The sequence below is a fragment of the Cellulomonas sp. Y8 genome (assembly GCF_008033115.1).
Lineage (GTDB): Bacteria > Actinomycetota > Actinomycetes > Actinomycetales > Cellulomonadaceae > Cellulomonas.
In genome coordinates this window covers 1,032,661-1,146,721 of the sequence record NZ_CP041203.1, presented here as the reverse complement: position 1 = coordinate 1,146,721, position 114,061 = coordinate 1,032,661, and the positions used below count along the sequence as shown (strand labels likewise).

97 protein-coding genes, 6 pseudogenes and 2 riboswitches (2 of these 105 running past the window's edge) are annotated in these 114,061 nt (G+C 75.7%); of the genes and pseudogenes, 62 read left to right on the top strand and 41 right to left on the bottom strand.

The features are described from left to right. Positions 1-782: the 3' portion of a DedA family protein gene (locus tag FKM96_RS05115; RefSeq protein WP_246855212.1), read on the top strand. Its footprint begins 112 nt before the window's first position; the window shows 782 of its 894 coding nt (coding positions 113-894); its start codon lies off the left edge, out of view; it ends in the stop codon at positions 780-782. Positions 783-1,055: 273 nt separating this feature from the next. Next, on the top strand, positions 1,056-1,625 hold the full coding sequence (locus FKM96_RS05110) for a hypothetical protein (protein ID WP_147794326.1): 570 nt from the start codon (positions 1,056-1,058) through the stop codon (positions 1,623-1,625). An 18-nt stretch (positions 1,626-1,643) separates the two neighbouring features. Here FKM96_RS05110 and coaA read toward each other — a convergent pair whose 3' ends face one another. Then, positions 1,644-2,606: a type I pantothenate kinase gene (coaA, locus tag FKM96_RS05105; RefSeq protein ID WP_371300494.1), complete on the bottom strand. Its 963-nt coding sequence runs from the start codon at positions 2,604-2,606 to the stop codon at positions 1,644-1,646. A gap of 108 nt (positions 2,607-2,714) precedes the next feature. On the opposite strand from coaA, the gene glmS reads away from it, so the two are divergent. Together glmS and FKM96_RS05095 are read left to right on the top strand one after the other, a co-directional pair. Then, complete coding sequence (gene glmS / locus FKM96_RS05100) at positions 2,715-4,568, top strand: glutamine--fructose-6-phosphate transaminase (isomerizing) (RefSeq protein WP_147794324.1); 1,854 nt, start codon at positions 2,715-2,717, stop codon at positions 4,566-4,568. Beyond that, on the top strand, positions 4,565-4,918 hold the full coding sequence (locus tag FKM96_RS05095; RefSeq protein ID WP_147794323.1) for a holo-ACP synthase: 354 nt from the start codon (positions 4,565-4,567) through the stop codon (positions 4,916-4,918). The genes glmS and FKM96_RS05095 overlap by 4 nt, the downstream gene beginning before the upstream one ends. Before the next feature lie 33 nt (positions 4,919-4,951). Here FKM96_RS05095 and FKM96_RS05090 read toward each other — a convergent pair whose 3' ends face one another. Then, positions 4,952-5,938, bottom strand: a complete 987-nt coding sequence (locus FKM96_RS05090) for an LLM class F420-dependent oxidoreductase (protein ID WP_147794322.1) — start codon at positions 5,936-5,938, stop codon at positions 4,952-4,954. A 108-nt stretch (positions 5,939-6,046) separates the two neighbouring features. Between FKM96_RS05090 and FKM96_RS05085 the strand changes: the two genes are divergently transcribed. The 6 genes from FKM96_RS05085 (at position 6,047) to rimI (ending at position 11,582) form a co-directional block, all read left to right on the top strand. Beyond that, positions 6,047-7,651, top strand: coding sequence for a bifunctional ADP-dependent NAD(P)H-hydrate dehydratase/NAD(P)H-hydrate epimerase (locus tag FKM96_RS05085; protein ID WP_147794321.1), 1,605 nt, complete (start codon positions 6,047-6,049; stop codon positions 7,649-7,651). Positions 7,652-7,733: 82 nt separating this feature from the next. Next, positions 7,734-8,354, top strand: coding sequence for a nucleoside/nucleotide kinase family protein (locus tag FKM96_RS05080; protein WP_147796932.1), 621 nt, complete (start codon positions 7,734-7,736; stop codon positions 8,352-8,354). Positions 8,355-8,412: 58 nt separating this feature from the next. Then, positions 8,413-9,612 carry an alanine racemase gene (gene alr, locus FKM96_RS05075; protein WP_147794320.1) on the top strand — a complete coding sequence of 400 codons (1,200 nt, stop codon included), beginning with the start codon at positions 8,413-8,415 and terminating at the stop codon, positions 9,610-9,612. Continuing rightward, entirely contained in the window at positions 9,609-10,181 is a 573-nt protein-coding gene (gene tsaE, locus FKM96_RS05070) for a tRNA (adenosine(37)-N6)-threonylcarbamoyltransferase complex ATPase subunit type 1 TsaE (RefSeq protein WP_147794319.1), read from the top strand. The genes alr and tsaE overlap by 4 nt, the downstream gene beginning before the upstream one ends. Before the next feature lie 112 nt (positions 10,182-10,293). Continuing rightward, positions 10,294-11,013 carry a tRNA (adenosine(37)-N6)-threonylcarbamoyltransferase complex dimerization subunit type 1 TsaB gene (tsaB, locus tag FKM96_RS05065; protein WP_147794318.1) on the top strand — a complete coding sequence of 240 codons (720 nt, stop codon included), beginning with the start codon at positions 10,294-10,296 and terminating at the stop codon, positions 11,011-11,013. Then, complete coding sequence (gene rimI / locus FKM96_RS05060; protein ID WP_246855210.1) at positions 11,010-11,582, top strand: ribosomal protein S18-alanine N-acetyltransferase; 573 nt, start codon at positions 11,010-11,012, stop codon at positions 11,580-11,582. Before tsaB ends, rimI begins: the two co-directional genes overlap by 4 nt. A gap of 81 nt (positions 11,583-11,663) precedes the next feature. Here rimI and FKM96_RS05055 read toward each other — a convergent pair whose 3' ends face one another. After that, entirely contained in the window at positions 11,664-12,311 is a 648-nt protein-coding gene (locus FKM96_RS05055) for a malonic semialdehyde reductase (protein ID WP_147794317.1), read from the bottom strand. Positions 12,312-12,439: 128 nt separating this feature from the next. On the opposite strand from FKM96_RS05055, the gene tsaD reads away from it, so the two are divergent. After that, positions 12,440-13,498 (top strand): tRNA (adenosine(37)-N6)-threonylcarbamoyltransferase complex transferase subunit TsaD, encoded by a 1,059-nt coding sequence (gene tsaD, locus FKM96_RS05050; protein ID WP_147794316.1) that lies wholly within the window; start codon positions 12,440-12,442, stop codon positions 13,496-13,498. 24 nt (positions 13,499-13,522) lie between these two features. On the opposite strand, the gene FKM96_RS05045 is transcribed toward tsaD, so the two are convergent. After that, positions 13,523-14,671, bottom strand: a complete 1,149-nt coding sequence (locus tag FKM96_RS05045) for a glutamate--cysteine ligase (protein ID WP_147794315.1) — start codon at positions 14,669-14,671, stop codon at positions 13,523-13,525. Then, positions 14,668-15,867, bottom strand: coding sequence for a class I SAM-dependent methyltransferase (locus FKM96_RS05040; protein WP_147794314.1), 1,200 nt, complete (start codon positions 15,865-15,867; stop codon positions 14,668-14,670). Before FKM96_RS05040 ends, FKM96_RS05045 begins: the two co-directional genes overlap by 4 nt. 250 nt (positions 15,868-16,117) lie before the next feature. On the opposite strand from FKM96_RS05040, the gene groES reads away from it, so the two are divergent. Further along, entirely contained in the window at positions 16,118-16,414 is a 297-nt protein-coding gene (gene groES / locus FKM96_RS05035) for a co-chaperone GroES (RefSeq protein ID WP_147794313.1), read from the top strand. A gap of 388 nt (positions 16,415-16,802) precedes the next feature. On the opposite strand, the gene FKM96_RS05030 is transcribed toward groES, so the two are convergent. Next, a complete protein-coding gene (locus FKM96_RS05030; protein ID WP_147794312.1) occupies positions 16,803-17,105 on the bottom strand; it encodes a WhiB family transcriptional regulator in 303 nt (100 codons plus the stop codon). Positions 17,106-17,450: 345 nt separating this feature from the next. Here FKM96_RS05030 and FKM96_RS21885 point away from each other — a divergent pair, with 345 nt between their 5' ends. The 3 genes from FKM96_RS21885 to guaB all read left to right on the top strand — a co-directional run bounded on the left by FKM96_RS21885 (position 17,451) and on the right by guaB (position 21,208). Next, a complete protein-coding gene (locus FKM96_RS21885; RefSeq protein ID WP_305764242.1) occupies positions 17,451-18,773 on the top strand; it encodes a MerR family transcriptional regulator in 1,323 nt (440 codons plus the stop codon). Positions 18,774-18,875: 102 nt separating this feature from the next. Beyond that, on the top strand, positions 18,876-19,571 hold the full coding sequence (locus tag FKM96_RS05020) for a response regulator transcription factor (RefSeq protein WP_147794311.1): 696 nt from the start codon (positions 18,876-18,878) through the stop codon (positions 19,569-19,571). Between the two features lie 107 nt (positions 19,572-19,678). Continuing rightward, the gene (guaB, locus tag FKM96_RS05015) at positions 19,679-21,208 is read left to right on the top strand and encodes an IMP dehydrogenase (protein ID WP_147794310.1); all 1,530 of its coding nucleotides are present in this window, start codon (positions 19,679-19,681) and stop codon (positions 21,206-21,208) included. Positions 21,209-21,271: 63 nt separating this feature from the next. Here the strand turns inward: guaB and FKM96_RS05010 are convergent. After that, a pseudogene (locus FKM96_RS05010) lies at positions 21,272-22,830 on the bottom strand (helix-turn-helix domain-containing protein). 249 nt (positions 22,831-23,079) lie between these two features. Beyond that, positions 23,080-23,991, bottom strand: coding sequence for an exonuclease domain-containing protein (locus tag FKM96_RS05005; protein ID WP_147794309.1), 912 nt, complete (start codon positions 23,989-23,991; stop codon positions 23,080-23,082). 163 nt (positions 23,992-24,154) lie between these two features. On the opposite strand from FKM96_RS05005, the gene FKM96_RS05000 reads away from it, so the two are divergent. From FKM96_RS05000 to ptsP, 7 genes are all read left to right on the top strand, one after another. Continuing rightward, positions 24,155-24,709: a type 1 glutamine amidotransferase domain-containing protein gene (locus tag FKM96_RS05000; RefSeq protein WP_147794308.1), complete on the top strand. Its 555-nt coding sequence runs from the start codon at positions 24,155-24,157 to the stop codon at positions 24,707-24,709. A gap of 77 nt (positions 24,710-24,786) precedes the next feature. Then, positions 24,787-25,911 (top strand): GuaB3 family IMP dehydrogenase-related protein, encoded by a 1,125-nt coding sequence (locus FKM96_RS04995; RefSeq protein WP_147794307.1) that lies wholly within the window; start codon positions 24,787-24,789, stop codon positions 25,909-25,911. A gap of 342 nt (positions 25,912-26,253) precedes the next feature. Continuing rightward, positions 26,254-27,015: a DeoR/GlpR family DNA-binding transcription regulator gene (locus FKM96_RS04990; protein WP_147794306.1), complete on the top strand. Its 762-nt coding sequence runs from the start codon at positions 26,254-26,256 to the stop codon at positions 27,013-27,015. After that, complete coding sequence (gene pfkB, locus FKM96_RS04985; RefSeq protein WP_147794305.1) at positions 27,012-27,977, top strand: 1-phosphofructokinase; 966 nt, start codon at positions 27,012-27,014, stop codon at positions 27,975-27,977. Before FKM96_RS04990 ends, pfkB begins: the two co-directional genes overlap by 4 nt. A 2-nt stretch (positions 27,978-27,979) precedes the next feature. Then, positions 27,980-28,435, top strand: a complete 456-nt coding sequence (locus tag FKM96_RS04980; RefSeq protein WP_147794304.1) for a PTS sugar transporter subunit IIA — start codon at positions 27,980-27,982, stop codon at positions 28,433-28,435. Further along, complete coding sequence (locus FKM96_RS04975) at positions 28,432-29,994, top strand: PTS fructose transporter subunit IIC (RefSeq protein ID WP_147794303.1); 1,563 nt, start codon at positions 28,432-28,434, stop codon at positions 29,992-29,994. The genes FKM96_RS04980 and FKM96_RS04975 overlap by 4 nt, the downstream gene beginning before the upstream one ends. Before the next feature lie 99 nt (positions 29,995-30,093). Further along, a complete protein-coding gene (ptsP, locus tag FKM96_RS04970) occupies positions 30,094-31,830 on the top strand; it encodes a phosphoenolpyruvate--protein phosphotransferase (RefSeq protein WP_147794302.1) in 1,737 nt (578 codons plus the stop codon). Between the two features lie 21 nt (positions 31,831-31,851). On the opposite strand, the gene FKM96_RS04965 is transcribed toward ptsP, so the two are convergent. After that, positions 31,852-32,652: a helix-turn-helix domain-containing protein gene (locus tag FKM96_RS04965; protein WP_246855209.1), complete on the bottom strand. Its 801-nt coding sequence runs from the start codon at positions 32,650-32,652 to the stop codon at positions 31,852-31,854. Positions 32,653-32,713: 61 nt separating this feature from the next. On the opposite strand from FKM96_RS04965, the gene FKM96_RS04960 reads away from it, so the two are divergent. Both FKM96_RS04960 and FKM96_RS04955 read left to right on the top strand, forming a co-directional pair. Continuing rightward, entirely contained in the window at positions 32,714-33,235 is a 522-nt protein-coding gene (locus FKM96_RS04960) for a glyoxalase/bleomycin resistance/extradiol dioxygenase family protein (protein WP_147794301.1), read from the top strand. Positions 33,236-33,348: 113 nt separating this feature from the next. After that, positions 33,349-34,986: a succinic semialdehyde dehydrogenase gene (locus FKM96_RS04955; protein WP_147794300.1), complete on the top strand. Its 1,638-nt coding sequence runs from the start codon at positions 33,349-33,351 to the stop codon at positions 34,984-34,986. 10 nt (positions 34,987-34,996) lie between these two features. On the opposite strand, the gene FKM96_RS04950 is transcribed toward FKM96_RS04955, so the two are convergent. From FKM96_RS04950 to FKM96_RS04935, 4 genes are all read right to left on the bottom strand, one after another. Next, the gene (locus FKM96_RS04950; protein WP_147794299.1) at positions 34,997-36,757 is read right to left on the bottom strand and encodes a tetratricopeptide repeat-containing diguanylate cyclase; all 1,761 of its coding nucleotides are present in this window, start codon (positions 36,755-36,757) and stop codon (positions 34,997-34,999) included. Positions 36,758-36,979: 222 nt separating this feature from the next. Then, on the bottom strand, positions 36,980-38,167 hold the full coding sequence (locus tag FKM96_RS04945; RefSeq protein WP_147794298.1) for an acetate/propionate family kinase: 1,188 nt from the start codon (positions 38,165-38,167) through the stop codon (positions 36,980-36,982). Further along, entirely contained in the window at positions 38,164-40,245 is a 2,082-nt protein-coding gene (pta, locus tag FKM96_RS04940) for a phosphate acetyltransferase (RefSeq protein WP_147794297.1), read from the bottom strand. Before pta ends, FKM96_RS04945 begins: the two co-directional genes overlap by 4 nt. Before the next feature lie 217 nt (positions 40,246-40,462). Continuing rightward, entirely contained in the window at positions 40,463-42,952 is a 2,490-nt protein-coding gene (locus FKM96_RS04935) for a phosphoketolase (protein ID WP_147794296.1), read from the bottom strand. Positions 42,953-43,236: 284 nt separating this feature from the next. Between FKM96_RS04935 and FKM96_RS04930 the strand changes: the two genes are divergently transcribed. Continuing rightward, entirely contained in the window at positions 43,237-44,085 is an 849-nt protein-coding gene (locus FKM96_RS04930) for an SURF1 family protein (protein ID WP_246855208.1), read from the top strand. Positions 44,086-44,125: 40 nt separating this feature from the next. Here the strand turns inward: FKM96_RS04930 and FKM96_RS04925 are convergent, their stop codons facing one another. Together FKM96_RS04925 and FKM96_RS04920 are read right to left on the bottom strand one after the other, a co-directional pair. Further along, positions 44,126-45,859: an ABC transporter ATP-binding protein gene (locus FKM96_RS04925; protein WP_147794295.1), complete on the bottom strand. Its 1,734-nt coding sequence runs from the start codon at positions 45,857-45,859 to the stop codon at positions 44,126-44,128. After that, positions 45,840-47,777, bottom strand: a complete 1,938-nt coding sequence (locus FKM96_RS04920; protein ID WP_246855207.1) for an ABC transporter ATP-binding protein — start codon at positions 47,775-47,777, stop codon at positions 45,840-45,842. The genes FKM96_RS04925 and FKM96_RS04920 overlap by 20 nt, the downstream gene beginning before the upstream one ends. Before the next feature lie 149 nt (positions 47,778-47,926). Here FKM96_RS04920 and FKM96_RS04915 point away from each other — a divergent pair, with 149 nt between their 5' ends. Continuing rightward, on the top strand, positions 47,927-48,334 hold the full coding sequence (locus tag FKM96_RS04915; RefSeq protein WP_147794294.1) for a DUF3817 domain-containing protein: 408 nt from the start codon (positions 47,927-47,929) through the stop codon (positions 48,332-48,334). Positions 48,335-48,343: 9 nt separating this feature from the next. Here FKM96_RS04915 and FKM96_RS04910 read toward each other — a convergent pair whose 3' ends face one another. After that, a complete protein-coding gene (locus tag FKM96_RS04910) occupies positions 48,344-49,486 on the bottom strand; it encodes an acyltransferase (protein WP_246855206.1) in 1,143 nt (380 codons plus the stop codon). A 235-nt stretch (positions 49,487-49,721) separates the two neighbouring features. Here FKM96_RS04910 and FKM96_RS04905 point away from each other — a divergent pair, with 235 nt between their 5' ends. The 3 genes from FKM96_RS04905 to FKM96_RS04895 all read left to right on the top strand — a co-directional run bounded on the left by FKM96_RS04905 (position 49,722) and on the right by FKM96_RS04895 (position 52,620). Beyond that, positions 49,722-50,126, top strand: coding sequence for a MerR family transcriptional regulator (locus tag FKM96_RS04905; RefSeq protein ID WP_147796926.1), 405 nt, complete (start codon positions 49,722-49,724; stop codon positions 50,124-50,126). 75 nt (positions 50,127-50,201) lie between these two features. Further along, positions 50,202-51,803, top strand: coding sequence for a glutamine-hydrolyzing GMP synthase (guaA, locus tag FKM96_RS04900; RefSeq protein WP_147794293.1), 1,602 nt, complete (start codon positions 50,202-50,204; stop codon positions 51,801-51,803). Positions 51,804-52,116: 313 nt separating this feature from the next. Next, positions 52,117-52,620, top strand: a complete 504-nt coding sequence (locus FKM96_RS04895) for an aromatic ring-opening dioxygenase LigA (protein ID WP_147794292.1) — start codon at positions 52,117-52,119, stop codon at positions 52,618-52,620. A gap of 266 nt (positions 52,621-52,886) precedes the next feature. Here FKM96_RS04895 and FKM96_RS04890 read toward each other — a convergent pair whose 3' ends face one another. The 3 genes from FKM96_RS04890 to FKM96_RS04880 all read right to left on the bottom strand — a co-directional run bounded on the left by FKM96_RS04890 (position 52,887) and on the right by FKM96_RS04880 (position 56,426). Next, on the bottom strand, positions 52,887-53,834 hold the full coding sequence (locus FKM96_RS04890) for a type IV toxin-antitoxin system AbiEi family antitoxin domain-containing protein (protein WP_147794291.1): 948 nt from the start codon (positions 53,832-53,834) through the stop codon (positions 52,887-52,889). 229 nt (positions 53,835-54,063) lie between these two features. Further along, entirely contained in the window at positions 54,064-54,900 is an 837-nt protein-coding gene (locus FKM96_RS21305; RefSeq protein ID WP_147794290.1) for a hypothetical protein, read from the bottom strand. Next, on the bottom strand, positions 54,900-56,426 hold the full coding sequence (locus tag FKM96_RS04880) for a PspC domain-containing protein (RefSeq protein ID WP_147794289.1): 1,527 nt from the start codon (positions 56,424-56,426) through the stop codon (positions 54,900-54,902). The genes FKM96_RS21305 and FKM96_RS04880 overlap by 1 nt, the downstream gene beginning before the upstream one ends. A 136-nt stretch (positions 56,427-56,562) precedes the next feature. On the opposite strand from FKM96_RS04880, the gene FKM96_RS04875 reads away from it, so the two are divergent. Together FKM96_RS04875 and FKM96_RS04870 are read left to right on the top strand one after the other, a co-directional pair. Beyond that, positions 56,563-57,849: an ATP-binding protein gene (locus FKM96_RS04875; protein ID WP_147794288.1), complete on the top strand. Its 1,287-nt coding sequence runs from the start codon at positions 56,563-56,565 to the stop codon at positions 57,847-57,849. Beyond that, a complete protein-coding gene (locus FKM96_RS04870; protein ID WP_147794287.1) occupies positions 57,846-58,505 on the top strand; it encodes a response regulator transcription factor in 660 nt (219 codons plus the stop codon). The genes FKM96_RS04875 and FKM96_RS04870 overlap by 4 nt, the downstream gene beginning before the upstream one ends. 37 nt (positions 58,506-58,542) lie before the next feature. Here the strand turns inward: FKM96_RS04870 and FKM96_RS04865 are convergent, their stop codons facing one another. Continuing rightward, positions 58,543-59,064 carry a hypothetical protein gene (locus FKM96_RS04865; protein ID WP_147794286.1) on the bottom strand — a complete coding sequence of 174 codons (522 nt, stop codon included), beginning with the start codon at positions 59,062-59,064 and terminating at the stop codon, positions 58,543-58,545. A 101-nt stretch (positions 59,065-59,165) separates the two neighbouring features. On the opposite strand from FKM96_RS04865, the gene FKM96_RS04860 reads away from it, so the two are divergent. Further along, a complete protein-coding gene (locus FKM96_RS04860) occupies positions 59,166-59,516 on the top strand; it encodes a hypothetical protein (protein WP_147794285.1) in 351 nt (116 codons plus the stop codon). Between the two features lie 21 nt (positions 59,517-59,537). Here the strand turns inward: FKM96_RS04860 and FKM96_RS04855 are convergent, their stop codons facing one another. Next, a complete protein-coding gene (locus tag FKM96_RS04855) occupies positions 59,538-60,578 on the bottom strand; it encodes a LacI family DNA-binding transcriptional regulator (RefSeq protein ID WP_147794284.1) in 1,041 nt (346 codons plus the stop codon). A gap of 79 nt (positions 60,579-60,657) precedes the next feature. Here FKM96_RS04855 and FKM96_RS04850 point away from each other — a divergent pair, with 79 nt between their 5' ends. The 3 genes from FKM96_RS04850 to FKM96_RS04840 all read left to right on the top strand — a co-directional run bounded on the left by FKM96_RS04850 (position 60,658) and on the right by FKM96_RS04840 (position 66,470). After that, positions 60,658-63,105 carry a glycoside hydrolase family 31 protein gene (locus FKM96_RS04850; protein WP_147794283.1) on the top strand — a complete coding sequence of 816 codons (2,448 nt, stop codon included), beginning with the start codon at positions 60,658-60,660 and terminating at the stop codon, positions 63,103-63,105. A gap of 43 nt (positions 63,106-63,148) precedes the next feature. After that, on the top strand, positions 63,149-65,719 hold the full coding sequence (gene pcrA / locus FKM96_RS04845; protein WP_147794282.1) for a DNA helicase PcrA: 2,571 nt from the start codon (positions 63,149-63,151) through the stop codon (positions 65,717-65,719). Positions 65,720-65,804: 85 nt separating this feature from the next. Further along, positions 65,805-66,470, top strand: coding sequence for an AIM24 family protein (locus tag FKM96_RS04840; protein ID WP_147794281.1), 666 nt, complete (start codon positions 65,805-65,807; stop codon positions 66,468-66,470). A gap of 95 nt (positions 66,471-66,565) precedes the next feature. Here the strand turns inward: FKM96_RS04840 and FKM96_RS04835 are convergent, their stop codons facing one another. Then, a complete protein-coding gene (locus FKM96_RS04835; RefSeq protein WP_147794280.1) occupies positions 66,566-67,129 on the bottom strand; it encodes a Clp protease N-terminal domain-containing protein in 564 nt (187 codons plus the stop codon). A gap of 59 nt (positions 67,130-67,188) precedes the next feature. Further along, the gene (locus tag FKM96_RS04830) at positions 67,189-67,422 is read right to left on the bottom strand and encodes a helix-turn-helix domain-containing protein (RefSeq protein ID WP_147794279.1); all 234 of its coding nucleotides are present in this window, start codon (positions 67,420-67,422) and stop codon (positions 67,189-67,191) included. Between the two features lie 176 nt (positions 67,423-67,598). Between FKM96_RS04830 and sucC the strand changes: the two genes are divergently transcribed. From sucC to FKM96_RS04815, 3 genes are all read left to right on the top strand, one after another. Further along, a complete protein-coding gene (gene sucC, locus FKM96_RS04825; protein ID WP_147794278.1) occupies positions 67,599-68,783 on the top strand; it encodes an ADP-forming succinate--CoA ligase subunit beta in 1,185 nt (394 codons plus the stop codon). Between the two features lie 38 nt (positions 68,784-68,821). Beyond that, complete coding sequence (sucD, locus tag FKM96_RS04820) at positions 68,822-69,718, top strand: succinate--CoA ligase subunit alpha (RefSeq protein WP_147794277.1); 897 nt, start codon at positions 68,822-68,824, stop codon at positions 69,716-69,718. A gap of 163 nt (positions 69,719-69,881) precedes the next feature. Further along, positions 69,882-71,189: a DUF6350 family protein gene (locus FKM96_RS04815; protein ID WP_246855204.1), complete on the top strand. Its 1,308-nt coding sequence runs from the start codon at positions 69,882-69,884 to the stop codon at positions 71,187-71,189. A gap of 7 nt (positions 71,190-71,196) precedes the next feature. Here the strand turns inward: FKM96_RS04815 and FKM96_RS20535 are convergent, their stop codons facing one another. Continuing rightward, the gene (locus tag FKM96_RS20535; protein WP_168216819.1) at positions 71,197-71,838 is read right to left on the bottom strand and encodes a hypothetical protein; all 642 of its coding nucleotides are present in this window, start codon (positions 71,836-71,838) and stop codon (positions 71,197-71,199) included. Positions 71,839-72,035: 197 nt separating this feature from the next. Between FKM96_RS20535 and purN the strand changes: the two are divergent. From purN to FKM96_RS04785, 8 genes and pseudogenes are all read left to right on the top strand, one after another. Continuing rightward, positions 72,036-72,693, top strand: a pseudogene (gene purN / locus FKM96_RS04805) (phosphoribosylglycinamide formyltransferase). Positions 72,694-72,758: 65 nt separating this feature from the next. Then, a complete protein-coding gene (locus FKM96_RS04800; RefSeq protein WP_147794276.1) occupies positions 72,759-72,989 on the top strand; it encodes a PLDc N-terminal domain-containing protein in 231 nt (76 codons plus the stop codon). Between the two features lie 34 nt (positions 72,990-73,023). Further along, positions 73,024-73,115: riboswitch (ZMP/ZTP riboswitch) on the top strand. Positions 73,116-73,164: 49 nt separating this feature from the next. Continuing rightward, positions 73,165-74,796, top strand: a complete 1,632-nt coding sequence (gene purH / locus FKM96_RS04795; RefSeq protein WP_147794275.1) for a bifunctional phosphoribosylaminoimidazolecarboxamide formyltransferase/IMP cyclohydrolase — start codon at positions 73,165-73,167, stop codon at positions 74,794-74,796. 199 nt (positions 74,797-74,995) lie between these two features. Continuing rightward, a pseudogene (locus FKM96_RS22135) lies at positions 74,996-75,355 on the top strand (hypothetical protein); the annotation flags it as partial. Between the two features lie 82 nt (positions 75,356-75,437). Beyond that, positions 75,438-77,672 (top strand): annotated as a pseudogene (locus FKM96_RS04790) (DUF3372 domain-containing protein); the annotation flags it as partial. 145 nt (positions 77,673-77,817) lie between these two features. Beyond that, positions 77,818-78,045 (top strand): annotated as a pseudogene (locus tag FKM96_RS22130) (hypothetical protein); the annotation flags it as partial. A gap of 76 nt (positions 78,046-78,121) precedes the next feature. Beyond that, complete coding sequence (locus FKM96_RS21805; RefSeq protein ID WP_371300524.1) at positions 78,122-78,763, top strand: alpha-1,6-glucosidase domain-containing protein; 642 nt, start codon at positions 78,122-78,124, stop codon at positions 78,761-78,763. Positions 78,764-78,826: 63 nt separating this feature from the next. Continuing rightward, entirely contained in the window at positions 78,827-80,056 is a 1,230-nt protein-coding gene (locus FKM96_RS04785; RefSeq protein ID WP_147794274.1) for an ROK family protein, read from the top strand. Here the strand turns inward: FKM96_RS04785 and FKM96_RS04780 are convergent. From FKM96_RS04780 to FKM96_RS04770, 3 genes are read right to left on the bottom strand one after another with little or no spacing between them, the layout of a single operon-like run. Beyond that, on the bottom strand, positions 80,049-81,065 hold the full coding sequence (locus FKM96_RS04780) for an NAD(P)-dependent alcohol dehydrogenase (RefSeq protein ID WP_210417368.1): 1,017 nt from the start codon (positions 81,063-81,065) through the stop codon (positions 80,049-80,051). The two genes, FKM96_RS04785 and FKM96_RS04780, sit on opposite strands and share 8 nt — an antisense overlap. After that, entirely contained in the window at positions 81,062-81,289 is a 228-nt protein-coding gene (locus tag FKM96_RS04775) for a helix-turn-helix transcriptional regulator (protein ID WP_147794273.1), read from the bottom strand. Before FKM96_RS04775 ends, FKM96_RS04780 begins: the two co-directional genes overlap by 4 nt. Further along, the gene (locus tag FKM96_RS04770) at positions 81,283-81,753 is read right to left on the bottom strand and encodes a hypothetical protein (RefSeq protein ID WP_246855203.1); all 471 of its coding nucleotides are present in this window, start codon (positions 81,751-81,753) and stop codon (positions 81,283-81,285) included. The genes FKM96_RS04775 and FKM96_RS04770 overlap by 7 nt, the downstream gene beginning before the upstream one ends. A gap of 173 nt (positions 81,754-81,926) precedes the next feature. On the opposite strand from FKM96_RS04770, the gene FKM96_RS04765 reads away from it, so the two are divergent. The 5 genes from FKM96_RS04765 to FKM96_RS04745 all read left to right on the top strand — a co-directional run bounded on the left by FKM96_RS04765 (position 81,927) and on the right by FKM96_RS04745 (position 89,664). Further along, positions 81,927-83,285, top strand: a complete 1,359-nt coding sequence (locus FKM96_RS04765; RefSeq protein WP_147794272.1) for an extracellular solute-binding protein — start codon at positions 81,927-81,929, stop codon at positions 83,283-83,285. Then, complete coding sequence (locus FKM96_RS04760) at positions 83,285-84,214, top strand: carbohydrate ABC transporter permease (RefSeq protein ID WP_147794271.1); 930 nt, start codon at positions 83,285-83,287, stop codon at positions 84,212-84,214. The genes FKM96_RS04765 and FKM96_RS04760 overlap by 1 nt, the downstream gene beginning before the upstream one ends. Then, positions 84,214-85,119 (top strand): carbohydrate ABC transporter permease, encoded by a 906-nt coding sequence (locus tag FKM96_RS04755; protein WP_147794270.1) that lies wholly within the window; start codon positions 84,214-84,216, stop codon positions 85,117-85,119. The genes FKM96_RS04760 and FKM96_RS04755 overlap by 1 nt, the downstream gene beginning before the upstream one ends. Positions 85,120-85,173: 54 nt before the next feature. After that, positions 85,174-88,287 carry a glycoside hydrolase family 38 C-terminal domain-containing protein gene (locus FKM96_RS04750; protein WP_147794269.1) on the top strand — a complete coding sequence of 1,038 codons (3,114 nt, stop codon included), beginning with the start codon at positions 85,174-85,176 and terminating at the stop codon, positions 88,285-88,287. A 297-nt stretch (positions 88,288-88,584) separates the two neighbouring features. Continuing rightward, on the top strand, positions 88,585-89,664 hold the full coding sequence (locus FKM96_RS04745) for a thioredoxin domain-containing protein (protein ID WP_147794268.1): 1,080 nt from the start codon (positions 88,585-88,587) through the stop codon (positions 89,662-89,664). A gap of 57 nt (positions 89,665-89,721) precedes the next feature. On the opposite strand, the gene FKM96_RS04740 is transcribed toward FKM96_RS04745, so the two are convergent. Then, complete coding sequence (locus tag FKM96_RS04740; protein WP_147794267.1) at positions 89,722-91,113, bottom strand: FAD-dependent oxidoreductase; 1,392 nt, start codon at positions 91,111-91,113, stop codon at positions 89,722-89,724. A 112-nt stretch (positions 91,114-91,225) separates the two neighbouring features. Between FKM96_RS04740 and FKM96_RS04735 the strand changes: the two genes are divergently transcribed. Then, positions 91,226-91,648, top strand: coding sequence for a DUF3017 domain-containing protein (locus FKM96_RS04735; protein ID WP_147794266.1), 423 nt, complete (start codon positions 91,226-91,228; stop codon positions 91,646-91,648). A 191-nt stretch (positions 91,649-91,839) separates the two neighbouring features. On the opposite strand, the gene FKM96_RS04730 is transcribed toward FKM96_RS04735, so the two are convergent. Beyond that, positions 91,840-92,982 carry an MIP/aquaporin family protein gene (locus FKM96_RS04730; protein WP_147794265.1) on the bottom strand — a complete coding sequence of 381 codons (1,143 nt, stop codon included), beginning with the start codon at positions 92,980-92,982 and terminating at the stop codon, positions 91,840-91,842. Between the two features lie 207 nt (positions 92,983-93,189). Between FKM96_RS04730 and FKM96_RS04725 the strand changes: the two genes are divergently transcribed. The 3 genes from FKM96_RS04725 (at position 93,190) to FKM96_RS04715 (ending at position 96,581) form a co-directional block, all read left to right on the top strand. After that, entirely contained in the window at positions 93,190-94,407 is a 1,218-nt protein-coding gene (locus FKM96_RS04725) for an NADP-dependent isocitrate dehydrogenase (protein ID WP_147794264.1), read from the top strand. A gap of 103 nt (positions 94,408-94,510) precedes the next feature. Then, complete coding sequence (locus FKM96_RS04720; RefSeq protein WP_371300523.1) at positions 94,511-95,749, top strand: ROK family transcriptional regulator; 1,239 nt, start codon at positions 94,511-94,513, stop codon at positions 95,747-95,749. Between the two features lie 46 nt (positions 95,750-95,795). Continuing rightward, the gene (locus FKM96_RS04715; protein ID WP_147794262.1) at positions 95,796-96,581 is read left to right on the top strand and encodes an ATP-binding cassette domain-containing protein; all 786 of its coding nucleotides are present in this window, start codon (positions 95,796-95,798) and stop codon (positions 96,579-96,581) included. 14 nt (positions 96,582-96,595) lie between these two features. On the opposite strand, the gene FKM96_RS04710 is transcribed toward FKM96_RS04715, so the two are convergent. Genes FKM96_RS04710 through purU form a run of 3 tightly spaced genes read right to left on the bottom strand, consistent with a single transcriptional unit; the run spans position 96,596 to position 98,573 of the window. Next, positions 96,596-97,000, bottom strand: coding sequence for a hypothetical protein (locus tag FKM96_RS04710; RefSeq protein ID WP_147794261.1), 405 nt, complete (start codon positions 96,998-97,000; stop codon positions 96,596-96,598). A 4-nt stretch (positions 97,001-97,004) separates the two neighbouring features. Next, positions 97,005-97,649 carry a nucleotidyltransferase domain-containing protein gene (locus FKM96_RS04705; RefSeq protein ID WP_147794260.1) on the bottom strand — a complete coding sequence of 215 codons (645 nt, stop codon included), beginning with the start codon at positions 97,647-97,649 and terminating at the stop codon, positions 97,005-97,007. 60 nt (positions 97,650-97,709) lie between these two features. Further along, on the bottom strand, positions 97,710-98,573 hold the full coding sequence (gene purU, locus FKM96_RS04700; protein WP_147794259.1) for a formyltetrahydrofolate deformylase: 864 nt from the start codon (positions 98,571-98,573) through the stop codon (positions 97,710-97,712). Positions 98,574-98,708: 135 nt separating this feature from the next. Here purU and FKM96_RS04695 point away from each other — a divergent pair, with 135 nt between their 5' ends. The 3 genes from FKM96_RS04695 (at position 98,709) to FKM96_RS04685 (ending at position 101,610) form a co-directional block, all read left to right on the top strand. Next, positions 98,709-99,215 (top strand): GNAT family N-acetyltransferase, encoded by a 507-nt coding sequence (locus FKM96_RS04695; protein ID WP_147794258.1) that lies wholly within the window; start codon positions 98,709-98,711, stop codon positions 99,213-99,215. A gap of 61 nt (positions 99,216-99,276) precedes the next feature. Then, positions 99,277-99,364: riboswitch (ZMP/ZTP riboswitch) on the top strand. 64 nt (positions 99,365-99,428) lie between these two features. Then, entirely contained in the window at positions 99,429-100,718 is a 1,290-nt protein-coding gene (gene glyA, locus FKM96_RS04690; RefSeq protein WP_147794257.1) for a serine hydroxymethyltransferase, read from the top strand. A gap of 13 nt (positions 100,719-100,731) precedes the next feature. After that, on the top strand, positions 100,732-101,610 hold the full coding sequence (locus FKM96_RS04685) for a bifunctional methylenetetrahydrofolate dehydrogenase/methenyltetrahydrofolate cyclohydrolase (RefSeq protein ID WP_147794256.1): 879 nt from the start codon (positions 100,732-100,734) through the stop codon (positions 101,608-101,610). Positions 101,611-102,039: 429 nt separating this feature from the next. On the opposite strand, the gene FKM96_RS22125 is transcribed toward FKM96_RS04685, so the two are convergent. From FKM96_RS22125 to FKM96_RS04675, 3 genes and pseudogenes are all read right to left on the bottom strand, one after another. Then, entirely contained in the window at positions 102,040-102,198 is a 159-nt protein-coding gene (locus tag FKM96_RS22125; RefSeq protein ID WP_371300493.1) for a hypothetical protein, read from the bottom strand. 79 nt (positions 102,199-102,277) lie between these two features. Next, positions 102,278-102,589: pseudogene (locus tag FKM96_RS22120) on the bottom strand (cysteine hydrolase); the annotation flags it as partial. Between the two features lie 146 nt (positions 102,590-102,735). Beyond that, positions 102,736-104,319, bottom strand: coding sequence for a cytosine permease (locus tag FKM96_RS04675; protein WP_147794255.1), 1,584 nt, complete (start codon positions 104,317-104,319; stop codon positions 102,736-102,738). Positions 104,320-104,434: 115 nt separating this feature from the next. Between FKM96_RS04675 and FKM96_RS04670 the strand changes: the two genes are divergently transcribed. Next, the gene (locus FKM96_RS04670) at positions 104,435-105,244 is read left to right on the top strand and encodes a phosphotransferase (RefSeq protein WP_168216883.1); all 810 of its coding nucleotides are present in this window, start codon (positions 104,435-104,437) and stop codon (positions 105,242-105,244) included. 45 nt (positions 105,245-105,289) lie between these two features. Here the strand turns inward: FKM96_RS04670 and FKM96_RS04665 are convergent, their stop codons facing one another. Next, entirely contained in the window at positions 105,290-106,099 is an 810-nt protein-coding gene (locus tag FKM96_RS04665) for an ABC transporter permease (protein WP_246855202.1), read from the bottom strand. Beyond that, on the bottom strand, positions 106,096-107,031 hold the full coding sequence (locus tag FKM96_RS04660) for an ATP-binding cassette domain-containing protein (RefSeq protein WP_147794253.1): 936 nt from the start codon (positions 107,029-107,031) through the stop codon (positions 106,096-106,098). The genes FKM96_RS04665 and FKM96_RS04660 overlap by 4 nt, the downstream gene beginning before the upstream one ends. Before the next feature lie 86 nt (positions 107,032-107,117). Here FKM96_RS04660 and FKM96_RS04655 point away from each other — a divergent pair, with 86 nt between their 5' ends. Together FKM96_RS04655 and FKM96_RS04650 are read left to right on the top strand one after the other, a co-directional pair. Further along, a complete protein-coding gene (locus tag FKM96_RS04655) occupies positions 107,118-108,407 on the top strand; it encodes a TetR/AcrR family transcriptional regulator (RefSeq protein ID WP_147794252.1) in 1,290 nt (429 codons plus the stop codon). Between the two features lie 58 nt (positions 108,408-108,465). After that, entirely contained in the window at positions 108,466-109,278 is an 813-nt protein-coding gene (locus FKM96_RS04650; RefSeq protein WP_147796921.1) for an exodeoxyribonuclease III, read from the top strand. Between the two features lie 22 nt (positions 109,279-109,300). Here FKM96_RS04650 and FKM96_RS04645 read toward each other — a convergent pair whose 3' ends face one another. Together FKM96_RS04645 and FKM96_RS04640 are read right to left on the bottom strand one after the other, a co-directional pair. Further along, positions 109,301-110,527, bottom strand: coding sequence for a hypothetical protein (locus FKM96_RS04645; RefSeq protein ID WP_147794251.1), 1,227 nt, complete (start codon positions 110,525-110,527; stop codon positions 109,301-109,303). 68 nt (positions 110,528-110,595) lie between these two features. After that, on the bottom strand, positions 110,596-111,909 hold the full coding sequence (locus FKM96_RS04640) for an MFS transporter (RefSeq protein ID WP_147794250.1): 1,314 nt from the start codon (positions 111,907-111,909) through the stop codon (positions 110,596-110,598). Between the two features lie 56 nt (positions 111,910-111,965). On the opposite strand from FKM96_RS04640, the gene FKM96_RS04635 reads away from it, so the two are divergent. Then, positions 111,966-112,526, top strand: coding sequence for a transcriptional regulator (locus FKM96_RS04635; RefSeq protein WP_147794249.1), 561 nt, complete (start codon positions 111,966-111,968; stop codon positions 112,524-112,526). 4 nt (positions 112,527-112,530) lie between these two features. On the opposite strand, the gene FKM96_RS04630 is transcribed toward FKM96_RS04635, so the two are convergent. Further along, positions 112,531-113,733 (bottom strand): ABC transporter permease, encoded by a 1,203-nt coding sequence (locus FKM96_RS04630; protein WP_147794248.1) that lies wholly within the window; start codon positions 113,731-113,733, stop codon positions 112,531-112,533. After that, positions 113,730-114,061, bottom strand: the end of a protein-coding gene (locus tag FKM96_RS04625; protein WP_147794247.1) for an ABC transporter ATP-binding protein. It continues 487 nt past the right edge of the window; 332 of the gene's 819 nt are visible here — the last part of the coding sequence; the start codon falls outside the window, past its right edge — the gene reads right to left on this strand; the stop codon is at positions 113,730-113,732. The genes FKM96_RS04630 and FKM96_RS04625 overlap by 4 nt, the downstream gene beginning before the upstream one ends.

The window sequence follows — 114,061 nt, the reverse complement described above, 5'->3', positions numbered from 1 at the left end:
TCCCGCCGATCCCGAGCGAGTCGGTCGTGATCGCGCTCGCCTCCCTGTCGGTCGCGCACGGCGCGCCGAACATCGTGCTGGTGGCGCTGGCCGCCGCGCTCGGCGCGTTCGTCGGCGACCAGATCGCCTACACGATCGGCTCGAAGGTCGACGTGCACCGGCTCCGGCTGTTCCGGACCGCGCGCGGTCGCAAGGCGCTCGCGTGGGCCGAGCACGCGCTCGAGCACCGGGGCTCGTCGTTCATCCTGGCGGCGCGGTACATCCCGGTGGGCCGGGTGGCCGTCAACATGACCGCCGGGGCGCTCGGGTACCCGCGCAAGCGGTTCGTCGGGCTCACCGCGCTCGCCGCCGTGACCTGGGCCGTGTACGGCTCGGCCGTCGGCGCGGGGGCGGGCCTGTGGCTCGAGGACCACCCGACGATCGCGGTGGTCGCGGGCGTCGTCGTGGGCACCCTGGTCGGGGTCGGGATCGACTGGGTGCTGCGCCGCTGGACCGGGCTGGACCGGACGCCCGCGCCGATGGCAGGAGCGCAGGAGAGCGGCGCGGGTGGCGAGGACACCGCGGGCCAGGCGGTCGGAGGCCAGGACCCCGCCGGGCGCCGGGACGCCGCCGGGCGCGAGGACTCGGTCGACCGTGACCTCCCCGGGCAGGTCGCCGGCGCTCCCGTCGCCGCAGCGACCGGGGCCCTGTGCGCGGTCCCGTCGGCCGCGGCGGCGCAGCGCAGTGCCGCCGTCCCGGACCGCCGGGTCACGTCCCGGCAACGATCCGGCCCCGTCCGCTAACGATCCCGCATCGTCGGCCGCCCGGGCCGGTCGCCGTGCCTACGCTCGACCCGGGCCACAACGGCGTCGCCCCCGACGGCGGAGGCCGGGCACGCGCCCGCGCCTTCGCCCTGGGCAGGGGAACGGGCGACGGAGGGCGGCGGCGACATGGCAGCACCGCGTCCTCGCGCACCCCGGAGTCCGTCGCCCGGCCGCTCTCCCCGGGTCGCGCCGCGGCGGTCCCCTCGCCCTCGGGCCGGGCTCGCCGGCCTCCTGGCCCTCGCTCTGGCGGCCGTGCTGGCCGCGTGCGCGGGCGGCGACCCCGCCGCCTCCACCGCCGACGCCGCCCGGCGGTCCGCCTCCGGGGCGTCGGTGTCGTCCGGCGCGGACTGCCTGGCACCCCAGGTGCTCGCCGCGCTCGGGTTCGCGGGCGCGGGCGCGAGCAGCACGGCGCACCCCGACGTGCCGGAGGCGGGCCCGGTCCCGGACGCGTTCACCGCGGTGTCCGCGGTGCTGTGCACGACCGGGGAGACGCTGACCGACGCCGCGGGCCGCTGGGCCGCGGTGACCGCCACACGGCTCGAGGGCGACGTCCGGCCGCTGATCACCGCGCTCACGGCGTCGGCGACCGTCCCCGCCGCGGGGACCTCGCCCGCGCCGTGCGGGGAGGACGCGCGCCGCGCCGACCTCTGGCTGGTGGACGCGCTGGGCGCGGCGGTACGCGTGGCGCTGCCCTCCGGGGGCTGCGGGACGCTCCCGGTCGCCGTGTCGGAGGGCCTGGACGCGCTGGACGCCGTGGACGTGGAGCACTACCCCGTCGAGCTGGTCGGGCCGCGCGCGACGGCGGCGCCGACAGGCGGCTGACCGGACCCGCGGGTCGGCTCAGAGCTTGCGGAGCCGCACGCGGCGGACCGAGTGGTCGCCGCCCTTGGTCAGCACGAGTGTCGCGCGGCTGCGGGTCGGCAGGATGTTGCGCACCAGGTTCGGCGCGTTGATCGCGTCCCAGATGCTCTCGGCGCGCGCGACGGCCTCGGCGTCGCTCAGGCCCGCGTACCGGTGGAAGTACGACTCCGGCCGGGCGAACGCCGTCGACCGCAGCGACAGGAACCGCTCGACGTACCACTGCCGGACGTCGGAGGTCCGCGCGTCGACGTAGATCGAGAAGTCGAAGAAGTCGCTCACCGCGAGGTTGGAGGTGCTCGACGTGCCCGCGGCGGACGGGGCCGGCTGCAGGACGTTGAGGCCCTCGACGATCAGCACGTCCGGCCGGCGCACGACCACCTCGGCGCCGGGGACGATGTCGTAGGTGACGTGGTCGTACACCGGCGCCCGGACCTCGTCGTGGCCGGCCTTGACCTTCGACACGAACTGGAGCAGCGCGCGCCGGTCGTACGACTCGGGGAAGCCCTTGCGGTCCATGAGGCCGCGGCGCTCGAGCTCGGCGTTCGGGTGCAGGAACCCGTCGGTCGTCATGAGGGCGACGTTCGGGGTCGCGGGCCACCGGGCCATGAGCTCGCGCAGCAGCCGGGCCGTCGTCGACTTGCCGACCGCGACCGACCCGGCGACGCCGATGACGAACGGGGTGCGGGGGGTGTCCTCGCGCAGGAACGTCGACGACGCCGCGTGCAGCCGGCGGGTCGCCGTGACGTACAGGTCGAGCAGCCGGGACAGCGGCCGGTAGATCGCGTCCACCTCGGCCAGGTCGATCGGGTCGCCGAGCCCGCGCAGCCGGGTGACGTCCTCGTCGGTGAGGGGAAGCGGCGTGGACTCCGAGAGGCGGACCCAGGAGTCCCGGTCGAGCTCCACGTACGGGGAGGTCTGCCCGGGGACGTCGGTGGCGCGCACCCGACGATTCTGCACGATGCCGCGGGTCGCGCCTTCCGGGAGCGGGGGTCGCGCGGACGTGACCTGCGCCGCGGCGGTGCGGTCCGCGCCGCGGCTAGACTCCCGCGCATGTGTGGAATCGTCGGGTATGTCGGTGACCATGGCCCGGACGCCCGGCCGCTCGGGGTCGTCCTGGAGGGCCTGCGCCGCCTGGAGTACCGCGGGTACGACTCGGCGGGCGTCGCCCTCGTCACCCCCGAGGGCCTGGCCACGGCCAAGAAGGCCGGCAAGCTCGTCAACCTGACGGGGCTGCTCGAGGAGCGCCCGCTGCCGGGTGCGACCGCCGGCATCGGGCACACCCGCTGGGCGACCCACGGCGGCCCGACGGACGTCAACGCGCACCCGCACGTCGCGGGCGGCCTCGCGCTGATCCACAACGGCATCGTCGAGAACTTCGCCGTGCTCAAGGAGGAGCTGCTGGCCGACGGCGCCGAGCTGCTCTCCGAGACGGACACCGAGGTCGTCGCGCACCTGCTGTCCCGTGCCTACGCCGAGGTCAAGGACCTGGGCGAGGCCATGCGTCAGGTGGTCCGCCGGCTGCACGGCACCTTCACGCTGCTCGCGGTCCACGAGGACCACCCGGACACGGTGGTCGGCGCGCGGCACGACTCGCCGCTGGTCGTCGGGCTCGGCGACGGCGCGAACTACCTCGGGTCCGACGTCGCCGCGTTCATCGCGGAGACCCGGCGCGCGCTCGAGCTCGCGCAGGACCAGGTCGTCGTCATCACGCCGCGCTCGGTCACCGTCACGGACTTCGACGGCAACCCCGCCGAGGGCCGCGAGTACACGATCGACTGGGACGCCGCCGCGGCGGAGAAGGGCGGCTTCCGCTCCTTCATGGAGAAGGAGATCGCCGACCAGCCGCAGGCGGTGCAGGACACCCTGCTCGGCCGCACGGACGTCCAGGGCCGCCTGGTGCTCGACGACCTCAAGATCTCCGAGTCGGTGCTGCGCTCCGTCGACAAGATCATCGTGATCGCCTGCGGCACCGCGGCGTACTCCGGGCACGTCGCCAAGTACGCCGTCGAGCACTGGTGCCGGATCCCCGTCGAGGTCGAGCTGGCGCACGAGTTCCGCTACCGCGACCCGATCCTGACCGAGCGCACGCTGGTCGTCGCGATCTCGCAGTCCGGCGAGACCATGGACACGCTCATGGCCGTCCGGCACGCCCGGGAGCAGGGCGCCAAGGTGCTGGCGATCTGCAACACGCACGGGTCGACGATCCCGCGCGAGTCCGACGCCGTGCTCTACACGCACGCCGGACCCGAGGTCGCCGTGGCGTCGACCAAGGCGTTCCTCGCCCAGATCACCGCCGCGTACCTGCTGGGCCTGTACCTCGCGCAGCTGCGGGGCAACAAGTTCGCGGACGAGATCGGCGAGATCCTCGAGGACCTGCGGGCGATGCCGGACAAGATCCAGGACGTCCTGGACCGCTCGGGCCGCGTGCGGGAGATCGCGCGGTGGATGGCGGACACCTCCTCGGTGCTGTTCCTCGGCCGGCACGTCGGGTTCCCGGTGGCCCTGGAGGGCGCGCTCAAGCTCAAGGAGATCGCGTACATCCACGCGGAGGGCTTCGCGGCCGGCGAGCTCAAGCACGGCCCGATCGCGCTGATCGAGCCCGGGCAGCCGGTGTTCGTCATCGTGCCGAGCCCGCGCGGCCGCGACTCGCTGCACTCGAAGGTCGTCTCCAACATCCAGGAGATCCGGGCGCGCGGCGCCCGCACCCTGGTCATCGCGGAGGACGGCGACGAGGCGGTGCGCGCGTACGCCGACGAGGTGTTCTACGTGCCGCAGAGCCCGACGCTGCTCGCGCCGCTGCTGTCCGTCGTGCCGCTGCAGATCTTCGCGTGCGAGCTCGCCACGGCCCGGGGCCTGGACGTCGACCAGCCGCGGAACCTGGCGAAGTCGGTCACGGTCGAGTGATCGTCGGCGTCGGGATCGACGTGGTCGACGTCGCCCGGTTCCTGGCGACGGTCGAGCGGGTCCCGGCCCTGCGGGAGCGCCTGTTCACGCCCGAGGAGCGGGAGCTCGCGCCGGCGTCGCTCGCGGCGCGGTTCGCCGCCAAGGAGGCGATCGCGAAGTCGCTCGGCGCGCCCGCCGGGATGTCCTGGCAGGACGCCACCGTGCGCCGGGTGCGCGGGGAGCAGCCGGTGGTCGAGGTGACCGGTACCGTCGCGGCGGCCGCGGCGGCCCGCGGCGTGACCCGCTTCCACCTCTCCCTGAGCCACGACGCCGGCATCGCGTCGGCGATGGTCGTCGCCGAGTCCGACTGACCCGCGCGCACGCGCACCCGCGCGGCGCATACGTCAGCGCAGGGCCGGGACGACCTCGCGCTCGAACAGCTCGATGCCCGAGCGGTCGTAGGCGGCCTCTGCGAAGTACGTGATCGCGTAGGTCATGCCCAGACCGCGGAGCTCGGTCAGCTTCTCGACGATCTGCTCCGGGGTGCCGACGAGCGGACCGCGGCGGAACTCCTCGGCGACCTCGGGGGCCTTGTCCGGGACGGTGCGGGCGTAGTGCTCCTCGATCCAGGCGATCCGGTCGTCGACCTCCGCCTCCGTCGACCCGATCACCACGTTGTAGTTGGCCGAGCGCGTGATCTCGTCGTAGTTCCGGCCGATCGCGGCGCAGTGCTCCTGCAGGACGCGGCTCTTGTGCGCGAAGCCGGCCGGGGTGCCGTCGAAGTTCGTGTACGCCGCGTGCTCGGCCGCGACGCGCAGGGTCTTGCGCTCGCCGCCGCCCGCGATCCACAGCGGCGGGCCGTCGACCTGGAGGGGGAGCGGGGCGAGCTGGGCGCCGTCGACCTGGTAGTGCCGGCCGTCGAGGGTCGCGACGCCGTTGGTCCACAGCTGCTTCATGATCTGCACGCCCTCGTCGAGCATGGCGATCCGCTCGCCCGGCTTCGGGAAGCCGTAGCCGTAGGCGCGCCACTCGTGCTCGTACCAGCCGGCGCCGATGCCCATCTGGACGCGGCCGCCGGAGATGATGTCGGCCGTCGCCGCGACCTTCGCGAGGTAGGCCGGGTTCCGGTACGACATGCAGGTGCACATCTGGCCGAGCGTGACGCGGCTGGTGGTCGCCGCGTAGGCGTTCATGAGGCTCCAGGCCTCGTGCGTGGCCTCGCCGTTGGGCTGGGGCACCGCGTGGAAGTGGTCGTAGACCCAGATGGAGTCGAAGGCGTCGCCCTGGTCGGCGTGGGTGGCGAGGCCGCTCATGACGGACCAGTGGTCGCGGGCCTCGATGCCCGTGAGGTCCTGCCGCCAGCCCTGGGGGATGAAGAGTCCGAAGCGCATGGGCCGCAACCTATCCCCGGAGCCGATCGAGCGCCGGACGGCGACCACGCACGCAGGCTGCGTCCGCGACCACGCGCGCCCGCCGCCGGGCTCGGCCAGGATGGACGCATGATCCTGGGGTACACGGCAGCCGAGGTCCGCGCGGCGGAGGAGCCGCTGCTCGCCGACGGGGTGCCGCTGATGCAGCACGCGGCGTTCGCCCTCGCGACGCGGGTCGCGGCGGAGCTCGCCGACCGTCGCGGGCACGTGCGCGGCGCGACGGTGGTGGCACTGGTCGGGTCGGGCAACAACGGCGGCGACGCGCTGCACGCCGGTGCGTACCTGGCGCGGCGGGGCGTGCGGGTGGTCGCGGTCTGCGCGACGGACGCGCCGCACGCCGACGGGCTGGCGGCGTTGCGCCGGGCGGGCGGGCGCGCGGTGCGCGCGGTGGAGCCCGGAGCGGCCGACGGCGACCGCCCGGACGACACCGCCGCGCTGCCCGGCGTCTGGCTCGGCGACGCCGTGGCCGAGGCGTACGCCGCCGACGTCGTGCTGGACGGCCTGCTCGGCATCGGCGGCCGGGGCGCGCCGCGCGGGGTCGCGGGCCTGCTCGCCGGCCTGCTCGCCGACCTCCTCGAGTCCGAGGACGCGGGCAGCGCCGGCGGTGGCCCCCGGAGCGCGTCCGAAGCGGGCGGCGGCCCGCTGGTCGTGGCGGTCGACCTGCCGAGCGGCGCGGGCGTGGACGACGGGTCGCTCCCGGACGGCCCGGTGCTGCCGGCGGGGGTCACGGTGACGTTCGGCGCCGCGAAGCCCGGGCTGCTGCTGCCGCCCGCGTCCCGGCGGGCCGGGCGGGTGGAGGTGGTCGACCTCGGTCTGGCGCTGCCCGAGCGGCCCGCCGTCGCGCGCCTCGCGCCCGCCGACGTCGCCGCGCTCTGGCCGGTGCCCGGGCCCGAGGACCACAAGTACAGCCGCGGCGTGCTCGGCGTCGTCGCCGGGACGCCGGCGTACCCGGGCGCGGCGGTGCTCACGGTGTCGGCCGCGGCGCTGTCGGGCGTCGGGATGGTCCGGTTCGTGGGGCCGTCGGCGGTCGCGCGGTCGGTGCTGGCGGCCCGGCCCGAGGTCGTCGCGGGGACCGGCCGGGTGCAGGCCTGGCTGCTCGGGCCGGGCGTCGACCCGGGCCACGCCAAGCAGGCCCGGCGGGTGACGGGTGCGCTGCAGGCGGCGCTGGCGGCGGGGCTGCCCGCGGTGCTCGACGCCGGGGCGCTGGCGCTGGCGCCCCGGGAGCTGGCGCCGTGGTGCGTGCTCACCCCGCACGCCGGCGAGCTCGCGACGCTGCTGAGCCGGCTCGGCGAGGACGTGGAGCGGGCCGCGGTCGAGGCGGAGCCGCTGCGCTGGGCTCGCCGCGCGCACGAGCTGACGGGCGCGACGGTGCTGCTCAAGGGCTCGACGACGGTGGTCGTGGGCGCGGGCGGCGCGGTGTACGCCCAGGCGGACGCCCCGGGGTGGCTCGCCACCGCCGGCGCGGGCGACGTGCTCGCGGGCGTGCTCGGCGCGCTCCTCGCGGGCCGGGCCGCGGACGTGCTGGACGACCCGCCGCTGGCGGCGGCGCTCGCGGCCTCGGCGGCGCTGGTGCACGGCCGGGCGGCCGAGGAGGCGGTGCCGGGCGGGCCGGTCACGGCGCTGGGTGTCGCGCACGCGATCCCGGCGACCGTGGCAGGGTTGCTGCGTGGCTGAGACCCCGACCGGCGCCGCCGACGCTCCCCCCGACGGCCTGCGCGCCCGCACCCCGGCCGCCGACGCCCCGCTCCGGGACGACCTGCGGCGCCGGGTCGCGGCACTGCTCGACGCGCCGGGCACGACGACCGGCCCCGATCGCCGGCTGCTCGGCATCGCGGGCGCGCCCGGCGCCGGCAAGTCGACGCTGAGCGCGCAGATCCTCGCGGCGTTCCCCGGCCGGTGCGTCGTGGTGCCGATGGACGGGTTCCACCTCGCGCAGACCGAGCTCGAGCGCCTGGGCCGGGCCGACCGCAAGGGTGCGCCGGACACGTTCGACGCGGCGGGGTACGTCGCGCTGCTGCGCCGGCTGCGCGCGCCGGTGCCGGGGGAGACGGTGTACGCGCCGGAGTACCGCCGGGACCTGCGCAACGGCGTGGCCGGGGCGATCGGCGTGCCGGCGGACGTGCCGCTCGTGATCACGGAGGGCAACTACCTGCTGCTCGACCGGCACGGGTTCGGGCCGGTCCGCGAGCAGCTCGACGCCTGCTGGTTCGTCGACCTGCCGGAGGAGGTGCGGGCCGAGCGGCTGGTCGCCCGGCACGAGCTGTTCGGCAAGCCGCCGTCCGCCGCGTACGCGTGGACGCACGGGCCGGACCAGCGGAACGCGGACCTGGTCGCGGCGACCCGGGCCCGCGCGGACGCGGTCGTCACGGTCGACTGACCGGCCGCGCCGCGCGCCGCCGCGCGAGGCACCCGCGCGCCGGTGGGACACTGGGGACGTGAGCAGGTTTCCCGCGCGGGCGGTCGTGGACCTCGGGGCCGTGCGTGCCAACGCGCGGACCCTGGGCGACCTCGCCCCGACGGCGCAGCTCATGGCGGTCGTGAAGGCGGACGCCTACGGGCACGGGCTGCTGCCCGTCGCGCGCGCGGCGGTCGAGGGCGGCGCGACCTGGCTGGGTGTGGCGCAGGTGTCCGAGGCGCTGGCCCTGCGCGCCGGTGGCGTCACCGCCCGCGTGCTGACCTGGCTGTACGCCCCGGGCGCCCCGCTGGCCGAGGCCGTGGCCGCGGACGTCGACCTGTCCGTCGCCGCCCCGTGGGCGCTGCGCGAGGTCGCCGGGGCCGCCCGCGCCACGGGCCGCACGGCCCGGATCCACGTGAAGGTCGACACGGGCCTCGGCCGCAACGGGCTAACCCCGGCCGACCTGCCGGCCGTCGTCGACGAGGCGCTGCGGCTGGAGGCCGAGGGCGTCGTCCGCCTGGTCGGCATCTGGTCGCACCTGGCGTTCGCCGACGAGCCCGGCCACCCGAGCCTGCACGCCCAGGGCGACGTCCTGCGCGCCGCGGCGGCGGACGCCGAGGCCCGCGGCGCCCGGTTCGAGGTGCGGCACATCGCGGCCTCCGCCTCGACGCTGACGGACCCGGAGCTGCACCTCGACCTGGTGCGCCCGGGCATCGCGCTGTACGGCCTGACCCCGGTACCGCAGCTCGGCGGCCCGGAGCGGTTCGGGCTGGTGCCCGCGATGACGGTCGAGGCCGAGCTCGCGAACGTCAAGAGGCTGCCCGCCGGGCACGGCATGTCCTACGGCCACCACTACGTGACGCCGCGCGACACCGTGGTCGGCGTCGTGCCGCTGGGGTACGCCGACGGCGTCCCCCGGCACGCCTCGGGCCAGGACGGCGCCCCGGGTGCCCCGCTGGACGTCGGCGGCCGGCGCCTGGCGATCGCCGGGAGGGTCTGCATGGACCAGGTCATGGTGGACCTCGGCCCCGGCGCGACCGAGCAGGCCGGCGACCGCGTGGTGCTGTTCGGCACCGGCGCGGACGGCGGGCCGACGGCGCAGGACTGGGCGGACTCGGCGGGCACCATCAGCTACGAGATCGTGACCCGGCTCGGTGCCCGGGTGCCGCGGGTGTACGTGGACGGCGGCCGGGAGGTCCCGGCGAGCGGCGCGGAGCGCGTCGCGGAGGGAGTGGCGTGAGCGAGCAGGACGGGGCGACCGCGACGGTCGCCGAGGTGACGGTGGACCTGGCGGACGCGGACGCGACCCGCGCGTACGGCGAGGCCCTGGCGGGGCTGCTGCGGGCGGGCGACCTGGTCGTGCTGACCGGCGACCTCGGCGCGGGCAAGACCACCCTGACCCAGGGCATCGGCACCGGGCTCGGCGTGCGCGGGGCGGTGGCCTCGCCGACGTTCGTGATCGCGCGGGTGCACCCGCCCCTGCCGCAGCCCGACGGCGCGACCGGCCCGGCCCTGGTGCACGTCGACGCGTACCGGCTCGGCTCGCTCGACGAGGTCGACGCGCTCGACCTGGACACCTCGCTCGACGAGTCGGTGACGGTCGTCGAGTGGGGCGAGGGCCTCGTCGAGTCCCTCGCGGACGACCGCCTGGAGGTGGCGCTGCGCCGCCCCCGCGGCGCCGACGCCGCCGGTGGCGCCCCGCACGCCGAGCACGCGGAGGACGCCGCCGCGGGCGTCCGCGCCGTGACCGTCCGGGCGCGCGGCGACCGCTGGCGCGGCGTCGCGCTGCCGGGAGCGCCCTCCGCCTGACGCACCGGCGCCGCCGCGCGCCGACCTGATCGACCACCTGCCGCGAACGGCGGACCGCCGACCCGCAGCACTCGACCCTCGCCCCGACCCCGACCCCGAAGGAACCCCACCGGTGCCCGTCCTCGCGCTCGACACCTCCGCCGCCGCGTCCGCCGCCGTCGTCGACGACGCGGGCCGCACCCTGGCCACCCGGTCGACCGGCGAGTCCCGCCGGCACGCGGAGACGCTGACCCCGCTGCTCGACGAGGTCCTCGCCGAGGCGGGCGTCGCCCGCACCGACCTGACCGCGGTGGTGGCGGGCACCGGCCCCGCGCCGTTCACCGGCCTGCGCGTCGGCCTGGTCACGGCCCGCACGCTCGGCCTGGCGCTCGGCGTCCCGGTGCACGGGGTGTCCTCGCTCGACGCGCTGGCGCTGGCCGCGGTCGCTGCGGCGGCGTCCGGCACCGGCCCGGCCCTCGACGACCGCGAGGTGCTGGTCCTGACGGACGCGCGCCGCAAGGAGGTCTACTGGGCCCGGTACCGCGCGGTGGTCGGCGCGGGCGCAGCCCCGACCGTCGAGGCGGTCGAGGGCCCCGGCGTCGCGACGCCGGCCGCGGTCGCGGAGCAGGGGCTCGAGGGGCTGCTGCTCGTCGGCCCGGGCACCGCGCTGTACCCGGAGCTGCTGCCGCCGGTGCCCGGCACGCCCGACGCCGTGGACGCGGCGGACCTCGCCCGGGTCGCGCTCGCGCGGCTCGCGGTGGCGGGTGCGGGCGTGGTGCTGCCGACGGAGCCGCTGTACCTGCGCCGCCCGGACGCCGTGCCGCCGGCCGCCGCGAAGCGGGCGCGGGCGTGACCTCGCCCGACGACCGGACCCGCGACGGGGCCGCGGACGCGGGCGGTCCGGCGCCGGAGGACGCGACCGTGCCGGGGGACGCCTCGGTGGCGCACGGCGCCGCCGACGCCGGCCGCACCGCCGACGTCCTGCTCCGGCCGCTCGTCCCCGACGACCTCGACGCGCTCGAGGACATGGAGGAGGCGCTGTTCGGCGCCGGCGCCTGGTCGCGGACGTCGCTGGCCGAGGAGATCACCGGCCCGGGCCGGTGGTACGTCGGCGCGCAGGACCGGGCGTCCGGCGAGCTCGTCGGGTACGCCGGGCTGTGGTTCGACGGCTACGACGGCCAGGTGATGACCGTCGGCACCCGCCCGGACGCGCAGGGCCGCGGGATCGGCCGGATGCTGCTGGACGCGCTGCTCGACCACGCGCGCGAGCTCGGCGCGGGTGACGTCCTCCTGGAGGTGCGGGTCGACAACGAGCCGGCGCTGCGGCTGTACGAGCGCGCGGGGTTCGAGCGGTTCGGCCGGCGCAAGGGCTACTACCAGCCCGAGAACGTCGACGCCTGGACGATGCGCCGCAGGGCCTGAGCGGCCGCGCCGGATGCGGCGAGGGCCCCGCACCGGACGAACCGTGCGGGGCCCTCGCGCGTCGCCGTCCGGCGCGCGGTGTCAGATCGAGCGCGCGACGTCCTCGAAGTCGAGGCGGCCCTGGCGCGGGTGCGAGGCCGGCATGCCGAAGCCCTCGACGTCCTCCGGCGCGCTGCCCACGTTGAGGACCATGATCGAGCGCCAGCCCGACCCGGCGAGCAGGTCGGCGTCCAGGCCGGGCGCGTCGTAGCCGGTCATCGGCCCGACGTGCAGCCCCGCGGCGCGCAGGCCGACGATCAGGTACCCGGCCTGCAGGAACGCGTTGTCGCGGGACATCCGGGCGCGGACGTCCTCGATGCCGGCGAAGTTGTCGCGGGCGCCGGCCATGTGCGGGGCCAGGCGGGGGAGCTGCTCGTGGAAGTCGACGTCGGCGGCCACGACGATGCTGAGCGGGGCGCGCCGGGTCTTGGCCTTGTTGCCCTCGTTCATGTGGTCGACGAGGCGCTCGCGGCCCTCGCCCGAGCGGACGAGCAGCAGGCGCAGCGGCAGCGAGTTCATCGCGGTCGGGCCCCAGCGGACGACGTCCCAGACGGCGCGGACCTGCTCGTCGGTGACCTCGCCGTCGGTGAACGTGTTGACGGTGCGGGCGTCCCGGAACACCAGGTCCACGATCTCCTGCGGGACGCGGAGGTCGGCGGCGGCGGACGACGGTGCGGTGTCGATGCTCATGATCGGTTGAATGCGCAACATCTACGAGGTCATTCCTGTTGCCTGCGTGAACCGTGTCACACCGCGCGCGCGCGCGGCGTGCGCCGCACGCGCAAGGGGACCGGGGCGCGCGGCCTAGACTCGGGGACATGCCTGAAGCGCCCCTCGTCCTGGGGATCGAGACGTCCTGCGACGAGACCGGGGTCGCCCTGGTCCGCGCCCACGCCGACCGCAGCGAGCTCCTGGTCGACGCCGTCGCGTCCTCCATGGACGAGCACGCGCGGTTCGGCGGGATCATCCCGGAGATCGCCTCCCGCGCCCACCTCGAGGCGATGATCCCGACGATCGAGCGCGCGCTCGACACCGCCGGGGTCACGCTCGTGGACGTCGACGCGGTCGCCGTCACGGCCGGGCCCGGCCTCGTCGGGTCGCTCACCGTCGGCACCGCCGCGGCCAAGGCGCTCGCGTACGGCCTCGGCAAGCCGCTCTACGGCGTCAACCACGTCATCGGCCACGCGGCCGTCGACGAGCTGGTGCACGGCCTGTTCCCCGACCGGGTCATGGCGCTCGTCGTGTCCGGCGGGCACTCCAGCCTGCTGCTGATCGACGACGTCGTCACCGGCGTGCACGAGCTCGGCTCGACGCTCGACGACGCGGCGGGCGAGGCGTTCGACAAGGTCGGCCGGCTGCTGGGGCTGCCCTACCCCGGTGGCCCGCACATCGACCGCCTGGCGCGCGAGGGCGACCCGACGGCCATCCGGTTCCCGCGCGGCCTCACCGCCGCGAAGGACCAGGCGAAGCACGCGGACGACTTCTCGTTCTCCGGCCTGAAGACCGCCGTGGCCCGCTGGGTCGAGGCGCGCGAGGACGCCGGCGAGCCCATCCCGCTCGAGGACGTGTCGGCGTCGTTCGCCGCGTCCGTGGCCGACGTGCTCACCGCGAAGACGATCGCGGCCTGCCGGAAGCACGGCGTGGACACCCTGGTGGTCGGCGGCGGGTTCTCCGCGAACTCGCAGCTGCGGGACATGGCCGCCGAGCGGTGCGCCGCGGCCGGGATCGACCTGCGCATCCCGCCGATCAAGTACTGCACGGACAACGGCGCGATGATCGCCGCTCTGGGTGCCGCGGTCGTGCGCCGCGGGCTGCCGGCGTCGGACTTCGCGATCGGCGTCGACTCGACGATGCCGCTGGAGACCGTCACGGTCTGACCTGGCGCGGCCCGCGCGCGGAGGTCAGAGCGGGCGACCCGCCCGCATCTCCGCGACCAGCGACGCCACCACCGCGTCGAGCTCGCCGGCGTTCCGCCGGGCGACGGCCCGCTGCCGCTGGTAGGACGCGCCCTTGCGCAGGATGACCCGCACGGCGTCGAGCTCGGTCGCGCAGCCCAGCCGCTCGGCGACCGGCTCCAGGTCGACCAGCAGCCGCGCGACCGCGTCGGTCACGAGCTCCTCGTCGCCCGCCGCGTTCGTGATGATGATGGCGTCCATGCCGTAGCGCGCCGAGCGCCACTTGTTCTCCTGGGCGAACCACGGCGGGATCGTCGGCAGCTCCTCGCCGCGGTCGAGCAGCGTGGAGAAGTGCTCGACGAGGCAGTGCGTGAGCGCGGCGAGCGCCGTCACCTCGAGCAGGCTGGGGGAGCCGTCGCAGATCCGGGCCTCGATCGTGCCGAACCTCGGCGACGGCCGGACGTCCCAGCGCACCTCGTCGAACGCGTCGATGACCCCGGTGTGCAGCATGTCGCCGACGTAGGCCTCGAGCTGGTCCCAGCGCTCGAACGGGAAGGGCAGCCCGGCGGTCGGCAGCTGCTGGAACATCAGCGCGCGGTTCGACGCGTACCCGGTGTCCTTGCCGCCCCAGAACGGGCTGGACGCGGACAGCGACTGCAGGTGCGCGAACGTGGTCAGCAGGGCACGGGAGATCGGCAGCACCTTGTCCCGGTCCTCGATCCCGACGTGCACGTGCACGCCGTAGATCAGCATCTGCCGGCCCCACCACTGCGTCCGGTCGATCAGGGTGGCGTACCGCTGCTTGTCCGTGACCTTCTGCTGGGCCCAGCGCGCGAACGGGTGGGTGCCGGCGCTCATCAGCTCGACGCGCAGCGGGTCGGTGACGGTGCGCACCTCGTCGACCGCGCGCTGCAGGTCCGCGCCGGCCTCGCCGACCGTGCGGCAGACGCCGGACACGACCTCGACGGTGTTGAGCAGCAGCTCCTGCTTGATCGCGGGGTGCTCGGCCGCGCCGGCGGGGCGGACCGCGTCGAGGACGGTGCTGGCGACCTGGCGCAGGTCGCCGGAGTCGGCGTCGACCAGCGCGAGCTCCCACTCGATGCCGACGGTCGACCGCTCGGACCGCGCGAACGGCAGCCGGGTCGGGGTGGTCACGCGGCGGCGCCGACGGGCTCGACGAGCAGCACCTGCTGCTGGCCGGCGACGCGGGTGAGCACGATCGTCGCGGCGGCCGTCCCGCGGAGGTCGAGCTGGCGGCGCAGCTGCTCCGGGACGACCGCGGTGCCGCGCTTCTTGATCGTCAGCGACCCGACGCCGCGCTCGCGCAGGTAGGCCCGCAGCCGCTTGAGGCCGAACGGCAGGGTGTCGAGCACCCGGTAGGCCGTGGCGAACGGGGTCGCGTGCAGCGCGTCGGAGGTCACGTAGGCGATCGTGCTGTCCACGAGCCGTCCCTGCACCTCGGCGGCGACCTCGGCGACCAGCCCGGCGCGGATCACGGCCCCGTCGGGCTCGTAGAGGTAGGCGCCGACGGGCCCGACCTCGGCGCGGGACCGCTCGCCGGCGGCGCGCAGCACGGCGGACCCGCCGGCGGCCCCCAGCAGCAGCGCCGACCGGCCGGGGCCCTCGGGTGCGAGCGGGCCGAACCACAGGCCGAGCTCGACGACGTCGCCGTCGACCGACACCCACTGCGCCTCGGCGTCGTCCGGCAGCGCGCCGTGCGGCACGCCCGGGCCGAGCTTGAGGCCCAGGGCCGGCACGCGCTCGCGGAGGGCGAGGACGTCGTCCAGCGGCGGGGCGTAGGCCGCCGGGTCGAACACCCGGCTCCCGCCCGACGTCCGGCGCGCGGGGTCGGCGTACACGCCGTCCACGCCCTCGGCGGCGAGGTCGACCGCCAGGCCGTCGCCGTGCCGGACCTCGGCCTCGGGGAACGCGCGCAGGTTGATCGTCGCCAGGGCGGCGGTGGTCTCGTCGGCGTCGACGGCGAGCACCCGCAGCCCGACGCCCGCGAACGCCATCGCGTCGGCGCCGAGGCCCGAGGTCAGGTCGGCGACGCGGGTGACGCCCGCGGCCGCGTACCGGCGCGCGTGCCGGGCGGCGACCACCAGCCGGGTCGCCTGCTCGAGGCCCGCGGGGGTGAACAGCATGCCGTCCGCGAACTCGCCGAGCTTGTCGTGCGCCCTAGCTCGCAGCCGCGACTGGGTCAGCGCCGCCGCGACCAGGTCGGCGTCGAAGCCGTCCTTGCGCAGGCGCTCGGACAGGGCCATCGCGTGCCGCTCGTCGTACGGGGGGAGGGCGGACAGCAGGGCCCAGCCCTCGGGGCTGAGCAGCTTGGCGAGGCCGGACGCGTCCATCCCGCGATCCTCGCACGGCGGCGCGGGCCGACGACGGGCGCCGCGGCCGGGGCGGACGGATGTGACGCGCGACCCCCGGACGTTGGCACTCGCCTTGACCGAGTGCTGACGGGTTCCTAGAGTGCTGATCGGCACTCTCCTCGTGGGAGTGCCAGCGCACCGCAGTTCGGCCGGCACCCGCGACGACGGCAGGACCGACGGGGCGACAACGGACATCAGGCAGCACTCACACGCGAAGGGGAGGTCCGCTGTGTCGGTCTCCATCAAGCCGCTCGAGGACCGGATCGTCGTCAAGACGCTCGAGGCGGAGCAGACGACCGCCTCCGGTCTCGTCATCCCGGACAGCGCCAAGGAGAAGCCCCAGGAGGGCGAGGTCCTGGCCGTGGGTCCGGGTCGCATCGACGACAACGGCAACCGCGTCCCGCTCGACGTGGCGGTCGGTGACAAGGTCATCTACAGCAAGTACGGCGGCACCGAGGTCAAGTACGACGGCGAGGAGTACCTCATCCTCTCCGCGCGCGACATCCTGGCGGTCGTCACCAGGTGACGCCCCCGCCGGCCCGCGCGGGCCGGCGGACGCCTGACGAGGGCCCTCTCCGTGGACGGAGGGGGCCCTCGTCGCGTCCGGGGCCCCTGTGTGCGCGGCGCGTCCCGCCGTCGAGAGGGCAACCGACACGTCGAGCGCGTCGTCGCCGGCTGCGCGCTCGACGTGTCGGGTACCCGCTCGGCGCGCGCGGGCGGGCGGGGCGCCGGACGGGCGCGGTCGGCGGCGCGCCTCCCGCGGCCGGGCGCGGGCCTGACAGCACGACGGGGCCCCTCCGCATGCGGAGGGGCCCCGTCGCTCGTGGACGGCGACCGCGCGGTGTCGCACCGCGCTCGGTCGCCACGCTCAGGTGGCGGCGTCCGGGCCGTCGGCGGCTCGGACGCCGCGCGGCTCAGATCGCCTGGTGGGTCGTCCGGCCGGCGCGCTCGGCGAGGACGGCGGTGCGCTCGTCCTCGGAGAGGCCGCCCCAGACGCCGTACGGCTCGCGGACCGCGAGCGACTGCTCGCGGCACTCGTTGATGACCGGGCAGGTCGCGCAGATCGCCTTGGCCGCCTCGGCGCGGCGGCGGCGCGCGGCGCCCCGCTCGCCCTCGGGGTGGAAGAACAGGTCCTGGTCGGCGTCGCGGCAGGCACCCTCGTACTGCCACTCCCAGAGCTCCATCACGGGTCCCGGGAGGCGGGAGATCTCGGCCATGGGGGTCCTCCATCCACTCGGCGCGGTGGCGCCGTTCTGATGACGTGCGGGGGGCGGTCCGTCCGACGACCGTTCCCTGGGACCGAGGTCCCTGGTGCGTCGGCTGAACTGCACTGATGAGGACAGTACAACCGCGCCAGCAGTTGTTCAAGACCGTGTCGCGAATCGGTTCGGCGCGAATCGCTTCAGCGCGTCGACCAGCACTGACGCGATTCGTGGCGCGGTTGGTCCGGCGCGGTCGTGCGTGCTGGCGCGGTCCGGTCCGCCGCCGCTGGAAACCGCGCCAGATCCCCGGCACAATCGAGGACGGGCCGCGGGACCGGCGGCGGGGACGAGACGGACGAGATGCAGCACAGCGAGGACGAGGAGCCGACCGGCGACGCCGGGCGGGGCCCCGACGACCGCGCGACAGAGGCGGTCGAGCTCGACGGGCCGATCCTCACCGTCGCCGCCGTCGCGTCGCGCCTCGGGGTCGCCCCCGCCACGCTGCGCACCTGGGACCGCCGCTACGGGCTCGGTCCGTCGGAGCACACGGCGGGCGCGCACCGCCGGTACAGCGCGGCCGACCTGGCGCGGCTGATGGCCATGCGCTCGCTGACCCTCGACGGGGTGCCCCCGGCGGACGCCGCCCGGCTGGCCCGCGAGGGCGCGCCGGGGGTCGTGCCCGACCCCGTGACGTCGCCGGAGCACGACGGCGTCCGCGCCCACCGCGGGGCCGGGGACGGCGGGCACCGCGCCGACGGCGCCGCCGCGGACGCCGACGGCCCGGTCGGGGCTCCCGGCCCCGGCGCGACCGGCGGTCCCGACGCGACCGCCGGTCCCGGCGCGGCCGCCGGGTCCGGCTCGGGCGTCGGTCCCGACGCGACCACCGGTTCCGGTGCGACGCCCGGCCCGGACGCGCCCGGCACGCCCGCCGGCCCGGGCCGCCACCTCAGCGCCGTCCCCGACGCGCCCGCGCGCGCCCCCGAGGACGCGGCGACCGGCGACCCGCGCCCCGGCGCCCCGGCCTCGTCCCGCGCGCCCGCGGCGCCGGGCGGTCGCGCCGGGCGCCCGCCCCGGCCCGCCACCCCCACCTCGGTCATCGACGCCGCCCTCCGGGCCGACGCCGCCGAGGTGACCCGGCAGCTCGCGCTCCCCGCCGGTGGCGACCTGGTCCGCTGGTGGTCCGACCTGGTCGCGCCCGCCCGCGCGGGCATCGCGTCCCGGACCGTGCTCGCCCGCCCGGGCGACGAGCCCGACGCGCTGGTGTCCGCCGCGGCCCTGGCGGTGCTCCGCGACCGTTCGGGTCGCGTCCCGCGGCACCCGTCGCGCCGCCGGATCGTCCTGCTGCTCGCGGCACCGGGTGAACCTCGGCCGCTGTCGCTGCACGTGCTCGCGGGCGCGCTGGCCGACGCCGGCGTCGACGCGCGCGTGGTCGCGGGGCCCACGGGCCGGCACCGGCTGCTCGAGATCGCGGCCATGACCTCGCCGTCGGCGGTGGTGCTGCTGAGCGAGCAGACGGCCCCCGACCTGGGGCTCGTCGGTGCGGTGGCGGAGGCGCACGCCGAGCTGCCGGTGTTCGTGATGGTGCCGGACGAGGCGGCCGGGGAGGTCCCGCTGGGTCGTCAGGTGCACCGCGTGCGCACGGTTCCGGGCCTGGTCCACGAGGTGCTGGCCGTCTCCGCCTGACACCTGGGTTCTTCCTGGACGCTAACGTCGGCGCCGATCCGGCCGATACAGGAAGGAAGCCGGATCCGCCAGGGTCCTGGCACAGGCGGAAGGCGGAGGTCGATGGCGGGCGTCGTGGTGTGCCACGGATCGACGGCGGTGCGCGAGCGCATCGTCCTGACGGCACTCGGTGTGCCCGCGCTGGCCCCGGTGCGCGCGGCGGCGTCCGTGGACGAGCTGGTCACGCTGGCGCGGCGGGTGCCGCCGACCATCGTGCTGCTCGACGCGCACCTGCCCACCCCGGGCCCCGTGGAGGCGATCCGCCGGCTGCGCGCGGTGCCGTCGCAGTCGACGGTCGTGATGCTGGCGGTGCCCGGCGACGAGATCGCGCTGGACCGGGCGATCGCGCTCGGCGCCCGCGGGTACCTGGCCCCCGACGTCGGCCGGGCGGAGCTCGCCGCGGTCGCGGCGCACATCCTGGCGAGCCCGGGCATCCCCGGCGCGCCCGGTGCGGTGCCGCACGACGGCCTCGCCGCCGCGCACGCCCACGGCGGCGTGGCGAGCGCCCCGACCCCGGTGGTCGCCCGCGTGGAGCTGCCCGCGCAGTCCACCGGCCGTGACGAGGTCTCGCTCACGAAGCGCGAGGTCGAGGTGCTGGTCGGCATGAGCAACGGCCGGTCGAACGCGCAGATCGGCCAGGAGCTGTTCCTGTCCGAGGACACGATCAAGACCCACGCCCGCCGGCTGTTCCGCAAGCTCGGCGCCGCCGACCGCGCGCAGGCGGTGGCCATCGGGCTGCGCAAGGGCCTCATCCGCTGACGCCCGGCGCGGACGCCCCCGGACGGGGCGTCCGCGCGCGCCCGGCGTCGCGCAGGTCACCCCGGCCGGCGGCCGGGTCCTCCGACCGGCGGCCGTATCATCGGGGGATGACCGACCTGGGCACCCCTGGATCCGCCGCTCCCGCCGACCCGTTCGGCTTCATCGGTCTCACCTACGACGACGTCCTGCTGCTCCCGGGCGAGACGGACGTCATCCCGAGCGAGGTCGACACCACGACCCGGCTCACGCGTGAGATCTCCCTGTCGATCCCGCTCGTGTCCGCCGCGATGGACACCGTCACCGAGTCGCGCATGGCGATCGCCCTGGCCCGCCAGGGCGGCATCGGCGTGCTGCACCGCAACCTCTCGATCGAGGCGCAGGCCCACCAGGTCGACCTGGTGAAGCGCTCCGAGTCCGGCATGGTGTCCGACCCCGTGACCGTGGGCCCCGACGCGACGCTGGCCGAGCTCGACGCGCTCTGCGCCAAGTACCGCGTGTCCGGCCTGCCGGTCGTGGACGACGACCGCCGCCTGCTGGGCATCATCACCAACCGCGACCTGCGGTTCGTGCCGCCGGCCGAGTTCACCACCCGCCGGGTCCGCGACACGATGACGTCGATGCCGCTGATCACCGGCCCGGTCGGCATCTCGAACGACGACGCCGCGGCGCTGCTCGGCAAGCACAAGGTCGAGAAGCTGCCGCTGGTCGACGCGGACGGCCGCCTGCAGGGCCTCATCACCGTCAAGGACTTCGTGAAGTCCGAGCAGTACCCGATGGCCACGAAGGACGCGAGCGGCCGCCTGGTCGTCGCCGCGGCCGTCGGCTTCTTCGGGGACGCCTGGGACCGCGTGTCCGCCCTGGTCGAGGCCGGCGTGGACGCGCTCGTCGTCGACACCGCGAACGGCCACGCCCGGCTCATGCTCGACATGGTCCGCCGGATCAAGTCCGACCCGGGCACGAGGCACGTCCAGGTCATCGGCGGCAACATCGCGACCCGCGAGGGCGCGCAGGCGCTGGTCGACGCGGGCGTGGACGCGGTCAAGGTCGGTGTCGGCCCGGGCTCGATCTGCACGACCCGCGTGGTCGCCGGCGTCGGCGTCCCGCAGGTCACGGCGGTCTACGAGGCCTCGCTGGCCGCGAAGCCCGCGGGCGTCCCGGTCATCGCCGACGGCGGCCTGCAGTACTCCGGCGACATCGCGAAGGCCCTCGTGGCCGGCGCGGACAGCGTGATGGTCGGCGGCCTCATCGCGGGCTGCGACGAGTCGCCGGGCGACCTGGTGTTCGTCAACGGCAAGCAGTTCAAGCGCTACCGCGGCATGGCGTCGCTGGGCGCGATGCAGAGCCGCGGCGACCGCCGGTCGTACTCCAAGGACCGGTACTTCCAGGGCGACCTGACCGACGACGAGATCATCACCGAGGGCATCGAGGGCCAGGTCCCGTACCGCGGCCCGCTCGCGGCGGTGGCGCACCAGCTGGTCGGCGGCCTGCACCAGTCGATGTTCTACGTCGGCGCGCGCACGATCCCGCAGCTGCAGCAGCGCGGGAAGTTCGTCCGGATCACGCCGGCGGGGCTCAAGGAGTCGCACCCGCACGACGTGCAGATGATCTCGGAGTCGCCGAACTACACGGTGCGCTGAGCACACGCCGCACGACGAACGGCCGGGAGCACGCGCTCCCGGTCCTTCGTCGTGCGTGGGGCGTCAGTCCCGGAACGTCTCGATCTGCGCGCCGAGCTCGACGAGCCGCTCCTGCAGCCCCTCGTAGCCGCGGGCGATGATGTCGACGTTGCGCAGCACGCTCTCGCCCTTCGCCGCCAGCATGGCGAGCAGGATGACGACGGCGGGGCGCAGGGCCGGCGGGCAGGACACCTCGGCACCGGACCAGCGGGTCGGGCCGGACACCTGCAGCCGGTGCGCGTCGAGCAGCCGCACGTCGGCGCCGAGCCGCGTGAGGTCGGTCAGGTGGATCGCCCGGCCCTCGTAGACCCAGTCGTGCACCAGCGTCGACCCGGTCGCGCACGCGGCGATGACCGCGAAGAACGGCAGGTTGTCGATGTTGAGGCCGGGGAACGGCATCGGGTGGATCTTGTCCAGCGGCGCGCGCAGCTCGCTCGGGTGCACCGTGATGTCGACGAGCCGGGTGCGGCCGTTGTGCGCGGTGTACTCCTCGGACAGCGTGTAGCGCTGGCCCATCTCGGACAGGGTCGCGAGCTCGATCTCCATGAACTCGATCGGCACCCGGCCGACCGTGATCTCGGAGCCGGTGACGATGCCGGCGGTGAGCAGGCTCATCGCCTCGACCGGGTCCTCCGAGACCGCGTACTCCACGTCGGCGTCGATGTCGGCCCTGCCGTGCACCCGCAGCGTCGTGGTGCCGATGCCCTCGACCCGGACGCCCAGCAGCTCCAGGTAGAAGCACAGGTCCTGGACCATGTAGTTCGGGCTGGCGTTGCGGATGGTGGTGACGCCCGGGCGCCGGGCCGCGGCCATCAGCGCGTTCTCGGTCACGGTGTCGCCGCGCTCGGTGAGCACGATCGACAGGTTCTCGGTGCCGGGGTCGGTGACGCGGGCGAGGTAGCGGCCGCCGCTCGCGGTGACGGAGAGGCCGAACGGGCGCAGCGCGATCATGTGCGGCTCGACGGTGCGGGAGCCGAGGTCGCAGCCGCCCGCGTAGGGGAGCCGGAACTCGTCCCGCTGCCCGAGGAGCGGACCGAAGAACATGATGATCGACCGGGTGCGGCGGGCGGCGTCGACGTCGATGGCCTCGAGGTCGAGGTCCTTCGGCACGACGATCTCCAGGTCGCGGCCGTCGGCGGACCAGGTGGCGCGGACGCCGACGGACCGCAGCACGTCGACGATCCGGTCGACCTCGACGATCCGCGCGACGTTCTTGAGCCGCGTGGTGCCGCGGTTGAGCAGCGAGGCGCACAGCAGGGCGACCGCGCCGTTCTTCGACGTGTTCACGTCGAGCCGGCCGGACAGCTGCGCGCCGCCCCGCACCCGCAGGTGGGGGTGTGCTGCGGGCCGCCGAGGGTGACGATCGGGGAGTCGAGCGCGGCGCCGATCCGGGTCAGCATGTCGAGGCTGAGGTTCTGCGCGCCCTGCTCGATGCGGTGCACGGCGGACTGGCTGGTGCCGAGGAGCTCGGCGAGCTGGGTCTGCGTCAGGCCGCGGTGGCGGCGCGCGGACCGGACCAGCGAGCCCACGTGGGCCAGCTGCTCGGGGAGGGTGGGGGTGACGACGGGGATGGACGAGGTCACCGTGGGGACGGCTCCGGTCGTCGGGTTGGTCAGGGTCACGACGACGACGTTAACTCATGGATGAGATATCGGCACGGCGTCGGATGGGGAGATCGTGTGCGCGGCCCGCGGCTGCGCTGATCCCGACCTCATGGGCGGCGTTGCGCCCAGGCGAACGACGCAGGTCAGGCGATCAGCGTGTCCTGGATCGGGCGGCCGGCGAACCGGCGGTCGCGGCCGGGTCGTGCCGGATGGCGACCGGCTCCGGCGTCACGCGGACGGGGAGCGCGGGCTGGGTGGCGATCCGCCCGGTGACCCGGGCGGCGAGGTTCGGCGCGGGCGCGGCGGCGACGGGAGCGGCGACGTGCGCGGCGGCGGCCGGCGCGGCGGCGACGGTCTGGGGCGCCGGCTCCGGCGCGCCGGCAGCGGCTCGAGCGGTGCGCCCGTCCCCGGCGCCCCCGCGGCGGCCGCCGCCCGCGACGCCGCGCGGCTCGGCCACGTCGACTCCGCGCCGGGGCCGGTGTGCCCGCGCTCGGCGCGCCAGGCGTTGAACGCCTCGGCCCACGCCCGGTGCGCGGTCACCTGGTAGTCGTGCAGCGAGACCAGGTCGAGGTCGCCCAGGTGCGGGAACCGCCCGACGATCCGCTCCAGCACGTCGAGGGTCGCCACCACGTCGACGTCGGCGGTGTGCAGGCTGCCGGTGTCCACCACCTGGTAGACGCCGCACAGGTCCACGAGCTTGCGCTTGCCGGACCGGTACCGGTCCTCGGCGCGGTCGAGGACGAGCGGGTCGATGACCGGGCGCAGCTCGCCGTCGAGGCGGTCCTCGACGGTCGGCAGGCCGTGCCGGCGGAGCTCGGACTCGAGGAGGCACAGGTCGAAGGAGGCGTTGTAGGCCACGACCGGCACGCCCTCGCGGACGGCCTCGGCGATGGCGGCGGCGATCTCGTCCAGCGCCCCGCGCGGTTCGACGCCGTGCGCCCGGGCGTGCTCGGTGCTGATGCCGTGGATGGCGCTGGCGCCCTCGGGGATCTCGACGCCGGGGTCGACGAGCCAGGTGCGCACGTGGGTGCCGTCGCGGTCCCGCCGGACGAGCGCGGCCGTCACGATGCGGTCGTGGTCGGTGTCCACGCCGGTGGTCTCGGTGTCGAACCCCAGCAGCGGCCCGTCGGTCCAGGTCATGCGTCTCCCTCTCCTTCCTGCGCGGCCAGCATCGCACCGGCCACCGACGCTCCCGGGGACCCCGCGCGGCGTGTGGCCCGGCCCGGATGCGACCGGCGGCCGTCCGGGTGAGGGTGGAGGCAGACCCCGCGGACCGCGGGGAGCCCCACGGAAAGGAGTCGTCATGGCCCGCCTGACCGGCCGCACCGTCGCGTTCCTCACCAGCTCGAAGGGCATCGAGGAGCCCGAGCTCACCACGCCCTGGAAGGCCGTCGCCGACGAGGGCGGCACCCCCGTCCTCGTGTCCGCCGAGGCCGGCACCGTCCGCGCGGTGAACAACGACCTCGACCCGGGCGGCGAGTACCCGGTCGACCGCACGCTCGACCAGGTGTCCGCGGACGACATCGACGCGCTCGTCATCCCCGGCGGCACGGTGAACGCCGACACCCTCCGCACCCAGGAGGACGCGCAGGCGCTCGTGAAGGCCGTCCTCGGTGCCGGCAAGCCGGTGGCCGCGATCTGCCACGGCCCCTGGACCCTCATCGAGGCCGGCGTCGTGGACGGCGTCACGCTCACCTCGTACCCGAGCCTCGCCACCGACCTCCGGAACGCCGGCGCCACCTGGGTCGACGAGGAGGTCGTCGTGTCGCAGGCCGCCGGCGCCACGCTGATCACGTCCCGCAACCCGGACGACCTGCCGGCGTTCAGCGCGGCGGTCGTGGACGCGGTCGCGGGCTGAGCCGCACCACCCACCCGGGCCCCGTCGCGCGCCGCGGCGGGGCCCGCGTCGTGCGCCCGCGCCGGTAGCCTGTCCCGGTGAGCAACGAGATCGAGATCGGCCGCGGCAAGCGGGGACGGCGCGCATTCTCCTTCGACGACGTCGCCGTGGTGCCCTCCCGGCGCACCCGGGACCCCGAGGAGGTGTCCGTCGGCTGGCAGATCGACGCGTACCACTTCGACCTGCCGGTGCTGGCGGCGCCGATGGACTCCGTGATGAGCCCCGCGACCGCGGTCGCGCTGGGCCGCGCGGGCGGCTTGGGCGTGCTCGACCTCGAGGGCCTGTGGACCCGGTACGAGGACCCGGAGCCGCTGCTGGCGCAGATCGCCGAGCTGCCGGCCGCCGAGGCGACCGCCCGGATGCAGGAGATCTACTCCGCCCCGATCCAGCCCGAGCTGATCCGCCGCCGGGTCGGCGAGGTCCGCGACGCCGGCGTGACGGTCGCCGGCGCGCTGTCGCCGCAGCGCACGCAGGAGTTCTGGAAGGACGTCGTCGACGCGGGCGTCGACCTGTTCGTCATCCGCGGCACCACGGTGTCGGCCGAGCACGTGTCCGGCCGCGCGGAGCCGCTCAACCTCAAGCGGTTCATCTACGAGCTCGACGTGCCCGTGATCGTCGGCGGCGCGTCGACCTACACCGCCGCGCTGCACCTCATGCGCACGGGCGCGGCAGGCGTGCTCGTCGGGTTCGGCGGCGGCGCGGCGCACACCACCCGGGTGTCGCTGGGCATCCACGCCCCGATGGCGACCGCGGTCGCGGACGTCGCGGCCGCGCGCCGGGACTACCTCGACGAGTCGGGCGGCCGGTACGTGCACGTCATCGCCGACGGCGGCGTGGGGCGCTCGGGCGACCTGGTGAAGGCGATCGCCTGCGGCGCGGACGCGGTCATGCTCGGCGCCGCGCTGGCCCGCGCGACCGACGCCCCCGGCGGCGGCTGGCACTGGGGCCCGGAGGCGCACCACCCGCACCTGCCGCGCGGCGAGCGGGTGCAGGTCGGCCAGGCGGGCACGCTGGAGCAGGTGCTGTTCGGCCCGGGCCACACCGCCGACGGCTCGCTCAACCTCATCGGCGCGCTGCGTCGGGCGATGGCGACGACCGGGTACTCGGACGTCAAGGAGTTCCAGCGCGTGGAGATCGTGGTCTCCCCGTACCAGCCGCGCTGACGCCGGCACCCGCGCACCGAGGGCCGCGGCTCCCCGAGGGGGAGCCGCGGCCCTCGTCGTGTCGGGGGGCGTGCGGCACGCGTCACCGGAAGCAGGTGGAGCGTTCTGCCCGGCACACCCCGGCGTGTCGGGCAGAACGCTCCACCCCGGTCCACTCGAGGCTCGGGCGCGGGTCCCGGGCGTGGGCGGATGCCCGTTTCGTTCGTGTTTGAGTCCGAGTCGGTTTGATTGCTTGCGTTTCCGTGTCCGACTGCGGCATGCTGGATCGCGCAGCCGCCCAGCGCCGGGCCCCCTCGGCGCCCGGGTCGGCCGTGCAGACGACCCGGACCCGACGGAGGCGACGTGTACGCAACGGAGCGCCAGCAGCAGATCCTGGCGGCCGCGCGACGGGACGGGCGCGTGGACGTCGCCTCGCTCGCGACCACCCTCGACGTCACGCCGGAGACCGTGCGCCGCGACCTCACCGTCCTCGAGCGGCACGGGCTGGTCCGCCGGGTGCACGGCGGTGCGATCCCGGTGGAGCAGCTCGGCTTCGAGCCCGGCCTGGCGCAGCGCGAGGGCCTGCTGTCGGGGGAGAAGGACCGGATCGCCAAGGCCGCGCTGGAGGAGCTGCCGGCCGGCGGCGCGATCATCCTCGACGCGGGCACCACCACGGTCCGGCTGGCGGAGCTGCTGCCGACGGACCGCGAGCTCACCGTCGTCACGCACGCGCTGCCGGTCGCGACGGTGCTCGCGACCCGGCCCGGCATCACGCTGCACCTGGTCGGCGGCACGGTCCGCGGCCGGACGCTCGCGGCGGTCGGCACCTGGGCGCTGCGCGAGCTCGCGGACATCCACGTGGACACGGCCTTCCTCGGCACCAACGGCCTGAGCGTCGAGCACGGCCTGACCACGCCGGACCTCGCGGAGGCCGCCGTGAAGCGGGCGCTCGTGACCGCGGCGCGGCGCACGGTCGTGCTGGCCGACCACACCAAGCTCGGCCGCGCGGACTTCGCGCACGTGGCGTCGCTGGAGCAGGTCGACACGCTCGTCACCGACTCCGGGGTGATGCCCGAGCTCGCGGACGAGGTCGAGGCCGCCGGCACGCGGGTGGTGCGCGCATGACCGCCGGGGGCGCGCCGCGCGTCGTCACGCTCACCCCGAACCCGAGCCTGGACCGCGCGCTGCACCTCGAGCGGCTCGCGGTCGGCGAGGTGAACCGCGCCGCGGCCACCCACCTGCACCCCGGGGGCAAGGGCATCAACGTGTCCCGCGCGCTCGCCGCGCACGGCGTCGCGTCCCGGGCGGTCATGCCGTCCGGCGGGCCGGACGGCGCGCAGGTCGTCGCGCTGCTCGCCGCGCAGGGCGTCGACGCGCGGCCCGTGCCCGTCGCCGGCGACACCCGGTCCAACATCACGCTCACCGAGTCGAGCGGCGCGACGACCAAGATCAACGCGCCGGGCGCCGCCCTGACCCCCGACGAGGTCGCGGCGCTGCTCGCCGCGGTGGAGTCCGAGCTCGCCGGGGCGACCGCCGTGGTCGCGGCGGGCAGCCTGCCGGCCGGGCTGGGCGACGACTTCTTCACCGCCGTCGCCGACCTGGGTGCGCGGCACGGCGTCCCGGTCGTGCTGGACACCTCGGGCGCCCCGTTCGCCGCCGCCGTCCGGCACGGCGGCCTCGCGCTGGTGAAGCCCAACGACGAGGAGCTCGCCGAGCTCGCGGGCCACGAGCTCGTGACCGTCGGCGACGTCCTCGCGGCCGCGCGGGCGGTCCAGGCCCTCGGCACCGCCGCCGTGCTGGTCAGCCTCGGCGCGCACGGCGCGCTCCTGGTCGCGGACGGGGGCTCCTGGTGGGCCGGCGGCCCGGGCCTGGTCCCCGTGTCCACGGTCGGCGCGGGGGACTCGACCCTCGCCGGCTACCTCGCGGCCGACGGCCCGCCCCCGGACCGGCTGCGCCGCGCGGTCGCCTGGGGCCGCGCCGCCGTCCTGCTCCCGGGCAGCGCGGTCCCGCGCCCGTCCGACGTCCGACCCGACGAGGTCGCCCTGGTGGCCGACCCCGACCCCGCCCTCGCGCTGAAGGAGCTCTGACCATGAGCCTGCCCCTGACCTCCGCCGACCTCGTCGGCGTCGACCTGGCCGCGGCCGACCGCGACGACGCGACCCGCCAGCTCATCGCCCTGCTCGCCGCCGCGGGCCGGGTGACCGACGCCGAGGGCTTCCACGCCGATGTCCGCGCCCGCGAGGCGCAGATGGCCACCGGCATGCCCGGCGGCGTCGGCCTGCCGCACGCCCGGTCCGAGCACGTGTCCGCCCCGAGCCTCGCGGTCGGCAAGCTCCGGGAGCCCGTCGACTGGGGTGCCCCGGACGGGCCGGCCCGCCTGGTGTTCCTCATCGCCGCACCCGCGGGCGGGGACGCCGACCACCTGCAGATCCTGGCCGCGCTCGCCCGCCGGCTGGTGCACGAGTCGTTCCGGCAGTCGCTGCTCGACGCGCCCGACGCGGCGACGGTGGCCGACATCGTCCAGCGAGAGGTGGTGCCGTCATGAAGTTCGTCGCCGTGTCCTCGTGCCCCACGGGGATCGCCCACACGTACATGGCCGCGGAGGCCCTCGAGCAGGCCGGCAAGGCTGCCGGCCACGAGGTGCACGTCGAGACGCAGGGCGCTGCTGGCTCGACCCCGCTGGACCCGGCGATCATCGCCGCCGCCGACGGCGTGATCTACGCCGCGGACCTCGAGGTCCAGGCGAAGGACCGGTTCGCCGGCAAGCCGTTCGTCGACGTCGGCGTGAAGAAGGCGGTGCACGACCCGAACGGCGTGCTCGCCCAGGCCGTCGCGGCGGTCGAGGCGGGTGTGCCCGCGGCGGACGCCGCAGCGGCGGGCGCCGCACCCACCGCCGGCGGGGCCCCGCGCCCCGCGGTCAAGGTCGACCCCAACGCGGGCGTCGGCACCCGGATCCGGCAGTGGCTGATGACGGGCGTGTCGTACATGATCCCGTTCGTCGCCGCCGGCGGGATCCTCATCGCCCTCGGCTTCATGATCGCGCAGGCGGCCTGGCCCGGGAACGAGGGGCCGGTCGCGGTGACCGCGGTGCCGGTCGAGGACCTGATCACCTCGTTCAGCATCACCTCCGGCCAGGACTGGGCGGTGCTGCTCTACCAGACCGGTGCGGCCGCGTTCGGGTTCCTCGTGGCGGTGCTGTCCGGGTTCATCGCGTACGCGATCGCCGACCGGCCCGGCCTGGTGCCCGGCTTCGTCGGCGGCGCGATCTCCGTGGTGATCGGCGCGGGCTTCCTCGGCGGCCTGGTCACCGGGTTCGTCGGCGGTTTCCTCGCGCTGTGGATCAGCCGGTGGCGGGTGCCGAAGGGCGTGCGCGGCGTGATGCCCGTCGTGGTGACGCCGCTGCTGTCCTCGCTGGTCACCGGCTTCCTCATGTTCGTGGTCATCGGTAGGCCGATCGCTGACGTGATGGACGGGCTGACGAACTGGCTCAACGGGCTGTCCGGCTCGAACCTCGTGCTCATGGGCGCGCTGCTCGGCGCGATGATGGGCTTCGACCTCGGCGGCCCGATCAACAAGGTCGCGTACACCTTCGCGGTGACCGGCCTGGCGACCGAGGGGCTGACCGGGGACGCCGTGCAATACCGGATCATGGCGGCGGTGATGGCGGCGGGCATGGTCGCCCCGCTGGCGATGGCCCTGGCGACCGTCGTCCGCAAGGCGCTGTTCACGCACGCCGAGCGGGAGAACGGCAAGGCCGCCTGGCTGCTCGGCCTGTCGTTCATCTCCGAGGGCGCGATCCCGTTCGCCGCGGCCGACCCGTGGCGGGTCATCGTGTCCTCGGTCGTCGGGTCCAGCGCCGCCGGCGCGATCACGATGGCGGTCGGCTCGGGGCTGCGGGCGCCGCACGGCGGCATCTGGGTGCTGCCGCTCATCTCGGACGCGCTCGGGTTCCTCCTGGCGGTCGCGGTCGGCACCGTGGTGACCGCGGGCATCGTGGTCGTGCTCAAGGGGCTGCGACCGAGCCCGCTGGTCGAGGCCGAGCGGGAGGCCGACGCCGCGGCCGCCGCGACCGCGCCGACCGCCGCCCAGCCCGCCGTCGCCTGACGGCATCCTGGTGTCCCCGGGCCCGCCGCGGCCCGGGGACGCCCGGGGCGGGACCTCCGCCCCTTCACAGACCGATCTCGACGGGGAGACGCTCGCACCATGACCGACACGCGAACCGAGACGACCGCACCGCCCGCCGCCGGGACGGTGCTCCAGGGGGTGGGCGTCGGCCGCCGCGTCGCCGTCGGCCCGGTGGTGCGGGTGCGCCCCGTCCCGGCCGTGCCCGGCGACGCCCCGGTGCTCCGGGACGGCGGGCCGGTGCCGGCCGACGAGCTGCCCGACGCCGTGGCCGCCGCCTTCGCGGCGGTGGGCGACGGGCTGCGCGAGCAGGCGGCCCGCGCCACGGGCACGGTCGCCGAGGTGCTGGGCGCGACCGCGATGATGGCCGACGACCCCGCCCTGCGGGACCAGGTGCTCGGCCGGGTCCGCGGCGGCGAGCCCCCGGTCGCGGCGATCGACGCCGTGGTCGGCACCTTCGCCGCGATGTTCGAGCAGGCGGGCGGCTACCTCGCCGAGCGGGTCACCGACCTGCGCAGCGTCCGGGACCGGGTCGTCTCCCGGCTCGCCGGGCTGCCGGCGCCCGGGGTGCCCGAGCTCCGCGAGCCGTCCGTGGTCGTCGCCCTCGACCTCGCGCCGGCCGACACCGCCGCGCTCGACCTCGAGCGCGTGCTCGCCCTCGTCACCGAGGAGGGCGGCCCGACCGGGCACACCGCGATCATCGCCGGGCAGAACGGCATCCCGTGCGTCGTCCGGACCACAGGCGCGTCGGCGCTCGCGGACGGGGTGGTGGTCGGCGTGGACGCGGCGGGCGGGACCGTGCTCGTCGAGCCGTCCGCCGACGACCGCGCCGCGCTGGAGGCCCGCGCCGCCGCCGAGCGCGCGCTGGAGTCCGACACCGACCCGGGCGGCACGGTCGACGGGCACCGGGTCCAGCTGCTCGCCAACATCGGCACCGCCGAGGACGCCGAGAAGCTCGTCGGCGCGGCCGTCGAGGGCGTCGGGCTGTTCCGCACCGAGGTGCTGTTCCTCGGCCGGCAGCAGGCGCCGACGGTCGACGAGCAGGCCGCCGCGTACGCCCGGGTGCTGCGCGCGCTCGGCCCGGACCGCAAGGTCGTCGTCCGGACCCTCGACGCGGGCGCCGACAAGCCGCTCGCGTTCGCGAACCTGCACGCGGAGGAGAACCCGGCGCTCGGCGTGCGCGGGTACCGGCTCGTCCGGTCCGCGCCCGGGCTGCTCACCGACCAGCTCACCGCGCTGGCGCGGGCCGGCGAGGAGACCGGCACCCAGCCGTGGGTGATGGCGCCGATGATCGCGACCCCCGCGGAGTCCCGGGCGTTCGCGGACGCCGTGCACGCCGCGGGCCTGCGCACCGCCGGCGTCATGGTCGAGGTGCCCGCCGCCGCGCTGCGCGCCGCCGCGGTGCTCGACGAGGTCGACTTCGTCTCGCTCGGCACCAACGACCTGGCGCAGTACACGATGGCCGCCGACCGGCTGCGGGGCGAGCTCGTCGACCTGCTCGACGCCTGGCAGCCGGCCGTCCTGGAGCTCGTCGCGGCGACCGCCCGGGCGGGTGCGGCGAAGGACCGGCCGGTCGGGGTGTGCGGCGAGTCCGCGTCCGACCCGCTGATGGCGCTCGTGCTCACGGGGCTCGGCGTCACCAGCCTGTCCATGTCGCCCGCCGCGCTGCCCGCGGTCCGGTTCGCGCTGCGCCGGCACACGCTGGACGCGTGCCGGGCGATGGCGGACGCGGCCTTGGCGGCGGCCGACCCGGTCGCGGGGCGTGCGGCGGTGGCGGGGCTGCTCGACCCGGAGGCGCGGGCGACGCTCGGGGTGTGAGACCGGGACCCGGCGGCCGGTTCAGGCCGCCGCCGGGGCGTGCCGCCGCGTCCGCGCCGGGGTCTCGCCGACCACCGCCCGGTACCGGCGCGTGAAGTGCGCCTGGTCCGTGTAGCCGAGGTCCGCCGCGAGACCCGCGAGGTCCGCGCCGGGGTCGGCGTGCAGCGTCGTCGCCGCGGCCTGCAGCCGCCGGCACTCGATCAGCCACTTCGGCGTCAGCCCGGTGTGCTGCCGGACGACCCGGCTGAGCGTGCGCGTCGTCGTGCCGAGCAGGTCCGCCAGGTCGGCGACCCGCAGCACGTCGGCGCGCTCCTCGGCGACCCGGCACGCGGCGTTCGCGAGCCGGCCCGCGTCGTCCACGCGCGCGGCGGCCGGGCCGAGCCAGGCGCGCAGCAGCGCGGCGACGGCGGCGTCGGCCGCATCCGGGGCGTGCGCCATCGCGGCGGCGACGGCGGGCAGGGGCGCTCCCGGCAGCGGCTCCCAGCGGCCGACCAGGCGGGTGGGCTCCGTCGTCGTCAGCGCGCGGGTCGCGGCGGGCCGCAGCAGCACACCGACGACCCACGACCGGCCGGCGAGATCCTGCGTCGTCAGCACCCGGGACGGGCCGTGCAGGGTCGCGCCCGCCGGCTGGAGCACCGCGTTCGCGGCGGGGTAGGTGAGCACCCGCTGCGTCCGAACCTCGCCGGACGGCACGTCCCAGCGGGCCACCCAGACGTGCCGGACGAGGTCGTCGAGGGGTTCGCCGGGCCCACCCGCCAGCACGAACCGCGAGAACGCGACCCCGGGGTCGCCCGGGTTGAGGTGCCCCGCCGACTCGACCACGCGCCGCCCTCCTGTCCCGTTCGTACAAGACCCCGCGTCCCGGGCGGGCGAGGCTCGGGGCATGACCGAGAGCACCGCACCCACGACCGCCACCACCCCCGCGACCGGCGCGCACACCACCGACGGGGTCCCGCACGGGATCACGTCGCTGACCCCGCACCTCGTCGTGCACCCGGCCGCCGAGGCCATCGGATTCTACGAGCGGGTGCTCGGCGCCCGGGTCGTCGACGTGTTCCGGATGGGCGACCTCGTGGGCGAGGCCTCGCTCGACCTCGGGAACGGCCGGTTCACGCTGGGCGACCCGATGCCCGCCTACGGCATCACGACCCCGGACCCCGACGCCGCGACCTACTCGCTCGCCGTGCACGTCCGCGACGTCGACGCCACCGTCGAGCGCGCCGTCGCCGCCGGCGCGACGCTGCGCGAACCCGTGACGACGTTCGTGTCCGGCGACCGGTACGGCTCGGTCACCGACCCGTTCGGCGTGCGGTGGACCGTGATGGCCCGGGTGGAGGACCTGTCGCCCGAGGAGTCGGCGCGCCGCGTGGCGGCGTGGGCGGCCGAGCAGGCGGCGCAGGGCTGACGGGCCGTGGGCCCGCGACCCGGGGCGCCGCGACCCGGGGCGCCGCGACCCGGGGACCCGTGACCGGGCGCCGGGTCCGGGACCTGTCCCGGCGCGGCGCGTAGCCTGGCCGCATGGTGCCCGAGCACGGCGTCCTCGACCCGGAGACCGACCCCCTCGCCACGTTCGTCCTGGAACCGGACGACCTGCGCGACCTGGCGGACCGGGTCGTGAGCTCGCCCGCCGCGGGGACGCGCACGCACCACGCGCCGTGGACCCGCGCGCCCCTCGCCACCCTCCCGCAGTCGACGCCCGACGACGTGGCCCGGGCGGCGCGCGCGGCGCGGGCGGCCCAGCGCCGGTGGGCGGCCGTCCCCGCCCGGGACCGCGCGCGGCTGCTGCTGCGCGTGCACGACCTGCTGCTGCGGCGGCAGAGCGACGTGCTCGACCTCGTCCAGCTCGAGAACGGCAAGGCGCGCGGCGCGGCGTACGAGGAGGTCGTCGACGTCGCGCTGCTCGCGCGGCACCTCGGCCGGAGCGCGCCGCGGACGCTCGCGCCCGAGCGGCGCCCGGGGCTGGTGCCGGGCCTCACGTCGGTGCGCGTCGTGCACGACCCGGTCGGGGTCGTCGGGGTCGTCGCGCCGTGGAACTACCCGCTGAGCCTGACGCTCGGGGACGTCCTCCCGGCGCTCGCGGCTGGGGACGCGGTGCTGCTGCGGCCGGACCCGCAGACCCCGCTGACGGCGCTGTGGGCGGTCGAGCTGCTCGAGGACGCCGGGATGCCCCGGGGGCTGGTGCAGGTCGTGCTGGGCGACGGCCCGACGGTCGGGGCGGCGGTCGTGGACCACGTGGACCACGTCGTGTTCACCGGGTCGACGGAGACCGGCCGGCTCGTCGCCGCGCGGGCGGGGGAGCGGCTGGTGCCGAGCACGCTGGAGCTCGGCGGCAAGAACGCGATGTACGTCGCGGAGGACGTGGACGTCGAGGTCGCCGCCGAGGGTGCCGTGCGCGCCTGCTTCGGCGGCACCGGGCAGCTGTGCGTGTCCGTCGAGCGGCTGTACGTGCACCGGGACGTGTACGACGCCTTCGCCGCGGCGTTCGCGCGCCGGACCCGGGCGCTGCGCGTCGGCACCGGGCTCGACCACCGGTCGGACGTCGGGTCGCTCACCTCGGCCGAGCAGCTGGCCCGCGTCGTCGAGCACGTGGAGGACGCGCTGTCCGGCGGCGCGCACGTGCTCGCCGGCGGCGTGCACCGCACCGACCTCGGGCCGTACGTGTACGAGCCGACGGTCCTGGAGGGCGTCGGCCCGCACGCCCGGGCGTTCCGCGAGGAGACGTTCGGGCCCGTCGTGGCGCTGTCCCCGGTGGCCTCGGACGACGAGGCGGTGGCCGCGCTGAACGACTCGGCCTATGCCCTCAACGCGTCCGTGTGGACCCGGTCGACCCGGCGGGGCGCCGCGCTCGCGGCCCGGCTGCGCGCCGGCAGCGTGAACGTCAACGACGGCTACCAGGCCGCCTGGGGCTCGGTGGCGGCGCCGCAGGGCGGCCGCGGGGCGTCGGGCTGGGGGCACCGGCACGGCCGCGAGGGGCTGCTGGCGCTGACCGCGACCCGTACCGTCGCGGTGCAGCGGGGCGTGCACGGCGTGCGCGTCGCGGGCCGCACCCTGGTCCCGCCGCTCGGGCCGGGCCGGCTGCTGGCGGGCGACCCGGAGCGCTGGACCGCGACGGTCACCGCCGCGCTCCGCGCCGCGCGCGCCGTACGCCTGCGCTGAACCCCGCGCGTCAGCTCGGCTGGCAGGCCGCCGCGGTGCCCGCCGACGGGGTGCGGGGCGCCGTGCCGCCCGTGCGCGGGACCGGCACGGGGAGCGGCGCGGGCGAGGACGGCGTGCCGTCGAACACCACCCGGTTCCGCCCCTCGCGCTTCGCGCGGTAGAGCGCCGCGTCCGCCCGGGACACCAGGGTGTCGCGCGCCTCGCCGTCCGCGGCCATCGCGCCGCCGAAGCTGACCGTGACCCGCAGGCCGGGCGACAGCTCGTGCCACGGGTACCCGGCGATCGTCGCCCGGATGCGCTCGCAGACGGCCAGCGCCTGCTCGTGCGGGGAGTCCAGCAGCACGAGCGTGAACTCCTCGCCGCCGATGCGCGCCGTGGCGTCGCCGACCCGGACGGCGCTGGTCATGATCTGCGCGACCCGGCGCAGCACCTCGTCGCCGACGGGGTGCGAGTGCTCGTCGTTGACCGCCTTGAACAGGTCGATGTCCGCGACCACGTAGGCCAGCTCGGCCTCACGCCCGAGCCGCGCGGCGATGACCGCGTCGAGGCCGCGGCGGTTCAGCAGGCCGGTGAGCGGGTCGTGCGCGGCGTCGTGCTGCAGGGTCTCGTTGAGCGCGGTGAGCTCGGCGGCGCGCTTGCGGGCCTGGTCGCGCGCCTGGCGGACCCGCTCGACGTCCAGCTGGGCGTTGACGACGATGCCGCGGCGCTCGGCGGCCTGGTCGCGCTGGGCCATGACCGCCTCGTGGTACCGGCGGTGGGTGTCGAGCGCGGCGCGCAGGTCGCCCGCGTCCTCGTGCACCTGGACGAGCTCGAGCAGCACGTCGGCGCGCTCCATCGGCCGCAGCGACTGCTCGGTCAGCAGCAGCCCCTCGTGCAGGGTGGCGACGGCGCCGGCGTGGTCGCCGCGCAGCCGGCGCAGCCTCCCGAGGGCCGCGTGGTACCGGATCGTCAGGTAGCGGGCCGCGACGCGGGGCAGCGCCGCCTCGGCCTCGGCCAGCGCGGCCGTGGCGGCGTCCAGGTCGCCCCCGGCCATGTGCGCGCGGGCCAGGCGCACCTGGGCCTCGACGGCCATGCGCGGGTTGCCGGAGTCGCCGCCGTCGGCGTCGGGGACACCGCGTGCCGCCTCGAGCCCGCGCAGCGCGAGCTGCACCGCGCGGGTGGCGAGCGCCCGCGCGCGGACGGGGTCGGTGGCGCGCAGGGCCTCGCTCTCGTCGGTGTCGAGCTTGGCCAGGCCCGACAGCGTGGCGCAGGTGCCGTCCGGGCGGTCCAGCTCGGGCCACAGCCGCGCGGCCTCGTCCAGCAGCTCGCGCGCCTTCTCCGGGAACCGGCCCATCGAGATGTAGGTGTCGGCGAGGTTGTTCAGCGCCGCGGCGAGTCCCTCGGTGTCGTGGAGCTCGCGCCGGATCCCGAGCGACCGGTCCAGCAGCTCCAGGGCCGACAGGTTGTCGCCGAAGCCGTTGTAGACGGCCGCGAGCCCCTGCAGCAGCCGGCCCTCCCACGCGCGCATCCCGTGGGTCGTCGCGAGCTCCAGCGCGTGCTCGATGGCCCGCAGCGCGAGAGGGTCCTCGCCGAGCAGGTGGTGGGCCCAGCCGCCGTTGTACTCGAGCTCGATCTCGACGGCCACGGCGCCCTCCGCGCGGGCCTCGTCGAGCAGCGCGGGCAGGGCCGCGACGCACAGCGCGGGGGCCGCGTCGCACAGCCGGTCGACGCGGGCCAGCTCCGAGCGCCAGTAGGACTCGCGGTCCTCGGCGGTGGCTCGGGCATGCGTCATGCTCGTCGTATCGGCGACGACCCCCGAGGGCTGGAGCGGTCGTTCGGGTGAAGTCCGCGGGGCGGACAGGTGACGTCCGGCGGGCGGGAAGGTGACGCGGCAGGGACCGAACGGGTGACGCGTCAGGAACGGCGCGGCTCGCCGGCCCCGGAGACGCCCGGGGCCCGCCCCGGACGTGCCGGGACGGGCCCTGTCGTGCGGTGCGGCGCTGACGCCGCGGCGTCAGGCGATCGCCGCGACCGACTGCCGGGCGATCTCGAGCTCCTCGTTCGTCGGGATCACCAGCACGGTGACCTCGGCGCCGTCGGGGGAGATGACCTTCGGCTCCTTGATCCGGCCGGCGTTGCGCTCCGGGTCGACCCGGATGCCGAGGCGCTCCAGGCCCGCCAGGGCGTTGAGCCGGACGATGTCGTCGTTCTCGCCGATGCCGGCGGTGAACGTGATGACGTCGACGCGGCCGAGCTCGGCGTAGTACTTGCCCACGTAGCCCTTGATGCGGTGGTAGTAGACGTCGAGGGCGGTCTTGACCCGCTCGTCGCCCGCGGCCACGGCGTCGTGCACGTCGCGCATGTCGGTGTAGCCGGAGAGGCCGAGCATGCCGGACTTCCGGTTGAGCAGCTCGTCCAGCTGGTCGATGGTGTAGCCGCCGACGCGGGCCAGGTGGAACAGCACGGCGGGGTCGATGTCGCCGGACCGGGTGCCCATGACCAGGCCCTCGAGCGGGGTCAGGCCCATCGAGGTGTCGATGCAGGCGCCGCCGCGGACGGCCGACGCCGAGGCGCCGTTGCCGAGGTGCAGGACGATCGTGTTGAGCTCCTCGAGCGGCTTGCCCAGGAACTCGGCGGTCGCGCGGGACACGTACAGGTGCGACGTGCCGTGCGCGCCGTACCGGCGGATCTTGAACTCCTTGGCGACCTGCTCGTCGATCGCGTAGGTGTACGCGGCCGGCGGCATGGTGCGGTGGAACGCGGTGTCGAAGATCGCGACGTGCGGGATGTTCGGGAACGCGTGCCGCGCGGCCTGGATGCCCGCGACGTTCGCCGGGTTGTGCAGCGGCGCGAGCGGGGAGAGCTCGTCGATCTGCGCGAGGACGGCGTCGTCGATCACGGCCGGGCCGTCGAAGACGTCGCCGCCCTGGACGACGCGGTGGCCGACGGCGGTGAGGTCCTCCTCGCGGAGCTGCGGGCCCTGCTCCTCGAACAGGCCGAGGACGAGGCGCATGCCGGTCTCGTGGTCCGGGACGGGCTGCTCGAGCACGGTCGCCCCGTTCGGGCCCTCGTGCTTGACCTTGCCGACCTCGAGGCCGATGCGCTCGACGATGCCGGAGGCGAGCGCGTCGCCGGAGGTGGCGTCGACCAGCTGGTACTTGATGGACGAGGAGCCGGAGTTGATGACGAGGACGTGGTTCACTTCGAGCCTTCCGGGGTCGCGCCCATGGCCTGGGCCTGGATCGCCGTGATGGCGACGGTGTTGACGATGTCCTGCACCAGGGCGCCCCGGGACAGGTCGTTGACGGGCTTGCGCAGGCCCTGGAGCACCGGGCCGACGGCCACGGCACCGGCGGAGCGCTGCACGGCCTTGTAGGTGTTGTTGCCGGTGTTGAGGTCCGGGAACACGAAGACGGTGGCGCGGCCGGCGACGGCGGAGTCGGGCATCTTGGTCTGGGCGACCGAGGCGTCGACGGCGGCGTCGTACTGGATCGGGCCCTCGACGCTCAGGTCGGGGCGGCGCTCGCGGACGAGCTCGGTGGCGGTGCGGACCTTGTCCACGTCGGCGCCCGAGCCGGACGACCCGGTGGAGTAGGACAGCATCGCGATGCGCGGCTCGATGCCGAACTGCGCGGCGGTCTCGGCGGAGGAGATCGCGATGTCCGCGAGCTGCTCGGCCGTCGGGTCGGGGTTCACGGCGCAGTCGCCGTAGACCAGCACGCGGTCCTCGAGGCACATGAGGAACACCGAGGACACCACGGAGGTGCCGGGGGTGGTCTTGATGATCTCGAAGGACGGCTTGATGGTGTGCGCGGTGGTGTGCGCGGCGCCGGAGACCATGCCGTCGGCCAGGCCGAGCTGCACCATCATCGTGCCGAAGTACGACACCGAGGACACGATCTCGCGCGCCCGCTCCACGGTCATGCCCTTGTGCTTGCGCAGCTCGGTGTACTCCGCGGCGAACCGCTCGAGCAGCTGGCCGGCCTTCGGGTCGATGACCTTCGCCGCCGACAGGTCGAGGCCCAGCTCGGTGGCGCGGGTCCGGATGGACGCCTCGTCGCCGAGGATCGTCAGGTCGGCGACCTCGCGCTGCAGCAGGGTGGACGCGGCGCGCAGGATGCGGTCGTCGCTGCCCTCGGGGAGCACGACGTGCTTGCGGTCGGACCGGGCCCGGTCGAGCAGCTCGTACTCGAACATGAGCGGCGTGACGACCTCGGGGGCCGGCACCTCGAGGGCGGCCAGGGCCTCCTCGGCGTCGGTGTGCTTCTCGAACAGCGCGAGGGCGGTGTCGACCTTGCGCTGCGAGTCGGCGGAGAGCCGGCCGCGGGTGCCGGCGGCAGCGGAGGCGGAGCCGAACGTGCCGAGGTCGGTGCGGATGATCGGCAGCCGGCTGCGGAGGCCGTCGACCAGGCGGGACACCGTCGCCGGCGGCTCGAAGCCGCCGTTGAGGATGATGCCGGACAGCGACGGGAAGCCGTCGGCGGCGTGCGCCATGAGCAGGCCGAGCAGGATGTCGGACCGGTCGCCGGGGACGATCACGACGACGCCGTCGGACAGGCGCTCCAGCAGGTGCTCGATCGACATGGCGCCGACCAGGACGTCGGTGGCCTCGCGGGGCAGCAGCTGGGCGTCGCCGCCGATCAGGGTGCCGTCGACGGACTCCATGAGCTGGCGCACCGTGGGGGCGACGAGGAACGGCTCCTCGGGCAGCGCCCACGCGGTGGCGCGGGTGGACAGCTCGGCGCGGACCGCGTCGAGGTTGTCGGGGTCGCACCGGTTGGCGACGATCGCGACGACCTGCGCGTGCCCGGCCTCGAGCTCGGCGGCGGCGACCTCGGCGACCTGGCGGACCTCCTCGGGGGAGCGGCCCTGGCCCTTGACGCAGAGCAGGACGGGGGCGCCGAGGTTGGCGGCGATCCGGGCGTTGAAGCCGAGCTCGGCCGGGCCGGCGATGTCGGTGTAGTCGGTGCCGACCACGACGACGACGTCGCAGTCGCGGGCGACCGCGTGGTACCGCTGCACGATCGTGGCGAGCGCGGCCTCGGGGTCGTGGTGCACGGCCTCGTAGCTGGTGCCGATGCAGTCCTCGTAGGACAGGTCGACGCCGTCGTGGGCGAGCAGCAGCTCCAGCACGTAGTCGCGGGTCTCGGTGGAGCGCGCGATGGGCCGGAACACGCCGACCTTCTGCACGGTGCGGGTCAGCAGGTCGACCAGGCCGAGGGCGACGGTCGACTTGCCGGTGTCCCCCTCGGGGGACGTGACGTAGATGCTGCGGGCCACGGGTGGGCTTCTTCCTCGTCGGCTTGGGCCGGGGTCGCCGGCCGTCAGGTGGTGGGATGAATTCTGCCGGACGTCCGGCGCCGGATCGCGCCGGAGCCCGGGTGACGCGGGCCACCCGGGGTCCCTCCCGGCCGTCTGACGGCCGCCCCGTGTGACCTAGGTCCCAGAAGACCGATGGCCCGCACCGGGGTGGTGCGGGCCATCGGCCACGTCGGGACTACTCGTTGTCGCCGCCCGTCGACAGCGTGGCGGTCGACTGCTGCGGGCCGCCCTCCTCGGTGCCGGTCTCGCCGGCGTCCGGCCACACCCAGTCGCGCACCTCGGGGAGGTCCTCCCCGTGCGCCCGGGTGTAGTCGTGGGCGCGGAGCCGCGCGTCGACCATGCGCTGCCGCAGGCCCGCGTACTTCGAGCCCAGCGACGGCACCTGGTCGATGACGTCGATCACCAGGTGGTACCGGTCGAGGTCGTTGAGCATGACCATGTCGAACGGCGTGGTGGTCGTGCCCTCCTCCTTGTACCCCCGCACGTGCAGGTTCTTGTGCCCCTTGCGGCGGTACGTCAGGCGGTGGATCAGCCACGGGTAGCCGTGGTACGCGAACACGATCGGCTTGTCCGTCGTGAACAGCGTGTTGAAGTCGCGGTCCGACAGGCCGTGCGGGTGCTCCCGCTCGTCCTGCAGCCGCATGAGGTCGACGACGTTGACCACGCGGACCTTGAGGTCGGGCAGCTCCTCGCGCAGGATGTGCGCCGCCGCCAGCACCTCCAGGGTCGGCACGTCGCCGGCGCAGCCGAGGACCACGTCCGGGTCCTCGCCCTCGACCTCGGTGCCCGCCCACTCCCAGATGCCCAGGCCGCGGGTGCAGTGCGCGACGGCCTCGTCCATCGACAGGAAGTTCGGCGCCGGCTGCTTGCCGGACACCACGACGTTGACGTACTGCCGGCTGCGCAGGCAGTGGTCGTACGTCGACAGCAGGGTGTTCGCGTCCGGCGGCAGGTACACCCGGACGATCTCGGCCTTCTTGTTGACCACGTGGTCGATGAAGCCCGGGTCCTGGTGGCTGAACCCGTTGTGGTCCTGGCGCCACACGTGGCTGGACAGCAGGTAGTTCAGCGACGCGATCGGCCGGCGCCACGGGATGTGGTTGGTGACCTTCAGCCACTTCGCGTGCTGGTTGAACATCGAGTCGACGATGTGGATGAAGGCCTCGTAGCTGGTGATCAGGCCGTGCCGGCCCGTCAGCAGGTAGCCCTCGAGCCAGCCCTGGCACTGGTGCTCGGACAGCATCTCGACGACGCGGCCCATGCGGGCCAGGTGGTCGTCGACGTCCGTCGGCAGGTACTCGGCGTTCCACTGCTTGTTGGTCACGTCGAACACGGCCTGCAGGCGGTTGGACGCCGTCTCGTCCGGGCCGAAGATCCGGAAGTTGTCCGGGTTCCGCCGGATGACCTCGGTGAGGTACTTGCCGAGCTCGCGCGTGGCCTCGGAGATCGAGCCGCCGGGCACCGGCACGTCCACCGCGAAGTCGCGGAAGTCGGGCAGCCGCAGGTCCTTGAGCAGCAGCCCGCCGTTGGCGTGCGGGTTGTCGCTCATGCGCAGCGTGCCGCCGGGGGACAGGGCCGTGATGTCCGCCTTGACCGAGCCGTCCGCCTCGAACAGCTCCTCCGGGCGGTACGACTTCAGCCAGCCCTCGAGGACCTGGAGGTGCTCGTCGGTGTCGCGGGCGCTGGCCAGCGGGACCTGGTGCGAGCGCCAGGAGTTCTCGACCTGCTTGTCGTCGATGACGGGCGGGCAGGTCCAGCCCTTGGGGGTCTTGAAGACGATCATCGGCCAGGCCGGGCGGGACTCGTCGCCCGCCGCGGCGCGCGCCTTGATCTCCGCGATCTCGTCCAGCACGACGTCGAGCAGCTCGGCGAACCGGGCGTGCACGGCCGCGTGGTCCTCGCCGTCGAAGCCGCCGACGAACAGGTGCGGCTTGTGGCCGTACCCGCGCATGAGGTCGAGGAGCTCCTCCTCCGGGATGCGCGCCAGGACGGTCGGGTTCGCGATCTTGTACCCGTTGAGGTGCAGGATCGGCAGCACGACGCCGTCCTTGGCCGGGTCGATGAACTTGTTCGAGTGCCAGGACGTCGCCAGCGGGCCGGTCTCGGCCTCGCCGTCGCCGACGACCGCCGCGACCAGCAGGTCCGGGTTGTCGAACGCCGCGCCGTACGCGTGGGACAGCGCGTAGCCGAGCTCGCCGCCCTCGTGGATCGACCCGGGGGTCTCCGGCGCCACGTGCGACGGGATGCCGCCCGGGAACGAGAACTGGCGGAACAGGCGGCGCACGCCCTCCTCGTCCGGCGTGATGTCCGAGTAGACCTCGGAGTACGTGCCGTCCAGGTAGGCGCTGGCGACCAGGCCCGGGCCGCCGTGGCCGGGGCCGGTCAGGTAGAGCGTCGACTGCTGGCGCTCCGCGATCACGCGGTTCAGGTGCGCGTACAGGAAGTTCAGACCCGGCGTCGTGCCCCAGTGACCGAGGAGCCGCGGCTTCACGTGGTCCTTGGTCAGCGGCTCGCGCAGCAGCGGGTTGGCCAGCAGGTAGATCTGCCCGACCGACAGGTAGTTGGCCGTCCGCCACCAGGCGTCGATCCGTCGGAGCGTCTCGTCCGACACCGGCTGGCCGGAACCGGCCCGCCAGGTCTCGGGCCTCGACGTCGTCGTAGTCATGCTCTCTCCCCGTTTCGCAGAACCACGGATGTGCCGTGGGCCCGGTCGAGCACCCCCCGCCGGGGCCACACCAGCCTTGCGGCGCCTCGCGTCGCGAGCCGGGACGTCCGACCTAGGGCGCCCCGTGGCCGCGCGAGGCGGCCGTCAACCATCCAACCTCATCCCCCTTCCGGGCGCACCAGGCCTGGGTCGCCGGGTGGCTGTGGGTCGCGTCACCTGCGACGACGTGCCTCCGGGGCGGTCGCGGGGAACGCTCGCCCAGCCGCGCCGGGTACCGTGACGGGGTGCCCCCGACCCCGCCCGCGGAGCCGCCGCCGACGCTGTGGCGGGTCGCCCGCACGCCCCGGATGATCGGGCTGCTCGTGCTGTTCCTCGCCGTCGCCGCCGTCTGCGGGCGGCTCGGCGCCTGGCAGCTCGAGCGCGCGGAGGTGCGGGGCGCCGCCGCCCAGGCCGCGAAGCTCGCCGAGGTCGAGGCCCAGGAGCCCGTGCCGATCGCCGAGGTGCTGCTGCCGCAGACGACCTTCGAGGGCGCGCTGGTCGGGCGCCGCGTCGAGGTGACGGGGGAGGAGTACGAGGCCGACGGGCAGCTGCTGGTGCGCGACCGCGCGCTGGACGGCCGCACGGGCTCGCTGGTGCTGACGCCCCTGCGGGTGGCGTCCGACGACCCGGCCGTCGACGGGGCGGTGCTGCCGGTGGTGCGCGGCTGGGTCGCGGGCGACGATCCCGCGGCGCCGGGGCTCGAGGTGCCCACCGGGACCGTGACGGTGACGGGGTACCTGCAGGCGTCCGAGGACTCCGGCGCCGAGCACGGGACGCAGGACGCGGGGACGACCGACTCGATCTCGTCCGCCGAGCTGCTCGGCGTGTGGGGCGGCCCGATCTGGACCGGCTACGCCGTGCTGACCAGCTCGCAGCCCGCGCAGGACGTCACGATCGAGCTGCTGCCGCCGCCCACCCGGTCGGGGACCGGGCTCAACATCCAGAACCTCGGGTACGCCGCGCAGTGGTTCGTGTTCGGCGGGTTCGCGGTGTTCCTGTGGGTGCGGCTGCTCAAGGACGAGGTGCTGCGGCTGTCGGGGGCGTTCGACCCGGAGGAGGAGCCGGCGCCCGGGGACCGGACGCCGAGCACCTGACCCCGACCGCCGTGCTCGCGCCGCGCGCGACCCGCCCGCCCTACTCCCGCTGCCAGGAGTGCCAGAGCGAGGCGTAGTCCCCGCCGGCGGCGACCAGCTCGTCGTGCGGCCCGATCTCGCTGATCCTGCCCGCGTCGACGACGGCGACCCGGTCCGCGTCGTGGGCGGTGTGCAACCGGTGCGCGATCGCGACGACCGTGCGGCCCTCGAGCACGGCGGACAGCGACCGCTCCAGGTGCCGCGCGGCGCGGGGGTCGAGGAGCGAGGTCGCCTCGTCCAGCACCAGGGTGTGCGGGTCGAGCAGCACGAGCCGGGCGAGGGCGATCTGCTGCGCCTGCGCCGGGGTCAGCGCGGTGCCGCCGGAGCCGACCGGCGTGGCGAGGCCCTCGGGCAGCGCCCGCACCCAGTCCCACGCGTCGACCGCGCGCAGCGCCCGCTCGAGCGCCGCGTCGTCGGCCTCCGGGTCGGCGAGCCGCAGGTTGTCCGCGAGCGGGCCGACGAACACGTGGTGCTCCTGGGTGACCAGGGCGACGTGGCCGCGCAGCTCGTCCAGCGGCAGGTCGACCAGCGGCACCTCGCCCACGGTGACCGACCCGCCCGTGGGCGGGTGGATCCCGGCGAGCATCCGGCCGAGCGTCGACTTGCCCGCGCCGGACGGCCCGACGACCGCGAGCCGCTCGCCCGGGCGCAGGCCCAGGTCGATGCCGTGCAGCACGTCGTGCCCCTCGCGGTAGGCGTACCGGACCGCGCGGGCCGTCACGTCCGAGCCGGCGGGCCGCGCGTCGCGCGCGGTCCGGTCGGGGGCGACGTCGGCGACGCCGAGGATCCGGGCCAGCGAGGTCGCACCGACCTGGATCTCGTCGAGCCAGAAGATGAGCTCGCCGATCGGGTGGATGATCTGCGTCGCGTACAGCGCGATGGTCGTGACCGCGCCGATCGTGGCGTGGCCCGTCGAGATGAGGTACGCGCCCCAGGCGAGCACCGCGACGACCGGCAGCACGAACGACGTGTCGACGCCGGGGAACAGCACCGAGCGCAGGTTGAGCGTGGCGCTCTCGGCCGCGAACGCCTCCCGCAGGTCGGCGTCCACCCGGGCGCGGCGGCGCGCGCCGAGGCCCAGGGCGTCGACGGTGCGCGCGCCCTCGGCGGACTCCGTGATGGTGCCGTTGAGCGCGGCGTACGCGGCGGACTCGCGCAGGTAGGCCGGGGCCGCACGGCGCAGGTACCACCGGGTGACGGCCAGCAGCAGCGGGACGCCCGCGAGCAGGCCGACGGCGACCAGCGCGTTCGTGGCGAACGCGGCGACCAGCGTGAGCACGATCGTCGCGGCCGTGACCAGCAGGCGGGGCACGCCGAACCGGACCGTGTACTGGACGCGGTCGATGTCGGTGGTCGTGCGCGCGACGAGGTCGCCGGTGCCGGCGCGCTCGACCGTCGACAGCGGCAGCCGGGTGACCGTGGCGACGAACTCCTCGCGGAGCTCGGCGAACACCGACTCGCCGAGCACCATCGCGGCGCGCTGGGCGTACCGGATGAGCACGGTCTGGGCGAGCACGGCCACGACCAGGACGAGGACCGTCCGGTCGACGACCGACGTGGTGGTGCCGGAGACCACCGCGTCGACCAGCCGGCCGAGCAGCCACGGGCCGGCCAGGCCGGCGGTGGCGGCGAGCACGTGCAGCAGCACGACGACGCCGAGGCCGCGGCGGTGCCGGCGGAGCAGCGCGGCGGTGTGCCGGCGCAGCGCGGGGGCGTCAGCGACGGGCAGCTTCACGGCGGTCCTCCTCGTCGGTCGTCGCGGTGGTCGTGGTCGTGGTCGTGGCGGTGGGGGTCGCACCCTCCGCTGCCGGCGTCCCGGCGGGCGCGTCGGCGTGGTCGTCCTCCGCGCGAGACACCACCGCGCGGTAGGCCGCGCCGGTCGCGTCCCGCGCCGTGACGAGGTCGCGGTGCGTGCCGGTCGCGACGACCCGCCCGCCGGCGACCAGCGCCACCTCGTCGACGACGTCGAGCACCAGGGGGCTGGCCGTCACGACGACCGTGGTCGCGCCGCGGCGGGCGTCGGCGAGCCGGCGGGCGATCCGCGCTTCGGTGTGGGCGTCGACGGCGCTGGTCGGCTCGATCAGCACGAGCACCTCCGCGCCGGTGAGCAGCGCGCGGGCGAGGGCGACGCGCTGCCGCTGGCCGCCGGAGAGCGAGCGGCCCTTCTCCTCGACCTCGCCGTCCAGACCGCCGGGCACCGAGTCGAGCACGTCGCCCGCGTCGGCGACCCGCATGGCCTCGAGCAGGGCCTCGCGGTCGGCGCCGCCGCGCACGTCGAGCTCGTCGGCCAGCAGGCCGGTGAACAGGTGCGGGGTCGACTCGGCGACCACGACGCGGTCCCGGACCTCGGCGAGGCCGAGCTCGGTGAGCAGCGCGCGACCCCAGCGGACGCGGGACAGTCCGGGGTCGTCGGCGGCGCCGGCGCGTGCGTCGACCAGCGTCCCGTCCTGGCCCGACTCGTCGAGGTCCTCGTCGTCCGCCCCGCCGTGCCGCGCCGGACCCAGCCGGCCCAGCCGCAGCGCGAGCCGCGCGGTCTCGTCCGGGTCGGCGCTCACCAGCGCGGTGATCCGGCCCGGCCGCACGACCAGCCCGCTGCCTTCGTCCACCAGCGGCTCGCCGGCCGCGGGCGACGGTGCCGGGGTCACCGGGTCGTCGGAGCCCGCGACGCGCACGGACAGCACGCGGATGATCTTGCGCGCGCCGACCACCGCGCGGGTGACCACGCGGATCGCCTCGCTCGCGGTCCACAGCGGCTGGGTGAGGAACGCCGCGAAGCCGTAGAACGCGACGAGCTGGCCCGGCGTGATGTCGCCGCTGATCGCGAGCCGCGCACCGGCCCACACGACCACCGCCAGGAACAGCCCCGGCAGCAGCGTCTGCAGCGCGTCGAGCAGCGACTGGGTCTGCGACACCCGCACGCCCGCCGCACGCACCTGCTGCGACTGGGCGCGGTACCGGCCGGCGAACACGTCCTCGCCGCCGATGCCGCGCAGGATCCGCAGGCCGGAGACGGTGTCCGCGCCGAGCGTGGTGAGCCGCCCGGTCGCCTCGCGCTGCTCCGCCTGCCGCTTCTGCAGCGGGCGGACGAGCAGCGACAGCACCGCGACGACGACCGGCAGCCCCAGCAGCACGAGGAGGCCGAGCGGCACCGACGTGCTCAGCAGCACCGCGCCGAGCACCAGGTAGGCCGCGATGCCGCCGACGAGCCGGGGGAGGATGGCGTACACCTCGCCCATCCGGAGCGCGTCGGAGGCGACCGTGGCGACGACCTCGCCGGTCGGCAGCTCGTCGGTGACGGCGTCGCCGGTCCGGGTCACGTGGTGGCCGACCTGCTGTGAGGACGCGAACGCGGCGCGCAGCCAGTTCTCGACGTCGAGCCGGTGGCCCCACACGTTCGTGCCGACCTGCACCATGCCGAGCGCGAACACGCCGAGGCAGCCGAGCCACAGCGCGGCGCCCAGGCCGTCGTCGAGCCCGTCGTCGACGACGCGGCCGAGCTGCCACGGGAGCAGGGCGGCGGCCACGTTGCCGACGACGGCGACCGCGGTCGCGCCCGCGAGCACGCCGAGCTGCCGGCGTCCCTGCCAGAGCATGAGGCGCCAGGGGCCGGTCAGCGGCGGTCGGCCGGGGTCGGGCTGGGGGAGGGGTCGCACGTCGGTCAACGCTACGGGTGACCCCCGACACAGCGGCAAGCGTTTTGACCGGTGGACGCCACCGCGGGGCGCCGCCGTCGGTCACGACGCCCGCCGCGTGAGCGAGAATCGTCGGAGCGTCCCGCCCCCGCCCGAGGAGACCTGCTGCGATGACCGAGCCCACCGGCCAGCCCACGCCCGCCCCCGCCGCCCCGGCGGCGCGCCCGGCCCCCGTGCACCCCGCCGCGGCCGGCCGGCTGACGCGGTACCGCGTGATGGCGTTCGTCACCGGCACGATGCTGCTGGTGCTGTGCCTCGAGATGGTGCTCAAGTACGTGTTCCACGCCAACGGGGTCGACCCGGCGACCGGGTCGCCGCTGCCGGTCCTGGGCACCTGGATCGCCATCGTGCACGGCTGGATCTACGTGGTGTACCTGTTCACGGTCGTGCAGCTGTGGTCGGCGATGCGCTGGTCGCTGGGCCGGCTCGTGACGATGGCGCTCGCGGGCGTCGTGCCGGTCATGTCGTTCATCCTCGAGCGCCGGGTGCACGCCGACGCGCAGGCCCGCCTGGGCTGAGCCGCCTGGTCAGGCCGTGGCGGCGGCCGGGCGGCGCGCCCGCCACCGCGCCACCGGGCGCTCGACGAGCCACCAGCTCGCGGTCGCCGCCAGCAGGGTCAGCCCGATGCCGAGCGCGATCCCGCCGAGGTCGTCGGGGTGCCCGAGCCAGCGCACGATCGCGCCGTTCCACAGGTACGCCGCGTACGACACCGTGCCGAGCGCGACCGCGGGCCGGAGCCAGCGCGACGGCAGCGTCCGCCAGCCCCCGACGTAGCTGATCAGCACGACGGTGGCGACGGCCACCGCGGGGACGCCCAGCAGGTACCAGGCGGTGTGCCCGGCCAGCCCGGTGAGCAGCGTGCCGCCGAGCAGCGCCACCACGATCCCGGCCTGCACCGCGCGACGGGCGCGGACCGTCTGCGGCAGCCGGGCGGCCAGCGCCGTGCGCCCCAGGTACCCCGCACAGCCGATGAGCAGCGCCGCCCCCCAGGAGGTCGGCAGGGCGTACACCCGGGCCACGTCCGGCACGACGAGCAGGAGCGTCACGATGCAGGCGGCCAGCGCCGCGGCGACGGCGACCCCGGTGGTGGCGCGCAGCCACCCGCGCCGCCACGCCCAGGCCAGCACCAGGGGCCACACCAGGTAGAACTGCTCCTCCGCGGCGAGGGTCCAGAAGTGGTAGACCGACTCGCTGCCGTGCGGCAGGCCCGGGATGTTGATCGTGTACGTCAGCGCGGCGACCAGGGTCTCCGGCACCAGGTGCGCCTGGCCGAGCAGGTCGAACGCGCCCTCGACGACGACGTAGCCCGCGAGCATCAGCAGCAGCGGCGGGTAGAGCCGGAGCAGGCGGTGGCCGTAGAACCGGCCGAACCGGATCCGCCCGCCGCGGTCGAGGTCGCGCATCAGGACGCCGGTGATGAGCCAGCCCGACAGCGCGAAGAACACCGTGACGCCGAGGACGCCCGCGGCACCGAAGACGTCGGGCGCGGCGTGGTTCAGCAGCACCAGGCCGACCGCCAGGCCGCGGAGCGCGTCGAGGCCGGGAAGCCGCGCGGGCCGCGCGGGCGCACCCGGGGCGGGGGAGGCGGGCACCGGCGACGCCAGGCCCGTGCCGGGCAGGCCGGTGCCGGTGGTCGTCGTCGGCGCGCTCGCCGGTGCGTCATCCCTCACGTAACGGAAGGTATGTCCGCTTTGCGAGGTTTGAGAAGGGTGCTGCGCCGTGCGGGTGACGACCGGCACCGGATCTTCACACGGGCACCCGACGCTCACGTGACAGGAGGGTGGGGACGCGCGTCCCGGCCGCGACGCCCGGCGCCGCCGGGACGTCGGTCCGGCCGGCGCCGACCCCGCGTGGCTATGCTGACGCCGCCCGGTGCGGAAGGAGGTGGCCGTGAGCCTGCACCACATGCAGATCGGCGAGGTCGCCGAGCGCACCGGCCTGTCGCTGCGGACCATCCGGTACTACGGGGAGGTCGGCCTCGTCCGGCCCTCGGCCCGCACGCACGGCGGCTTCCGCCTCTACACCGAGCCCGACATCGCACGGCTGGAGCTGATCAAGCGCATGAAGCCGCTCGACTTCTCCCTCGACGAGATGGGCGACCTGCTCGGCGTGCTCGACAAGATCAACGAGCCGGGCATCGACGCCGAGGAGCACGAGGCGCTGCTCGAGCGCCTGCGCATGTACCGGCTGGCCGCGGAGGAGCGGTCCCGGGCGCTGCGCGAGCAGCTCGCCGTCGCCGAGGACTTCCACGAGAGCCTCCGCAAGGAGATCAGCCGGCAGCGCCGCATCGGCGAGCGCTCCGGCTCCTGAGGCCGGCGCCCCGCGGGGTCGCCGGGGCGTCCCGGCGCGTCCCGGGCTGTCGGCGGGGCGCACTACCCTGGTGGGGTGACCGACGCTCCCGACACGCCCGCGCCGCCGCCCACCGACTCGCCCCGCCCCGTCCTCGTCGTCGACTTCGGCGCGCAGTACGCGCAGCTCATCGCGCGCCGCGTCCGCGAGGCGAGCGTCTACTCCGAGATCGTGCCGCACACGGCCTCGGTGCAGGACATGCTGGCCAAGGACCCGTCGGCGATCATCCTCTCCGGCGGCCCGTCCTCGGTGTACGCCGAGGGCGCCCCGTTCGTCGACCCCGCCCTGTTCGAGGCCGGCGTCCCGGTGCTCGGCATCTGCTACGGCTTCCAGGCGATGGCCAAGGCCCTCGGCGGCGAGGTCGCGCAGACCGGCAACCGCGAGTACGGCGGCACCCCGGTGGAGGTCGTCACCAACGGCACCGTCCTCGCCGACAGCCCCGAGCAGCAGACCGTCTGGATGAGCCACGGCGACGCCGTGCACGCCGCGCCCGAGGGCTTCGAGGTGCTCGCGACGTCGGCCGGCTCCCCGGTCGCCGCGTTCGAGGACCGCGCCCGCCGGCTGTTCGGCGTGCAGTGGCACCCCGAGGTCAAGCACTCGCCGCTCGGCCAGCGCACCCTCGAGCACTTCCTCTACGAGGGCGCCGGCCTGGCGCCCGACTGGAACCCGGGCAACGTGATCGCCGACCAGGTCGAGCGGATCCGCGCCCAGGTCGGCAGCGCCCGCGTCATCTGCGGCCTGTCCGGCGGCGTCGACTCCTCCGTCGCGGCCGCGCTCGTGCAGAAGGCCGTCGGCGACCAGCTCACCTGCGTGTTCGTCGACCACGGCCTGCTGCGCACCGGCGAGGCCGAGCAGGTCGAGCAGGACTTCGTCGCGTCCACCGGGGTCAACCTCAAGGTCGTCGACGCGCGCGAGCGGTTCCTGCACGCGCTCGCGGGCCACACCGACCCCGAGACCAAGCGCAAGATCATCGGCCGCGAGTTCATCCGCGTGTTCGAGGACGCCGCGCGCGAGGTCGTCGAGGAGGCCGGCGCCCACGGCGACGAGGTCAAGTTCCTCGTCCAGGGCACGCTGTACCCGGACGTCGTCGAGTCCGGCGGCGGCGAGGGCGCGGCCAACATCAAGAGCCACCACAACGTCGGTGGCCTGCCGGACGACCTGCAGTTCGAGCTGGTCGAGCCGCTGCGCGCGCTGTTCAAGGACGAGGTCCGCGCCGTCGGCCTGGAGCTCGGCGTGCCGGAGGCCATCGTCTGGCGCCAGCCGTTCCCGGGTCCCGGCCTGGGCATCCGGATCATCGGCGAGGTCACCCAGGAGCGGCTCGACGTGCTCCGTGCCGCGGACGTCATCGCCCGCGAGGAGCTGACCCGCGCCGGCCTGGACCGCGACATCTGGCAGTGCCCCGTCGTGCTGCTCGCCGACGTGCGCTCCGTGGGCGTGCAGGGCGACGGCCGCACCTACGGCCACCCCGTCGTGCTGCGCCCGGTGTCCTCCGAGGACGCCATGACCGCCGACTGGACCCGCCTGCCGTACGACGTGCTGGCGACGATCTCCACCCGCATCACCAACGAGGTCCCCGAGGTCAACCGCGTGGTGCTCGACGTCACGAGCAAGCCGCCGGGCACCATCGAGTGGGAGTGAGCTGACGCGCCGCGGCCCGGTGCCCCGACAGGGGTGCCGGGCCGTCGTGCGTCCCGATCGTCCGGAGCGGGTGGGCGCCGACCAGGACCTATGTCCTAGGCTGACTGGGTGTCATAGCTGGGACCAAGGGCCCGACCAGCGGAAATCCGGTCTTTGTGCCCGGCTTCACAAAGCAGGATCGTGGCCGTTTCCGTGACCTTGGTCCCACGGCGCGGCCGACGGGGGAGACAGGCTCTTCCACGTGGGGCTCACAGGTTCCACCGGGTCGACCGACGGTCGTCCCGCACCGGGGGTATCGGAAGGGAACACGACCATGGCAACCGTGGCAGCGACGGGCGGCTCGAAGGCTGCTCGCGTCATCGGCATCATCACGGCGATCGCCGGCATCGTCCTCATCATCGCCGGCGGCGTCACCTGGGGCTCCGTCTCCAGCCACCTCGCCGACGAGAACATCACCGTCTCGGAGGACGCCGCGAACTTCGGCGGCCAGGCCGTCACCAGCCCGTGGACGGCGTTCGCGCAGGCCGACATCATCCAGCACCACGCCCTCGAGGCGACCGGCGGCAAGACCTACGCCGAGCTCGAGCAGGACGACCCGCTGCGCGACGTCGCGATGAACGCGTCCTTCCTGCGGGCCTCGCTGTTCACCTCGGTCGTGGCCTTCGGCGTCGCCGCCCTGGTCATGGGCCTGGGCGTCCTGTTCATCCTCGTCGGCTGGGCGCTGTTCGCCCTGGGCGGCCGCAAGGCCGTGGCGACCACGGACACCACCCGCCCCGCCGGCACCGCGCCGGGCGTGGAGGAGAACGTGCGGGCCTGACACCCGCGCACCGCACGGCCGAGGGCCGGGACCCCGAGGGGGTCCCGGCCCTCGCCCGCGCCCGCGCCGTGCGCCCGCGCCGCGCCCGCCTGCCGCTCGCCGCGCGGCACCTGCCGCCGAGCGAGTAGTCGACGCGTCGAGCGAGTAGTCGCTGACTACCCCCTCGACGTGTCGGTTGCCCGCTCGGCGCGCGGCGCGGGCGCGCGGCGGGGCTGGCGTGCGCCGGCGGGTGAACGCGGCCGAGCGCCGCGCCGCGCCGGCGTGCGTCAGGGGGCGGGCCGGACTCCGGCGGTCGCGAGGACGCGCGCCAGGCGGCCAGCGTCGAGGGCGTCGCGCCACGTCCAACGGACGACCCGCAGGCCGGTGGCGCGGATCCGGTCCTCGCGTCGCTTCTCCGCCCACACCCTGTCCTCGACGGTGGCGCGGTCGCCGACCCCGTCCACGCGGTACTTCAGCCGGCCGTCGAACTCGCCGACCACGCCGAGCTCCTCCCAGAGGAAGTCGACGCGACCGACGAGCCCGCTGCTGTCGCGCACCTCGCGCTGCAGCGAAGCCCGCGGCAGATCGAGCTCGATCATCCGTGCACGACTGAGCGACTCCCCGGGAGACTCGGCACCGGCGTCCGCCTCGGCCAGCACCCGGCGGGCCGCGCGGACCCCGCGCCCGCTCCCCGCGGCGGCGAGCTCCCGGGCGAGGTCGTCCGGGTCGACCCGGTGCCGGTGCAGCGCGTCGTCGGCCAGTGCGAGCCCGCGCGCGAAGGACCCTGTCCGAGACAGGTCGACGACGGTACGGGCGAGGGTCGTGACGGTCACGCCGTCGACGGCGCGCACGTCCGGAAGGGTGGCCAGCCGGTGTCGCCGCACGCCGCGGGTCGAAGGAGTGCCCCGCGCGTCCAGGACCAGGACTTGCACATCTGACGGCCATCCCTCGAGCAGCGGGAGCCGCCACATCGCGGCGGCCGACTCGTACCCGAACACGGGCGCTGCGAGGCTGCGGGCTGCGGCGCGGACGAGGAGGCGGTGGCGCTCGGCCCGGTCAGCGGACTCCCAGGTCGCGGCGGGCACGTACGCGCCGTGCCGGACGCGCACGAACGCCCCTGCCCGCACGGCGCGGCGGAGGTCCTCACCCGCCAGCCCGCTCGTGCGCACGTCGTCGGCGGTGACGGGGCCGAGGACGGGTGCGCGCGGTTCTGCGAGTGCCCTGGCGCTGCCCATGCCTCCACCCTGCCGGACGGCGCCTGCGGCGCGGCGGTCGTCCACAGGCCGATCCCGCGTGCCGGCCTCGGAGGTCCAGCGTCCGCCGGGGCCACCCGACGCCGAGAGAGCAGTCGACGCGTCGAGCGAGTACTCGTGGAGTACTCGCTCGACGCGTCGACTGCTCGGTGGACGGGGCGTGGGCAGTGCGCCGGCTGCGCGCGGCGCGGAGCGCCGGGCGCCGACGGGGTCAGCGGGCGGCGCGCTGGTCGCGGCGCTTGCGGCGGCCCGCGGTCAGGAGCGAGCCGACCAGGAGGGCGACGCCCGCCGCGGCCAGCAGCACGATGAGCGTGAGCTGCAGGTCGATGCTGACGCCCGCCGCCACGGCGAGCACCAGGATGCCGACCGCCGCGACGATCAGGCCCCACACCACGGTGCCCGCCCGCGGGCCGCGGTCCTCCGGCTCCGGCACGGGGGCCGGGGCGGGGGGCGCCGGGGTGCCGTACGCGGGGGCGCCGTACCCCGCGCCGCCGCCCGCGGGTGCGCCGTACGCCGGCGTGCCCGAGGGCGCGGAGCCGTACGGGGACGGGCCGGTCGACGGGCCGGTCGCCGGGGCTGCCGACGAGGCTGCCGCCGGGGCTGCCGCCCAGGACGACTCCCGCACGGGCGCCGCAGGCGCCAGCGGTGCGCCGGTCGCGGCCGGCTCGTCGTCGCCCGGGGCGGTCCCCGCGACGGTCTCGAGGCGGGCGGTGTCGCCCACCGCGTCGATCCGCTGCGTCGCGCCCTGGGTCGCGGCGACCGCCGTGTCGTCGGTCCGACGGCCGGCGTCGTGCGTCTCGATGACGGCCGTGTCGTCCGCCGCTTCGGCCGGGCGACCGGCGTCGTGCGTCTCGATCACCGCCGTGTCGCCGACGGCGTCGATCTGCTGCGTGGCGTCGTCCGCGTCCTCGGCGGCCGCGGCCGCGTCGACCCGGTCGATCTGCTCGGTGGCGTCCTCCGGGCTCTCGGCGTCGGTGCGCGCGATGTGCTCGGTGACGGGCTCGTCCGCGCCGTCGGGGCGGGGGGCCTCGGGGCCGGTGCTGGTCATCAGTCCTCCTCGATGGTGATGCTGCCGACGCCGACCTCGACCGTGAGCTCGATCTCGGCGTCCTCGCGGCCCGACATGGCCTCGCTGGTGAAGGTGCGGTCGTGGCCGACGCCGTCGCTGCGCTCGTTCTTGCCGTCGACCTTCCAGGTGACGTTGCCGGCACCGGAGCTGACGTCCGCGACGACCGCGGCACCCTCCGGGACGACGACGGTGACGTCGCCGAGGCCGCCGCTGATCGGCACGACCAGGGTGTCGTCCGTGAGCGGGACCCCGGTGAGGTCGACGGTGGCGTCGCCGACGCCGAACGAGTAGCCGCGCTCGGCCACGGCCCGGGAGGTCACGGCGGTGTCGATGCTCTGCACCGGGCCGCTGCCGTTGTCCCAGCGGTCCCAGTCGCCCCAGCGGGCGTCGTCCGCGACCGCCGCGGGGCCGGCGACGACGATGCCGACGATCGCCAGCGCGGTCAGGCCGCCCGCGGTGCGACCGCGGAGCCCGGAGACGATGATCGCCAGGCCGACGAGAGCCAGGCCACCGCCGACGACCACGGCCGCGACGGGGCCGTCGTAGACGCCGGCGCGGTCGGCCGCGAGCAGCGCGGCCAGGCCGATGAGGATGAGCGCGACGACCACGCCGGTGACGGCGGCGCCGGGGCCACGGCGCGGGGGTCGCGGCGGGCGCGGGGGCGTGGGCGGCGCCGGGGGCGGCGGCGTCCAGCCGCGGCTCGGGGGAGAGGGCGCGGGTTGGGCGGGCCCTGGTGGCGCCGCGCGCCGGAGCCGGCCGGGGCCGAGCCGTAGGGCGGCGGGCCGGCGGGCGGCGCGGCGGGGCCGGAGCCGTACGGGGCGCCGGCCGGGGCCGAGGCGCTCGCGCCGGCCGGTGCGGCGGCCGCGTAGGGCGCCGCCGGGCGCGGGGCGGCGTCGGCCGGCGGGGCCGGCGGGGTGCTGGGGCTGGTCATCGGACGCTGTCCTTCCGGGTACGGGGGCTGCCACGACGCGGTGGGCGGCTGGCCGTCCCGCCCCCCGCCGCAGTGCGGTGACGAGGACGACGATCCCGGCGACCACGGCGGCGAACCACGCGAAGCCGCTGAACCAGCCGGACCGGAACGGGCCCCAGCTGAACCACCAGTCGCCGGCGCTGAACCCGACGACCACGAGGGCGATCGCGCCGAGCAGGGCGACGTCGAAGTTCCCGCGGATGGTCTCCTCGAGGTGGATCCGGCCGTCGGACTCCTCGGGGAGCAGCGCCCAGGCGAGCCCGTACAGCACGAAGCCGAAGCCCATGAGCAGGGTCACGCCGACGAGGCCGCGGGCGAGGAGCGGGTCGATCCCGAACCGGGTGGCGAGCCCGCCGGCGACGCCGCCGACCCAGCGGTCCTGGGAGCGGGAGATGCCGGCGCGGCGGATCGCCGCGAAGAACCCGGCCATCGCGTGGCCGCCGGTCGGGGGAACGGGTGGGGGCACGGGGCCGGGTGCGCCGCTGCCGCTCGGCGGCACGGTGCCCGACCCGCGGTCGGCGCTGTCGTTCGTCATGGCTCGATCCTGACGCGCGGGGCACCCCCGGCGGCATCGGGTACCCCCCTGACCCGCCCCTGAATGTGCCCCGGGGGTCCCTGATCCTGGGCCCCGAGGGGCGCCCGGGGGGTCCGGGACGTGTGACGATCAGGGCATGGAGTCCCTGTCCCGCCTGCCGCTGCGGCGCCCGGAGCGCGGCCGCGTGGTCGGCGGTGTCGCGGCCGGCCTCGCGCTGCACCTGGGCGTGCCGGTGCGCCTGGTGCGCGTGCTGTTCGCGCTGCTCACCCCGGTGGGCGGGATCGGCGTGGCCCTGTACGTGTTCTGGTGGGTGACGATCCCGGTGGGTGACCCCGCGGCCGCCGCGGGCGCCGGGCGTCCCGCCGAGCTGTCCCGCCTGCACCGCCCGCTGGAGCGCGACGCCGTGCAGCGGCTGCGCCGGCTGCCGTGGACCGAGATCGCGGTCGGGGTCGCGCTGCTCGCCGGCGCGGTGGCCATGCTGCTGGCCCGGGCGGGCACGGACGTGGTCGGCAACTGGGTGGTGCCGGTGCTGCTGCTGGTGGCGGGCGCGGCGCTCGCGTGGAGCCAGCTCGACGCGGTGCAGCGTGGGCGCCGGGGCGGCGGCCGCGGCCCGGTGAGCGTGCTGCGCCTGGTCGGCGGCCTGGTCATCGCGGGCGTGGGCGTGCTGCTGCTGGTCGGCCAGGAGGCGACGCCGGGCACCCTGGTGCAGTCGACGGTCGCCGCCGTGGCGGTGCTCGGCGGCGTCGCCCTGGTGCTCGCGCCGTGGTGGCTGCGGCTGGTCCGGGAGCTCGGCGACGAGCGCGCCGCCCGCGCCCGGGAGTCCGAGCGCGCCGACATCGCCGCCCATCTGCACGACTCCGTGCTGCAGACCCTCGCGCTGATCCGTGCCCGGGCCGACGACCCGACGGAGGTCGCCCGGATGGCCCGCGCCCAGGAGCGCGAGCTGCGCGCGTGGCTGTACGACGACCGCCCGGCGCCGGGCACCTCGGTGGCGGCGGTGCTGGCGGCGATCGTCGCGGAGATCGAGGACACCCGCACCGGCCCGGACGGCGAGGCCGTGACGATCGAGACGGTCGTCGTCGGCGACACCGAGCCGGACGCCAGCACCGACGCGCTGCTGCAGGCGACCCGCGAGGCGCTGCTGAACGCGGTGCGGCACGGGCGACCGCCGGTGTCGCTCTACCTGGAGGCCGGGCCCGGCGAGGTCGAGGTGTTCGTCCGCGACCGCGGGGACGGTTTCGACCCGGACGCCGTGCCGGACGACCGGTTCGGCGTGCGCGAGTCGATCCTGGGGCGGGTGCGCCGCCGGGGCGGGACGGCGTCGGTGGTGTGCAAGGACGGCGGCGGCACCGAGGTGCGGCTGCGGATGCCGCTGGTGCGCGAGCGCGCGACGGCGGACGACGAGAGGACGATGCAGGGATGAACGACGCTCCGGTCGACGTGGTGCTGGTCGACGACCACCTGATGTTCCGCGCGGGCGTCAAGGCGTCCCTCGACGACCGGGTGCACGTCGTCGGCGAGGCCGCGACGGTCGACGAGGCGATCCAGGTCGTGCGGGCGACGCAGCCCCCGGTGGTGCTGCTCGACGTGCACCTGCCCGGCGGCGACGGCGGCGGCGGTGCCGAGGTCATCCGCGCGTGCACCGACCTGCTGGGCGGGACCCGGTTCCTCGCGCTGTCGGTGTCGGACGCGGCGGAGGACGTGGTCGCGGTGATCCGCGCCGGCGCGCGCGGCTACGTGACCAAGGCGATCTCCGGTCCCGACCTGTGCGACGCGGTGCTGCGGGTGGCCGGCGACGACGCGGTGTTCTCGCCGCGGCTCGCGGGGTTCGTGCTCGACGCGTTCGGCGCGGCCGCGGGCGACGTGGCGACGGGCGACGACGAGCTCGACCGGCTGTCGGCGCGCGAGCGCGAGGTCATGCGCCTGATCGCGCGCGGGTACTCCTACCGCGAGGTGGCGGGGGAGCTGTTCATCTCGATCAAGACGGTCGAGACGCACGTGTCGGCGGTGCTGCGGAAGCTGCAGCTGTCCTCGCGGCACGAGCTGACCCGGTGGGCGGCGGCGCGCCGGCTGCTCTGAGCCGGGCGCGCCGCCGCGGCCGCGCGGTGGCGGGGCGTCAGCCGATGTTGCACTCGTAGCGCACGCCGTCGACGTAGTGCACGCCGTTCCCGAGGTCCGCGCAGGTCTCGACGAGCGAGGCGACGCCGAACGCGCCGAGCGCCAGGGCGACGACCCCGGCGACCAGCCACAGCGCGCCGACGATCACGCCCGCCACCGCCAGGCCGCGGCCCGGGACGCCGCCGCGGCGCCCGCGCACCAGGACCACGATGCTGATGACGAGGCCGACCAGGGCCGTGCACGGGATCAGCGCGGTGACCAGGCCGACGATCGCGAGCGTGGGCGACGGAGCCGGCTGCGGCGCGACCGGGTAGGGGCCGGGCGGGGTCGCGGGGTCGGGGTAACCGGCGGCGGGCTGCGGCGCGGCGGGGGTCGGGTAGGCGCCGGGAGCGGGGTACGCCCCGGGGGTCGGCTGCGCCGCCGGGGGCGGGTACGCGCCGGCCGCCGGGTGCGTCGCGGGCGTCGGCTGCGACGCGCCGGGGGACGACTCGCCGGGGTTCGGGTGCTCGGGGGTGGTCATGACATCCTCGTGGCTCGGGGTCGTCGGGCACAGCGGTGCGCGGCCGGCGAGGCCGCGCAGGGGATCCTTGCACGCACCGGGCACCGAGCGAGGGAAGTCCCATGAGCGTCGTGTACGGCCTGCTCGTCGTGCTGCACCTGGTCGGCTGGGCGATCGTGCTGGGCGGGTGCCTGGTCACGCTGCGGCAGCCGGCGTTCCCGAAGGGCGCGCTGCACGGCGCCCTGACCGCGCTGGTCACCGGGATCGTCATGGTCGGGCTGCGGTCCGCCGAGGTCGCCGGGCTCGAGCCGCCGGACAACGCGAAGATCGGCGTGAAGCTGCTGGTCGCGCTCGTCGTGACCGGGCTGGTCTGGTACGGCACCCGCAAGCCGGAGAAGGTCACCCGCGGCCTGGTCGGCGCGACCCTGGGCCTGACCCTCGTGAACATCCTGGTCGCGGTGCTCTGGCGCTGACCGCGCGCCGGGCCGGCGCCGTCAGCGCGGCGCCGGCCCCGTCGACTCCCGCGCCACCAGCGCGACCGGCACCGTCGCCGAGCGCGGGGCCGCGTCGTCACCGGTCACCAGGCCGAGCAGCAGCTCCGCCGCCAGCCGGCCCTTGCCCGCCGTGTCCTGGGCGACCGTCGACAGCCGCGGGGTGACCTGCCGGGCGAGCTCGGCGTCGTCGTAGCCGAGCACCGACACGTCGTCGGGCACCCGCAGCCCGGCGTCGGCGAGCCCGCGGACCACGCCGGCCGCCAGGACGTCGGCGGTCGCGAACACCGCGGTCACGGACCCGGCGCGCACGTCCGCCGCCAGGCGCCCGCCCAGCACGACCCCCTCGTCGTAGGTCGTCCGGGCGTGCGCCGTCCGCACCGCCTCCGGGGGCAGCCCGGCCTCGGCCGCGGCCGCGCGGAACCCCGCGAGCCGCTCGGCGACCACCCGGCTCGCCGCGTCGACGGGCCCGCACAGCAGCAGCCGGCGGTGCCCGAACCCGGCCAGGTGCGTGCCGGCGAGGTGGCCGCCGGCGCGGTCGTCCGACCGGACGCGCGCGTGCCGCGGCCCGGCGTCGGCGGGACCGCCCTCGGCGTCGACCAGGACGGCCCGGAGCGTCCCCGGCAGGTCGAGCGCGGCGAGCGCGTCGTCGGTGAAGCCCATGACGACCACTCCGTCGAGCCCCCACCGGCGCACCGAGTCCCGGACGTCGTCCGCGTCGCCGACGCCCCGCAGCATGAGGTGGTGGTCCCGGCCGCGCAGCGCGGCCTCGAGCGCGCCGGTGACGGCGACGTCGTGCGGGCTGCCGAGCAGGGTGACGCCGTCGGGGCGGCCCGGCAGCAGCAGGCCGACGAGGCGGGAGCGGCGCGCGACGAGCGACCGGGCGGCGGCGCTGGGGACGTAGCCGAGGTCGGCGACGGCGCGTTCGACGCGGGCGGCGGTCGCGGGGGACACCCGCTCGGCGCGGCCGTTCACCACGTTGGACACGGTCATCACGCTGACGCCGACCTCGCGCGCGATGTCCTTGAGCGTGACGCGGTCCACCGGCGGCCTCCTCCGGACGGGGACCGCGGCGGCTCGCGGCCCGTTGACGCTGGTCGGAGTTCAACGCTAAACAGGAGGCGTGACCGCGCCGACGCAGCCCCAGCCCGACCGTCCCCGGCAGCCCGGGGGCCCTCTCGCCCTCGCGACCGGCCCCGCGCCCGACGGCACCGCTGACCCGCGCGCGGTGGTCCAGGGCGACCGCTGGCGCATCACGGTGCTCGACGAGGGGCTGGTGCGGCTGGAGCGCGCCGAGGACGGCCGGTTCGAGGACCGCCCGAGCACGTTCGCCCGGCACCGCGCGCTCCCGGTCCCGGAGTTCCGCGTCGTCGACCGCGGGCACGTCGTCGAGGTCGTCACGTCGCGGCTGCGGGTCGTCTACGACCGCGGCCCGTTCAGCACCGCGGGCCTGTCGGTCGAGGTCACGGGCGGCGTCAGCGCGTACCACTCGACGTGGCGGTACGGGCAGCCGGCCGAGGGCCTGGGCGGCACCGCGCGGACGCTCGACGAGGCGGACGGCCGGGTCCCGCTCGAGGGCGGCGTGGTGTCCCGGCAGGGCTACGCGGTGCTCGACGACTCCCGGTCGATGGTGTTCGAGGCCGACGGCTGGGTGGCCCCGCGCGACGGCTCCCGGCAGGACCTGTACGTGTTCGGCTACGCCCACGACCACGCCGAGGCGCTGCGCGCGTTCCACGCCGTGTCCGGCCCCGTGCCGGTGCTGCCGCGGTGGGCGCTCGGCACCTGGTGGAGCCGGTTCCACCGGTACACCGCCGAGGGCTACCGGGAGGTCGTCGAGCGGTTCGCCGCCGAGCAGATCCCGCTGTCGGTGTCGGTGCTCGACATGGACTGGCACGTCACCGAGGTGGACCCCGCGCTCGGCTCCGGCTGGACCGGGTACACGTGGAACCGCGACCTGTTCCCCGACCCGCCCGCCCTGCTGTCCTGGCTGCACGACCGGGGCCTGCGGGTCACGCTGAACGTGCACCCGGCGGACGGCGTGCGCGCGCACGAGGACGCGTACGCCGCGATGTGCGCCGCGCTCGGCCGGGAGCCCGACGGGGACCCGATCGCGTTCGACGTCACCGACCGGGAGTTCCTCGCGGCGTACTTCTCGGTGCTGCACCGGGGTCTCGAGCGGGACGGCGTCGACTTCTGGTGGGTCGACTGGCAGCAGGGCGCGCACTCGCGCGTCGCCGGGATCGACCCGCTGTGGATGCTCAACCACTTCCACTACGTCGACAGCGCCCGGGACGGCCGCCGCGGCCTGACGTTCTCCCGGTACGCCGGGCCGGGCAGCCACCGGTACCCGGTCGGCTTCTCCGGGGACACCGTCATCACCTGGGACTCGCTCGCGTTCCAGCCGGAGTTCACCGCGACGGCCGCGAACATCGGCTACGGCTGGTGGTCGCACGACATCGGCGGGCACTACTTCGGCGTCCGCGACGAGGAGCTGGCGACCCGGTGGGTGCAGCTCGGCACCTTCTCGCCGGTGCTGCGGCTGCACTCGTCGGACAACCCGTTCACCAGCAAGGAGCCGTGGTCGTTCGGGCCGCACGCCCGCCAGGTGCAGACGGCGTTCCTGCGGCTGCGGCACCGGCTCGTGCCGTACCTGCACACGATGAACCACCGGGCCGCCGCGGAGTCGCAGGCGCTGGTCCGCCCGCTCTACCACGCGTGGCCGGACCGCCCCGAGGCGTACGACGCGCCGCAGCAGTTCCTGTTCGGCTCGGAGCTGCTGGTCGCGCCGGTGACGACGCCCACCGACCCGGTGACCCGCGCGTCCGCGGTGCGGGCGTGGCTGCCGCCGGGCACCTGGGTCGACGTGCTGACGGGCGCGGTGTACGACGGCGACCGGCTGCTCGACCTGCACCGGACGCTCGACTCGATCCCGGTGCTGGCGCGGCCGGGCGCGGTCGTGCCGCTCGACGGCGCCGAGGTGCCGGGCAACGACCCGGTGAACCCGGCGCACCTGGAGCTGCTGGTCGTGCCGGGCGCCGACGGCGCGTTCACGCTGGTGGAGGACGACGGGGCGGGCGACGGCACGGACCCGGCCGGGATCGCCCGGACGCCGATCACCTGGGCCGACGCGCCGGGGACGCTCGCGGTCGGCCCGGTCGCGGGCGCGACGGCGTGCGTGCCGGCCGAGCGGGACTGGACGCTCACGCTGGTGACCGCCGGGGCGACGGAGGACGCGGCGGGGGCCGTGCGCGCCACCGTCGACGGGGCGCCGGTGCCCGCCGAGGTGCGCGTCACCGACGACGGCCGCCCCCGGGTCGAGGTGCGCGGGGTGCCCGCCGGCGCGCGGCTCGAGGTGACGTGCGGCACGGTCCCGCTGGCCGGCCCCGAGCCCGACGCCGAGGTGCTGCGGGTGCTCCGCGGGGCGTGGACGGAGAACGCGCTGCTGACCCGGGCGCTGGCCGCGGCGACGTCCGACCGGCCGCTGCACGTGCGGCTGTCGCACCTGGAGGCGCTGGACCTGCCGGCGTCGCTGCTGTCCGCGTTGCGCGAGGTCCTGCTGGCGCGGGGCTGAGACGCCGCGGGTGTCGGTGGGGGCGCCTAGGCTTGGCCCTGCCATGACGTCGCTCTTCGAGAACCTGCCGCTGCCCGGACTCGCCCTCTCCGACCTCGGTCGCCTGCCGGCCGCCGTGCCGCCGCGCGGTGACCTGCCCGGCGACGGTTCGGGCGCCGACGCGCCCCGGGACGGCGACGCGCCGCGCGACCGCGGCCGCGCACCGTCGATCGACGCGGACGCGCTGCTGGTCGGCCTGAACCCGCAGCAGCGCGCCGCCGTGCTGCACCACGGCGGCCCGCTGCTCATCGTCGCGGGCGCCGGTTCGGGCAAGACCCGGGTGCTCACGCACCGCATCGCGCACCTGCTGGCGACCCGCCAGGCGCGGGCCGGGGAGATCCTCGCGATCACCTTCACCAACAAGGCCGCCGCCGAGATGCGCGAGCGCGTGGCGTCCCTGGTCGGCCCGTCCGCCCGGATGATGTGGGTCTCCACGTTCCACTCGGCGTGCGTGCGGATCCTGCGCCGCGAGGCCACCACGCTCGGCCTGCGGCAGTCGTTCTCGATCTACGACTCCGCGGACTCGCAGCGGCTGCTGAGCCTCGTCGCGCGCGAGCTCGACCTGGACCCGAAGAAGTACCCGCCCAAGGCGCTGCAGTCCAAGATCTCCAACCTCAAGGACGAGCTGGTCGACCCCGACGCGTTCGCGGCCACCGCGGGCGGGTCCAACGACTTCGACCAGGCGCTCGCGCAGGTCTACACCCGCTACCAGCAGCGGCTGCGCCAGGCGAACGCCCTCGACTTCGACGACCTCATCATGACGACGGTCAACCTGCTGCAGGCGTTCCCGGCCGTCGCGGAGCACTACCGCCGCCGGTTCCGGCACGTGCTGGTCGACGAGTACCAGGACACCAACCACGCCCAGTACGTGCTCGTGCGCGAGCTCGCGGGCGTCGGCGCGGCCGACCCCGGCGCCGACGCCGCGGTCCCGCGCGGCGAGCTGACGGTCGTCGGCGACGCCGACCAGTCGATCTACGCGTTCCGCGGCGCCAGCATCCGCAACATCATGGAGTTCGAGGCCGACTACCCGGACGCCACGACCATCCTGCTCGAGCAGAACTACCGGTCGACGCAGACCATCCTGTCCGCCGCCAACGCGGTGATCAGCAAGAACCCCGGCCGCAAGCCCAAGCGGCTGTGGACGGACTCCGGCTCCGGGCCGAAGATCGTCGCCTACGTCGCCGACAACGAGCACGAGGAGGCGCGGTTCGTCGCGGAGGAGATCGACCGCCTCGGCGACTCCGACGGCGTCCGCCCCGGCGACGTCGCGATCTTCTACCGGGCCAACGCGCAGTCCCGCGCGCTGGAGGAGGTGCTGATCCGCGTCGGCCTGCCGTACAAGGTCGTCGGCGGCACCCGGTTCTACGAGCGGCGCGAGATCAAGGACGCCGTGGCGTACCTGCGCGCGATCGCCAACCCGGACGACGACGTCAACCTGCGCCGCATCCTCAACGTGCCCAAGCGCGGGCTGGGCGACCGGTCCGAGGCGATGGTCGCGGGCTACGCCGAGCGCGAGCGCGTGTCGTTCGGCACCGCGCTGGAGCGCCTGGAGGAGGTGCCCGGGCTCGGCACGCGCGCGATCACCGGGCTGCGCGCGTTCGCCGAGATGATGGCCGACCTGCGGGCGCTCACCGAGTCGGGGGCCGGCCCGGCCGAGATCCTGTCGGTCGTGCTCGACCGCAGCGGCTACCTGGCGGAGCTGCGCGCGAGCGAGGACCCGCAGGACCAGACCCGGGTCGAGAACCTCGCCGAGCTGCACGCCGTGGCCTCCGAGTTCGAGCAGTCCGACCCCGAGGGTGACCTCGCCGACTTCCTCGAGCGGGTGTCGCTGGTCGCCGACTCCGACCAGATCCCGTCCGACGACGGCGGCGACGACGAGGGGGGCGAGCCGAAGCCGGACCAGGGCGTCATCACGCTGATGACCCTGCACACGGCCAAGGGCCTGGAGTTCCCGGTCGTGTTCCTCACCGGCATGGAGGACGGCACGTTCCCGCACATGCGGTCGCTCGCCGACACCGACCAGCTCGCCGAGGAGCGCCGGCTGGCCTACGTGGGCCTGACCCGCGCGCGGCAGCGGCTCTACATCTCGCGCGCGGCGGTCCGGACCGCGTGGGGCGTGCCGAACGAGTTCCCGCCCAGCCGTTTCCTCGACGACCTGCCCGAGGACCTCATCGACTGGCGGCGGCGCGAGTCGTCCAACGACCGGCTGCGCGGGCCGGGCGGGTTCCTGGGCGGACGCTCGGGGTACGCCTCGGGCGGCGGCTACGGCGAGCGGTCGTCGTCGGGGTCCGGGTCCACGCAGAGCTGGAAGAAGAGCTCCGCGGCGTCCCGCGCGGGCGAGCCGCCCCGCAAGGCCCCCGGGTCGGGCGGCGCGACGTTCGGCTCGGCCACCCCGCGCCCGGACGCGGCCATCCCGACGCTGACCGTCGGGGACAAGGTCACGCACGACGCGTACGGGCTCGGCACGGTCGTCGCCGTCGAGGGCGGCGGGCCGAACGCGGTGGCCAAGGTCGACTTCGGCACCGAGGGCACCAAGCGGCTGCTGCTGCGGTACTCGCCGGTCACCAAGCTCTGACCGACGCGCGGGCGGACGGGTGATCCCCGCCGTCCGCGCGGCGGCCGCGACGCCACCACCTGCGCATCTCGGGCATGATCGGCGCATGCGCAGCCCGATCTTCGACCAGGCCAACGCCGAGGTGCAGACCGCCGAGCGGTTCGTCCTGCAGAGCACCAAGATGCTCAAGGTCACGCTCGGCCCCGACGTCCTCGCGGCGAAGGGCGCGATGGTCGCCCACCAGGGCCAGGTGCAGTTCCACCACGAGTCGTCCGGCTCGCTCGCCCGGTTCGTCAAGCGCGCGATGAGCGCCGACGACCAGCCGCTCATGCGGGTCTCGGGCCCCGGCGAGGTGTTCTTCGCGCGCGCCGCCGAGCACGTGTTCCTGCTCCAGCTCGAGGGTGACGCGATCAGCGTCGGCGGCTCCTCGCTGCTCGCGTTCGACGCCGCGCTGCAGTGGGACATGCACCGCACCAAGGGCGCCGGGATGATGACCGGTGGGTTCTGGAACACCCTGATCCAGGGGCACGGCACCGTCGCGCTGACCTCGCACGGCCAGCCGATGATCCTCGACTGCTCGCAGCAGCCGACGTTCGTCGACCCGAACGCGGCGGTGTGCTGGTCGGCGAACCTCACGCCCGGCGTGGTGTCGAGCATGAACGTCAGCTCGCTGCTGCGGGGCGGCACGGGGGAGGCGTTCCAGTACGCGTTCCACGGCCCGGGGTTCGTGGTCGTCCAGCCCTCCGAGGGCTACCCGGTCCCGACCGCCTGACCCGCGGCGCTCCCAGGGCGCCGCCTACGGCGTCCGGCCTGGCCCACGACGATCGTCGTGGGCGGGGCCGGACACCGTGGGCCGGGTGTCGTACGTCAGGCCGCCGCGGCGGCGGCCAGGCGGGCCGTCACGTCCGCCGCCAGGGCCGCCGGGTCGACGCCCGCGCGGCGGAGCAGCGCGTACCCGTCGGTGTCGGACAGCCGGACGACCGCGAGCAGCACGTGCCCGGCCTCGATCCGCTTGTGCCCGAGCCGGATCGCCTCGCGCAGCGCGACCTCGAGCGTCTTCTTGGCGTCCCGGGTGAACGGCACGTGCCCGGCCGCGATGCCGCGCCGCCCGCCCGACGCCGGCCGGCGCGCCCGGTCGGCCCGGTCCAGCGCGCCCGCCCCGAACACCGTGTCCGCGCGCCGGCGCACGGCGTCCAGGTCGATCCCCAGCGCCGCCAGCGCCGAGGCGTCGAGCCCGTCGCCGTCGAACGCGTCGAGCAGCGCGGCCCGGTCGGCGCCCTGCGCGGCGAGCGCCTCGGCCGCCGGATCGGGGACGGACGCGACCGCGACCACGAGGTGCGCGGGGGAGATGCGGGCGTCGCCCAGGTCGCGGGCGATCTCCTGTGACTGCACGACCGCGGCGCGGGCGCCGGCGGTGAACCTCTCGAACATCGTCGTCTCCTCTCGGGGGTGGCGGGACGCGCCGGGCGGCCCGGCCGCGCCGGCGGCCCTCAGGCCTTCCGGTGGTGCTTCTGGTGGACGGCCTGCCGGCTCACGCCGAGGGCGTCCGCGATGTCCTGCCAGGACCAGCCGAGCTCGCGGGCCCGGACGACCTGCAGGGTCTCCAGGCGGTCGGCGAGCACCCGCAGGGAGCGCACGGCGCGCAGCCCGGTGGCGGGGTCGTCGGCCGTCGCCGCGGCGAGCGCGCCGTCGGCGGAGTCGGTGGTGGGGTCGGTGCCGGTCATGTGTCAACTCTGCTTGACGCGCGGTCAGCGTGTCAAGGCACGTTGACGAAAACCGTGCGACCTGGGTCACATATCTCGACGTGGAGATAAACCCGGGGCCCCGGGCTACGATCGTCCGCGGCAGAGCAGCCAGATCCCACCCACGGGACCGCAGGGCGAGGGAAGGACCGCAGCAGGTGGACCTGTTCGAGTACCAGGCACGTGACATCTTCGAGCGGCACGGGGTACCCGTCCTGGGAGGGATCGTCGCGACGACGCCCTCCGAGGCGCGTGCGGCGGCCGAGACCCTGCTGGGCGCCGACGGCGCGACCGGCGTGGTGGTCGTCAAGGCGCAGGTGAAGACCGGTGGCCGCGGCAAGGCCGGCGGCGTCAAGATCGCCCGCTCCGCGGAGGAGGCCGAGCAGCGCGCCGGCGAGATCCTCGGCATGGACATCAAGGGCCACACCGTCCACCGCGTGATGATCGCCGCCGGCGCGAGCATCGCGAAGGAGTACTACTTCTCCCTCCTCCTCGACCGCGCCGAGCGGCAGTACCTCGCGATGGCGAGCGTCGAGGGCGGCATGGAGATCGAGCAGCTCGCGGTCGAGCGCCCCGAGGCGCTGGCGAAGGTCCCGGTCGACCCGCGGGTCGGCATCGACCAGGCGAAGGCCGACGAGATCGTCGCCGCCGCGGGCTTCGACGCCGAGGTGGGCCCGAAGGTCGCCGCGGTGCTGACGACGCTGTGGGACGTCTACCGCGAGGAGGACGCCACGCTCGTCGAGGTGAACCCGCTCGTGCTGACCGAGGCCGGCGACGTCGTCGCGCTCGACGGCAAGGTGACGCTGGACGGCAACGCCGACTTCCGGCACGAGGACCACGCGTCCCTCGAGGACGCGGCCGCGGCGGACCCGCTGGAGGGAAAGGCCAAGGAGAAGGGCCTCAACTACGTCAAGCTCGACGGCGAGGTCGGCGTGATCGGCAACGGCGCGGGGCTCGTCATGAGCACCCTCGACGTCGTCGCGTACGCCGGGCAGCAGCACGGCGGCGTGAAGCCGGCGAACTTCCTCGACATCGGCGGCGGCGCCTCGGCCGAGGTGATGGCCGCGGGGCTCGACATCATCCTGTCCGACCCGCAGGTCAAGTCGGTGTTCGTCAACGTGTTCGGCGGCATCACGGCGTGCGACGCGGTCGCCAACGGCATCGTCGCGGCGCTCGGCATCCTGGGCGACGAGGCCACGAAGCCGCTGGTCGTGCGCCTGGACGGCAACAACGTGCTCGAGGGCCGCCGGATCATCCGGGACGCGGCCCACCCGCTCGTCACGCTGGCCGAGACCATGGACGGGGGCGCCGCCGAGGCCGCCCGCCTGGCCGCCACCGCCTGACCGACCGCAGCGACGCGAGAGACGAGAGACAACCCACCATGGCGATCTTCCTGACCGCGGACTCCAAGGTCATCGTGCAGGGCATGACCGGGTCCGAAGGCAGCAAGCACACCACCCGCATGCTGGCGTCGGGCACCACCGTCGTCGGCGGCGTGAACCCGCGCAAGGCGGGCACCAGCGTCGAGTTCCCCCGCGGCGACGGCTCCGGCCTGACCGTGGCGATCCCGGTGTTCGGCTCGGTGGCCCAGGCCGTCGAGGCGACCAAGGCCGACGTGTCGGTCATCTTCGTGCCGCCGGCCTTCACCAAGGCCGCCGTCATCGAGGCCGTCGACGCCGGCGTGCCGCTGATCGTGATCATCACCGAGGGCGTCCCGGTCGCCGACACGGCCGAGTTCTTCGCCTACGCCCAGGCCAAGGGTGTCCGGCTGCTCGGCCCCAACTGCCCGGGTCTCATCAGCCCCGGGAAGTCGAACGTCGGCATCATCCCGTCGGACATCACCGGCCCCGGCCGGATCGGCCTGGTGTCGAAGTCCGGCACGCTGACCTACCAGATGATGTACGAGCTCCGGGACCTCGGGTTCTCGACGGCCGTCGGCATCGGCGGCGACCCGATCATCGGCACGACGCACATCGACGCGCTCGCCGCGTTCGAGGCCGACCCCGAGACCGACCTCATCGTGATGATCGGCGAGATCGGCGGCGACGCCGAGGAGCGGGCCGCGGCGTACATCACCGAGCACGTGACCAAGCCGGTCGTCGGCTACGTCGCGGGCTTCACCGCCCCCGAGGGCAAGACGATGGGCCACGCCGGCGCGATCGTGTCCGGCTCGGCCGGCACCGCGCAGGCCAAGAAGGAGGCCCTCGAGGCCGCCGGGGTGAAGGTCGGCACGACGCCGACCGAGACGGCCGAGCTGGCGCGCGCGCTGCTCAGCTGACCTACGCACGCACGACGGGCGCCGTACCCCCCCCGGGGTGCGGCGCCCGTCGGCGTCCCCGGACCGTCCCGCCCGCCGGCGCGCCGCGGCGTGGGGCACGCCACCCCGCGGCGCGCCGGGCCGGTTCGGCCGCCCGGCGCCGTCCGGCGGGGACCATGGACCGGTGAGCAACGCGCCCGGCACCCGCCCCGACGGACGCGGCTCCGGCGCGCCCGGCGGCCGGCCGCGGCGCCGGGTGGTCGACGACGCCGCCCCGCCGCGGTTCTTCGTGAGCGACCTCGACGGCGCCCCGCGCTGGGTCGGCGGCATGCTGGCCGGCCTGCAGGCGGCGCTGCTGTCTCTGCTCGTGGTCGTGCTGCCGGCGATCGCCGCCTACGTCGCCACCTCGGCGGCGCCGGCGACGACCGGGATCCCGTGGACCCGCGCCGTCGAGGTGGCCGCCGGGCTGTGGCTGCTCGCGCACGGCGTCCCGCTGACCGACGCCCCGTCCGTGACGCTCGTGCCGCTGGGCCTGACCGCGCTCGCCGTGTTCGGCTGCTACGCCTCCGCGCGCCGGTCCGGGTACGCCACCCGCTCCGCGTTCGGGGCCGGCGTCGGTGCGTACGTCGGGGTGGTCCTCGTGGTCGGCCTCGCCACGGGGGTGCCGCTGCTGCACGTCGGGGTCGGCCTGCTCGGCGCGGCGGTCGTCGCGGCGACCGGGCTCGGCGCGGGGCTGCTCCGGCGCCCGGAGGCGCCGCGGTTCCGGGACGTCGTGCAGCCGGTGCGCGCGCGGCTGCCCGAGCCCGTCGCGCACGGCGTCGCCGCCGGGACGACCGCGCTCGCGACGCTGGTGCTGCTGGCGGCCGTGCTCGCGACCCTGTGGGTCCTGACGGGCCGGAGCGCGGTGGCGGAGGTGGTCGGCAGCCTGCGGCTCGACGCGGTGGGCGGCATCGTGCTCGCCGTGGCGCAGCTCGCGTACGCGCCGACCCTCGTGCTGTGGGCGCTGGCCTGGCTCGTGGGACCGGGGTTCGCGGTCGGCACGGGCACGTCGTTCGCCGTCGGCGGGGTGCAGGCCGGGGCGCTGCCGGCGGTGCCGCTGCTGGGCGCGCTGCCCGCGCCGGACGTGGTGGGCGGCGTCCTGGTGGCGGTCCCGGTCGTCACGCTGCTGGCCGGCGCCGCGGCCGCGCTCGTGCTGCGCCGCCGGCTGGTCACCGAGCGCGCGCTCGACGCCCCGGTCGCCGGCCTGGTGTCCGCCGCGACCGCCGGGCTCGGCGCGCTGGTGCTCGCGGCGCTCGCGCGCGGGGGGATCGGTCCGGGGCGGATGACGGAGCTGGGCCCGGAGCCGGCGCTCGTGGCGCTGGCGGTCGCCGCAGGGGTCGCCGTCGGGGCGCTGGTGGTGCTGCTGCCGGGCGACCGGCACGTGCGCGCGGCGGTCGCCCGGGCGGCGCGCCGGGCGTGGGCCGGGGTGACGGGGTCGGGGCGAAAGGGCTGAGCCCGGCTCAGCCGCGCCCGCCGGTCAGGCGGTTCGTCAGGTCGCCCACCGCGTCGTCGTAGGCGCGCTCGCACGCCGCCTCCGCCGACCGCGTCAGCGCGCCCTGCAGGCACGCCTGCCGGTCGGCGTCGACCCGCCAGGTCGCGAGCGAGCCCAGCGAGCCGACGAGCACGAGCCCCGTCATCAGCAGCCCGGCGACCAGCATGGCGCCCACGCCGCCGCGCAGCCCCGAGCGGACCACGGCGAGCAGCGCGCGGACGCCGGTGACGACGGCGCCGACCAGGAACACGATCGAGGCGAACCGCCACGGCAGCGGCAGCAGGGTGACCGCGACGCCCGCGAGCAGCCACACGCCGAAGTGCCGCACGAGCCGCCCGACGCGGGCGAGCGCCTCGGGCGACGGCGGCGGGGCGGCCGGGCCCGGGTGGGGGCGCGGCGGGTGCGGCCCCGGGGCGGGGTGCGGCGGCAGCGGATGGCCGGGGCCGGACGGGCCGGGGCCGGGTCCGGTGGGGCCGACGGGGCCCGGGCCGGTCGGGTCGCCGGGGTCCGTCGGGTCGCCGCCCGCCGTGCGCCCGGGGCCGCCCGCGGCACCCCCGCGGCCGTCCGCGGCGGCGCGGTCGGACGAGGGCGGGGCGTACGGGTTGCTCACGCGGGCCATTCTCGCGCACCACCCGCGCGCGGCCGCACCCGGACCCGCTCGCCGAGATGGCAACTCTCGGCTGTCGGTGAGCGGCTCGGCGCAGCCGAGAGTTGCCATCTCGGCGGAGGTGGGGGGCAGGCAGGCGAGCGGGCAGGTCGGTGGAGGTGTGCCCAGGCGGTCGGGGCGCGCGGTTAGGGTGTGCGGTCATGGCCGCCCCCACCCCCAGCACCCCCGACGCGCCCCGACCCGCCACCCGCGCCGCCGGCCGGCTCGTCGTGCTGGTGTCCGGCGGCGGGACCAACCTCGCGGCGCTGCTCGCGGCGCACGACGACCCCGCCTACCCGGGCCGCGTGGTCGGCGTCGTGGCCGACCGCGCGTCCGCCGGCGGCCTGGACCTCGCGCGCGCCGCGGGCGTGCCGACCGCCGTCGTGGCGCCCGGCGACTTCGACGACCGCGCCGCCTGGGACCGCGCGCTCGCGGAGGCGATCGCGGTGTTCCGGCCCGACCTCGTCGTGTCGGCCGGGTTCATGCGGATCCTCGGCGGCGCCGTTCTCGACCGGTGGCCCGCCCGGGTCGTCAACACGCACCCGGCGCTGCTGCCCGCGTTCCCCGGCGCGCACGCCGTCCGGGACGCGCTCGCGTTCGGCGCGAAGGTCACCGGCTGCACGCTGCACGTCGTCGACGCCGGGGTGGACACCGGCCCGGTCGTGGCGCAGGTCGCGGTGCCGGTCGAGCCCCGGCGACGACGAGGCCGCGCTGCACGAGCGGATCAAGGTCGCGGAGCGCCGCCTGCTCGTCGAGTGGGTGGGCCGGATCGTCGCGGGCGGGCTGACCGTCGACGGCCGGACCGTCACCGTCGGGTAGGGCCGCACCCGGTGCGGGACCTCCGGCCCCTGCCGCGTGGCGAGGCGCCCGCGTAGCGTCGGGCCATGGGACACGCACGCGCGGGGAAGCACTGGTCCGAGCTCAGCACGCGCCGCAAGATCGGCACGGTCGTCCTCACCGCGGCGCAGCTCGCGCTGACGGCCGCGGCCTACCGCGACCTGGCGAAGCGGCCGCCGGCGCAGGTCAACGGCCCGAAGGCCGCGTGGGGCCTCGCGATCCTGGTGAACTGGGTCGGCCCGATCGCCTACTTCGCCAAGGGCCGCCGGACGGACTGAGCCGCCGACGCCGGCGGCGCGGTCGGCTAGGCTCGTCCCCGGTCGTGACTGGCGTCGAGGTGGAACTGACCACCAGGGAGCGGCCGAGGCAGTCCCGCCGATGCACCGTCCGCCTGGGTGCGCAGGTCCCGAGCGGCACCCCCGTGGTGCCCGACCGACCACACGGAGGACCGCCATGTCCCACGCCCTGCCGCCCGTCGAGCCCGTCGCCGACCCGACCGCCGGCGGCACCCGCCGCCCGGTGCGCCGCGCGCTGCTGTCCGTCTACGACAAGTCCGGCCTGGTCGAGCTCGCGACCGCCCTGCACGCCGCGGGCGTCGAGCTCGTGTCCACCGGGTCGACCGCCGGCACGATCGCGTCCGCCGGCGTGCCGGTGACCCGGGTCGAGGAGCTGACCGGCTTCCCCGAGTGCCTGGACGGCCGCGTGAAGACGCTGCACCCGCGCGTGCACGCCGGCATCCTCGCCGACACCCGTCGCCCGGAGCACCTGGCGCAGCTCGACGAGCTGGGCGTCGCACCGTTCGAGCTGGTCGTCGTGAACCTGTACCCGTTCACGGAGACCGTCGACTCGGGCGCGACCCCCGACGAGTGCGTCGAGCAGATCGACATCGGCGGCCCGTCGATGGTCCGCGCCGCGGCGAAGAACCACCCGAGCGTCGCGGTCGTCGTGGACCCCGCCCGGTACGACGAGGTCGTCGCCGCGGTGCAGGGCGGCGGCTTCACGCTGGCCGAGCGCACCCGGCTCGCCGCGCAGGCGTTCGTGCACACGGCCACCTACGACGTCGCGGTGGCGTCCTGGATGGGCAACGTCGCCACCACGACCGACGAGGTCGACGGCGTGAGCACCGGCTTCCCGGCCTGGGTCGGCGCGACCTGGGACCGCGCGGACGTGCTGCGCTACGGCGAGAACCCGCACCAGCGCGCCGCCGTCTACACCTCCGGGTACGGCGCGGCCGGGCTCGCGCAGGCGCAGCAGCTGCACGGCAAGGCGATGTCGTACAACAACTACGTCGACGCGGACGCGGCCTGGCGCGCGGCGCACGACCACGACGGCCCGGCGGTCGCGATCATCAAGCACGCCAACCCGTGCGGCATCGCGGTCGGCGCGGACATCGCGGACGCGCACGCGAAGGCGCACGCCTGCGACCCGGTCTCGGCGTTCGGCGGCGTGATCGCGGCCAACCGCACGGTGACCCGCGCGGCGGCGGAGCAGATCGCCGAGGTGTTCACCGAGGTCGTCGTCGCGCCGGCGTACGAGCCCGAGGCGCTCGAGGTGCTGAGCCGGAAGAAGAACATCCGGCTGCTCGTGGTCGAGGGCGCGCCGTCCGCGGGCGTCGAGCTCCGGCCGATCAGCGGCGGGCTGCTCATGCAGCAGGTCGACCGCATCGACGCGGAGGGCGACGACCCGACGACGTGGACGCTCGCCGCGGGGGAGGCCGCCGACCCCGCCACGCTCGCGGACCTGGCGTTCGCGTGGCGCGCGGTGCGGGCCGTGAAGTCGAACGCGATCCTGCTGGCGGACGGCGGCGCGTCGGTCGGCGTGGGCATGGGCCAGGTCAACCGGGTCGACTCGTGCCGGCTCGCGGTCGAGCGGGCGAACGCGGGCGACGCCGAGCGGGCGCGTGGCGCGGTCGCGGCCTCGGACGCGTTCTTCCCGTTCGCCGACGGGCTCCAGGTGCTCCTGGACGCCGGCGTGCGCGCGGTCGTGCAGCCGGGCGGCTCGGTCCGGGACGAGGAGGTCGTCGCGGCGGCGGCCGCGGCGGGCGTGACCCTCTACCTGACGGGCACGCGCCACTTCGCCCACTGACGCGGGGCGGTCCCGCACGAGGCCTCCGGTCTCCGGCCACGCCTCCCGGAGATCTCGGGGGGTCGCGCCGGAGGGCGTAGGCCTCGTGCCGTCGCGGGCGCAGCCGGCACCTGCAAGTCGTTGCCGCACCTTTCTGCAAGCGGATACAGTCGCAGGTAGCCGCGCTGCTGACGCTCACCCCCGACGATGGAGTCCTGTGATGACGCACGCCCGTAGGCGCCCTTCCGTGGTGCCCCGGACCCCCCTCGAACACCGCGGCGCCCGCCGCGTCCTCGCCCTGCTGGCCGCCGGGGCGCTGCTGGTCTCCGGCGCCGCGACCGCCGGCGCGGACGACCCCGCCGACGCCGACGGTCCCGCAGCCGCCGACCCGGCCGCCGCGTTCACGTCCGTCTCGGTGCCGGGCAGCCACAACACCGCGATGGGCTGCACCGGCGACTGGCAGCCCGACTGCGACGGCGCCCAGCTCGCCGAGCGCCCCGACGGCGTCTGGGAGGGCACGTTCGCGCTGCCGCCGGGCGACTACGAGTACAAGGTCGCCCTCGACGGGACCTGGGACGTGGCCTACGGCGCGGGCGGCGTCGTGGGCGGCGCGAACGTGGCGTACACGGTGCCCCGGCGACCCGGGAGGCGCGCCCGTCGACGTGACGTTCTACTGGGACCCGGTGTCCGGCGACTTCCAGAACACGGCCCAGGGGCCGGTCGTCACGCTGCCCGGGTCGTACCAGGCCGCGGTCGGCTGCCCCGGCGACTGGGCCCCCGACTGCCTGGCCACGTGGGCCAGGGACTCGGACGGCGACGGCGTGTACGAGTGGTCGACGACGCAGATCCCGGCAGGCTCGTACCAGGTCAAGGTCGCCCACGGGATGTCGTGGGACGTCAACTACGGCCAGGGAGGCGCGGTGGGCGGCGACAACTACACGTTCGCGACGTCCGACGGCGAGCAGGTGTCGTTCGCGTACGACGTCGCGACGCACCTGCTGGAGATCACCGTCGAGAACCCGCCGCTCACCGGCGTCGGGCAGCAGCGGGCGCACTGGGTGCGCGCCGACCTGCTCGCCTGGCCGCGCGACCTGCTCGGCGGCGCCGACCCGGCGGACCTGACCTGGGCGCTGCACCACGCGCCCGAGGGCGGGATCGGCGTGACCGACGGCGCGGTGACCGGGCCCGCGGGGACCGGCGAGGTCCCGCTGACCTACGACGCCGCGGGGCTGCCCGCGGACGTGCGCGCCGACGTCCCGGCGCTCGCGGGCGCCGTGGCGCTGCGCCTCGACCCGGGTACCGACGCCGCGGCGCTCCTCCCCGGCGAGGTCCAGGTCTCCCAGGCAGACGCGGACGGGCTGACCGCCCTCACCGGCGTCCAGGTCCCGGGCGTGCTCGACGACCTGTACGCCTCGGCCGCCGACGCGGACCTCGGGATCACCTGGTCCGGCGGCGCCCCGACGTTCCGGCTCTGGGCACCGACCGCGCAGGACGTCACGCTGCTGACCTGGGCGCCCGGCGCGGACCTCGCGGCCGCCCCGACCCGCGTCGCGACCACCCGCGCGGCGGACGGCACCTGGTCCGTGACCGGCGACGCCACCTGGGCCGGCGCCCGCTACCGGTACGAGGTCGAGGTGTACGTCCCGTCGACCGGCCGGGTCGAGACGAACGTCGTCACCGACCCGTACGCCGTCGCCCTGACGCTCAACTCGTCGCACGCCGTCGCGGTCGACCTGGCCGACCCGGCGTACCGCCCGGCGCTGTGGGCCGACACGGCCCAGCCGGTCGCCGAGCGGGCCGTGGACCACACGATCTACGAGCTGCACGTGCGCGACTTCTCGATCGCCGACCCGACCGTGCCCGAGGCCGAGCGCGGCACCTACCTGGCGTTCGCCCGGGACTCGGACGGCACCGCGCGGCTGCGCGAGCTCGCCGACGCGGGGCTGACCACGGTGCACCTGCTGCCGACGTTCGACATCGCGTCGATCGAGGAGGACCGGGACGCCCAGGCGGTCACCGGCGACCTGACCGGATTCGGCCCGGCGGGTACGGAGCAGCAGGCCGCCGTCGGCGCGATCCGCGAGCGCGACGGCTTCAACTGGGGCTACGACCCGTGGCACTTCACCGCGCCCGAGGGCTCGTACGCCACCGACCCGGACGGCGGCGCCCGGGTCGCCGAGTTCCGCACGATGGTCGGCGCCCTGCACGACATGGGGCTGGGCGTCGTCCTCGACCAGGTGTTCAACCACACCGCGGCGAGCGGCCAGGACGCCAAGTCGGTGCTGGACCGGGTCGTGCCCGGGTACTACCACCGGCTCGACGGCACCGGCCAGGTGCAGACCAGCACCTGCTGCCAGAACGTCGCGACCGAGCACGCCATGGCCGAGAAGCTCATGGTCGACTCGGTGGTCACCTGGGCCCGCGACTACAAGGTCGACGGCTTCCGGTTCGACCTCATGGGCCACCACTCGAGGGAGAACATGCTGGCCGTGCGGGCGGCGCTGGACGCGCTGACCGTCGAGGCGGACGGCGTCGACGGCTCGGCGGTGTACCTGTACGGCGAGGGCTGGGACTTCGGCGAGGTCGCCGGCAACGCGCTGTTCGAGCAGGCCACGCAGGGGCAGCTCGGCGGCACCGGGATCGGCACGTTCTCCGACCGGCTCCGCGACGCGGTGCACGGCGGGTCGCCGGTCGAGGGCTCGTCGATGTTCACGCAGGGCTTCGGCACCGGCCTGGCGACCGACCCGAACGGGCAGCAGGCCCAGCTCGGCGACGCGGCCTCGGTGAACACCGGCTCGGCCGCCGAGTTCGAGGACCTCGGCCTCGCGACCGACGTGGTCCGGCTCGGGCTGGCCGGCAACCTGCGCGACTACGTGCTCACGACGCACACCGGGGAGGTGCTGCGCGGCGACCAGATCGACTACCGCGGGGCGCCCGCCGGGTACGCGGACCTCGCCCGAGGAGGTGGTCAGCTACGTCGACGCGCACGACAACGAGACGCTGTTCGACCTGCTGACGATCAAGCTGCCGCAGGCCACCTCGATGGACGACCGGGTGCGGATGAACACGCTGTCGCAGGCCACGGCGGCCCTGTCCCAGACGGTGTCGTTCTGGCACGCGGGCACGGACCAGCTGCGGTCCAAGTCGCTCGACCGGGACAGCTACGACTCCGGCGACTGGTTCAACGCGATCGACTGGACGGGCCAGGACAACGGCTTCGGCCGCGGCCTGCCGGGCGCGTGGGCGAACGCGGAGAAGTGGCCGCAGATGACGCCGCTGCTGCAGGACGCCGCGCTGAAGCCGACCGCGGCGCACATCGCCACCGCCCCGCGCGGCGGCGGACGACCTGCTGCGGCTGCGGTTCTCCACCCCGCTGTTCCGGCTCGGCGACGCCGACCTGATCCGGCAGAAGCTCACGTTCCCCGACGCGGGGGCGGACGCCACCCCGGGCGTGATCGTCATGCACGTGGACGACACGGTCGGCCCCGACGTCGACGCAGACCTCGACGGGCTGCTCGTGGTGTTCAACGCGTCCCCGGACGCCGTGACCCAGGAGCTCCCGGCGCTGGCCGGCGCGGCCTACGCGCTGTCGCCGGTGCAGGCCGCGGGCGGCGACGACGTGGTGCGGACGACCACCTGGGACGCGGCGAGCGGGACCGTGACGGTGCCCGCGCGGACCGTGGCGGTGCTGGTCCGGGCCGCCGACGGCGCCGCCCCCCTCGACCCGGGCCCGGGCGCGCCCGGCACCCCGGGCGGTGGCGACCCGGCCGGCACCCCCGGCGGCACCCCGGACGGCGACCCCGCGGCCTCCGGCCCGGGTGCCGGCGGCGGCGGGCCCCTGGCCGTCACGGGCGCGCAGCTGCTGCTCGGCCTGCTCGCGGCGCTCGCCGCGGGCGGCGGCGGCACCTGGCTGGTGCGGGCCCGCGCCCGGGCCGCCGCGGTGGCCGCGGTGGCCGCGCGCGAGGGGGTGGCCGACCGTCTGCCATGATGCGACCAGCCGACCCGGGCGCGCCGCCGCGCCCCGGTCGCCCGGCGGACGGACGGAGGCACGATGCGTCGCGGGACCAACCTGCCGCGGATGGGCGACTTCAACCAGACGGTCGTGCTGGACGTCGTCCGGCGCGCCGGCGGCGGCCTCGCCCGCGCGGAGGTGGCCCGGCGCACGGGGCTGTCCCCGCAGACCGTGACCAACGTGGCGCGCCGCCTGCTCGACCTCGGCCTGGTGGTCGAGGAGGGCGAGGCGGCGCGCCGCGGCCCCGGCCGCCCCGGCACGCTGCTGCGGCTCGCCGCGGGCAGCCGGTTCGCGGTCGGCGTGCACCTGGACCCCGCGACCATGACGTTCGTGCTGCTCGACCTGTCGGGCGCCGTGGTCGCCCGCGCGCAGGTCCCGACGCCCGTCCCGGAGGACCCGCAGGCCGTCGTCGCCGGCCTGGTCGCCGAGATCGAGGGGCTCATCGCCGGTGCCGGTGTGGCGCGCGAGCGGGTGCTCGGCGTCGGGATCGCGGCCCCCGGGCCGATCGACGTCGAGGCCGGCGTCGTGGTCGACCCGCCGCACCTGCCCGGCTGGCACGACGTGCCGCTGCGGGACGCGGTCGCCGAGCGCACGGGGCTGCGCGCGGTGCTCGACAAGGACGTGATCGCGGCGGCGAGCGCCCACCTGTGGCACCCCGGCGAGCACGCGTCCGACTTCGTGTTCTTCTACCTGGGCACCGGCGTCGCCGTGTCGACGGTGCTGCACGACGAGGTCGTGCGCGGCGTCTCGGGCAACGCGGGGGAGTCGGGGCACCTCGTCGCCGACCCCGAGGGTGCCCGGTGCTGGTGCGGCCGGCGCGGCTGCCTGGGCGCGGTGCTGCGGGCCGAGGCGCTCGCGGAGCAGGGCCGGGACGCGGGCGTCGCGCTGCCGGGCTGGGGCGACGGCACCGACCCGCGCGCCGTCGACGAGGCCGTGACCGCCCTGTGCGCCGCCGCGGACGCGGGACACCCCGGCGCGCGGGAGGTGCTCGCGCTCGCGGGCCGGCGGGTCGGCATGGCCGCGGGCGTGCTGACCGACCTGCTCGACGTCCCGGCCGTGCTGGTCGGCGGCCCGCTGTGGGACCGGATCGCCCCGCACGCGGAGGCGGCGCTGGAAGCGGAGATCGCCGCGCACGTGGTCCCCGGCGGGCACGCGCTCACCGTCGCCTCGTCGGCGTTCGGGCCGCAGGTCGGCGCCGTGGGAGCGGGCTGCATCCTGCTGGGCCGCGCGTTCACCCCGCGGCCGACGGACCTGCTGCTGGTCAGCTGACCGTCAGCACCACCTTGCCGCGCGCGGCGCCCGACGCCACGTGGTCGATCGCGGCGGCCGCCTCCGCGAGGGGGAACGTCCGGTCGAGGACCGGCGCGAGCGCGCCGTCGGCGAGCAGGTCCCGCAGGTGTGCGAGGTCGGCCGGGTTCTCGCGGGACACCACGCTGCGCAGCCGGTACCGGACCCACGGGTCGAGCGCCGCGGCCCGGGCTTGGCGCGCGAGGCCGCCGCCGAGGACCCGGCCGCCGCCCTCCGCGCCGACGAGCACCAGCGAGCCCCGCGGGGCCAGCAGCCGGCGCAGGTCGCGCAGCGGCGTCAGCCCGCCGGTGACCAGCACCGCGTCGTAGCCCGCGCCCGGCGCCGCACCGGCCGACCGGTCCAGCACGGCCACGGCCCCGGCCGCCCGGAGCGCGTCGGCGAGCCGGGGCCGTCCCGTCGCCGCTGTGACCTCGGCGCCCGCCAGCACCGCGAGCCGCACCGCCAGCGTCCCCACCCCGCCCCCGGCGCCGAGCACCAGCACCCGGGTCCAGGCGCCGACCCGGCCGGCGCGCAACGCGTGCAGGGCGGTGGTGCCGCTGGTCGGGACCGCCGCGGCGACCTCGGCCGGCACGTGCGCGGGCAGCGCGGCGAGCCGCCGTCCCCGCGTGACGGCCACCTCGGCGAACGCGGCCCGCCCGCACCCGAGCACCCGGTCGCCCGGGCGGAGGTCCGGCACGTCCGGCCCGACCGCCTCGACGGTCCCGGCCAGGTCGAGGCCGACGCCGTGCTCGCGCGGCGCGCGCAGCCCGGTCACCAGCCGCATCACGGACGGCAGCCCGGTCACCAGGTGCCAGTCGCCCATCGCGACCCCGGCCGCCGCCACCCGCACGTGCACCTCGTCGCCCGTCGGGGCGGGCAGCGCGCGGTGGACCACCCGCAGCACCCCCGGGTCCCCGTACCGCTCCCGGACGACCGCCCGCACCGTCGTCCCCGTCGTCCTCGTCCCCGTCGTCCTCGCCCCTGTCGTCATGACCGTCCTCCGTCCGGCTCGTACGCGAACACCTCGTCGATGGACCGTCCGAGCGCCCGGGCGATCTGGAAGGCCAGCTCGAGCGAGGGGGAGTAGCGCCCCTGCTCGACGGCGATCACGGTCTGCCGGGTCACGCCCAGCAGCTCCGCCAGCTGGGCCTGCGTGAGCCCCCGGTCGGTGCGCAGCGCCCGGATCCGGTTGGTCACGGCGGTCGGCCTCACCACGGGCCGACCCCCCGGCGGAAGGCGACGACCCGGGCCGCGGCGGACAGCACCGCCGACAGCACGAACCCGAGGTAGAGCGCGTTCGCGATCCAGAACGGGTCGGCCTCCAGCAGCGCGAGGACCAGCCCGCCCAGCCCGCCGAGCACGAGGAACGACTGGCCGACGCGCTCGCCCATCCGCTCGATCTCGCGCTCCCGCTCGTCGCGCACCGCCCTGTCCCGCGACGTGGCGCCGAGCACCGTGCCGGCCAGGATCCCCGCGAGCACCGCCGCGCCGATCGACACGAGCATCGGGCCGGCGTAGGCGACGTCGGTGAGCGGACCCCCGGCGGCCCGGCTCAGCACCACCGCGAGGTACGCGGTGTACCCGAGCACGGCGATGACGCCGAACGCCCAGGTGTTCTTCTCCTGGTAGGACATGGCCCCTCGCTCCCGCGTCGCCGAGATGTCAAAGATGTTTGACATGGCGACCGTAGGACCGGGCCGCGGCCGATGTCAAACATCTTTGACATCTCCGGACGTCACGGTTGCGTCTCGGCGCGCCCCGGACCCTTGACAGCAATTCATCCAGACGTTGTAGTTATCCGTGCCCGGGGCAGCGCCGCCCGGGGCCGTGCACGTGGAGCAAAGGAGCATCCATGCGTCTGCAGAGGACCGTCATCGCAACCGGGGCCGTCGTCGCGCTCGGCCTCACCGCCGCGTGCAGCAGCGGCGGCGGCGACAGCGCCGCCGACGACTCGACGATCACCGTCGCGTACCAGAAGACCGCGCAGTTCGTGCAGCTCGACGACCTGCTGCAGAAGGCCAAGTCCGAGTACGAGGCCGCCAACGAGGGCATGACCGTCGACCTGGTGCCGATCGAGGCCGAGCAGGACCAGTACTTCACCAAGCTCGCGCTGATGAACGGCTCGGCGGACACCGCGCCGGACGTCATCTACGAGGACACCTTCCAGATCCGCTCGGACGCCGCGGCCGGCTACCTGCAGCCGATCGACGAGTACGTCGAGGCGTGGGAGGACTGGGACCAGTTCCCGGACACCGCCCGGCAGGCCGGGCTCGGCGACGACGGCAAGGTCTACGGCGTCTCGATGGGCACCGACACGCGCGGGCTCTACTACAACAAGGACCTGTTCGAGCAGGCCGGTCTCCCGACGGACTGGCAGCCGGAGAGCTGGGACGACATCCTCTCCGCCGCGCGCACGATCAAGGAGAAGCTGCCCGACGTCACCCCGATCAACGTGTACGCCGGCAAGGCGGCCGGTGAGGCCACGACGATGCAGGGCTTCGAGATGCTGCTCTACGGCACGGACGACGAGCTCTACGACGCCGACACCCAGAAGTGGATCACCGGCTCGCAGGGCTTCACCGACTCGCTGGCGTTCCTCGAGACGATCTACGGCGAGGGCCTCGCGCCGTCGCTGGACATCGCGCTCGACGCGTCGGTCGGCGCCCGCGTCGCCACCGAGCTGCTGCCGCAGGGCGAGCTCGCGATGGCGGTCGACGGCTCGTGGCTGCCCGGCGGCTGGATCACCGGCGACAACGCCTGGCCCGAGTGGGAGGACACCCTGGGCATGGCCGCCATGCCGACCCAGGACGGGCAGGAGCCCGGCTTCACCTCGATGTCCGGCGGCTGGACCCTCGCCGTCGGCGCGCACGCCGGCGACCCGCAGGCGGCGTTCGACTTCATCGCCACCGCGCTGAACAAGGAGAACTCGCTCAAGTACGACACCGAGAACAGCCAGATCGCGGTGCGCACCGACGTCGCGGAGGACCCGGAGTACCTGGGCTTCAACCCGTCGTTCGAGTTCTTCAGCTCGCTGGTCGACTACACGCACTTCCGCCCGGCGACCCCGGACTACTCGCAGATCTCGTCCAACATCCAGGTGGCCGCGGAGTCCGTGGCGACCGGGCAGGCCACGGCCGAGGAGGCCGCGGCGACCTACGACGACGGGCTGGTCTCCATCGTCGGCGACGACGCGACGCAGGCCGCCGGCTGATGACGGCCGCCACGCCGGCCCTGCCGGCGGCGGGGGGCGGGTTCCGCCGCCCCCGCCGCCGGCCCGGCCGGACCGCGCTGCGGCTGCTGCCGCTGCTGCCCGCGGTCGCGCTCATGCTGGTGTTCCTGGCCGGCCCGGTGCTGTGGTCGTTCTACGGCTCGCTGACCAACCAGGCGCTGACCGGCTACAAGGCGGCGAACCCGGAGTTCGTGGGCCTGGACAACTACGCCGAGCTGCTCACCGACGACGGCTTCTGGAAGGCCGTCGTGCTGACGGTGGTGTTCGTCGGGGCGTCGGCGGTCATCGGGCAGAACGTGCTCGGCATGGCGCTGGCTCTGCTGCTCCGGGCCGCCGCGAAGCCGCTGCGCGCGGTGGTGTCGGCGCTGGTCGTCGTGGCCTGGGTGCTGCCGGAGATCGTCGCGGCGTTCGCGCTGTACGCGTTCTTCTCCACCGACGGCACGCTCAACCAGGTGCTCGGGTGGTTCGGGCTCGAGGGCCCGACCTGGCTCATCTCGGTGCCGATGCTCGCGGTGATCCTGGCGAACATCTGGCGCGGGACCGCGTTCTCGATGATGGTCTACGGCGCCGCGCTGTCCGAGGTCCCGCCGGACGTCACGGAGGCGGCCGCGATCGACGGCGCCACCGGCCCGCAGCGGTTCTTCCGGATCACGCTGCCGATGATCCGCCGGTCGATCTCGACCAACCTCATGCTCACGACCCTGCAGACCCTCGCGGTGTTCACCCTGATCTGGGTGATGACCGGAGGAGGGCCCGGCACGGACTCCTCGACGCTGCCCGTGCTGGCCTACCAGGAGGCGTTCAAGTTCGCGCAGGTCGGCTACGGCACGGCGATCGCGACCGTGACGCTGCTGGTCGGGGCCGTGTTCTCGATCGTGTACATCCGCGTGCTCAAGCCGGAGGTGGACTGATGGCCGCGCTCACCGCCCCCACCGCCCCGGTCGCGTCGTCGGCCCGCCGGCGCGCCGGCCGCAACGTCCCGTCCGTCGCGTCGCCCCGGCGCCGCACCGGCCGGCTGCTGGTCATGCTCGCCCTGGTGCTGGTCGGCATCGCGTTCCTGGTCCCGCTCGCGTGGATCGTCCTCGCGTCGCTCGACCCCGCCGCGACCGTGTCGGTCAAGCTGCCCGAGTCGATCACCACGGACAACTTCACCGAGATCCTCACCTGGGAGGCCACCTTCCGGCCGCTGTGGAACTCGCTCGTGCTGTCCCTCGGCACCGGCGTCCTCACGGTGCTGGCGTCGGTGCTCGCCGCCTACCCGCTGTCCCGCTACCAGATGCGGTTCCGCAAGCCGTTCCTGTACTCGATCCTGTTCGGCACCTGCCTGCCGATCACGGCGATGATGGTCCCGGTCTACGCGCTGTTCGTGTACCTGGGGCTGCTCGACTCGGTGCCCGGCACGATCTTCTTCCTCGCGGCGACGTCGCTGCCGATGGCGATCTGGATGACCAAGAACTTCATGGACTCCGTGCCGGTGTCCCTGGAAGAGGCCGCCTGGGTCGACGGCGCGGGCTCCATGACCGCGCTGCGCCGGATCGTCGTCCCGCTCATGCGCCAGGGCATCGCCGTGGTGTTCATCTTCGTGTTCACGCAGGCCTGGGGGAACTTCTTCGTCCCGTTCGTGCTGCTGTTCTCGCCCGACAACCAGCCGGCGGCCGTCGCGATCTACAGCTTCTTCGGCACCTACGGGACGGTCGCGTACGGCCGGCTCGCGGCCTTCTCGATCCTCTACTCCGTCCCCGTGCTCGTGCTGTACCTGCTGGTGCAGCGGTTCTCCGGGGGCTCGTTCGCCATGTCCGGGGCCGTGAAGGGCTGACGCCCGCCCCCGCCCTCTCGACTCGATCACCGCACGCCGTCAGGAAGGTCCACCATGCCCGTCGAGCACTCTGCCGCCGTCGTCCAGCGCGTCCAGCGGTTCCTGCACGAGCGGCTCGCCCCGGCGGTCGTCGCCGGCCGCGCGCCGCTCGACGTCACCGCCTGGACCGCGCCGGGGGAGCCGGTGCCGTTCGGCACGGCGGTCGCGCAGGAGTACGCCGCGGCGCCGCCCGGGACGCCGTGGGGCGCGCCGTGGAGCACGACGTGGTTCCGGATGACCGGCGACGTGCCGTCGGGCTGGCTCGGCTCCGACGAGGTGCGCGCCGGCCGGCACGCGGTCGAGCTCGCGATCGACCTCGGGTTCACGACGACCCAACCGGGCTTCCAGGCGGAGGGCCTGGTGCTCCGACCGGACGGCGTCGCCGTCAAGGGGCTGTCACCGCGGAACCAGGCGGTGCCGTGGTCCGAGGACCGGGTCGACGTCTACGTCGAGGCCGCGGGCAACCCGGACGTCGGCAGCAGCACCTGGTACGGGCCGACGCCGCTCGGCGACCCGCTCACCGCCGGCACCGACCCGCTGTACGCGCTGCGCTCCGCCGAGGTGGTGCTGCGGGACGTCGAGGTCTGGGAGCTGTGGCAGGACCTGCTCGCGGTGCTCGGGCTGGTCGAGGTCGTCGACCCGGCCTCGACCCGGCACGCCCGGGTGGTGCGCGCGCTGGACCTGGTCGTGGACGCGGTCGACCCGGCCGACGTCGCCGGGACCGCCGCGGCGGGCCGGGCGGTGCTGCGACCCGTGCTCGACGTGCCGGCCGCGCCGGGCGGGCACCGGGTGCTCGCGACCGGGCACGCGCACATCGACTCGGCCTGGCTGTGGCCGGCGCGGGAGACGGTCCGGAAGTGCTCGCGGACGTTCGCCAGCGTCGTCGCGCTGATGGACGAGCGGCCGGACTTCGTGTTCGCGTGCTCGTCGGCGCAGCAGTACGCCTGGGTGGCGGAGCGGCACCCGGAGCTGTTCGGGCGGATCAAGGAGAAGGTCGCCGCCGGCCAGTTCGTGCCCGTCGGCGGCATGTGGGTCGAGTCGGACACCAACATGCCCGGCGGCGAGGCGCTCGCCCGGCAGATGGTCGAGGGCAAGCGGTACTTCCTCGACGAGCTCGGCGTCGAGACGCAGGACGTGTGGCTGCCGGACTCGTTCGGCTACACCGGGGCGCTGCCGCAGATCGTGCGGGCCGCGGGCTCGAGGTGGTTCCTGTCGCAGAAGCTGTCCTGGAACGACACCAACCGGATGCCGCACCACACCTTCCACTGGGAGGGCATCGACGGGTCGCGGGTGCTCGCGCACTTCCCGCCGATCGACACCTACAACTCCGACCTGTCGCCGAAGGAGCTCACGCACGCCGAGCGGAACTTCGCGGACAAGGACGTCGCCTCGGAGTCTCTGGTGCCGTTCGGCTGGGGCGACGGCGGCGGCGGGCCGACGCGCGAGATGCTCGCGGCGGCCGACCGGGCGCGGTCGCTCGGCGGGTTGCCCGAGGTGGAGCTGGGCTCGCCGAACGCGTTCTTCGCGCGGGCCGAGGCCGAGCTCGCCGACGCCGGGGGCCCGCCCGCGGCGTGGTCGGGGGAGATGTACCTCGAGTACCACCGCGGGACGTACACCTCGCAGGCGCGGACCAAGCGCGGCAACCGGCGCAGCGAGCACCTGCTGCGGGAGGCCGAGCTGTGGGCCGCCACGGCGGCGGTCCGGGCCGGCGCCGCCTACCCGGCGGACGAGCTGCGCGCCCTGTGGCGGGTCGTGCTGCTGCACCAGTTCCACGACATCCTGCCCGGGTCGTCGATCGGGTGGGTGTACCGGCAGGCGGAGGAGGCGTACGCCGACGTCGAGGCGCGGGCGACCGTGCTGATCGACGCGGCGCTCGCGGCCCTGGTCGGCGACGGCGACCGGACGGTGCGGCTGAACGCGGCGCCGCACGCGCGGGACGGGGTGCCGGCGCTGGGCGGGACGGTGGCGGTCGACGGCGCGGTCGGCGGCCCGGCCGGGGCGGTCGGTGCGGCCGGGGCGGTCGAGGTGCTGCGCGAGGGCGACGCGCTGCGGGTGCGCACCGACGCGCTCGACGTGCGGCTCACGCCGGGCGGCCAGCTCGCGTCCGTCCGCGACCTGGCCGCCGACCGGGAGGCCGTCGCGCCCGGGCACCTGGCCAACCTGCTCCAGGTGCACCGCGACGTGCCCCGGCAGTGGGACGCCTGGGACATCGACGCCGAGTACCGGCGGACGGTCGAGGACCTGCTCGACGCGGACTCGGTCGAGGTGGTCGCCGAGAAGCCCGACCGCGCCGTCGTCCGGACCTCGCGCACCGTCGGCGACTCCACGATCGTGCAGGAGCTGACCTTCCGGCCCGGCACCCGCGCGGTCGAGATCGTCACCGAGGTCGACTGGCACGAGCGGCAGCGGTTGCTCAAGCTCGCGTTCGGGCTCGACGTGCACGCCGACCGGTCCGCGGCGGAGACCCAGTTCGGCCACGTGCACCGGCCGACGCACACCAACACCTCCTGGGACGAGGCGCGGTACGAGATCTGCGCGCACCGCTGGCTGCACGTCGGCGAGCCGGGGTACGGGGTCTCGGTCGCCAACGACGCGACCTACGGCCACGACGTCACGCGCGTGGTCGGCGAGGACGGCGGCACCGCCACCGTGCTCCGGCAGTCGCTGCTGCGGGCCCCGCTGTTCCCGGACCCCGAGGCCGACCAGGGCCGGCACCGGTTCCTGTCCGTGCTGCACGTCGGGGCGGGCATCCCCGAGGCGGTCGTCGACGGGTACCGGGCGAACCTGCCGGTGCGCGAGGTCCGCGGCGGCCGGGACGTCGCGCCCCTGGTGACCGTCGACGGGCCGGGGGCGGTCGTCGAGGCCGTGAAGCTCGCGGACGACGGCTCGGGCGACGTGGTCGTCCGGCTGTACGAGGCGCACGGCGGGCGGGCGCGGGCGACCGTGACCGCGGGCTTCGACGCCGCCGGGGTGACCGAGGTGGACCTGCTGGAGCGCGAGGTCCAGCCGCGGGCCGTGGTGGCCGGGGCCGGCGACGAGGCCGCTGGGGCGGCCGGGGCGGCGGGCGCGGCGGTCGCGCTCGACCTCCGGCCGTTCCAGCTCGTCACCCTCCGCTTCCGCCGGGCCTGACGGCCGCTTCGCTCCTGGCCCGGCTCGTCTGCTCTGCGCCGAGATCGGACCTCTTCGCCGAGATCGGGCCGTCCACGGTCCTACCTCGGCGGGACGGTCCGATCTCGGCGGCGGCGGGGCCGGGCCGGGCCGGTGCGGCGGCGCGGCGTGAGGGCGCGGCCGCGCGCGGGACGCACAGGGCGCGCCCAGGTGCGGCCCAGCGTCCCGGCAGGTGCGGGCGGGAGCGTCGGCGCTGGTGGGCGCGGCGCCGCGGTGCGGCGGCGCGCCCGACGCCCGACCCCGCACAGGAAGCGACCGATGAGCTCTCGACCCCCGGCCCAGGAGAAGCTGCCCAAGAAGGACCGCAAGGCGCTCGCCCGGGAGCTCGCGCGCCTCGAGCGCGAACGCCAGGCGCTGCGCCGGCGGCGCAACCGGCGGCTCGGCTGGGCCGGCACGGGGACGGCCGTCGTCGCGGTGGGCGTGGTCGCGGCGCTCGCGGTGCAGGCGTCGGTCCGTGCCGGGCAGGTCGGGCCGCACAACATGCTGTCGGACGGGCTCGTGCTCACCGGCGACGGCAGCGCGGTGGCGGCGAGCCGCACGAGCGCGCTCGACCCGGGGGCGTCGCCGGTCGCGACGGTGGTGGACCGGAGCAGCGGCGTGCTCGACCTGGTCCTCTACCTCGACTACCGGTCGCCCGAGGCCGAGACGTTCTGGGCGGCGAACTCGGCGTCGGTCGAGCAGTGGGTGACCGCGGGGTACGCGACGCTGGAGATCCACCCGCTGGCGCTGCTCGACGGGGCGGCGGTGCGCACGGGCACGGGCGCCTCGCCGTCGCCCTCCGCGACGGCGTCCCCGGCACCGTCCGCGACCGCGGCCGCCGACGACTCGCTGCTCGGCACCATGCAGACCACGGGCGACTACTCCGCCCGCGCCGCCGGGGCGCTGGCGTGCGTGGCCGACACCACCCCGGACAGCGCGCTCGCCGTGCACGACGCCCTGCTCGCCGCGCAGCCCGACCTCGACGAGGACGGCCTCGCCGACGACGACCTGGTCGCGCTCGTGCAGAACGCCGGCGTGACCGACACGGCCGTCGCGGACTGCGTGACGAACGGCGACTTCACCGACTGGGCCCAGGACGCGACCACCCGCGCGGCCGGCTCCGTGCCGTACGACGTCGGCAGCGTCACCACGAGCCCGGTCGTGCTGGTCGGTGGGCAGCAGTACACCGGCGACCTCGGCGACGCGGACGCGCTGCTCGCGTTCATCGAGGAGGTGAGCACGCAGCTCGCCGCGGAGGCCGAGGCGTCCGCCTCGCCGAGCGTGTCGCCGACGGAGTCGCCCACCGAGGGCGCGTCCCAGGAGCCGTCCCCGCAGGTCACGGAGACCACCGGTCCGTAGCGGGGGCACCGCGGGAGACGGGAGCCCGGGGACAGCGTCGGCGGGGCCCGCCGGGCCTCAGCCCGCGAGGGCCTTGGCCAGCGGCACCGCGGGGTCGGCCGCTCGCGCCCGGTCGAGCACCGGGAGCGCGGCGCCCGCCAGCAGCCGGCGCGCGGCCCCCACGTCCCGGGGCCGGTCGACCGCGAACACCGCCGTCAGCGTGCCGGTCCCCTCGGGGCCACCCGGGGCGAACCACAGCGCGGTCCAGCCGTCGTCGCCGGCGGGGTCGCCGCGCAGCACCACGTCGTCCCCGGCGCCCGGCAGCCCGTAGAGCGCGAGCTCGTGCCCCAGCTGCGTCGAGAACACGTACGGGGCGAGGTCCGACTCGGCGGCGTCCCGGCCGAGGATCCCGGCGACTGCGACGGCCGGGCCGCGCAGCGCGGCGTCCCAGTGCCCGCCCGGCACCCAGCCGTGCCGGGCGGACCGGCGCCGGGCCGAATCGCCGACCACCCGCACCCGCCACGAGCCGCCGACCGGGGCGTGCCGCTCGTCGACGGCCACCGACCCGTCGGGCTCGAGCGGGAGCGCGCCCGCCAGCCAGCCCGTCGCCGGGCGCGCGCCGATCGCGGCGAGCACCACGTCCGCGGGCAGCACCGTCCCGTCGGCCAGCCGCACCGCGCCGGGCTCGACCGCGGCGACCGGCACCCCGGTCCGCAGCCGCACGCCCGCTCGGGCGAACCACGGCGCCGTCAGCGCGCCGACCTCCGCGCCGAGCGCGGTCATCAGCGGCGCCTCGCGGGCCTCGACGACGGTCACGTGCACCCCGGCCGCGGCGGCGACGGTCGCCACCTCGGCACCGACCCAGCCCGCGCCGACGACCACGAGCCGCCGGGCGGTGGCGGGGTCCGCGGCGGTCGCGCCGGGGCCTCCCTCGTCCGGGCCGCCGGTCGCCGGGCCACCCGTGGTCGGGCCGCCGGCCGCGGCGAGCCCGTGCGGGAACCCGAGCGCGGCGCGAAGCCGCTCGGCGTCCGCCGCGGTGTGCAGCGTCACCGCGTGCTCCCACCCGGGCGGCCGGACGGCGGCGGCCCCGGTGGCCACGACCACCGCGTCGGCGGCCACGTCGCCCGCCGCGGTGCCGACCCGGACGCCGTCGTCGTCGACCGCGAGGCTCGTCGCGGGTGCGGACAGCCGGACGTCGTCGGCGGCGGCGAGCGCGTCGGCGCCGAGCTCGTCGGCGAGCCACGCGGGCGCGGGCCGGTCGAACAGGTGCTTGGAGAGCGGCGGCCGGTCGTACGGGGCGACCCCCTCGGCGCCGAGCAGCGTCACCCGGCCGTCGAAGCCCTGGGCGCGCAGCTCGAGCACCGTCCGGGCGCCCGCGATGCCGGCGCCCACCACCACGACCGAGCGCGGCGGGCCGGGCGTCCCGGAGCCGTGGTCGGGGCGGGCGGCGGCGGGACCGGCTTCAGGCACCCGGCCACCGTAGCCTGCGGCGACGCGGGCCGCGCCGGGCCTGCGGGCAGGGCGCGGTAGCCTCGGCGGTGACGGCGCGCGGCTCCTCGCGCGCCGCGGGAGGGAGACGCGCGTGAGCCACGACGGTGCCGTGACGCCCGCCGCCCGGACCGCGCCCGCGCCCGCCGCCGACCCGCCCGCGCCGCTCACCCCGCCCGTCGACCGGCCGTCCCCCGAGGACGAGCGGTTCGGTCCCGACGGCGAGCCGCTCGACCCGCGCGCGATCGCGCGCGCGTCCCTGGCGGCCGACCGGAACTGGTCGCTGTGGGTGATCGCCGGCGCGGTGCTGTTCTGCGTCGCCCTCTCGCTCGCGGCCGGCACCCCGACCGGCGCCCTCGCGCTGGCCTGCTTCCTCGCCTGCTGCGCCGTGGTCCGGGCGGTCGTGCGGAAGTCGCCGGCGTCGCTCGTCGTGCGGCGGCGCGCCGTGGACGTGACCGTGCTCGCGGGGCTCGCCCTGGCGATCGGCGTGCTGTCGCAGGTCGTGCCCTCGCTCTGACCCCGCGGCCCGGTGCCGCGCGGCGCCGGGCACCCCGGTTCGGTGCCTCCGGCCCCCGCACCCGGCGAGAGCCGCCGAACCCGGCGGGAACCACCGGACCGGGGAGCGAGCCGCGCGGGGGCGGGCCCCGGGGACGACGCAGGGCGGCGACCCCGTCCGGGATCGCCGCCCTGCGCGGGCGCGTGCAGGCGTCAGCGCGCCGGCTGCACCTCGACCTCGACCTCGTCGATCTCCAGGTCCTCGTCGAGCACGTCGTCGTCCGCCGGGGCGGTCGCGAACGCGCGGTACAGGAGCGCTGCGAGCGCGGCACCGACCAGCGGCGCGACCCAGAACACCCAGATCTGGCCCCAGGCCCACGACTCCGAGAAGAGCGCCGCGGCCGTCGAGCGTGCCGGGTTCAGCGAGCCGCCGGTGACCGGGTAGGCCACGAGCATCCCGAACGCGACCGTGAGGCCGACGGCGAACGCGGCCTGCTGGCGGGTGCGGCCCCGGCGGTCCGTGGCGCCGAGGTAGACACCGACGAGGACCGCGGCGAGCACGCCCTCGAGCAGCAGCGCGGCGACCATGCTGAAGCCCTCGCCACCCGTGGACTGGGCGATCGGGGAGTGCGCGCCGTAGCCGTTGGCGGTGCTGCTGAAGAAGGTGCGCTCGTTGCCCTCGAGCGCCGGCAGCGAGGTCGCGGTCACGAAGAGCACGGCGGACGCGAGCGCGCCGCCCACGAGCTGCGCCAGCCAGTACGGCACCAGGTGCGACCACGGCGTGCGACCGGCGAGGGTGCTGCCGAGCGTGATCGCCGGGTTGAAGTGCCCGCCCGACACGTGCGACACCGCGACGAACGCCGCGATCGTGCCGAAGCCGAACCCGAGCGCGATGCCGACGGGGCCGGCACCGCTGACCGACGCGAACAGCGCCGAGCCGACGCCCGCGAGGACGACGACGAACGTGCCGAACACCTCGGCGCCGACCCGGGCGACGAGCGACGGCCCGGTCAGGGTGGCGCGGACGGCCTCGATCTCGATCTCGTCCTCGTCGGCGACGGCGGACGCGGTGCCGTAGCCGCTGGCGGCGCCGTACCCGACGGGGATCGCCGCGGGGGCCGGGGCCGCCGCGGGTGCGGGGGCTGCGGTGGGAGCCGCGGCCGGGGCCGTGGAGGTGGGCGCCGGGGCGCTCACCGGCGCCGGTGCGGGGACGGCCGAGCCGGCGGGCGGCGCGGACGGCGTCGGGGTCACGGGGGCGGCCGGGGCCGTGGGCTCGGCCGGGGTGCCCTGCTGCGGGTCGGTCGCGCCGGTGGGGGCGTCCGGGGCCTCGTCGGGCTCGGGCTTGTCCTGCGACATGATCATCCGTTCGTCCGGGTGCGATGACGGGCGCGGGCCGCGCCGTTCGGCGGCCCCGCACCGGGTCCGACCTGCGGGCGCGCAGCGCACCGCCCGGTCGGGCACACGGTTCGAGCATGCCACCGATCGCTGTGCGTCGCCTGGATGCGGGTCGGTTCGCGGCCGGCCCGCCCGCGAAGTCTCTCGACGTCAAGTAATCTGGCCCGCATGGCGAAGATCAAGGTGGTTGGACCGGTCGTCGAGCTCGACGGTGACGAGATGACGCGGATCATCTGGCAGTTCATCAAGGACCGCCTGATCCATCCGTACCTCGACATCGACCTGCGCTACTACGACCTGTCGATCGAGAACCGCGACGCGACGGACGACCAGGTCACGGTCGACGCGGCGCACGCGATCAAGGAGCACGGCGTCGGCGTCAAGTGCGCGACGATCACCCCGGACGAGGCCCGGGTCGAGGAGTTCGGCCTCAAGAAGATGTGGCGCTCCCCGAACGGCACGATCCGCAACATCCTCGGCGGCGTGGTCTTCCGCGAGCCGATCATCATCAGCAACATCCCGCGCCTGGTGCCGGGCTGGAACAAGCCGATCATCATCGGCCGTCACGCCCACGGCGACCAGTACAAGGCGACCGACTTCGTGGTGCAGGGCGCCGGCACGCTGACCCTGACCTTCACGCCGGAGGACGGCTCCGAGCCGATCCGCCAGGAGGTCGTGACCTACCCGGACCGCGGCGGCGTCGCGATGGCCATGTACAACTTCGACGAGTCGATCCGCGACTTCGCGCGCGCCTCGTTCGCGTACGGCCTGCAGCGGAACTACCCCGTGTACCTGTCGACCAAGAACACGATCCTCAAGGCCTACGACGGCCGGTTCAAGGACCTGTTCCAGGAGGTCTTCGACGCCGAGTACGCCGCGGCGTTCGCCGAGGCCGGCCTGACCTACGAGCACCGCCTCATCGACGACATGGTCGCCTCGGCCATGAAGTGGGAGGGCGGCTACGTCTGGGCGTGCAAGAACTACGACGGCGACGTCCAGTCGGACACCGTCGCGCAGGGCTTCGGCTCGCTCGGTCTGATGACCTCGGTCCTGATGACCCCGGACGGGCAGACCGTCGAGGCCGAGGCCGCGCACGGCACCGTCACCCGGCACTACCGCCAGCACCAGGCGGGCAAGCCGACGTCGACCAACCCGATCGCGTCGATCTTCGCGTGGACCGGCGGCCTCAAGCACCGCGGCAAGCTGGACGGCACCCCCGAGGTGACCCAGTTCGCCGAGACGCTCGAGGACGTCGTCGTGAAGACGGTCGAGAGCGGCAAGATGACCAAGGACCTCGCGCTCCTGGTCGGCCCGGAGCAGGAGTGGCTGACCACCGAGGGCTTCCTCGCGGCCCTCGACGAGAACCTGGCCGCGCGCCTGGGCTGACCCCCGCGCCGCACGACCCTCGACGGCCGCCACCCGCACCCCGCGGGCGGCGGCCGTCGCCGTGTCCAGGACGCCGGTGTCGTCACCTCTCGAACGCATCTGCGTGGGTGGTGTGCGGCGTGCGGATCGGGGTCGTGGCGCCTGTATCCTCGGCTACGTGGGCACCGAGAGAGTGACCCCGGGATCGCAATCTTCACTCCGTGAAGCCAACCGGGCCCGGATCGTGAGTGCCGTCCAGCAGCGTGGCTCACTCACGCAGGTCGAGCTGGCCGGTGTCACGGGGCTGTCACCCGCCACGGTGTCGAACATCGTCAAGGAGCTCACCGGCGCCGGCGTGCTCGCCACGGCGCCCACCTCCCGCAGCGGCCGCCGGGCCCAGCAGGTCACCCTCGCGCGCAACCTCGGGCTGGTCGGCGGCATCCACTTCGGCTCCCGGTCGCTGCGGGTCACGATCGCGGACGTCGCCCAGCGCGTCGTCGCCGACCAGCGCATGCCGCTGCCCCCGGACCACCGCGCCGACGCGGGCCTGGAGCGCGCGTCGCTGCTGCTCACCGAGCTCGTCGACTCGGTCGGCGCCACCATGTCCGAGGTGCTCGCCGTCGGGGTCGGGGTGCCGGCCCCCGTCGACCCGGTCACCGGCCGCATCGTGTCCGTGGGCGTGCTCCGCGGCTGGGACGGGGTGTCCGTGCCCGAGGTGCTCGAGCGCCGGCTCGGCGTGCCCGTCCAGGTGGACAACGACTCCAACCTCGGCGCGCTGGCCGAGCTGCGGCACGGCGCCGCCCGGGGCAAGCGGCACGTCGCCTACCTCAAGGTCTCGCACGGCGTCGGCAGCGGCCTGATCGTCGACGGGCGCGTCTTCCACGGTCGAACGGGCGCGGCCGGCGAGTTCGGGCACATCACCATCGACGACAACGGCCCGATCTGCCGGTGCGGCAACCGCGGCTGCCTCGACGCGCTCATCGGCGCGCCCGCCCTGCTGCGGATGCTGGAGTCCAGCCACGGGCACCTCACGCTGTCGGACGTCATCGCCCGCGCCCAGGACGGCGACCCCGGCTGCCGGCGGGTGATCTCGGACGCCGGGCGGCTGCTCGCGGTCGCCGCCGCGAACACCTGCAACCTGTTCGACCCGGAGCTCGTCGTCGTCGGCGGGCGGCTCGCCGACGCGGGCCCGATCCTGCTGGACACGTTCCGGAGCGTGCTCGCGCAGCGGACGCTGCCGAGCACCGCCGGGCCGGTCGAGGTGGTCGTGTCCGAGCTCGGGACCGCGGCCGAGGTGCGGGGGGCGCTGGCGCTCGCGCTGGACCACGCCGGTATTGCCCAGTCCATGGCGGTGGCAGGATGAGCCGGTGCAGCACGGCACGCGGCAAGGACGCAGCGGAGGAGGACCGATGACCAGGGCACCGGGCACCCCCGTCCTGTCGGTGCGGGGCGTCTCCCGCAACTACGGCGCCGTGCGCGCGCTCGTCGACGTGGACCTCGACATCCACGCCCATGAGGTCGTGGCGATCGTCGGCGACATCGGCGCCGGCAAGTCGACCCTCGCGCGGGTGATGTCGGGCGCCCTCGCCCCCGACTCCGGCCACATCGAGGTCGGCGGCGTCCCCGTGACCATGCCGTCGACGCGCGCCGCGCGGGAGCTCGGCATCGCGGCCGTCTTCCAGGACCTCGCGCTCGCAGAGAACCTCGACGTCGTCCAGAACCTGTTCCTCGGCCAGGAGCTCCGCCGCGCGGGCATCCTCGACGAGCGGCGGATGGAGCGCCGCGCGTGGGAGGTGCTCAGCCAGCTCGCCGCCCGCGTGCCGTCGGTCCGGGCGCCCGTCCGCGCGCTGTCCGGGGGCCAGCGGCAGGCGGTCGCCGTCGCGCGGACCCTCGTGGGGAACCCGCGCGTGGTCGTGCTGGACGAGCCCCTGGCGTCGCTCGGCATCTCCCAGACCGCCGAGGTGCTCAACATGGTCGAGCGGCTCCGCGAGAGCGGTCTCGGCGTCGTGATGATCAGCCACTCGATGGTCGACGTGCAGGCCGTCGCCGACCGGATCGTCGTGCTGCGGCTCGGGAAGATCAACGGCGACTTCGACGCCGAGCACGCGTCGTACGAGGACCTCATCGCGGCGATCACGGGGATCACGCCGACGGGGCGGGCCGCGCGGCCGACGACCCGGCCGGCGACGCTCTGAGCCGTCGGCCGGCGTCAGACGCCGTACTGGGGGAGTGCCGAGACGAGGCGGGCGGCGGACGCCGTGACGTCCCGCGCGACCCGGGCGGTGACGTAGTCGCCGTACTGGGCCTGGGACTTCTGCGCTGTCAGCCGCACCAGCCGTCGTGCGAGCGGTGCGCCGTCCGCGACCTGCGCGAGCAGCGCCGCGGCCGCCCGGTGGTCGGGGCCGCTGCTGCGGTGGCCCAGCGCGATGCCGCAGATCGCATCGGCCGCGGCGATCGCGGCGCTGATGGCGTTCGCCGCGGACACGCTCGCCTCCCGGGACGGCCCGTCGGCGCACGCCGCGAGCCGCTCCTCCGCGACGCGCAGGTGCTCGCGCGCGATCTCGGCGCGCTCGCGGGCGGACGCCGGGGTCATCCGCGTCGTCCGTGGCGGCATGTGGTCACGCTCCGTGGGCTCGCAGCAGCTCCCTCAGGTCTGGGCCGCTGATCGTGGTGGCATCGTCCAGCCACGAACGAACCATCGGGTCGGCGGCCCGGACAAGGGCCGTCAGGCGATCTGTGGACAGCTCGTACACGGAGCAGGCGTTGCCGGTCCACCGCTCGACACCCACGGTGATGTCGAGGAGCAGGTGCTCCGCCTGGTCGGCGGTGACATCGTCGGGGGTGAGCACCACCAGGTCGACGTCGCTCCGCCGGTCGCTCGTCCCGCGTGCGACCGAGCCGTAGAGCGCGACGGTGGTCTGAGCCGCGCGATCCGGGCCCAGGTGCTCGACGAGGAGAGCGACGAGCCGTTCCCGCAGCGCGTCGAGGGTGTGCGCGGCGAAGCGGACCGCGGCCTCGATGGCGGGCCAGGCGAGGTGCTCCCGGTTCGCACGGTAGAGCACGGCGTGCGACGACCGGGCGGCCAGCACCGTGCCCTGCTCGACGAGTCGCCCCAGCGCCGCTCGCACCCCGGGGTTCGACGCCCCAGGGACGAGGTCGGCCACGCGGGACCCGGTCAGCGGCGCCTGGGCCCTGCTGAGGACGACGAGCACCCGCCCCTCGAGGCTGGGGACGACAGCGGAGATCGGGTCGCTCAGGTTCACGGGTGACCTCGCGGTCTACTACTTTTTCATCAGGTCTGATGAAAAAGTATCAGACCCCGCTCAGCGGAAGACGATCGTCCGGTGCCCGTCCAGCAGCACCCGGTGCTCCGCGTGCCAGCGCACGGCCCGGGCCAGGGCCCGGCGCTCGACGTCCTGGCCCAGCGCGACCAGGTCGGCGACGCCGCGGGAGTGGTCCACGCGCTCGACGTCCTGCTCGATGATGGGGCCCTCGTCGAGGTCGCCGGTCACGTAGTGCGCGGTCGCGCCGATGAGCTTCACGCCGCGGTCGTGGGCCTGGGCGTAGGGGCGCGCGCCCTTGAACGACGGCAGGAACGAGTGGTGGATGTTGATGACCCGCCCGGCCAGCGCGCGGCACAGGTCGTCGGACAGGATCTGCATGTACCGGGCCAGCACGACGAGCTCGACGTCCAGCTCCTCGACGAGCTCGAGCAGCCGCGCCTCGGCGGCCGCCTTGGTGTCCTTCGTGACGGGCACGTGGTGGAACGGGATGTCGTAGAACGCGGCCAGGTCGGCGAGCGCGGTGTGGTTCGACACCAGGCCGACGATGTCGATCGGCAGGCCCTCGGACCGCTGCCGGAACGCGAGGTCGTTGACGCAGTGCGCGGCGGTCGAGCCGAGCAGCAGGGTGCGGATCTTGCGGCCGGCGACGTCCAGCGACCAGTCCATGGAGAACCGCGGGGCGAGCGCGGCCAGCGCCTGCTCCAGCTCCTCGCGGGTCCGCTCGGCGGCGACCTCGACGCGCATGAAGAACAGCCCCGACAGCGGGTCGCCGAACTGCTGCGACTCGGTGATGTTCCCGCCGTGCTCGGCCAGCAGCCCCGCGACGGCGGCCACGATGCCGGGCTGGTCGGGGCAGGACAGCGACAGCACCCAGGAGGTGGCCGCAGGGGTCGAGGTCGTCACGCAGGGGAGGGTACCCGCGCGCGACGCGCGGCGGCCCGGGGCGTCCGCGGGCCGGAGGTGTCCACCGGGTGGAATCCGGGCGACATCGGGACCTCCGGGCTGTCGACCTCGCGCACGTCCTGAGACGATGGGGGCATGAGCGACACCGAGGTGACCATCCGGCCCATCGCCGACGCCGACGCCGGCGAGCTCCTGACGCTGCGCCGCGCCGCGTTCGTCACCGAGGCCCAGCAGTACGACGACCCGCACATCCCGCCGCTGACCCAGACCCTGTCGGAGCTGCGCGCGGACCTCGCGGCCGAGGGCGTCGTCACGCTGGGCGCCTGGGCCGGTCACCGCCTGGTCGGCTCGATCCGCGTCGTGCTCGAGGGCAAGAAGGCCACGCTCGGCCGGTTCGCGGTCGCGCCCGACCAGCAGGGCCACGGCATCGGGACGCAGCTGCTGCTCGCGATCCTGCCGCACCTGCCGGAGGACGTGGAGGAGATCTGGGTGTTCACCGGGCGCGACTCGGTGCAGAACCTCGCGCTGTACGAGAAGCACGGCTACACGCACGAGCACGACCAGACGGTCGGGGACCTCACGTACGCGTACCTGCGGCGGATCCTCGGCGAGGCCGACGCGGAGGCGCCCGCCTCGGCGTGAACCCGGTCCCGCGACCGGTCCGCGGACGGCCCGTCCCGCCCCGGCGGCGACGTTGCTAGGCTGACCCGGTCGCGACTGGCGCACAGGTGGGTCACCACCGGGGAGCGACGCAGCAGCACGACGTCGGGTCGGACGCCTGGGCCCCGCGGTCACCCCACACCATCGATCGGTGTGCGGTCGACAGACCGCGCCCGCCGACTGCCGAGGAGACGCATGAGCGCCGAGAACACGCCCCTGCTCGACCAGAACCTGTCCCAGGTGGACCCGGAGATCGCGGCGGTCCTGGACGGGGAGCTCGCCCGCCAGCAGGGCACGCTCGAGATGATCGCGAGCGAGAACTTCGTCCCGCGCGCCGTCCTGCAGGCGCAGGGCTCCGTCCTCACCAACAAGTACGCCGAGGGCTACCCGGGCCGCCGGTACTACGGCGGCTGCGAGCAGGTCGACATCGCCGAGACGCTGGCGATCACCCGCGCGAAGGAGCTGTTCGGCGCCGAGCACGCCAACGTCCAGCCGCACTCCGGCGCCACCGCGAACGCCGCGGTGCTGCACGCCCTCGCCAACGCCGGCGACCGCATCCTGGGCCTCGAGCTCGCGCACGGCGGCCACCTGACGCACGGCATGAAGATCAACTTCTCCGGCAAGCTCTACGACGTCGGCGCGTACGGCGTGAACCCGGACACCTTCCTCATCGAGCCCGAGGCGATCCGCGAGGCCGCGCTGAAGCACCGCCCGGCCGTGATCATCGGCGGCTGGTCCGCCTACCCGCGGCACCTCGACTTCGCCGCGATGCGCGAGATCGCCGACGAGGTCGGCGCGAAGCTCTGGGTCGACATGGCGCACTTCGCCGGCCTGGTCGCCGCGGGTCTGCACCCGTCGCCCGTGCCGCACGCGGACGTCGTGTCGTCCACCGTGCACAAGACGATCGGCGGCCCCCGCTCGGGCTTCATCCTGAGCCGCGAGGAGTACGCCAAGAAGATCGACTCCGCCGTGTTCCCGGGCCAGCAGGGCGGCCCGCTCATGCACGTCATCGCCGCCAAGGCCGTGTCGTTCAAGATCGCCGGCGGCGAGGACTTCAAGGCCCGCCAGCAGCGCACCATCGACGGCGCCCGGATCATCGCCGACCGGCTGGTGTCGCCCGAGGTGGCCGCCGCGGGCGTGTCCGTGCTGACCGGCGGCACCGACGTGCACCTGGTGCTCGTCGACCTGCGGAACTCGCAGCTCGACGGCCAGCAGGCCGAGGACCTCCTGCACGACGTCGGCATCACGGTGAACCGCAACGCGGTGCCGTTCGACCCGCGCCCCCCGCGCGTCACCTCCGGCCTGCGGATCGGCACCCCGGCGCTCGCGACCCGCGGGTTCGGCGACGCCGAGTTCACCGAGGTCGCGGACATCATCGCGTCCGCGCTGACCGCCGGTGCGTCCGCCGACGTCGAGGGCCTGCGGGCGCGGGTGGCCAAGCTGGCCGACGCGTTCCCGCTGTACCCCGGCCTGCAGCAGTACTGACCGGGGCCGCGACATGACGGCGAAGACGCTCGACGGCAAGGCCACGGCCGCCGCGATCAAGAGCGAGCTCAAGGAGCGGGTGGCGGCCCTCGCGGAGCGCGGCATCACGCCCGGGCTCGGCACGCTGCTGGTGGGGCAGGACCCGGGCTCGGTGTCCTACGTCGCCGGCAAGCACCGGGACTGCGCGGAGGTGGGCATCGCCTCGATCCGCGAGGACCTGCCCGCCGACGCCTCGCAGGAGGACATCGAGGCCGCGGTCCAGCGGCTGAACGAGGACCCGGCCTGCACCGGGTTCATCGTGCAGCTGCCGCTGCCGCGCGGCATCGACACCAACCGGGTGCTGGAGCTCGTCGACCCCGACAAGGACGCGGACGGCCTGCACCCGACCAACCTGGGCCGGCTGGTTCTCCGGGTCAACGAGGAGATCGACTCCCCGCTGCCCTGCACGCCGCGCGGCATCATCGAGCTGCTCACCCGGCACGGCGTCTCGCTCGCGGGCGCGGATGTCACGGTCATCGGGCGCGGCACCACGGTCGGGCGGTCCATCGGGCTGCTGCTGACCCGGCGCGCCGTGAACGCCACGGTGACGCTCACGCACACCGGCACGGCCGACCTCGGCGAGCACACCCGGAACGCCGACGTGATCGTGGCCGCCGCGGGCGTGCCGGGGATCCTCACGGCCGACCTGGTGAAGCCGGGCGCCGTGGTGGTCGACGTGGGCGTCTCGCGGGTGTCGGACCCCGAGACGGGCAAGAGCCGCATCGCGGGCGACGTGGACGCCGGCGTGGCCGAGGTGGCCGCGTGGGTGTCGCCGAACCCCGGCGGCGTCGGGCCGATGACGCGCGCGATGCTGCTGGCGAACGTCGTGGAGTCCGCCGAGCGCCAGGCCTGAGTCGCACGCACCGTCGACGCCCGGGTGGGCGCCCGGCCCCACGGGGTCGGGCGCGCCCCGGGCGTCGCGCTGCCGGCGGCGCGTCACGCCGGCGCGGTGTCGTGAGCGTGAGGTCGGCACATCGGGACGAGGTCGTCACTGGTTCCCACCGACGTCGCTCGGTTGTGACGACCTCACGCGTCGCCCGCCGAGGTCGGCGGTTGCGGCCACGGCGACCGGTGCGGAACCGACGACCTCGGGGCGGAACCGCCGACCTCGCGCGGGTCTGGGATGCGGCGGGCGCGCGAGGCCCGCCGCGTGGTGCAGCGCGGTGTTCGCGTGTTCGGCGCGATGGCGCGACCTGGACGGCCGGCGGGACCGGCGCGACCGCTGCGACCGGTGCGACCGGCGCGGCCGGTGCGGCCGGTGCGGCCGGCGCGGCCGGGGACGTCAGGCCGGCGGGGCCGTGGTGGTCGCCAGGATCGCGCTCGCCGTGGTCGCGTCGATCACGTCGGCCAGCGGGGCGTAGAGGCGGATCGCGTCCAGGGCGCGGGCGTGGCTCGCGTCGTCGGCGCCCGCGCACGCCTCCGCCACCACGCGCACGGCCACGCCGGCGTCGGCCGCCGGGGAGCGCCGTCGACAGCACGCAGCAGTCCGTCGAGACGCCGGCGAACAGCATGGTGTCGCCCGGGCGGAGGTGCGCCGCGAGGTCCGGGCCCCACTTGCCGAACGTCGTCGCCGTGACGACGGACGACGCCGCGGCGAGGTCCGCCAGCTCCGGGACGATCGCGTACGCCGGGGCGTCCTCGGGCTGCAGGGCGAACGGCCAGTCGGCGTAGTACGCCACCCACGCACCCTCGGGGTGCTCCGGGGCGACGAACCGCGTGAACACGGTGCGGTCGGCGCCGGCCTGCTCCGCGAGGGCGCGGACGACGGGCAGCGCCTCGACGAACCGCGGCGCGGCCCACGGGCTGCCCGGGTCGGCGAACACGGGCTGCATGTCGATCACGACGAGCACCGCCCGCCCCGGCGTCGCGCCGGCCGGGCCGTGCTCGCCGGCCGCTGCCGCGCCGTGCTGGTCCACCGCCGCGCCCCGCTCGCCCGCCGACGCCGCGCCACCCGCGTCCTCGTGCCCCTGCCCGGCCGTCACCGCGTGATCCCCAGGTCGGCGCCCTCATCCGAGCCCGCGCCCGCCCGCACCGCGCCGGCCGTCGGCGGCAGCGCCTCCTGCCGTCGCACCGCCCCGCGCCGCAGCAGCACCGTCCCGAGGAACCCGACGGCCAGCGCCACCAGCACCCCGAGGTTCGCGTAGGCCCACGCGCCCTCGGTCCCGCCGAGCCCGAACGGCCCGAGCAGGTACCCCTGCCAGGAGAGCCACCCGGCCGACGCGTTGGTGACCAGGCCCCAGCCGAGGACGGTGCCGAGCGCGAGCAGCGTGAGCGGCACCCCGGCGGCCCGTCCGTAGCGACCCCGCGGGTCGAACAGGTCGAGGTCGTCGTAGTCGCGCCGGCGGAGCAGGACGTCGGCGATCATGATCCCCGCCCACGCCGCGATGGGGACGCCGAGGGTGATGAGGAAGCCCTGGAACACGCCGAAGAAGGTGTCGGAGCCGAACACGATGTACACGGTCCCGAGCACCATGATCACGCCGTCGATCCCGGCGGCGACGGGCCGCGTGATCGGCAGGCCGGTCGAGACGAGCGCGAGGCCCGACGAGTAGATGTCGAGCACGGCCCCGCCGATGAGGCCCAGCACCGCCACGACCGCGAACGGCACGAGGTACCAGGTCGGCAGGATGGTGGTGAGCGCGCCGATCGGGTCGTCGCTGATCGCCGCGCGCAGCTCCGGGTCCGAGCCCGCCAGCAGCAGACCGAACAGCAGCAGCACGACCGGCGCGAGCGAGGCGCCGAACGTGGTCCACCCGACGACGCCGCGCCCGGAGGTGTGCCGCGGGAGGTACCGGGAGTAGTCGGCGGCCATGTTGACCCAGCCGAGCCCGAACCCGGTCATCATGAACACCAGCGCCCCGATGAACGCCTGGGCGGTGCCGGACGGCAGCGCGGTGACGGCGGCGGTGTCGACGTGGTCGAGGACGAGCAGCACGTAGCCGACGGTCAGCACGGCGGTGACCACGGTGATGACGGTCTGCATCCGCATGATCAGGTCGAAGCCGAACACGCCGCCCGCGATGATGAGCGCCGCGACCACCACGAGGGCCACGACCTGGACGCCGGTGCCGCCGCCCCAGCCGAGCGCCTCCACGACGGTGGCCGTGGCGAGGGTGGCCAGCGCGGTGAGGATCGTCTCCCAGCCGACGGTGAGCAGCCAGGACAGCACGGCGGCGACCCGGTTGCCCTTGACGCCGAGCGCAGCGCGGGACAGCACCATCGTCGGGGCGGACCCGCGTTTGCCCGCCAGCGCGACGACCCCGCAGAGCAGGAACGAGAACACGATGCCGACGACGCTCGCGACGACGGCCTGGGTGAAGGACACGCCGAAGTCGAGGACCCACGCGCCGTAGGACAGGCCGAGCACGGACACGTTGGCGGCGAACCACGGCCAGAACAGCTGGCGCGGGGTGCCCTTGCGGTCGCGGTCGGCGATGACGTCGACGCCGGCGGACTCGACGGCCAGCGCGCGGCCGGGCGGCACGGCGCCGCCGGGCTCGGCGTCGGGGCCGGGCGCGGGGACGGGGCCGGGCGCGGCGCCCGCCGGGGGAGGGACGGTCATGCGACCCATCCCACCACCGCGGACGCCCGCGGTCACCCCCTGGGTGGCGTCCTGGGGACGACGCCCGGCGCGGCGGGGCTGCCACGATGGTCCGGTGCGTCCGGGAGGAGGGCTCGTGGACGAGGTGATCGCGGCGGTGCTCGGGCCGGGCGCCCGGACGACCTCGGCGCTCGCCGGTGCCGGCGGTGCGTCGGTGCGCGCCGTGACGGGCGCCGGCGGCGAGGCCCTCGTCGTGAAGACCGCGCCTGCCGGTGCCGCGCCCGACCTGCTCCGGGCGGCGCGGGCGCAGGAGTCCGCACGGGCGGCCGGGGTGCCCGTGCCACGCACGGTGGCCGCGCGGGAGGTGGCCGGGACGCAGGTGCACGTGACGGAGCGGGTCGTGGGGCGCGGGTGGTCCGAGGTGCATCCGCACGCGGGCGACGCGGTCCGGCGGGCGGTGCTGGCCGAGCTCACCGAGGTCCTCGCGCGCCTGCGGGCGGCCGTGCAGCCGGGGTTCGGCGAGCTCGACGCCCCGGGGGAGCCGGAGCGGGACGCCCTGCGCGAGCGGACCCGTCGGCGGGTCCCCGCCGGGTGGCGGCTGGACGCGGCCGAGCGTCTGCTCGACCGGCACGGCGCCCTGTTCGACGGGGGCGCGGGTGCGGTGCTCGTCCACGGCGACCTGCACCACGGCAACGTGCTGGTGCGGCCGGACGGTCCCGGGTGGCGGCTGGCGGCGGTGCTCGACTGGGACAGCGCGTGGGCCGGTCCCGCCGACGCCGACGCGGCGCGGGCCGCCCTCTGGGACGGGATGCCCGGAGCGCCCGACGGCGCCGACGGACGCGCGGCGGTCCAGCAGCTGCTGTGGTGCCTGGAGTACCGGGACGAGGGCGCCCGGCACCGCGCGGACACCGCGCGGCTCGCGGCGCGTCTCGGCGTCGTGCTGTGACGTCGGGGACCACCGGCACGGTGCGCCGGCGGTCCCCGACGCGCGTCAGCGCGCCGCGCGCCGCCGGAACAGCCAGGCCGCCGTGAGGCGCGCGACCACGAGCAGCCCCGAGCACCACGCCAGCGCCACGAGCGGCTGCCCGCCCGGCGCGCCGACCAGCCACGCGCGCACGGTGTCGGTCACCGGCGTGACGGGCTGGTACGTCGCGATCCACTCCAGGACCCGCGGCATGGACTCGGGCGGGACGAACGCGCTCGACACGTAGGGCAGGAACATGATGGCGAAGGTGAAGCCGTTGGCGGCCTCCGGCCCCGACGACACCATGCCGATGCAGACGGCCGTCCAGGTGAGGGCGAGCACGTACAGCAGCACGAGGCCGGCGGTCGCGAGCCACTGCGCGAGTCCGGCGGTCGGCCGGAACCCGGTGAGGTAGGCGACGCCGACGACGAGGACCGTCGACACGGCGTTGCGGACGACGGACTCGACGACGTGGCCGGTCAGCGCGGCGACCGGGCGCACCGGGAGGGTGCGGAACCGGTTCATCAGGCCGCCGGTCATGTCGGACGCCACGGAGACGGCCGTCGTGGCGGCGCCGTAGCCCGCGCAGAGCAGGATGATGCCCGGCACGACGTAGTCGACGTAGGCGGCCTGGTCGGTCTGGATGGCCCCGCCGAACACGTAGACGAACAGCAGCATGAGGATCACCGGCAGGGCGATGCCCATGATCAGGGTGTCGGGGGTCCGCAGGGACCGGCGCAGGCTCCGCCCGATCATCGCGGCGGTGTCCTGGAGCGCCCACCCGCCGGCGGGCGGGCGCGTGGCGGTGCGCGTGGGCGCGAGGGCGGTGGCGGTCACGACGCCTCCCGGGTGAGCAGGTCCGCGGCGTCGGGCGCGGGCGCGTCGGTGGCCGGGACGGCGTCCGCCGGGCGGCCGGTGAGGGTGAGGAACACGTCGTCGAGCGTGGGCACGGCGACCCGCCAGGACTCGACGGGCAGCCGGCGGACCTCGACGTCGGCGAGGATGCGGCGCACGTCCGGCACGGAGGCGTCGGTGGCGACCCTCTCGGTCCGCCCGCCGGCCAGCTGCAGCTCGACGTGCGCGGCGCCGACCTCGCGCTTGAGCTCCGTGCCGGTGCCCTGCGCGATGACCCGGCCGTGGTCGAGCACGGCCACGCGGTCGGCGAGGGCGTCGGCCTCGTCGAGGTACTGCGTGGTCAGCAGCACGGTGGCCCCCTGCGCGACGACCTCGCGGATGACGGCCCACAGGTCGGACCGGCTGCGCGGGTCGAGCCCGGTGGTCGGCTCGTCGAGGAACAGCACGGCCGGGCGGGTCAGCAGCCCGACGGCGAGGTCGAGGCGTCGGCGCATCCCGCCGGAGTAGGTGCGGACGAGCCGGTCGGCGGCCCCGACCAGGTCGAACAGCTCGAGGAGCTCGTCGCCGCGGGCCCGCCCGACGGCCCGCGGGAGGTGGGCGAGCCGGGCCATGAGGCGGAGGTTCTCCCGGCCGGTCAGCAGCTCGTCGACCGCCGCGTACTGGCCGGTCAGGCTGATCGCCTCGCGCACGCGGTCGGGCTCGCGCACGACGTCGTGCCCGGCGACGGACGCGGTGCCGCCGTCGGGACGCAGCAGCGTGCTGAGGATCTCGACGGTGGTGGTCTTGCCCGCGCCGTTCGGCCCGAGCAGCGCGAGCACCTGGCCCTGCGGGACCGCGAGGTCGACGCCGGTCAGCACGGTGGTCGACCCGAACGCCTTGCGCAGCGCCCGGGTCTCGATCATCGGGGTGTCCATCGCCGGCTCCTTTCTGTCTACGTCGTACACGGATGGTGCGGTGTGTATGTTGTACACAGTTGATCCGCCCACGGTCAAGGAGCCCGATGCAGCCCGACGACGAGCGGCCGGCCGACCCGGACGCGACCGCCTCCGACCCCGCCGACCCGGGCGACCCGGACGCCCGCAAGCACGCCGAGGCCCTGCGGCGCGACCGGGAGAAGGCCGAGCGCGCCGCGCAGAAGGAGGCCGCCCGGGCCGAGAAGGACCGGGAGCGGGCCCGCAAGGACGCCGAGAAGGCGCAGCGCGACCGCGACCGCGCCGCCCGCGCGGCCGAGAAGGAGGCCGAGCGGCTGCGCGCCGAGCAGGAGCGCGCCGTCCGCGAGGTCGAGCGCGAGGCCGACCGCGCCGAGCGCGAGGCGCAGCGGGCCGCGCTCGACGCGCAGCTCGCGGCGCAGCGCGCTGCCCGGCAGGTCGAGCGGGCGCGGCTGCGCGCGCTCGCGGCGCGGGAGCCGGGCGAGGCGGAGGCGGGCCCGGACCTGCCTCCCGGACTCGCCGTGCTCTGGCGCCCGGCCCCGGTCGGGCGCCGCGGCCCGCGCCCGGGGTTGACGGTCGCCGGGATCGCGGAGGCGGCGATCGCGCTGGCCGACGCGGACGGGCTGGGCGCGGTGTCGATGGCGCGGGTCGCGGAGCGGCTCGGCGTGACGACGATGGCGCTCTACCGGTACGTGTCGAGCAAGGACGACCTGCTGGCCGTGATGCTCGACGCGGCGCTCGCCGAGGCGGTGACGGCCGCGGGCGGGCCCGGGGCGGGCGGGCGCGGCGCGGGCGACGCTGCCGGCGCCGCGGCCCCCGACGGCATCCCGGCCTGGCGGGCCGCGCTCGAGCGCTGGTGCGCCGACCAGCTCGACCTGGCCCGGCGGCACCCCTGGGCGGTCCAGACCCCCGCGGCCGCGGCGCTCCCCGGTCCGGCGCGGGTGGCGTTCCTCGAGCGCGGGCTGCGGGCGCTCGACAGCACGCCGCTGAGCTGGTCGGAGCGGACGGCGGTGGTCGGCCGGCTGTCGCTGCACATGCTCGCCGAGGGGCAGGTCGTCGCCGCGGAGGCGCAGGCGGAGCGGGCGTACGCGGCCGCGCAGCAGGCCGACGGCAGCACCCCGGGGCCGGCCGCGCACCCGGCGCTGGTCGACTACGCCTCCCTGCTGCGCGCGGTGACGGACCCGCAGGAGCACCCCGTGCTGGCGCAGGCGCTCGACGCGGGGGCGTTCGACGCCGACTCCGTCGCCGAGGACGACGACGGCCGGCCGGACTGGGGGCTGCGGCTGGTGCTCGACGGCGTGGCGGCGGTGGTGGCCCGCGCCGAGGCGCGCGAGGCGGCGCGGGCGGCCGGGGCGGGGTGACGCCGGCGGCCACCGGGGCGGTCCGTGCGTGTCGGTGGCATGAGGTTGGATGGTCCGCGTGCTGACGGTAGCGAGCGTGAACGTGAACGGGATCCGGGCCGCCTTCAAGCGGGGCATGGCCGACTGGGTCGGGGCCCGCCGGCCGGACGTCCTGCTGCTGCAGGAGGTGCGCGCCTCGGACGAGATTCTGGGCGACCACCTGTCCGCGGCGGACTGGCACCTGGCCCACGAGGCCAGCGAGACCAAGGGGCGCGCGGGGGTCGCGATCGCCTCGCGGCTGCCGATGCGCGCGGTGCGGATCGGGATCGGGACGGGCGTGCCCGCCGACAGCGGACGCTGGGTCGAGGCCGACCTCGAGCTGCCCGCCGCCGACGGGGCGGAGCCGCGGGTGCTCACCGTCGTCTCGGCGTACGTGCACTCGGGCCAGGCCGGCACCCCGAAGATGGACGAGAAGTACGCGTTCCTCGACGTCGTGACCAAGCGGCTCGCCGAGCTCGCGGGCGAGGGCGCGGACGTGGTCGTCGCGGGCGACCTCAACATCGCGCACCGCGAGGTCGACATCAAGAACTGGCGCGGCAACCGCAAGGCGGCCGGCTTCCTCCCCGAGGAGCGGGCGTACCTGGACACCTGGTTCGACGAGCAGGGCTGGCGCGACCTGGGCCGCGAGCACGGCGGCGAGGGCCCGGGCCCGTACACGTGGTGGTCCTGGCGCGGGCAGGCGTTCGACAACGACTCCGGCTGGCGGATCGACTACCAGCTGGCGACGCCGTCGCTCGCGGACCGCGCCCGGACGGTGGAGATCGACCGGGCCGCGACCTACGACGCGCGGTTCAGCGACCACGCCCCGGTGGTCGTCACCTACGACGTCTGACCCGTGCGGCGGCGCCCCGGGATCACCCGGCGTGCGCCGCCTCCCACGCCTCCGACGGCGAGCCCGGTCGCCCGCCGTGCATCGACACGACCGTCCCGGTCGCGTCGGCGGTCAGGTACGCGTCGTAGTACTCGTCACCGACCCAGAGGTGGAACTCGACCGGGGTGGTGACCGCCGGGTCGGTCGCCCGCCGCACGAGCACGGACGGCCCGTCGGGCGCCGTGATCCCGGTCAGGTCGGGCACCTGCGCGACGAGCGGCTCGACCAGCGACCAGTCGACGGCGGTCACGTCGAACAGCTCGCCGGGCAGCTCGGCGGGGTCGGGCTGGATCGTGGCGGCGCCGTCCCGGGCCGCCTCCCCGTCCCGCCAGGTGTACCGGTCGGTGGTCGGCGAGCCCGGGGCGGTGAGGCCCTCGGCGACGATGTAGTCCCCGTAGATCCCGACCTCGGTGAACTGGGTGCCGCCCGCCACCGCGGCCAGGTCGTCGACCGCCGGGCGCGTGTGCGCCGCCGTGAACAGGTCGACCGGTGGAGCGGTCTCGGTGTCGGTGACCGGGCCGCTCGCCGCGCCGGCCTCGGCCTGCACCTCCTCGAGCGGCGTGCCCTGCACCAGCGCGAGCGCCTCGTCGCGGACGGGCCAGACCCGCGCGCCGAACCCGACCAGCGCGAGGACCAGGAGCAGCACCGCCGGGATCCGGATCAGCCCGCGGCGGTCGCGGCCCCGCGCGGGTCCGGCCTCCCAGACCGGTGCCTCGGGCAGGTCGCGGACGTACGTGTCGCGGTCGGCGATCTCCTGCCAGCCGGCGGGGGCCGGGTCGAGCAGCGCGACGTCGGGCCGCTCGGCGTCGAGCTGCGCCACCACGACGACCGCCCCGCGCTGCAGCCCGGGCAGCCGCCCCAGGTTCACGATGCTCCGCGTGGTCGTGGTGTACGCGGGGCGGGTGCGGGAGGCGACGACGAGCCGGATCTCGCACAGCGGCTGGTCGTTGATCGTGGTGCCGGTGGCCCGGGTGTCGAGCACCTTGGCCAGGCTGACGCGGTTCTCGCGGAGCGCGGCCTCGACGTCCTGCGGGCGGGCGTGCCGCGACCCGGCGAACGTGCGCCCGATCGACACGAGGACCATCAGCGGCACCATCACCCCGAGGGAGACGCCGAACGCCCACTCCCACCCGGCGTCCAGGTCGGCGACCCGGAGGACGACCGAGGCGACGAAGAACCCGATGACGGCGGAGAGCAGCAGGCGGAGCACGGACCCCACTCTGCCCAAGTTGCCCGAAGCATCTCAAACCGGGCGTGTCGCTGACGTGCGGGAACGCGTCACTCCGGGGTGGGCGCGCCCGGCAGCTCGCGCATCCGCAGCAGCGGCGAGAGCAGCACCGGCAGCGCCGCGACGACCGCGCCGGCGGCCCCCACCCACAGCGTGGTGGTCGCGCCGAAGGTGTGCCCGAGCCAGCCGCCGAGCAGCCCGCCGATCGGCGTCGTGCCCCACACGATGAACCGCACCGAGGCGTTCATCCGGCCGAGCAGCGGCGGCGGGCACACCCGCTGCCGGAAGCTCACCTGGGCGACGTTGTAGACGACGACCGCGAAGAAGAACAGCGCCCCGCCCGCGATGAGCGTGGCCTGCGGCGGGAACGGCAGCACCGCCGCGAGCGGGGTCAGCGCGGCGCCCGGCGCGAACGCCAGCGCGGACAGGGGGATCACCCGGCCCTCGCCGAACCACCGCACCAGCCGGTCGGAGGCGACGGCACCGAGCAGACCGCCGACGGCCGAGGCGGACAGCACGGTGCCGTACGCGGCCTCGTCGAGCCCGAGCGTGCGGAGCGCGAAGATCACCGTGACCGCGCCCGCGGCGGCGGTGAACAGGTTGCCGATCGCGGTGCAGGCCACGATCCGGCGGAGCAGCGGCTGCCGGACGACGAAGTGCCACCCCTCCGCGATCTCCTCCTTGAGCGGCCGGCGGTGCTCGCGGGGCGGCAGCTCCTCGACCTTCCGGATCCGGGACAGGGCCAGCGCGGACACCAGGTAGGTCGCGACGTTCACCGCGAGCAGCACGGGGGCGAGCACGACCCGCAGCAGCGCACCGCCGATCGCCGGCCCCGCGACCTGCGCCACCGACTGGGTGGCCTGGAGCTTCGCGTTGCCCTCGCCGATGTGCGCGAGCCCGACCAGCCCGGGCACGTACGACTGGTGCGCGACGTCGAAGAACACCGTCGCGACGCTCATCACCAGCGCCCCGGCGTACAGGACCGCCATCGAGGCGTGCCCGGTCAGCGCGAGCACCACGACCACCGAGAGCGCGGCGGCCCGGACCAGGTCGGCCGTGATGAGCACCCGGCGCTTGCGCATCCGGTCCACCCAGGCGCCGGTCGGCAGCCCGATGACGAGGAACGCCGCGGTCTCGGCGGCGGTCAGCAGGCCCATCTGCCACTCGGTGGCGTGCAGGTCCCGCACCGCGAGCACGGGGAGCGCGATGCTCGTCAGCTGGAAGCCGAGCTGGCCGAACGCGTCGCCGGCCCAGAGCCGCCGGAAGTCCGGGTGCCGCGCGAGCGAGCGCCGCCTGCCGGGCGGGTCCGGCTCGACGGGCGCGGTGCTGCCGAGCGGCGGGCCGGCGGGTGCGGGGGTCGACATGGCACCAGGGTGGCGTGACTGATTGGGAGAAGTCAATCAGTGATTAGGATCGGAGCATGGCACCGGCCCCCGACCCCGCGTCCGAACCCCAGGCCGGCCCCGAGGCGCGTCCCGAGGGCACCGCCGGGCTCGACGCCGACGCCCGCGCGCTCGCGTCCACGCTGCGGCTCCGCATCCTGCGGATGTGCCTGGACGAGCCGCTGACCAACCGCGAGCTCGCCGACCGCCTCGGCAAGAACCCGGCGACCGTGCTGCACCACGTCCGCACGCTGGTCGACCGCGAGTTCCTCGCGGCCGACCCGGTGCGCCGCGGCGCGCGGGGCTCGCGCGAGGTGCCCTACCGGGCCACCCGGAAGTCGTGGCGCGCGCCCGACTTCCCCGGCAAGTGGCAGCTCATGCTGTCGACGTTCGTGGAGGAGGTCGCCGAGGCGGACCCCGAGTCGGTGCGGATGACCCGGCTCGGGGTCCGGCTCAGCGCGGCGGAGCACGACGAGCTCATGTCCCGGGTGGACGCGTTCTTCGGCGAGCTGGCCGCGCGCCGGCCGACGCCGGACGGGCGCCCGTACTCGATCCTGTTCGCCCTGCACGAGGACGCCGGCCGGCTCCCGCGCGGGTAGCCGCTCAGTACCGGATCGCGTCGATCACCTTGACCCGGACCGCCCAGACGGCGGGCAGCAGCCCGGCCAGCGCGCCGACGCCCGCGGCGCAGGCGAGCCCGGTGAGCGCCGCCGACAGCGGGAACGGCGGTCGGTCCTGGAGGACGGTCCCGAACATGCGGTCGACCGGCAGCAGGTCGAGCGCGACGACGGCCAGGGCCACCCCGACCGCACCCGCGACCAGCGTCGCGACCACCGACTCGAGCAGCACCCCGAAGAACACCCGGCCCGACGTGGCGCCGAACGACCGCCGGATGCCGATCTCCCGGATCCGCTGCCGGACGGTGACGAGCGCGATGTTGAGCAGCCCGAGGCCGCCGAGCAGCAGGGCGAACCCGCTCACCGCGAGCACCACCCAGCGCGAGGCGGCGTCCAGCACGGCCGGACTGCCCTCCGACGTGTACGCGTCGACCTGGTACCCGGGCAGCGCCGCGGTCAGGTCGGCGGTCACCCGCTCGCGCAGGGCGTCCACGTCGGCGGGCGGCACCCACAGCTCGAGGGTCGGCGGCTGGGAGCCCTGGCCCCAGGGGTCGACCGCCAGGCCCCAGCGGTCGGCCTGGTCGAACAGCACCGTATACGTCGGCGCCTCGTCGGTGTACTGGTTCGGCACCACCCCGATCACCTCGGCCGTGACGGGCTGCTGGCCCTGCAGGACGACGGTGGGGTGCCCGGACAGGTCGTCCGCGCCGAGCGCGGCGAGGAACGCCTCGTTGACGACGAGCGTCGGCGAGAGCCGGTCCGCGTCGCCCGGCACGAAGTACCGGCCCTCGGCGGGCGTGATGCGGTGGATGATCCCGTACGCGGGGTCGACCATCTGGCCGTTCAGCACCTGCGCGCCGCCCGGCAGCTCGGCGGCGACCTGGCCCCAGGTGGTGCGCGACGCGTAGGTCACGGCGTACCGGTCGACGACGTCGAGCATCGCGGCGGACGCGGCCGAGCCGTCCGCCGTGCCGGTCATCGAGAACGCGGAGACGCTGATCGTGGTCTCCCGGCCGTTCCACCGCTCGGTCTGCTCGCGCATCGCCTGGCCGAGCATGTCGACGGCGGCGGTGACGCCGGTGATCGCGGTCACCGCCGCCGCGACGCCGATCAGCGACAGCAGCACCCGCAGCTTGTGGACCCGCAGCTCGTCCCAGGCCTCGACGAGCGCGCCGGCCAGCCCGGTCACGCGGCACCGCCGGGGAGCGCGGGGCGGTCGGCGCCGGCGCCGACGGCGGCCGGCGTCCCGTCGGCGGTCGCGCCGAGCGTGGGGACGTCGCCCACCCACTCCGCGAGCGACCCGGGCCGGTCGGGGGCCACCAGCGTCACCGGCACCAGCACGCCGTCCGCCAGCCGGTAGTGCCGGCTGGACCGCGCGGCGACGGCGAGGTCGTGCGTGATCGTCACGAGCGCCGCACCGGACTCCCGGGCGATGTCGTCCAGCAGCGTCATCACCGCGCCGCCGGTGTCGACGTCGAGGGCGCCGGTCGGCTCGTCGGCGAGGATCACCCGAGGCC

Bases quoted from the DNA above. Each gene is read 5' to 3' on its own strand.
- FKM96_RS04765 (WP_147794272.1), top strand. From the start codon at position 81,927: ATGCGTCTGCAGAGGACCGTCATCGCAACCGGGGCCGTCGTCGCGCTC.
- tsaD (WP_147794316.1), top strand. From the start codon at position 12,440: ATGCCTGAAGCGCCCCTCGTCCTGGGGATCGAGACGTCCTGCGACGAG.
- FKM96_RS04960 (WP_147794301.1), top strand. From the start codon at position 32,714: ATGACCGAGAGCACCGCACCCACGACCGCCACCACCCCCGCGACCGGC.
- FKM96_RS05085 (WP_147794321.1), top strand. From the start codon at position 6,047: ATGATCCTGGGGTACACGGCAGCCGAGGTCCGCGCGGCGGAGGAGCCG.
- FKM96_RS04880 (WP_147794289.1), bottom strand. From the start codon at position 56,426: ATGACGAACGACAGCGCCGACCGCGGGTCGGGCACCGTGCCGCCGAGC.
- FKM96_RS04830 (WP_147794279.1), bottom strand. From the start codon at position 67,422: ATGACCGGCACCGACCCCACCACCGACTCCGCCGACGGCGCGCTCGCC.
- FKM96_RS04640 (WP_147794250.1), bottom strand. From the start codon at position 111,909: ATGTCGACCCCCGCACCCGCCGGCCCGCCGCTCGGCAGCACCGCGCCC.
- FKM96_RS05040 (WP_147794314.1), bottom strand. From the start codon at position 15,867: ATGGACGCGTCCGGCCTCGCCAAGCTGCTCAGCCCCGAGGGCTGGGCC.
- FKM96_RS21885 (WP_305764242.1), top strand. From the start codon at position 17,451: ATGCAGCACAGCGAGGACGAGGAGCCGACCGGCGACGCCGGGCGGGGC.
- FKM96_RS04685 (WP_147794256.1), top strand. From the start codon at position 100,732: ATGACGGCGAAGACGCTCGACGGCAAGGCCACGGCCGCCGCGATCAAG.
- glmS (WP_147794324.1), top strand. From the start codon at position 2,715: ATGTGTGGAATCGTCGGGTATGTCGGTGACCATGGCCCGGACGCCCGG.
- FKM96_RS04950 (WP_147794299.1), bottom strand. From the start codon at position 36,757: ATGACGCATGCCCGAGCCACCGCCGAGGACCGCGAGTCCTACTGGCGC.
- FKM96_RS04980 (WP_147794304.1), top strand. From the start codon at position 27,980: ATGAGCCTGCCCCTGACCTCCGCCGACCTCGTCGGCGTCGACCTGGCC.
- FKM96_RS04890 (WP_147794291.1), bottom strand. From the start codon at position 53,834: ATGGGCAGCGCCAGGGCACTCGCAGAACCGCGCGCACCCGTCCTCGGC.
- FKM96_RS04800 (WP_147794276.1), top strand. From the start codon at position 72,759: ATGGGACACGCACGCGCGGGGAAGCACTGGTCCGAGCTCAGCACGCGC.
- FKM96_RS04780 (WP_210417368.1), bottom strand. From the start codon at position 81,065: ATGACGACAGGGGCGAGGACGACGGGGACGAGGACGACGGGGACGACG.
- FKM96_RS04870 (WP_147794287.1), top strand. From the start codon at position 57,846: ATGAACGACGCTCCGGTCGACGTGGTGCTGGTCGACGACCACCTGATG.
- FKM96_RS05020 (WP_147794311.1), top strand. From the start codon at position 18,876: ATGGCGGGCGTCGTGGTGTGCCACGGATCGACGGCGGTGCGCGAGCGC.
- FKM96_RS05055 (WP_147794317.1), bottom strand. From the start codon at position 12,311: ATGAGCATCGACACCGCACCGTCGTCCGCCGCCGCCGACCTCCGCGTC.
- FKM96_RS04730 (WP_147794265.1), bottom strand. From the start codon at position 92,982: ATGTCGCAGGACAAGCCCGAGCCCGACGAGGCCCCGGACGCCCCCACC.
- FKM96_RS04750 (WP_147794269.1), top strand. From the start codon at position 85,174: ATGCCCGTCGAGCACTCTGCCGCCGTCGTCCAGCGCGTCCAGCGGTTC.
- FKM96_RS05005 (WP_147794309.1), bottom strand. From the start codon at position 23,991: ATGACCTGGACCGACGGGCCGCTGCTGGGGTTCGACACCGAGACCACC.
- FKM96_RS04725 (WP_147794264.1), top strand. From the start codon at position 93,190: ATGGCGAAGATCAAGGTGGTTGGACCGGTCGTCGAGCTCGACGGTGAC.
- purH (WP_147794275.1), top strand. From the start codon at position 73,165: ATGTCCCACGCCCTGCCGCCCGTCGAGCCCGTCGCCGACCCGACCGCC.
- FKM96_RS04905 (WP_147796926.1), top strand. From the start codon at position 49,722: ATGCAGATCGGCGAGGTCGCCGAGCGCACCGGCCTGTCGCTGCGGACC.
- FKM96_RS05000 (WP_147794308.1), top strand. From the start codon at position 24,155: ATGGCCCGCCTGACCGGCCGCACCGTCGCGTTCCTCACCAGCTCGAAG.
- FKM96_RS04915 (WP_147794294.1), top strand. From the start codon at position 47,927: ATGACCGAGCCCACCGGCCAGCCCACGCCCGCCCCCGCCGCCCCGGCG.
- FKM96_RS05090 (WP_147794322.1), bottom strand. From the start codon at position 5,938: ATGCGCTTCGGACTCTTCATCCCCCAGGGCTGGCGGCAGGACCTCACG.
- FKM96_RS04875 (WP_147794288.1), top strand. From the start codon at position 56,563: ATGGAGTCCCTGTCCCGCCTGCCGCTGCGGCGCCCGGAGCGCGGCCGC.
- guaB (WP_147794310.1), top strand. From the start codon at position 19,679: ATGACCGACCTGGGCACCCCTGGATCCGCCGCTCCCGCCGACCCGTTC.
- FKM96_RS04975 (WP_147794303.1), top strand. From the start codon at position 28,432: ATGAAGTTCGTCGCCGTGTCCTCGTGCCCCACGGGGATCGCCCACACG.
- FKM96_RS04935 (WP_147794296.1), bottom strand. From the start codon at position 42,952: ATGACTACGACGACGTCGAGGCCCGAGACCTGGCGGGCCGGTTCCGGC.
- sucD (WP_147794277.1), top strand. From the start codon at position 68,822: ATGGCGATCTTCCTGACCGCGGACTCCAAGGTCATCGTGCAGGGCATG.
- pfkB (WP_147794305.1), top strand. From the start codon at position 27,012: ATGACCGCCGGGGGCGCGCCGCGCGTCGTCACGCTCACCCCGAACCCG.
- FKM96_RS04860 (WP_147794285.1), top strand. From the start codon at position 59,166: ATGAGCGTCGTGTACGGCCTGCTCGTCGTGCTGCACCTGGTCGGCTGG.
- FKM96_RS04770 (WP_246855203.1), bottom strand. From the start codon at position 81,753: ATGTCAAACATCTTTGACATCTCGGCGACGCGGGAGCGAGGGGCCATG.
- FKM96_RS04955 (WP_147794300.1), top strand. From the start codon at position 33,349: ATGGTGCCCGAGCACGGCGTCCTCGACCCGGAGACCGACCCCCTCGCC.
- FKM96_RS04710 (WP_147794261.1), bottom strand. From the start codon at position 97,000: ATGCCGCCACGGACGACGCGGATGACCCCGGCGTCCGCCCGCGAGCGC.
- FKM96_RS04785 (WP_147794274.1), top strand. From the start codon at position 78,827: ATGCGTCGCGGGACCAACCTGCCGCGGATGGGCGACTTCAACCAGACG.
- FKM96_RS04755 (WP_147794270.1), top strand. From the start codon at position 84,214: ATGGCCGCGCTCACCGCCCCCACCGCCCCGGTCGCGTCGTCGGCCCGC.
- FKM96_RS04895 (WP_147794292.1), top strand. From the start codon at position 52,117: ATGGCAACCGTGGCAGCGACGGGCGGCTCGAAGGCTGCTCGCGTCATC.
- FKM96_RS04835 (WP_147794280.1), bottom strand. From the start codon at position 67,129: ATGTTCGAGAGGTTCACCGCCGGCGCCCGCGCCGCGGTCGTGCAGTCA.
- FKM96_RS04745 (WP_147794268.1), top strand. From the start codon at position 88,585: ATGAGCTCTCGACCCCCGGCCCAGGAGAAGCTGCCCAAGAAGGACCGC.
- FKM96_RS04865 (WP_147794286.1), bottom strand. From the start codon at position 59,064: ATGACCACCCCCGAGCACCCGAACCCCGGCGAGTCGTCCCCCGGCGCG.
- ptsP (WP_147794302.1), top strand. From the start codon at position 30,094: ATGACCGACACGCGAACCGAGACGACCGCACCGCCCGCCGCCGGGACG.
- FKM96_RS04635 (WP_147794249.1), top strand. From the start codon at position 111,966: ATGGCACCGGCCCCCGACCCCGCGTCCGAACCCCAGGCCGGCCCCGAG.
- FKM96_RS04760 (WP_147794271.1), top strand. From the start codon at position 83,285: ATGACGGCCGCCACGCCGGCCCTGCCGGCGGCGGGGGGCGGGTTCCGC.
- FKM96_RS21305 (WP_147794290.1), bottom strand. From the start codon at position 54,900: ATGACCAGCACCGGCCCCGAGGCCCCCCGCCCCGACGGCGCGGACGAG.
- FKM96_RS04655 (WP_147794252.1), top strand. From the start codon at position 107,118: ATGCAGCCCGACGACGAGCGGCCGGCCGACCCGGACGCGACCGCCTCC.
- FKM96_RS04840 (WP_147794281.1), top strand. From the start codon at position 65,805: ATGCGCAGCCCGATCTTCGACCAGGCCAACGCCGAGGTGCAGACCGCC.
- glyA (WP_147794257.1), top strand. From the start codon at position 99,429: ATGAGCGCCGAGAACACGCCCCTGCTCGACCAGAACCTGTCCCAGGTG.
- pcrA (WP_147794282.1), top strand. From the start codon at position 63,149: ATGACGTCGCTCTTCGAGAACCTGCCGCTGCCCGGACTCGCCCTCTCC.
- FKM96_RS04715 (WP_147794262.1), top strand. From the start codon at position 95,796: ATGACCAGGGCACCGGGCACCCCCGTCCTGTCGGTGCGGGGCGTCTCC.
- FKM96_RS04660 (WP_147794253.1), bottom strand. From the start codon at position 107,031: ATGGACACCCCGATGATCGAGACCCGGGCGCTGCGCAAGGCGTTCGGG.
- FKM96_RS04695 (WP_147794258.1), top strand. From the start codon at position 98,709: ATGAGCGACACCGAGGTGACCATCCGGCCCATCGCCGACGCCGACGCC.
- FKM96_RS05030 (WP_147794312.1), bottom strand. From the start codon at position 17,105: ATGGCCGAGATCTCCCGCCTCCCGGGACCCGTGATGGAGCTCTGGGAG.
- FKM96_RS04675 (WP_147794255.1), bottom strand. From the start codon at position 104,319: ATGACCGTCCCTCCCCCGGCGGGCGCCGCGCCCGGCCCCGTCCCCGCG.